Genomic DNA, 115,343 nt, shown 5'->3' with positions numbered 1-115,343 from the left:
TTCGGTTTTTATGTAACCTGCCTGTGTGCCTGCTTCTACCCAGGCACCATACAGTGGGTTTTGCATATTGTTGCCGTTGTTGGTGCTAAGCGGACCTTCTGAGCCTCGGTACTCATCACCACCAAATTTGAAGCTCTCCGCTTTACGGAAATACGGCAAACAGTTGCGGTAACCCCAGTTTTTTGCCCCTAGCGACTCCCATTCATCGAAGTCATAGGCATGACCACGAATATAAACCAGGCCGTTTATTGACGACGACCCACCCAGCACTTTGCCACGAGGACAGTGCAGGCGGCGGCCATCCAGATACGGCTCGGGTTCGGTTTCATAGTGCCAGTTAAATTTTTTGGTGTTCATCGGTAGCGAGAACGCGCTCGGCATCTGAATGATGATGCTCTTATCACTCCCACCGAATTCAATCACCAATACCTTGACGCCTGGGTCTTCTGTCAGACGATTTGCCAGTACACAGCCTGCGGACCCGGCACCGACGATGATGTAATCATATCGTTTGGTAGACATAATATTTTGCTCCATTTTGGTTCTGGACAACCGCCTCAGGCACTTTTTTTCGTCCCGGTGGTGTACTCAGGCATAGTGGTTTCGATATGTGCAATTACCGTCTCTTCATGATGCAAATTGAGTGAGCGGCAGGCTATGTAGTAGGTGATGCTTGAGACAATAAGCCCGACAAGCCACGCCAAATCTACGCTGCCCATGGCCCTGGCCATCGGGCCGATGAACACTTCCCGGCTACCATCAAAGATGCAAAAGAAGGGGATCATCGCCGCAAAACCGACCAGGTAAGACAGCAAACCGCGCACCCCCCAACGGCCATAAATGTTGTCGTGCGGCAAGAAGAAATGTGGAATGGCATAGCGGCCACGGCGCACGAAGAAATAGTCGGTGAGGTTGACCGCCGTCCACGGCACCAGAAAGTAAAGCATCACCACCAGATAGATGTTGAGTACCGACAAACCGGAGCCCGAGTTGTAGATGCTCATGGCCACGCCCAGTTGCAAAAACACCACGAAGATAATCGCCACCACGCGTGCTTTAGCCGTCGGTTCTATCTTCTTAAAGGAGTCAACGCTGGTGATGGTGGTGAGTTTGGCGCTGTAGATGTTCATCGCGATAACGGGCAGGAAGGCCAGGATGGTGATGGCGACCACAACCGTACCCAGATGCGGCGCAAAGCCCGCACCCACCGCGTTAAGGGCGACCAGCACATTGGTGGCCTGCAGATGGGCCGCCAACCAGCCGCCGACCGAAATCATCCATGCACCCGACAGCGATGCCCCTAAAAACACCGCTGCGATAAGCTTGCCGCTAGAGGTGTTTTTCGGTAGGTAGCGTGAATAATCAGAAACATACGGCGCATAGGCGATGTTATAACTGGCTGCTGCCGCAAACTGGGCAATAAAACCGGTCCAGTTAAAGCCTAACCGCGAGCCCTGAACGGCACCTTCTATCGCTGGCGCGTCATGCACCCAGCCCATCAGCACCGCAAGGGTAACCAGACCGTACAACGGCAGCGACAAATACAGTGACCATTTAAAGGTTTTGTGCATCCAGTCGTGACCGAGAATAGCCAGAATGGTGGCAGGCACAGTGACCGCGAGAGCGACCTGTATCGGGTCCCAACTGAAGAGGGTTTTTAGCCCCTGCATCATCAGCACCAGGTTGACGATATTAAAGCCTGCAAACACGAACAGCGTGGCAATTAATACCAGCACTACCCCCCGGTAACCAAACTGGGCGCGTGACTGAATCATCTGCGGCAGCCCGAGGTGTGGTCCTTGTGAACCATGGAAGGCCATGAACAAAGTGCCGAACATGATGCCCAGCGTTCCGCCGATGGTGGTCCAAATCGAATCAAGCCCGACACTCGGCCCGACAAAGCCGATGGTCATGGTAAAGAAGGTAAAGTTGCCGACAAACCAGAAAGGCCCCTGGCTTGAGAGCTTATCGGTGCGTTCATGTTCTGGCACAAAATCTATTGAGCGTCCTTCGATAGTGCTTTGCTCGCTGTAGCTCCCTTTCACGGCTGTTGATTGCGTTTGCATGATGTACCCCATGAGCAATAAGGGTGAAGCAATAAAATTCATCAAGCCAGCCACTGGCCTGTCCGCGTTTATTTCGCCACTGCCCCCCAGGCGAGCAGCATCATGCTGAAAGCCCGGGCGGGTGTATGGCATTACGACGGTAGCGTTATCCATACGGTTTTGGTTTCCATCAGATAGTCGAGTTGTTCAGGCCCGAGGTCCTTACCAAAACCAGACTCTTTGTAACCACCAAACGGAAGGGCCGGGTCGATGGTACTGTGCGCGTTCACATACACTGAACCGGCTTTGAGCTTTGGAATCAGGGTGTGTACGCCGGCAAGATCGTTGGAATAAATGGCGGCGGCCAGCCCATAGGGCGAATCGTTGGCAAGGGTAATGGCTTCCTCGATGGTATCGAACGGGGCGGTTACCAGTACCGGGCCGAAGATCTCTTCCTGGACAATGCGCATTTCATTGCGGCAGTGGGCAAAGATGGTTGGCTCAACAAAGAAGCCGTTTCCTGGCTGCGGGCGGCCACCGTAGTACAGCGTCGCGCCTTCGTTAATGCCCGCTTCAATGTAAGACAGCACGGTGTCTTTTTGTCTGGCGGATACCAGCGGGCTGATGAAGCACTCTTCGTCCAAACCCGGCGCCATTTTTAGCGTCGCGGTATAGTCGGCAAGCACTGCCAGAAACTTGTCATAAATACTGCGGTGAATATAGGCACGCGTACCGGCATCGCACACCTGACCGGAGTTAAAAAACACGCCGTTGGCAACAGCCTGGGCAGCCGCCGGGATATCGGCATCTTCTAATACCAGAACCGGAGATTTACCGCCCAGCTCAAGGGTGACACGCTTGATATTTTCAACCGCAGTCTGCCCGACGGCCCGGCCAACAGGAGTTGAACCGGTGAAGGTGACTTTATCAATACCTGGGTGGCTGGTCATCGCCGCACCAATCACGCTGCCGTACCCGGTGATGATATTTACTACGCCGTCCGGGATACCCGCTTCCTGGACCAATTCTGCAAAGCGCAATGTTGAGAGCGAAGTAAGCTCCGCAGGTTTAATTACCGCGGTACAACCGACCGCCAATGCTGCCGCCAGTTTCCATGCCATGGTCTGGAGCGGGAAATTCCACGGCACAATGGCAGCCACTACGCCAAGCGGCTCTTTGCGGGTATAGGCCAGATAATTGCCTGGCAGCGATGGCTCGACGGTGCGGCCATGCAGTTTAGAGGCCCAGCCGGCAAAATAGCGGAAGGTATCAATAGTGCCCTGGATATCAACAGCACGCGCCTGGGCTACTGATTTACCCATATCGATGGACTCAATTTCAGCCAGTTCATCGGCGTTGGCTTCAATCAGATCAGCCAGACGGTGCATCAGGCGCTCACGTTCAAGAGGCTTCAGGCCACGCCACTCACCGTGGTCAAACTGATGGCGGGCGGCGGCTACCGCACGGTCAAGATCGGCGGTGGTTGCAAGTGGAATCGTGGTGAGCACGCCTTGGGTGGACGGCTCGATGACCGCACTCACTTCACCGCTGCTTCCCGTTACCCACTGGCCGCCAATGAACATTTTCTGCGGTTTAGTCAAAAAGCGCCGGGTTGTCTCGGAGATACCGTATTGGTCGAGATACTGTTGTACTGTTGCGTCCATTTGCAGGTCCTCTTTTTTTATACCCGAATTTTGCCCCCCGGGTTTGGGGGAGGGGAAAGGTGGTGGCAACACCACACCGAATGTAGTTAGCGATACCGGGCTTGTTTGCGCTCATGGAAAATGAAACCAATGCTGTTCATCAGTAACTGGGCAGCAAGAATCGAGGTCACGCCCGTTGGGTCATAAGCCGGGGCGACTTCCACCAAATCCATACCGATAACGTTGCCGCCACTGCGTTTAGCGAGTGCCTGAATGATTTCCAGCACCTCGTAATACTGGAAGCCGCCATGACTTGGTGTGCCTGTGCCCGGTGCGATAGACGGGTCGAAACCGTCAATATCAATGGTCAGGTAGTAGTTACAGCCCACTGGGATTTGTGCGAGTACCCCCTCAGTGCCTAAACGGCGCACATCACGAACTGACAGGATGTTGGATCCCGCTGCACGTGCGGAGTCATAGTCGCTGCGGTTAGATGAAGAGACATTACGAATGCCCAACTGGGTCATGCCGACGATATGGTCCATTTCTGAGGCGCGGCGTAACGGGCTGCCATGGCCATAGCGCACACCGTGGCGTTCATCGACAAAATCAAGGTGGGCATCGAAATGGACGATGTGAACCGGACCCAGACCTTCGTAGGCTTTGATGACCGGGGCGTGTATTGAATGGTCGCCACCCAAAACAATCGGCATGGCACCGGAGGCAAGAATTTTACGCACTGCCAGTTCAATATTGGCGTTACTGCTCACCATATCGGTATGGACGATATCCGCATCACCCACATCAACCATGCGCACCTGGTCTTCAGTCAGGTAGAGCACATCATCTTCATGGTCATAAGCACCGGCATGGCCGAATGAAAATAACGTGGACGCCTCACGAATACTGCGTGGTCCAAAACGGGCACCAGAACGCCATTGGGTGCCCATATCATTGGGTGCGCCGAGAATAGCGACATCAGCATCTATTTCTTCCCAATTAAGGCAAACCGGCGATTTGGCAAAAGTACAATGCCCGACAAATGGCAAATTTAATCGCCCTGTCTCATAGTTATTGTTTCCCATTTTTTCCCCCATTCTCTGTGGATATTCTGACGCGACCTGGCACAGGTTTATTTGCCATGGCATTGACTATGGACAACAATTCGAGGGATAAAAATAGAAAATATCAGATGTTCATATCGGTAATTCCGAAGCAATTTGTTAAGGGAGCAAAGCGTGAATCAACTGCAAAATATTGATCTTAAGTTGCTGAGAATTTTCATGACAATTGTGAACTGCAACGGTTTTTCAGCCGCGCAGGCCGCATTAAATGTCAGTCAATCCACCATCAGCGAACAGATGACCAGTCTTGAAACGCGGCTTGGCGTCAAATTGTGTGAAAGAGGGCGTAGCGGCTTTCGTCTTACCGAACATGGCGCGGCCACTTACGAGGCAGCACAACGCTTGTTGCAGGCAGTGGACACGTTCTGTATGGATACCTCTGCGCTTAAGCAGCATATTTCAGGCAGGCTTTATCTGGGCATTATTGATAATACGGTTACCGACAGTGGCAGCGTGCTGTCACGGGCGTTGCGTGGGTTCGTCTCGCATGGCCACGACGTGCAGCTGGATATTTACATCGGCACCCCCGCGGAGCTTGAAGCCCGTGTGCTGGATGGGCGCCTACATGTCGCGATAGGCCATTTCCCGTTTGAGGTTGCCGGGTTGTCATATAATTATATATATGATGAGCCAGATGGCCTGTATTGCAGTTGTTATCATCCCCTGTTCAATAACTTACCCAGTGGTGAAGCGCTTATTGAAACGATCCGTGATAGTCAAATAGTGGCGCGGAGTTTCTTGCAACAGCGCGATTTGCAATTACTTAAATCAGGCAGTGCGGCGGCAACGGTGGATAATGTTGAGGCTCAGGCTATTTTAATTCTGACCGGTGCTTATATCGGTTTCTTGCCAATGCATTATGCTCGCCAATGGGTGGATTCTGGCCAAATGCACCAGATTGTGCCGGAGCAATTTGGTTCGAAATGGCCTTTTTCTTCAATAACCAAGCGCACGACCACACAACCCGCCGTGCTGCGCGTGTTTATGGAAGCGTTGATGAATCATGCACATCATATTTCGGTTTGATATTTGAATTGCCGCCGATCATTTAGATATTTTCTTTTATTAGCAGCGGTATCAAGTCCGGGATTATATCGGTTTACAATGTTAAGGGCTGTATCATGGTATATTCGGCAAGCCAGCAAACACCCGTTGGGTTCAGCGGTCGTCCGACAGCCTGTACAGCATCTTTACCGCGTTATTAAGGCCATCAGTGTGCGTCAGCCTGCAGCGGGCGCAATGTGCCCGACCAGCCGCGAGGCGGTCTTAAAACGCGAAGCGAGCACCGCGCCTTAAACGTCTTTAATCCGCCACAGGCAGGCTAGTGAAGCCACGCCCATGCCAAGGGCTATCCAGAACACCGCGTGATAGCTCCAGATTTCCGCCACTACACCGGCCAGTGAGCCGGCGATAATCCAGCCAACGCGAGTGGTATTGGTATACAGCGTAGTGGCCGCACCGGCCTGGCCCGGCATCAGGTCCTGGAAATAGAGCATGCCAATACCGGCAAGAATACCGATGAAGATCGCGTTCAGCACCTGCATTGCCAGCAGTAAAGCAGGGGTATGCACCAGCAGCATGCCAACGTAAAACAGTACTCCCGCCACCGCCGCAAGGCGCATCAGAAAACGTTTACCAAAGCGCCTCGCGTAATAGCCGGCGATCAGCATGGTCGGGATCTCCAGCCCGGCAGCGGTCCCCATCATCAACCCGGCCAGCTTCTCAGAGAGATGCAGCTCATTAATGATGTAAAGCGGCATATTAATAATGTACAGGCTGTTAATGCCCCACATTAATGTGCAGACGCTGAACAGCAGCAGCGCATCGCGACGATGAGTGCGCGGCGCTTCCAGATGACCGACAACCGCCTGTTTCTCTTTGCGCATGCTGGGCAGAAACCACCAGACCATCGCCCCGCAGACCACAAAAGCGATGGCGGCGCAGAGATACATCACGGTGAAGCCAAAACCCATCGCCAATGCGTAGGCCAGCGGCGGGCCGATAACCCATGCGAGGGAGACCTGGGCGCGCAGAATCGAGCTGAACATGACCGCTTCACGACCGGTTTTATCGGCATGCTCACGGGCAAGGGCGAACATTTGTGGGTTGGCGGTGGAGCCGAAGCTGCTGAGGAACACGCCGACGAACAGCAGAACAAAGTAGTTACGGTTCCAGGCGAACAGCAGGCAGGCGAGGATCCCGAGCAGGCAGCAGACGACGATGAGCTGCTTACGATCGCCCTGGCGATCCGAGCGTCCGGCGAGAAACTGGCTGACCATGATCCCGATGACCGCGCTGCCGGTAAAAAAGAAGCCAACCATCGCCGGGCGGACATGTACCTCATTGGTCAGAAACAGGCTCAGGGTCGGCGTTTGTAAGGCGCCGGCAATGCCTGTCAGGAACGCAACAATCAGGAAGGCAGAAGAGGTTAAATCGAACCCACGACGAGGGAGGGCGGTGCTACTGTTTTGCATGTGCGGCTATCTGTGTGGGTGAGTGCAGCGGAGTTTACGCCGCGCGTCAGAAAATGAACAGTAGTATGGTATCAAAAAATAAAAAGCAGTTTCAAATTAGAAACTTCAGCAAAATGCTGACGCCAGGCTGAATTCCACACCATGGCTTCAGCAAAAATGTGCAGTAGCTCTAAATTCTGTTATCAGGATGCTAACAGAACTTGCGCGGTGGGTAAGAAAGGTACAGACTCATTGAAACGTTTCAGCGTCATCGGGAATATCTCTGTCAGGAAGATGGCGCTTTTTTTCTCAAAGCAGCTGAAACGATTCAACTCAGCAGGAGAGGAGAACCATGTTCCAGTTATCTGTGCAGGATATTCATCCCGGCCAGCAGGCCGGTAATAAAGAAGAGGCAATTCGTCAGGTTGCAGCCGCGCTGGTTAGCGCAGGTAACGTGGCGGAAGGCTACCTCAACGGGATGCTGGCTCGCGAGCAGCAGACCTCCACTTTCCTGGGCAACGGCATTGCTATCCCTCACGGGACGACCGACACCCGCGACCAGGTGCTGAAAACCGGTGTACAGGTTTATCAATTCCCGCAGGGCGTGGCCTGGGGCGAAGGGCAGACCGCCTACGTGGCGATCGGCATTGCCGCCAGCTCTGACGAACACCTTGGCCTGCTGCGTCAGCTGACGCACGTGCTCAGCGATGATTCTGTGGCCGAGCAGCTTAAGTCAGCGACCACCGCTGAAGAACTGCGCGCCCTGCTGATGGGTGAAAAGCAGAGCGAAGTGCTGAAACTGGATAATGACACACTGAGCCTTGATATCGTTGCCAGCGACCTGATGACCTTACAGGCGCTGAACGCCGCGCGTCTGAAAGAAGCCGGTGCCGTTGACGCGACCTTTGTCAGCCGCACGATTAATGATAAGCCGCTGAACCTTGGACAGGGCATCTGGCTGAACGACAGCGCAGAAGGCAACCTGCGCAGCGCGGTTGCCGTGAGCCGTGCCGCCAATACCTTCACCAGCGATGAGCAGCCGGTCTCCCTGCTGATCACCGTGGCGATGGCCGATGAACAGCCCACCGCGGTGCTGAACCGCCTGAGCAATCTGCTGATCGACAAAAAAGCTGACCGTCTGCTGACATCCGATGGCGCAACCCTGCTGGCGTTGCTGACCAGCGATGATGCCATTGCCGACGACGTGCTGAGCGCTGAATTTGTGGTGCGCAACGAGCACGGGCTGCATGCCCGTCCTGGCACCATGTTAGTGAACACCATCAAACAATTTTCCAGCGACATTACCGTCACTAACCTCGACGGTTCCGGCAAGCCAGCCAACGGCCGCAGCCTGATGAAAGTCGTGGCGCTGGGTGTGAAGAAAGGTCACCGTCTGCGCTTTACCGCGCAGGGTGAAGATGCGCAACAAGCGCTGGATGCGATTGGCGAAGCTATCGCCGCAGGCCTTGGGGAGGGCGCATAAATGAGCAGACGTGTAGCAACAATTACTTTAAACCCGGCATATGACCTGGTGGGTTTTACGCCAGAAATTGAACGCGGCGAAGTGAACCTGGTTCGTACCACCGGTTTGCATGCGGCCGGTAAAGGCATCAACGTGGCGAAAGTGCTGAAAGATCTCGGCATTGACGTCACCGTCGGGGGCTTCCTCGGTAAAGACAACCAGGATGGTTTTCAGCAACTGTTCAGTGAGCTGGGCATTGCCAACCGTTTCCAGGTGGTGCAGGGCCGTACCCGTATCAACGTCAAGCTGACGGAAAAAGATGGCGAAGTGACAGATTTTAACTTCTCCGGTTTTGAAGTTACCCCGGCCGACTGGGAACGCTTCGTCAATGATTCGCTGAGCTGGCTGGGTCAGTTCGATATGGTGTGCGTCAGCGGCAGCCTGCCGTCCGGCGTCAGCCCGGAAGCCTTCACCGACTGGATGGTGCGCCTGCGCAGCCAGTGCCCATGTATTATCTTTGATAGCAGCCGTGAAGCGTTGGTCGCCGGTCTGAAAGCCGCACCGTGGTTGGTGAAACCGAACCGTCGTGAGCTGGAAATCTGGGCTGGTCGCAAGCTGCCGGACATGAAAGACGTGATTGACGCGGCCCATGCGCTGCGCGAGCAGGGGATTGCCCATGTGGTTATTTCTCTTGGCGAAGAGGGCGCGCTGTGGGTTAACGCCTCCGGGGAATGGATCGCGAAACCGCCTTCAGTGGAAGTGGTCAGCACCGTGGGTGCCGGCGATTCCATGGTTGGTGGCCTGATCTACGGCCTGCTGATGCGTGAATCCAGCGAACATACTTTACGCCTGGCGACCGCCGTGGCGGCACTGGCGGTTAGCCAGAGTAATGTTGGTATTACCGATCGTACCCAGTTGGCCGCAATGATGGCGCGCGTCGACTTAAAACCCTTTAATTAACAGCAGGAGAGGCATAATGAAAACGCTGCTGATTATTGATGCCGGACTTGGCCAGGCCCGCGCCTATATGGCGAAAACCCTGCTGAGCACCGCCGCGCCAAAAGCGCATCTTGAACTGACAGACAATCCGAACGATGCCGAACTGGTAATCGTCCTTGGCACCGCGTTGCCAGCCGACAGCTCGCTGAACGGTAAGCAGGTGTATCTTGGCGATATCAATCGCGCCGTGGCACATCCTGAACTGTTCCTCAGCGAAGCGAAAGGCCACGCAACCGCGTACACCGCACCTGCCGCAGCGGCATTGCCGGCGGCAACCGGTGGCGCAAAACGCATTGTGGCGATTACCGCTTGCCCGACCGGCGTTGCGCATACCTTTATGGCGGCTGAAGCCATTGAAACTGAAGCCAAAAAACGCGGCTGGTGGGTAAAAGTCGAAACCCGCGGTTCCGTGGGTGCCGGCAATGCGATAACCCCAGAAGAAGTCGCTCAGGCGGATCTGGTGGTTGTTGCGGCCGACATTGAAGTGGATCTGGCAAAATTTGCCGGTAAGCCGATGTATCGCACCACCACCGGCCTGGCGCTGAAGAAAACCGCGCAGGAGCTGGATAAAGCCGTTGTGGAAGCGAAACCATATCAGCCTTCGGGCCAGAGCAGCCAGGCTGACTCCGCGAAGAAAGAGGGGGGCGGCGCCTATCGTCACCTGCTGACCGGCGTATCCTATATGCTGCCGATGGTGGTTGCCGGTGGTCTGTGTATCGCGCTCTCCTTCGCCTTTGGTATCAAAGCGTTCGAAGTCAAAGATACCCTGGCAGCCGCGCTGATGCAGATCGGCGGTGGTTCAGCCTTTGCGCTGATGGTACCGGTACTGGCGGGCTTTATTGCCTTCTCGATTGCTGACCGTCCTGGCCTGACGCCGGGTCTGATCGGCGGTATGCTAGCGGTCAGCGGCGGTTCCGGTTTTATCGGCGGGATCATCGCCGGTTTCCTTGCCGGTTACGTCGCGAAACTGATCAGCACCAAATTAAAACTGCCGCCGAGCATGGAAGCGCTGAAACCGATCCTGATCATTCCGCTGGTTTCCAGCCTGATCGTCGGCCTGGCGATGATCTACCTGATTGGTAAACCGGTTGCCGGTATTCTGGCAGGCCTGACCCACTGGCTGCAAACGATGGGTACGGCGAACGCCGTCCTGCTGGGCGCTATCCTTGGGGCAATGATGTGTACCGATATGGGTGGCCCGGTGAACAAAGCGGCCTACGCTTTCGGTGTCGGCCTGTTGAGTACCCAAACCTACGCCCCGATGGCGGCCATCATGGCGGCCGGTATGGTACCACCGCTGGCGATGGGTATCGCGACCCTGGTTGCCCGTAACAAGTTTGATAAGGGCCAACGTGAAGGGGGCAAAGCGGCGCTGGTACTGGGCCTGTGCTTTATCTCTGAAGGGGCGATTCCGTTCGCTGCTCGTGACCCGATGCGCGTCTTGCCATGCTGTATCGTTGGCGGCGCGGTAACAGGTGCTATCTCCATGGCGATTGGTGCCAAACTGATGGCGCCGCACGGCGGTCTGTTTGTGCTGCTGATCCCTGGCGCGATTACCCCTGTGTTGGGTTACCTGCTGGCGATTATTGCCGGTACTCTGGTGGCCGGCCTCTCTTACGCGGTGGTGAAACGTCCGGAAGTTCAGACCGTTGAAAAAGCGGCCTGAGTGAAGTACTGATTGACTAAAAAGGGCCGATGATTCGGCCCTTTTTTGATCCCGCCGTTTATGACGGTGACGGGGTGTCGGCCATTATCAGGCCGAAGCTTCTTCCGTCTGCTGCGCCCGCAGCCAGGCAATCTCTTCCGCCCAGATATCCGGGTTAATGGTTTCCAGAATCAGCGGGATGCCGTCAAACCGGTTGTCCTGCATGATCCAGCGGAACGCATCGTGGCCAATATTGCCTTCACCGAGGCTGTGATGGCGGTCAACGCGGCTGCCGAAGGCGCTTTTGGCATCGTTAAGGTGCATGCCGCGCAGATAGCGGAAGCCGACAATGCGCTCGAAATCTGCAAAGGTCTTCTCACACTCCTCGGCGCTGCGTAGGTCATAACCGGCGGCAAAGGCGTGGCAGGTATCAATGCACACCCCGACGCGGGATTTATCTTCGACGCCGTCGATGATGGCCGCGAGATGTTCAAACTTAAATCCGAGATTGCTGCCCTGACCGGCGGTATTTTCAATCACCGCGGTGACCCCTTCGGTTTTCGCCAGCGCAATATTAATCGACTCGGCGATGCGTGCCAGACACTCGTCTTCCGGGATCTGCTGCAGGTGGCTGCCGGGATGGAAATTGAGAAGCGTCAGTCCGAGTTGCTGGCAGCGGCTCAGTTCATCAATAAAGGCATCGCGGGATTTTTCCAGCGCGTCGGCCACCGGGTGACCCAGGTTAATCAGGTAGCTGTCGTGGGGGAGGATTTGGCCGGGACCAAAGTGGTATTTTTCACAGGCGGCTTTGAATTCAGCAATGGTCTCGTCGCTCAGCGGCGCGGCTCGCCATTGACGTTGGTTCTTGGTGAACAGCGCGAAAGCCGTTGCTTCAATCTCGGCGGCGCGAATGGCGGCGTTGGCCAGCCCGCCTGAGGCACTGACGTGCGCTCCAATATATTTCATAAAAAAACTCCAGTTAAGCCGCTGGGGGGAGGGTAATGATAGCGGCTTAACTGAAGAGTTACATCAATGAATGATGATGGAGCGGTGATGCGGTTATGCCATCAGGCTGTGAACCACCAGGTTGATAGCGCCACCCCCGACAATCAGCCAGACGAACAGCATCAGGGCCATCAGCAGCGGTTTGGCACCGGCTTTTTTCAGGGCGCTGACGTGAGTGGTCAGTCCCAGGGCCGCCATCGCCATTGCCAGCAGCACGGTGTCGAGGGTGACCAGCATGTCGACGACCGCTTTTGGCAGCAAATGGAAGGAGTTAAACACCGCCACCAGGATGAACAGGATGGCAAACCAGGGAATGGTGATTTTGCTTTTTTCGCCATGACCTTCCGGTGCCAGTTGTTTCACTCGTGCCGCCAGGAACAGCAGGAACGGAGCCAGCATCATCACGCGCAGCATTTTGGCAATCACCGCCGCGTTTTCCGCGTCCGGGCTGATGGCGTGACCGGCAGCAACCACCTGCGCCACTTCATGCATTGTCGATCCCATATAGATGCCATAGGCTTCCGGTGTGAACCAGTGCGCCAGCATCGGGTACATCGCTGGGTAAAGGAAGATGGCCAGGGTACCGAAAATGACCACCGTTGCTACCGCTACGGTCACTTTACTGGCCTCTGCTTTCACCACCGGTTCCGTCGCCAGAATCGCCGCGGCACCGCAGATGCTGCTGCCGGCGCCAATCAGCCAGCTGGTATGTTTGTCCAGACCAAAAATCTTCTGCCCAAGGAAGCAGGCGATAAAGAAGGTGCTGGTCAATGTCAGCACATCAATGGTGATCCCGCTGACGCCCACGTCGGCAATCTGGGCGAAGGTCAGGCGAAAACCGTATAAAATAATACCGAGACGTAACAGGTACTGCTTGGCGAAGATGACGCCGCCGTCGCAGGACTGCCAGAGCTTAGGATAAATCGTATTACCGATAACCATACCGAAGAGGATGGCCAGCGTCAGTGCGCTGAAACCGGCGCCCGCGATAGCGGAAAAACTGCCTGCCCACAGCGCAGCGCCGGTCAGTAGGGCGGTGAGCGCCAGCCCAGGGGTAAAGTGCCACAAGGTGCGATGTTTAGTCGGTAAAGTGAATGCTGTCATAACCTTCTCCTTTGTCTGGCTAAAAGGTTACGCCGCACTGGTTTAAAAATAAAATTGATTATATATTTATAATTAATCGGAATAAGTGGTAAATACGGACTTTCGCGGTCCAGAATGTTATTTTCCCCAGGTTACGTCGGGTTATCGGATACTCGCGTTGGAAGACGGGCAGGATGAGTTATGCATATCACATTACGACAGCTGGAAGTATTTGCTGAGGTGCTTAAGAGCGGTTCAACCACCCAGGCCTCTCAGATGCTGGCGCTGTCGCAGTCGGCGGTCAGCGCCGCCCTGACCGATCTGGAAGGGCAGTTAGGGGTACAGTTGTTCGACCGCGTAGGGAAGCGACTGGTGGTGAACGAACACGGGCGGTTGCTCTACCCGCGGGCGCTGGCGCTTCTGGAGCGCGCCATCGAGATAGAAGAACTGTTTCGTGGCGACAACGGCGCGATCCGCGTTTATGCCAGTAGCACCATTGGTAACTATATCCTGCCGGAGATCATCGCCCACTACCGTCGCGATTTTCCCGACCTGCCGCTGGAGCTGAGCGTGGGGAATAGCCAGGACGTGATCAATGCGGTCGCCGATCTGCGGGTAGACATCGGGCTTATCGAAGGTCCCTGCCACGCGGCGGATATTATTGCCGAGCCGTGGCTGGAAGATGAGCTGGTGGTGTTTGCCGCCCCGGACTCGCCGCTGCTGCAGGGCGAGGTCACGCTGCAACGTCTGGCGGAAGCGCCGTGGATTTTGCGTGAGCACGGCTCCGGTACGCGCGAGATTGTTGACTACCTGCTGCTGTCGCATCTGCCAGCATTTCACCTGGGGATGGAGCTGGGGAACTCGGAGGCCATCAAACACGCCGTGCGTCACGGGCTTGGCATTAGCTGTCTTTCCCGACGGGTTATCGCCGAGCAACTGGAGGTCGGGTCCTTGGTGGAGCTGACGGTGCCGCTACCGAACCTGACCCGCACGCTGTGGCGGATCCACCATCGACAAAAACATATTTCCAAGGCATTACAACGTTTTCTGCATTACTGCCAGGTGTAAGAGCCTATCCCATTAGGCTATTTTATTTGCCATTTTGGTCCTGGGCAGTGCTCACCATCCTCACGTACTGCGTGTACGCTCCGGTTGTTCCGCGCTGTCCGTGCCCAAACTGGCTGCAACAATCTACGCCTACTGGGATAGGCTCTAAGTCACCGGCCAGGTATGGCTTCATTATCGTGAGAGATAGAGGGAGAATCGCTGACAATTCCGGGGATTAGTGCTTTACTAATAATTCATGATCGATCATGAAGCTCTCTTATAACTTCGCATTTGTACCGGATAGAACCCGGATCGTCTGCTACAATCGCGCCTCGTTTTTTGGATGGATAGCATTTTCACATGGTTTCGGATACTAAAACCACAGAAGCGCCCGGCTTACGTCGTGAATTAAAGGCGCGCCACTTGACCATGATCGCAATCGGCGGTTCCATCGGTACAGGTCTTTTCGTTGCATCTGGCGCAACGATTTCTCAGGCAGGCCCAGGCGGCGCACTGCTCTCTTATATTTTGATCGGTCTGATGGTCTACTTCCTGATGACCAGCCTTGGCGAACTGGCGGCATATATGCCGGTCTCCGGCTCCTTTGCGACCTATGGTCAAAACTACGTTGAAGAAGGCTTTGGCTTCGCGCTGGGCTGGAACTACTGGTACAACTGGGCAGTCACCATTGCCGTTGACCTTGTGGCGGCGCAGCTGGTGATGAGCTACTGGTTCCCGGATACCCCCGGCTGGATCTGGAGCGCGCTGTTCCTCGGGATTATGTTCCTGTTGAACTGGATCTCGGTGAAAGGGTTCGGCGAAGCGGAATACTGGTTCTCGCTGATCAAAGTCACTACCGTCATCATCTTTATCGTCGTTGGCGTGATGATGATTGTCGGTATCTTCAAGGGCGCACAGCCGGTGGGCTGGAGTAACTGGACAACCGGTGATGCGCCATTTGCCGGGGGCTTTGCGGCGATGATCGGCGTGGCGATGATTGTCGGCTTCTCGTTCCAGGGGACCGAACTTATCGGGATCGCGGCTGGGGAATCTGAAGATCCGGAAAAGAACATTCCGCGCGCGGTGCGCCAGGTATTCTGGCGTATCCTGCTGTTCTATGTGTTCGCGATTCTGATCATTAGCCTGATCATTCCGTATACCGATCCAAGCCTGCTGCGTAACGACGTGAAAGATATTTCCGTCAGCCCGTTCACTCTGGTGTTCCAGCACGCGGGGCTGCTGTCAGCAGCGGCAATCATGAACGCGGTTATCCTGACGGCGGTGCTGTCGGCGGGTAACTCGGGCATGTATGCTTCGACGCGTATGCTCTATACCCTGGCCTGTGATGGCAAAGCGCCACGCATTTTCTCAAAGCTCTCCCGTGGCGGTGTGCCGCGCAATGCGCTGTATGCGACGACGGTGATTGCGGGGCTGTGCTTCCTGAGCTCGATGTTTGGTAACCAGACCGTCTATTTGTGGCTGCTCAACACCTCGGGCATGACGGGCTTTATCGCCTGGCTGGGGATTGCCATCAGCCACTATCGTTTCCGCCGCGGCTACGTGCTGCAGGGTAACGATCTTAACGACCTGCCATATCGTTCAGGGTTCTTCCCGCTGGGGCCGATCTTCGCCTTCGTTCTGTGCCTGATCATTACCCTGGGTCAGAACTATGAAGCGTTCCTGAAAGATACCATTGACTGGGGCGGTGTTGCGGCAACCTATATCGGTATTCCGCTGTTCCTGGTGATTTGGTTCGGTTATAAGCTGGCGAAAGGCACCCGCTTCGTCCGCTACAGCGAAATGAAGTTCCCGCAGCGTTTTAAAGGCTGACGCACAAGACCGATAGTCATTTCTCGCATAAAACCCTCTTTTTAAGAGGGTTTTTTTGTTTCTGCGTTTCTTACAAATTGATACAGTTCTCCATAATTTTATTGATAATGGAAATCATTATCTTTATCATCCTCGCATATTCAGGATGAAGCCAATCTCCTTAGCTTGCAGGTCATAACCGCCGGCAAGAGGTGACCAGCCACGTCAACGGTAAAACTATTCCGCGCGCGCCGCCTATGAGCAGTGCGCCGACAGTACGTGTTAATTGCACCTTTTGTTTGATTCGTTATGAACCTCATGGAGATATGGAATGTTCAGGTTAAACCCTTTTGCCCGGGCGGGATTGTGCGCATCCGTCGTATCGCTGGCGTTTCCGGCCCTTGCCGAAGTTAATGAAGAAACGCTGGTGGTCACCGCCGCAGCGACGGAACAGAGCGTGAAGGATGCGCCGGCCAGTATCAGCGTGATTACCCAGCAAGATTTACAGCGCCGCCCGGTTCAGAACCTGAAGGATGTCCTGCGTGATGTGCCCGGTGTACAGCTCACCAACGAGGGTGACAACCGCAAGGGCGTCAGTATTCGCGGCCTCGACAGCAGCTATACGTTGATTCTGGTTGACGGCAAACGCGTGAACTCCCGTAACGCCGTCTTCCGCCACAACGATTTCGATTTAAACTGGGTTCCGGTCGACGCTATCGAGCGGATTGAAGTGGTGCGCGGGCCGATGTCCTCGCTGTACGGCTCCGACGCCCTCGGCGGCGTAGTCAACATCATCACCAAAAAAGTCGGCCAGAAATGGACCGGCACGCTGAGCGCCGATACCACCATTCAGGAACACCGCGATCGCGGGGATACTTACAACGGCCAGTTCTTCACCGGTGGTCCGCTTATTGATGGCGTGCTGGGAATGAAAGCCTACGGTAACCTGGCGAAACGTGCCAAGGACGATCAGCAGGCCTCCAGCAACGCCGCGGGCGAAACGCCACGCATCGAAGGCTTTACCAGCCGTGACGGTAACGTCGAGTTTGCCTGGACCCCAACCGATAACCAGGACATCACCGCCGGCTACGGCTTCGATCGCCAGGATCGTGACTCTGATTCTCTCGACCGCAACCGCCTTGAGCGCCAGAACTACTCCCTCAGCCATAATGGCCGCTGGGATCTCGGTAACAGCGAACTGAAGTTCTACGGCGAAAAAGTCGATAACAAAAACCCGGGGCAGGACGGCACTATTACCTCCGAAAGTAATGCCATCGACGGTAAATATGTGCTGCCGCTGGGAGTGATTAACCAGATGCTGACCTTCGGTGGGGAATGGCGCCACGATAAGCTGAAAGATCCCGTCAACCTGAGCAGCGGCGGTAAATCCACCTCTGCCAGTCAGTACGCGCTGTTTATCGAGGATGAGTGGCGGATTTTCGAACCGCTGGCGTTAACCACCGGTATTCGTATGGATGACCATGAAACCTACGGCGACCACTGGAGCCCGCGTGCCTACCTGGTTTATAACGCGACCGACACCGTTACCGTGAAGGGCGGCTGGGCAACGGCCTTTAAAGCGCCGTCGCTGCTGCAGCTGAACCCGGACTGGACCACCAATTCCTGCCGCGGCTCCTGCAGCATTATCGGTAACCCGGATCTGAAACCAGAAACCAGCGAAAGCTTCGAGATTGGCCTGTACTACCGCGGCGAAGAAGGGCTGCTGGAAGGTGTAGAAGGCAGCGTGACCACCTTCCAGAATAACGTCGACGATATGATCGATATCCTGCGTACTTCCAGCGCCAGTGAAGCGCCGGGCTATCCGAACTTTGTCGGCTGGAAAACGGTCAATGGCAAACGCGTGCCGGTCTTCCGCTACTTCAACGTTAACAAAGCGCGCATCAAAGGCGTGGAAACCGAAGTGAAAGTGCCGTTTGGCGATGAGTGGAAGCTGACGGTGAACTACACCTACAACGATGGCCGCGATCTCAGTAACGGTGGGGACAAACCACTGCAATCGCTGCCGTTCCATACCGCTAACGGCACGCTGGACTGGACGCCGCTGGATGACTGGTCCTTCTACGTCACCGCAAATTATACCGGTGAGCAACGTGCGGTCAGCGCCACCTCAAAAACCCCGGGGGGTTACACCATGTTTGACGTTGGTGCTGCCTGGCAGGTGACGAAAAGTGTGAAACTGCGCTCGGGCGTGCTGAACATCGGGGATAAAGACCTGAGCCGCGACGACTATAGCTATACGGAAGAAGGTCGCCGCTACTTTATGGCCGTGGATTACCGCTTTTAATTAACCCACCAACCGGGCAGTCGCGTTCGCCGGCTGCCCGCTATGATTGTGCCTCTGTTTTCCCGTCGCACAGAACCATGCGCGGCGCAAAATGGCGTATACACTATTAGAGAGAGACGTCAGCCATCCTGCCCCAGAATGGCTGACGTCCCGCTGGTATTTCATGCAGACGTTATTTCTCAACTCGAATCACTATTAATAGAGAGCAATAATAATGCGCAACGTCATACTTCCGGCTCTGGTTGCAGTGCTTTTTTTTAGCGTCGGTGTGTTTATTTTAAATATGCAGCTGTGGTATTTAGCCAGAATAAATAGCGCCAACGCGGCCTATCAGACAGCGGTAAGGATCAATACCTTTCTGGATGAAGCGCGCGACGCGACCATGACCGCGCGCGATGTTGCTCTTAAAGGTTGTACGCCTGAAGGACAGTTTCAGCTTGGTACCGAGGCGGCACTCAAGCCGCATCTTAGAACGTTGTTAATTATGAAAAGCGATAAAGTATGGTGTTCCTCGCTCCCGGGTAACCGGGTGCTGCTTTCTCGTCTTCCCTATTTACCACCTGCACCGTTAATGCTTATTGCGGCGATGAACACCGTGAATAACCGTCCGGTGCTGATCTATCAACAGATATTCGCTAACGTCAAAATTATTATCAGCATCAGCGACGTTCATATTCGTGATGCCCTGAACCGTGATGTGCAAAATACCACTTTTTCTTTAGTGGTGGGTGACAAGGCGATTGGTTACTCCGGAGATGTCAGACAAGCCAATTTCAGCGCGGCAACCACCGGGTTGTTTCAGTCGGCCGAATTTCCGTTTGGTATCGAATATAACCTGCCGCCATTTTTTAGCGCGAAGCGCATGATTCATCAAGGAGCGGGTTTGTTGGTTTTTATTTTGTTTGTCTCTTGCATACTAGCCTGGCTGCTGCTGAAGTATGCCAATAAGTACACCACCCCAGAGGATACGTTGCGTAAAGCGATTGCCAATGGTGAAATCGTCCCGTTCTATCAGCCGGTGGTGAATGGGCGAACCGGCGCGATCTATGGTGTTGAGGTGCTGGCCCGCTGGAAGCACCCGCAAATTGGTTTTATTTCACCGGTAGCGTTTATTCCGCTGGCGGAGAGAACCGGGCTGATTATTCCCCTGACCCAAAGCCTGATGGCCCAGGTCGTCTCTCAGATGAACAAACTGAGCGAGAAACTGCCCGATGGCTTTCATATTGGGATCAACTTCAGCGCGTCGCATATCAGCTCGCCGCTGTTTATGGCGGATTGCCTGCAATACCGGGAGGGTTTTCGCAATCAAAATCTGAAACTAGTGCTTGAAGTGACCGAGCGTGAACCGTTGCATGTGGATGAGCAACTGATTGCCAATCTCAATACCTTACACGCCCGCGGTTTTTCCATTGCGCTGGATGATTTTGGCACCGGGTATTCCGGGCTGTCGTATCTGCATGATTTGAAAATTGACTACATCAAAATTGATAAGAGTTTTGTCGGGCGGGTTAACGGCCTTGAAGAGTCGACGAAGCTGCTGGATTGCGTGCTTGAAATGGCGTGTAAACTCTCTTTACGGATTGTCGCGGAAGGTGTCGAGACCCAGGAGCAGCTCAATTATCTTAACGGGAAAAATATCACCTTATTGCAGGGGTACTATTTCTTTAAACCGGTTTCTTACGTCGACTTTATTAAAATATTGCTTTCTAAGAACAAAGAGAAGGTGATTCTTGAATAAGAGCCTATCCCATTCGGCGCTTAGTCGCAGCTTGTGCGCCGCGAGGCGCACAAGCGGTACGTCAGCCCAGTAGATAGCGGGCGTGGAAGCGTAAATGGTCTTCGATAAACGACGCGATGAAATAGTAGCTGTGATCGTAACCCGGCTGGATCCGCAGGGTTAACGGCCAGGCTTTTTGCCGCGCGACCTCTGCCAGCATCGCCGGCTGAAGCTGCACCGCCAGGAAGCTATCGCCATCCCCCTGATCAATCAAGGTCGGGATGGCGTCGGCGGCCTGGCTTGCCTGTAGGAGTGCGCAACTGTCCCACGCCTGCCATGCCGTAGTATCGGCACCCAGGTACGCGGTGAAGGCTTTTTGTCCCCACGGAACCTGCGTCGGGTTCACGATAGGGGCGAAAGCGGACACGCTGACAAAACGGCCCGGGTTTTTCAGCGCCATGATCAGCGCGCCGTGGCCGCCCATGGAATGGCCGCTGATGGCGCAGCGCTCGCCAACGTTAAACTGCGAGCGAATCAGCGCAGGCAGTTCGTCGCGCACGTAGTCATACATGCGGTAATGTTCAGACCATGGAGCCTCGGTCGCGTTAAGGTAAAAACCGGCGCCTTTGCCGAGATCCCAGTCGCTATCGTCAGCGACGTTATCGCCGCGCGGGCTGGTATCCGGCATGACCAGGACAATACCCAACTCGGCGGCGATTCGCTGCGCGCCGGCCTTGGTCGTGAAGTTTTCATCATTACAGGTCAACCCTGACAGCCAGTACAGCACCGGTGGCGCGGTTTCTGTCTGCACTGGAGGTAAAAAGATGCTGAAGGTCATTGAACCGTTCAGGGTGCTGGAGTCGTGCCGCCAGCGTTGCTGCCGGCCTTCGTAACAGCGGTGCTCTTCAAGCAATTCCATGCCGGGCTCCTCAGGAAGATAAGTACGCGTGACAGGCCATAATACAGATATTTCATGTGCCCGTGAGTAACTTTCACTTTCTCCTTTCAGGAAGATATTGCATCATTAATGCAACTTTTAGCCAACATGTCGGTGCTGGTCGGCGGCCTCAAAATGGTGCAATACCATGCTGGTGCACGAGATAGTGTGACGGGGCGGCAGAGGATATGGATAAGCGAGGTATGAGACTCGCGGCGAGCGATTAATAGCTAACGCAAATTTCAACAATTATCGTTTCGGCTACTGGATTATGTGCGTCACCTCACGCACAATGAATGCAAACTTTGCCCTGATAGAGCAAAGAGCGCGACACCTGCAGGAGAACCTAAATGTCAGCACTGAGTAAAGAAGCCATACTCGTTCATGAAGCGCTGGTCGCTCGTGGGCTGGAGACGCCGTTGCGTCCGCCAGTACAAGAAATTGATAATGAAACGCGCAAGCGCCTGATAGCCGGACACATGACCGAGATTATGCAACTGCTGAATCTTGATCTGACCGATGACAGCCTGGTGGAAACCCCACGACGCATTGCCAAAATGTACGTCGACGAGATTTTTTCCGGGTTGGATTATGCCAGGTTCCCAAAAATCACCGTTATCGAAAATAAAATGCAGGTGGATGAAATGGTCACCGTGCGTGATATTACGCTGACCAGCACCTGTGAACACCACTTTGTCACTATCGACGGTAAAGCAACGGTGGCCTATATTCCGAAAGACTCGGTGATTGGTCTGTCGAAAATTAACCGCATCGTGCAGTTCTTCTCGCAGCGTCCGCAGGTTCAGGAACGCCTGACCCAGCAGATTTTAACCGCGCTGCAGACCCTGTTGGGCACCAGCAACGTGGCGGTATCGATTGATGCGGTGCATTACTGTGTCAAAGCTCGTGGCATCCGTGATGCAACCAGCGCCACCACCACGACGTCGTTGGGCGGTCTGTTTAAATCAAGCCAGAACACTCGCCAGGAGTTCCTGCGCGCCGTTCGCCATCACAACTAATCAAAGGGCAGGTTACATGGAGAGAAATGTCACGCTGGATTTTGTGCGCGGCGTGGCCATCCTCGGTATCCTGCTCCTGAATATCAACGCCTTCGGCCTGCCGAAGGCGGCTTATCTCAATCCGGCGTGGTCCGGAAATATCACCTCAAGCGATGCCTGGACCTGGGCGATTCTCGATCTGTTTGCGCAGGTCAAATTCCTGACGCTGTTTGCCTTGCTGTTTGGTGCCGGACTACAGATGTTGCTACCGCGCGGCAAACGTTGGATCCAGTCACGTCTGACGCTGCTGGCGCTGCTGGGCTTTATCCACGGCCTGTTTTTCTGGGATGGCGATATCCTGCTGGCCTATGCCTTAGTCGGGCTGGTGACCTGGCGGATGGTGCGCGATGCTCATCACCTTAAATCACTGTTTAATACCGGTGTCGTACTGTACCTGATTGGCGTTGCGGTGCTGGTGCTGTTGGGGCTGATTTCCGGCGGCTCGCCAAACCGCTCATGGGTTCCTGATGCGGCGAATTTACAGTATGAGCAATACTGGAAGCTCAACGGCGGGCTGGAAGCGGTGAGCAATCGTGCCGATATGCTTTCCGATAACCTGCTGGCGCTGGGGGCGCAATATGGCTGGCAGTTGGCGGGGATGATGCTGATGGGCGCGGCATTGATGCGCAGCGGCTGGCTAAAAGGGCAGTTTAGCCTCAGCCATTACCGACGCACGGGCGCATTGTTGATTGTTGCCGGCATGGCAGTAAACCTCCCTGCTATTGTTGCCCAGTGGCACCTCGGCTGGGATCCGCGCTGGTGTGCGTTCCTGTTACAGGCACCGCGTGAGCTGGGCGCCCCGTTACAAACCATTGGCTATGCTGCGCTGGCGTGGGGCTTCTGGCCGTGGTTGTGCCAGTTCAGGCTGGTGGGGGCGATAGCCTGCGTCGGACGCATGGCGTTAACCAACTATCTGCTGCAGACGCTGATCTGCACCACCATCTTCTACCGCTTTGGCTTGTTTATGCAGTTTGATCGCTTACATTTGTTAGCCTTCGTGCTGCCGGTGTGGGCTATCAATTTAACCTTCTCGCTAATGTGGCTGCGCTATTTCCGCCAGGGGCCGGTGGAATGGTTGTGGCGACAGCTAACGCTTCGTGCGTCAGGCACCTCATCAAAAAACACATCCAGATAACGATCTCGATCACAATCATTAACAAAACGGATGTAACCGTTTCCAGGCTTGTGACATCACTCACGTAGCGGGCCGCAGCTCGCTGCCAGAATAGCCACCTTGCTGAACACAGGAGGTGGGTGTGGCGTCTTACAATTTTCTTAAGGTCGGTGAGCATGATCACCATTCGTGATGTCGCCCGTCAGGCGGGTGTTTCCGTGGCGACCGTCTCACGTGTGCTGAACAACAGCGCGCTGGTGAGCCCGGATACACGGGAAAATGTAATGAAAGCGGTAACGCAGTTGGGCTACCGGCCAAATGCCAACGCCCAGGCGCTGGCGACGCAGGTCAGCGATACCATCGGCGTGGTGGTGATGGATGTCTCAGATGCCTTCTTCGGCGCGCTGGTCAAAGCGGTGGATACCGTCGCGCAGCAGCATCAAAAATATGTGCTGATCGGCAATAGCTATCATGAGGCGGAAAAAGAGCGTCATGCCATTGAGGTCCTGATTCGCCAGCGTTGTTCCGCACTGATTGTTCACTCTAAAGCCCTGAGCGACGCAGAACTGGGCGACTTTATGGAGCATATTCCGGGAATGGTGCTGATCAACCGCATCGTGCCCGGCTACGCCCATCGCTGCGTCGGACTGGATAACGTCAGCGGGGCGCTGATGGCCACGCGGATGCTGCTGAATCATGGCCATCAACGCATCGGCTACCTCTCTTCAAACCACGGCATTGAAGATGACGATATGCGTCGTGAAGGGTGGTTTAAGGCGTTGCAGGAGCAGAACATCATTGCGCCAGACAGTTGGGTCGGCTCAGGAACACCGGATATGCAGGGCGGGGAAGCGGCAATGGTCGAACTGCTGGGGCGTAATTTAGGCCTGACGGCCGTCTTTGCTTATAACGACAGCATGGCCGCCGGGGCGCTGACGACGCTGAAAGATAACGGCATTGCGGTACCGCAGCATCTGTCACTCATTGGCTTCGATGATATCCCTATTTCGCGTTACACCGACCCGCAGCTGACCACGGTGCGTTATCCGGTGATGTCGATGGCAAAACTGGCGACGGAACTGGCGTTGCTGGGGGCGGCCGGCAAGCTGGATCATGAGGCGCGTCACTGCTTTATGCCAACGTTGGTGCGTCGTCATTCCGTGCTGCAACGGCAAAGTGCGGGGCCGATCACTAACTGATGACGCGGCGTTATGTAACCGCTTTCAATCTGTGAGTAAATTCACAGTATATTAACATTCAACTGATTATGATGGCCGCGTTTACTAGTTTGAACCACTCTATCACGGTGAATAATCACTTTTACCGTAGGAATAAGGCGTTAAACGCGTAATAAAGTCGTATTTCTGGAGCGTTACCCTACATGGAAGACAGAATTACAGTCGTGAACATGGTTGTGCGGTAACTTTTATGTAACAGATGCCCGCCCGCTATTTTCACACCAACGACCCTGCATAAAAAAAACCGGAGATTCCATGAATAAGAAGGTGTTAACCCTGTCTGCTGTTATGGCGAGCATGTTATTTGGCGCCGCGGCGCACGCAGCTGATACCCGCATCGGCGTAACCATTTATAAATATGACGACAACTTTATGTCGGTGGTGCGTAAGGCTATCGAAAAAGACGGCAAATCAGCGCCGGATGTGCAGCTGCTGATGAATGACTCGCAGAACGACCAGTCAAAACAGAACGATCAGATTGACGTCCTGCTGGCGAAAGGGGTGAAAGCGCTGGCCATCAACCTGGTGGACCCGGCGGCTGCGGGGACCGTTATCGATAAAGCACGTGGTCAGAACGTGCCGGTGGTGTTCTTTAACAAAGAGCCGTCCCGCAAAGCGCTGGATAGCTACGATAAAGCCTATTACGTCGGGACCGATTCAAAAGAGTCCGGCGTGATCCAGGGTGACCTGATTGCCAAACACTGGAAAGCAAACCCGAACTGGGATCTCAACAAAGATGGTCAGATTCAGTTTGTGCTGCTGAAAGGCGAGCCAGGACATCCGGATGCTGAAGCACGTACCACTTACGTGATTAAAGAGCTGAACGACAAAGGTTTCAAAACCCAGCAGCTGGCGTTAGACACGGCAATGTGGGATACCGCCCAGGCGAAAGACAAGATGGATGCGTGGCTGTCTGGCCCGAACGCCAACAAAATTGAAGTGGTTATTGCCAACAACGACGCAATGGCGATGGGTGCCGTTGAAGCGCTGAAAGCACACAATAAGAGCAGCATTCCGGTATTTGGTGTCGATGCCCTGCCTGAAGCACTGGCGCTGGTTAAATCCGGTGCAATGGCTGGTACCGTACTGAATGATGCCAACAACCAGGCTAAAGCGACCTTCGATCTGGCGAAAAACCTGGCAGACGGTAAAGAACCAGCAGCAGGTACCAACTGGAAGATTGAGAATAAAATCGTCCGCGTTCCTTACGTTGGCGTAGATAAAGACAATCTGAGCCAGTTTACCGGTAAATAATTATTGAGTTACGGGCGCGGATTATTATCCGGAGTATTTAGGTTGCAGGACAATTAATGTTGCTGCAAACAACAGACTCCGGGTATTCCCCGCCCGATTATTCCTGATACAGAACCAGATCCTGACTTCGGCGTTCATTCGTCGGTTGGGGTGTGCATGAACGCAGCCAGGTATAACTATGGTCAGCAATAATAGCGAACGGTCAGGCGAATTTTTGTTGGAAATGAGCAACATCAACAAATCGTTTCCTGGCGTCAAGGCACTCGATAATGTCAATCTGAAAGTCCGTCCTCATTCTATTCATGCATTAATGGGAGAGAACGGCGCGGGCAAATCAACATTATTAAAATGCCTTTTTGGGATCTATCAAAAAGATTCCGGCAGTATTCTTTTTCAGGGTAAAGAGATCGATTTCCACTCGGCGAAAGAAGCCCTGGAAAACGGTATTTCAATGGTGCATCAGGAATTAAACCTGGTATTGCAACGTACGGTGATGGACAACATGTGGCTGGGGCGTTATCCCACCAAAGGCGTGTTTGTCGATCAGGATAAAATGTATCGCGATACCAAAGGGATCTTTGATGAACTGGATATCGATATCGACCCGCGCGCGCGCGTCGGTACGCTGTCGGTATCGCAGATGCAGATGATTGAAATCGCTAAGGCGTTTTCCTATGACGCGAAAATCGTCATTATGGATGAGCCGACGTCGTCGCTGACGGAGAAAGAGGTTAATCACCTGTTTAAGATCATCCGTAAGCTGAAAGAACGCGGCTGCGGCATTGTCTATATCTCTCATAAGATGGAAGAAATTTTCCAGCTGTGCGATGAGATTACCGTTCTACGCGACGGTCAGTGGATTGCCACCCAGCCTCTGGAAGGCCTGGATATGGACAAGATCATCGCCATGATGGTGGGACGTTCCCTCAACCAGCGCTTCCCGGACCGTGAAAACAAACCGGGTGAGGTGATCCTTGAAGTCCGCAATCTGACCTCTCTGCGCCAGCCATCGATTCGCGATATCTCTTTCGACCTGCACAAAGGCGAAATTCTGGGGATTGCCGGGCTGGTCGGGGCCAAGCGTACCGATATTGTGGAGACCATATTTGGTATCCGCGAGAAATCAGGTGGCACCATTACGCTGCACGGTAAGAAAATTAACAACCATAGTGCTAATGAAGCGATTAACCATGGCTTTGCGTTGGTTACCGAAGAGCGGCGCTCCACCGGGATTTATGCATACCTGGATATCGGTTTTAACTCACTGATCTCCAATATTAAAAAATATAAGAACAGGGTTGGCTTGCTGGATAATTCGCGCATGAAAAGTGATACCCAGTGGGTTATTGATTCAATGCGGGTGAAAACCCCCGGCCAGCATACGCAAATAGGTTCATTGTCCGGCGGTAACCAGCAGAAGGTCATTATTGGACGCTGGCTATTAACTCAGCCGGAAATTTTAATGCTTGATGAACCCACGCGCGGGATCGATGTTGGCGCGAAATTCGAGATTTACCAGCTGATTGCTGAGCTGGCGAAGAAAGAGAAAGGGATCATCATTATTTCCTCCGAGATGCCGGAGCTGCTGGGTATTACCGACCGTATTCTGGTGATGAGCAATGGTCTTGTCGCCGGCATTGTTGAGACAAAAACTACTACGCAAAACGAGATTTTACGTCTTGCGTCGTTGCATCTTTAAGAGCAGGGGCTTCTCATGAGCGCGTTAAATAAAAAAAGCTTTCTCACTTACCTGAAAGACGGTGGGATTTACGTTGTTCTTTTGGTTTTGCTGGCCATTATTATTATCCAGGACCCTACGTTTTTAAGTCTGTTGAACCTGAGTAACATCCTGACCCAGTCCTCGGTGCGTATTATTATCGCCCTCGGCGTGGCAGGGCTGATTGTCACCCAGGGGACCGACCTGTCAGCCGGACGCCAGGTGGGCCTGGCGGCGGTTATCGCAGCCACCATGCTGCAGGCCGTCGATAACGCCAACAAGGTGTTCCCGGATATGGCCACCATGCCGATTCCGCTGGTGATCCTGCTGGTCTGCGCGATTGGCGCTGTTATCGGCCTGATTAACGGTATTATCATTGCTTACCTGAACGTGACGCCGTTTATTACCACCCTCGGCACGATGATCATCGTTTATGGTATTAACTCCCTGTACTACGATTTTGTGGGTGCCTCGCCGATTTCCGGCTTTGACAGCCACTTCTCGCAGTTTGCCCAAGGGTTTGTGGCACTGGGGACCTTCCGCCTGTCGTACATCACTTTCTATGCGTTGATTGCGGTGTTCTTCGTCTGGATCCTGTGGAATAAAACGCGCTTTGGTAAAAACATCTTTGCTATCGGCGGCAACCCGGAAGCCGCTAAAGTCTCTGGCGTGAACGTTGCGCTGAACCTGCTGGTGATTTATGCGCTGTCTGGCGTGTTCTATGCCTTCGGTGGTCTGCTGGAAGCGGGGCGTATCGGCTCGGCAACTAACAACCTGGGCTTTATGTACGAACTGGATGCCATCGCGGCCTGTGTGGTCGGCGGCGTATCGTTCAGCGGCGGTGTGGGTACCGTGTTTGGGGTGGTGACCGGGGTTATCATCTTTACGGTAATCAACTACGGCCTGACCTATATCGGCGTTAACCCTTACTGGCAGTATATTATTAAAGGGGCGATTATTATCTTCGCCGTCGCGCTGGATTCCCTGAAATACGCGCGTAAGAAATAATCTTCTGTACCGAATCAGCCCGCGCCAACCGCGCGGGCTTTTTTGTTTCAGCCGTAAGCGGCGCTGAAGTAAAGTCCAAAATAATGAGGCGCTCAGCGCTTCTTTTGGCGTGAGCTATTACCGTGGCCATCCTGATTATCAAAAAATGGTCGATGAAGCAGACAAAGCGCTGTATGAGGCCAGGCATCTCGGCCCTAACCGGGCGGTTGAATTTAGTGATTAAACCTCAGGGCGTTACTTGGTTTTTTGCAGTTCCAGCAATTGCTCTGGGGTGACGGCCGGATAAGACTGAGTGCCCTCAGGCACTTCCTGCAGAGTGGGGATTGGGATCAGCGGCCCTAAAAAACGCGGTTCGCGTTTGAAAATATAGAGATCCGCCAGCGCGCCAAACCGGGCGCCAAACTCACGCAAGCGCACGCTCCACATATCTTTCGGCGAAGGTACGGCATAGCACTGGGCCTGAATCCCCATATGCAGGGCGATAAACAGCGCCCGCTCGCAGTGGAAGCGCTGGGTGATGATAATAAAGTCGTTGGTATCGAATACTTTTCGGGTACGCACAATCGAGTCGAGGGTACGGAATCCGGCGTAATCAAGCACGATGTCCGCCGGGTCCACGCCGCCTTTAATCAAATCACGGCGCATGGTCATCGGCTCGTTGTAGCTTTGTAGCGCATTGTCGCCGCTCAGCAGCAGATAGTTGACCTTGCCGCTGTTATAGGCGTTGAGCGCGCCCTGAATGCGGTAGCGATAATATTGGTTGATAACCCCGGTGCGGTAATATTTCGCGGTGCCGAGCACCACTCCAACCTGGCGGTAGGGCAGATCCTGCAGTTCGTCATAAATATAGGGGGCGGTTTTCCAGCTCATCCAACGGTCAAGACCCAGCACGGTCAACAGCAGCAGGCCGAACAGGACTAACAGGCTGTATAACACACGCTTTAACATTCACCGGGCTCATGTGGATAAGGGAATCATCAGGCTACTGTACCCATCGGGCAAGCGCAAGAAACCATCGTTTAATTGCGGGGTTTTTCAGCAAAGCGGGCTAAAAAGCCCGCATAACGAACGATTTAACCGAGCAGCACCCGATCAATGTTGTGACAGCCTAACGCTTTCAGCGTCGCTACGGTGGCATCCCACTGAATCAATGCCGCGTCGGCTTTTTCGGCCAGTACCGCGCGCTGAATGTCCGGATAGTCGTATCCGTTAAGACTCAGCAGATTCAGGGCGCCCTGTAGTGGCGGCAGCGTTGGATTAAAGGCGGCGTTTTCAGCATAGCGACCGGAAAAAATGGTCCCGTCTTTCAGCTCCAGCGCCACTCCAGATGGGGAGTTGCTGTAAGGCATATGGCAGGCGTTAGCCGCCTGAATCGCCGCCTGCGCCAGCTCGTCACCCGCCAATGGGTAACCGTGATCCTGTTCATCCATCAGCAGCGTTTTGATCTCCAGATCCTTCGGACCGAAGGCATCCGGCAGATAGTGCTGTAGCGAATGTGCTTCGCGGCCAGGCAGATGAATTCGCAGTTGCTGGCTGCTGTTCAGCTCATTCATAAACTGACGGCAGTGTCCGCAAGGGGTGTAGTTAACGGTAATGGCCTGCAGGGATTTTTCACCGCGCAGCCAGGCGTGGCTGATGGCGCTCTGTTCTGCATGGACGGTTTGCTGCATGGTGGCGCCGAGAAATTCCATATTACCGCCAAAGTACCAGGTGCCGCTGATACCGCGGGCGATAGCGCCAACGTTAAAACGGGAGAGGTCGGCACGGGCGCAGGCCGCGGCAAGCGGCAACAGCGCGAAAGCCAGCGCGTCTTCATCCAGACCTGTCGCATTTCGCAGCGTAGCGACCTGGCCGGCATCCAGCAAAGCTGGAAAATGCGGGTCGCTCAGCATCGGGGCGATGGCCGCTTGCAGGTCTGCCGCCAGAAGGGGAAGCGCAGCTTGAAAACGTGGGTGCATGGCGTAGCCTCTTAACAATGTAATGGGAATCTAGTGTACGGGCGTCAATCGCGCGTATATGTGACTAATATCTCATTATTTGTGCAACTTTCTGTTGTTGCATTGATAAATGTGACATTAATCACATTATCCAACTACTGCCAGAATGACCGGGAACAAGAAGGGGGCGACCAGGGAAGTAATAATCCCACACAGCACCAGCGCCAGCGAGCTGAATGCCCCTTCCTGGTAGTCCATCTCTGCGCAACGGGCGGTGCCGAGGGCATGCGAGGCGGTGCCCATCGACAGACCGCGCGAGGCTTTGGTACGGATACGCATCAGGTTCAGCAGCGTATGTCCAAAGACCGCCCCGAGAATACCGACGAAAATCACACACACTGCGCTGATGGCTGGAATACCGCCGATACTGCCGCTGACCGCCATAGCAATCGGCGTGGTGACCGATTTAGGCATAATGGAGGCGGCGATTTGTGGCGTGGCCCCCATCAGCAGGGCGACGGTTGTCCCCGTCACCATGGCGACGACGCTGCCGATAAAGCAGATGGTTATAATGGATTTCCAGCGGGCGCGGATCTGGTGCAGTTGCTCATATAAAGGAAAGGCCAGAGCGACGACCGCAGGTTGCAACAGGTCGTTAAGAATTTTGCTGCCCTGAAAATAGCGATCGTAGGAGATACCGCTGATCAGCAGAAAGGGGATAATCACCACCATCGCCACCAGCAGGGGGTTCAGCAGCGGGAATTTAAAGCGTGCGGCCAGTTTGCGGGCGAGGAAAAAAACGATCAGCGTCAGCGGCAATGACCACCAGATTTCATGCATCATCTTTGACTTCCTCTTTCTGACCGACCACTTTACGCTCGCCGTGGACCAGGTGAGAACTCCAGCTCACCACCAGGAAAACCACTAAGGTACTGATGGTACAAGAAACGGCGACCGGGCCAAGCTGTGCGCGCAGTAAATCCCAGTACTGCATGACACCGACGCCGATGGGCACAAACAGCAGTGCCATATAGCGAATCAACACGTTACAGCCAGGGTTGACCCATTTGGGCGGCATAATTTGCAGCGCCAGCAGCACAAACAAAATCAGCATCCCGATAATGCTGCCTGGAATGGTAATCGGTAGCAGGGAAGCAATAAAAATCCCGGCGTATAAACAGGCGTAAATCAGGACAAAAGCCCGTAGGTACTGCCAGATAATATTCAGCGATTTACTCATGGTAATAACCCTTGATGAACCGAATTCATCATACAATTAAACCTTGAAATGTGCTACCGATCACATCATGAATTATACGCATACCTTGGATAGCGCAATGGAACCCTCCATGAGATGGAAACATGGCGATGGCATCGCCGTGAAACGGCACAGTGCCAGAGGTAGCATAACACCGTTATTGAGGGTGTGTAGTCCCGCAACCACCTCGCGTCCCGGTAAGCGTAGCGCTTCACACATTGATTGCTTTCAACCGACGAACAGAGACGCTACCATAGCGCCTCTTTTTTCCCCCGGGTAACAATAATGCGTGTTTTACTGGCGCCGATGGAAGGCGTGCTTGATTCGCTGGTGCGCGAGCTGCTGACCGAAGTGAATGATTACGATCTGTGCATCACCGAGTTTTTGCGGGTGGTGGATCAGCTGCTGCCGGTAAAATCGTTTTACAGGTTGTGCCCGGAGCTACACCACCGCAGCCGCACGCCGTCAGGGACTCGCGTACGCGTTCAGCTGCTTGGGCAGTATCCGCAGTGGCTGGCAGAAAATGCCGCACGGGCGGTAGAGCTGGGTTCCTGGGGGGTCGATCTTAACTGCGGCTGCCCGTCAAAGCTGGTGAACGGCAGCGGCGGCGGGGCGACGCTGCTCAAAGACCCGGAACTGATTTATCGCGGCGCAAAGGCGATGCGCGAAGCGGTGCCGGACTCCCTGCCGGTGACGGTGAAAATTCGTCTCGGCTGGGACAGCGGCGCACGGCAGTTTGAAATTGCCGATGCGGTACAGCAGGCCGGTGCGACGGAGCTTGTCGTGCACGGGCGTACCAAAGAAGATGCCTATAAAGCCGAACGGATAAACTGGGCGGCCATTGGCGAGATCCGCCAGCGCCTGACCATCCCGGTTGTCGCGAACGGCGAAATCTGGGACTGGCAAAGCGCTCAGGATTGCCTGGCGGCGACCGGTTGTGATTCGGTGATGATTGGCCGCGGGGCCCTTAACGTGCCGAATTTAAGCCGGGTCATCAAATATAACGAGCCGCGGATGCCGTGGCCGCAGGTGGTGACGCTGCTACAAAAATATACCCAGTTGGAAAAGCAGGGTGATACCGGGCTGTATCATGTGGCGCGCATCAAACAGTGGCTCAGTTATTTACGCAAAGAATATAGCGAAGCGCTGGTGCTCTTTAATGAAATTCGCACTCTCAAGAGCTCTGGAGAAATCGCTACGGCAATTGCCCGTTATTAGGTTGGATTGTTAATCTGCTCACATTTTATTACTTAAGGACTTTCTGTTGATGGGCATTTCCGCAACAGAGTGATATTGTGTAGTTCTAATATTCAGGGTTGCTACTGATAACAGGCAAAACCTAAGCACTAACGCCATGCGTGGCGGGAGTGCTTAGGTTTTTTTTTGCTTTTTATTCTTGAGAGAATTTAATGGCTATATAAAACAATAGGTTAGTTTTACTCTGGGTTCTTCAATCAGGCAGTTTTATGGCTGACGGACACCTTTTGCAAAAAATAAAAAAAGAACATGAATAACGGGCGAATTTATTGCCTGCGGACCGCTATTACCTTTACTCAGTCACAATGGATATCGTTATGCACAACAATAAAATAAATCCTCTGCTGTTGGTGATGACATTTTCACTGTGGGCGCCCGGGGCGCTGGCAGCAGAAACAGAAAAATGGAACGGCACAGTATTAGGTTTTGAAAAACCACAAACCGGTTTACTCGGCGATATGTTGGGAATTCGGCCAATACTGGAAGATAACGGATTTAATTATAACCTCGGCTACCTGAATGAAATGGGCTATAACGCCGGCGGCGGATATAACCATGATAAGCATCTGGCCTATATCGATCAGGTGGCATTGACCTTTACCCAGGATCTGGAGCGCTGGACCGGGATCCCCGATGCGCGTATCGAAGGCAATATAGTTAACCGCAATCATAATGACGATCTGACGACCAAACGGCTACAGGATCCGCGCGTCAGTTTTAACGACCTGACCCAGGAGAGCTGGGGTGGACAGTCGATTACTCGCCTTGGCTGGCTGACCTTTGCCCGTAGTTTTGATGACCGCCGTCTGACCTGGCGTGTTGGTATGATGAACAAAGTCCAGACCTTCGATCAGATAATCCCCTGTGATTTCCAGACTCTGATGCAGTGTGGCGGCAAGTCGGCAAACTCCATGACGTGGAACAACTGGAACGTCCATACCTGGGGGACGACGCTGGAATATAAACTGACGCCGGAACTGACGCTGAAAGGCGGCATTATGGAGCAAAACCCGGAAGCCTCTTCGCGCAGCCACGCGTGGAGCTGGTCAACCAAAGGCAGTAAAGGCATTCTGCTGCCGGTCGAGATTGAAGCGCGTCCGGTGATCAACGGGCTTTCCGGCGCCTATAACCTCGGGGTGTTGTTCACCAACGCGCCGCAAAGCGATCTCTATACCGGGAAGTCCGGCGGCCCAGGGGCCAGCGATCCTGAAGGGTACGCCCAGCATAACCGCACCTGGTTCCTCTATACCGGGATGAATCAGCAGGTAACCCGCCATGCCGATGATCCCAACCGCGGGATGAGCGTCTCGCTCAGCGCCGGGTTCGGTGACCAGCGCAGTAACTACATTCATACCACCGCCGCCGCTTCCATGCGATATCGCGGGCTGTTTGACGCCCGTCCGCAGGACTGGCTAGGCTTTGGCGTCACCTACATTGATATGAGCAGCCACTACGCCCGCAACCAGCAATACATGAACGAGGTCAGCGGTGCTACGGATTACTACGATGCCAGCTACCAGCCGGTGGCCGGTCATTCGGTGAATGCCGAACTGTACTATCGTCTGCGCCCGCTTTCATGGCTCGAACTTCAGCCAGGCCTGCAGTACTGGCATCGCCCGGGTGGCGTAGCCCAGACTCAGGATGCCTGGGTCATCGAGTGGAAAACGGTGGTGACTTTCTGACAGCCGGCCGGGCGACGGGCATTTAGTCGCGATCTGTATCACGTTTTTTTGTTTCGTTAGTTGAGACAAACAAAGAAGTTGTTACAGTGCGGAAGTTGGATTGCTACTGCTGCGGCAGGCAAAACCTGATTTCTGGCATTTGTCGGGGGTCAGGTTTTTTTGTTTTTGGGGTTCATATGCAAATCGCCAAAGTTCTTAATAATAATGTGGTGGTTATTCTGGACGAGCAGCGACGCGAGCAGGTCGTGATGGGGCGCGGGTTGGCCTTTCAAAAGCGCGTCGGTGACACTCTGGATGAAAGTAAAATTGAAAAAGTCTTCGCGCTGCACAGTGATGAACTGGTAGGACGCTTAGGCGAATTACTCAGTCAGATACCGTTAGAAGTCATGACCACCTGCGACCGGATTATTGAACTGGCGCGCGGGCGGCTGGGCAAACTGCAGGAAAGCTTGTACATCACGCTGACCGACCACTGCCATTTTGCTATCGAGCGGCAAAAAAAAGGGGTGGCCCTGCGCAACGTGCTGCTGTGGGAGATTAAGCGGCTCTACCCGAAAGAGTTTGAGCTTGGGCAGGAAGCTCGCGCCATTATCGCCCGGCGGCTCGGGGTGGAGCTGGCGGAAGATGAAGCGGGCTTTATTGCGCTGCACCTGGTCACCGCGCAGCTCAACAGCGAAATGCCGGAGGTGATGCATGTGACGCGGGTGATGCAGGAGATCCTGCAGCTGGTGAAATATCAGCTCCAGCTGAATTATGACCAGGAGTCGCTGAGCTACCAGCGCTTTGTCACCCACTTGAAGTTTTTCGCCCAGCGTATGCTGACGCGCACGGTGGTGGAAGATGATGACGTCACGCTGCACAGCGCGGTAAAAGAAAATTATGCCAAAGCGTGGAAATGTGCGGAAACCGTGGCCCGTCATCTGCAGAAAAGCTACCAGCGGTCGCTGACGACGGAAGAAATTATGTTTCTCGCCATCCATATTGAGCGAGTAAGAAAAGAAGGGCGTTGATCCCCTTCTACCGATACCCCAAGTAATTCGAGTGGCTTGTAGGTGGCAAAGCCGTAAATTCCCAGGGACTTACCCAGGTAAGTGACCGGGATGCACGAGTGCTGCCAACACCCTGGCAACTTGAAGGATGAAGGGGATAAAACTGGATTGTTACTGCATAACGCAGGCAAAACCTGAGCGCGACGCCTTTCCCGGCGTGGTTCTCGGGTTTTTTTTATTTTTATACTCAGTCACTGTTGCCGGCAGGCAGCGGAAGAAAGGAAAACAGCATGGAATATAAAGCACTCGCGCAGGATATTCTGAGCCGGGTTGGCGGCAAAGAGAATATTGTGAGTCTGGTTCACTGCGCCACACGACTGCGCTTTAAACTCAAAGAGAACAAAAAGGCCGACGCGGAAGGGCTAAAAACTAACCCTGGCGTGATAATGGTGGTGGAAAGCGGCGGCCAGTTCCAGGTGGTGATTGGCAACCATGTCCACGATGTCTGGCAGGCGGTACGCAACGAAGCGGGCCTCACCGACGACAGCGAGCCGGTGGCAGATACTGGAGAGAAAACCTCGGTACTGGGCCAGGTGATTGACGTGGTTTCCGCCATCTTCACACCGTTTATCGGCGTGCTGGCGGCATCGGGGATCCTCAAAGGGCTGCTGGCGCTGGCGGTGGTCTGCGGCTGGCTGGTGCCGCAACAGGCAACTTACAAAATCTGGTTTGCCGCCAGCGACGCGCTGTTCTTTTTCTTCCCGCTGTTTCTCGGCTACACCGCCGGTAAAAAATTCGGCGGCAATCCGTTTATTACCATGGTGATCGGCGGCGCGCTGACCCATCCGCTGATGATCCAGGCCTTTGAAGGCGCTCAGCTGCCCGGTGCGGAAGCGAGCTATTTTCTCGGCATCCCGGTGACCTTTATCAACTACAGTTCCTCGGTGATCCCGATTATCCTCGCCTCGTGGGTGAGCTGCTGGCTGGAACGTAAAGGCAACGCGCTGCTGCCGTCAGCGATGAAAAACTTCTTTACGCCGCTGATTTGCCTGGTGGTGGTGGTGCCGCTGACCTTCCTGGTTATCGGCCCGGTGGCCACCTGGTTAAGCCAGCTGCTGGCCCACGGCTACCAGATTATCTACACCGTGGCACCGTGGCTGGCGGGCGCCGCAATGGGCGCGTTGTGGCAGGTCTGCGTGATTTTCGGCCTGCACTGGGGGCTGATACCGCTGATGATTAACAACCTGACGGTACTGGGCCAGGACTCAATGCTGCCGATGCTGCTGCCGGCGGTGATGGGGCAGGTTGGCGCGGCGCTGGGGATCTTCCTGCGCACCCGTGACGCCCGGCAAAAAGTGCTGGCGGGATCCGCGGTATCCGCCGGGATCTTTGGGATTACCGAACCAGCGATTTATGGCCTTAACCTGCCACTGCGGCGTCCGTTTATCTTTGGCTGCGTGGCCGGTGCCATCGGCGGGGCGATTGTCGGCCTGAGCGACAGCCACGTCTACTCCTTCGGTTTCGCCAATATTTTCACCCTCGCGCAGATGATCCCGCCGCAGGGCATCGACGCAACCGTCTGGGGCGGCGTGGCCGGTATTGTCGCCGCGCTGGTTATCTCCTGCGTGCTGACCTTTGTCGCGGGCCTGCCGGGGAGCCGCACCGAGCCTGCGGGCGTGCCGATTGGTCCTGTGGCGGAAAACGCGATCCTCGCGCCGATGTCCGGCACCGCTTTGGCGCTGGATCAGGTTCCCGATAGCACCTTCGCCAGCGGCCTGCTGGGGAAAGGCGTGGCGATTATTCCCGCCGTCGGCAAAGTGGTAGCTCCGTTCTCCGGGGAGGTGGCATCGCTTTTCCAGACCAAACATGCGATTGGCCTGCTCAGCGATAGCGGCATTGAGTTGTTGATCCACGTCGGTATCGATACCGTGAAGCTCGATGGCGTGCCGTTTACCGCCCACGTCAAAGAAGGCGATCGGGTGAAGGCTGGCGATCTGCTGCTCGAATTCGACCGCCAGGCTATTCTGGACGCCGGTTATGACCTGGCGACCCCCATTATTATCAGCAACAGCGACGATTATCGTAACGTTGAGATCGTCTCCACCAGCGTGGTCGATGCCGGTCAGCCGCTGTTGTCCGTCATCCCTTAATCACAGGAGAGAAAGATGAAGACATTTCCACAGACCTTCTTATGGGGCGGCGCGACAGCCGCCAATCAGGTCGAAGGCGCCTATCTGGAAGACGGCAAAGGATTATCCACCTCGGACGTCCAGCCACACGGTGTCTTTGGCGACGTTGTTGAGCGCGTGCCGGGCGACAGCGGGATCAAGGATATTGCGATCGATTTCTACCACCGCTATCCGGAAGATATCAGCCTGTTCGCCGAAATGGGGTTCAACTGCCTGCGGGTATCCATTGCCTGGACGCGCATTTTCCCCGACGGCGACAATGCCGAGCCTAATGAAGCCGGGCTGGCGTTTTACGACCGGCTGTTTGCCGAAATGGCGCAGCACAATATCACTCCGCTGGTGACCTTATCGCACTATGAAATGCCGTGGGCGCTGGTGAAAAACTACGGCGGCTGGGGTAGCCGCGAGGTGATTGGCTTCTTTGAACGTTACGCCCGCACGGTATTTGCTCGTTATAAAGATCAGGTCAAACTGTGGCTGACCTTTAACGAAATCAATATGTCGCTCCATGCGCCGATGACCGGCGTCGGCCTGCCGGAGGGCAGCAGCAAGGAAGCTGTCTATCAGGCTATTCACCATCAGCTGGTGGCGAGCGCCCTGGCGGTCAAAGCCTGCCATGAGATAGTCCCCGAGGGCAAAATCGGCAATATGCTGCTGGGCGGCTTAATGTACCCGTTAAGCTGTAAGCCGGAAGATGTGTTTGAAACCATGCAACAGAACCGCAGCTGGCAGTTCTTCGGTGATGTGCAGTGCCGCGGAAGCTATCCGGGCTATATGCTGCGCTATTTCCGCGACCAGGGAATGACGATTATCATCACCGATGCCGACCGTGAGGCCCTGAAATCCACCGTGGATTTCATCTCCTTTAGCTACTACATGACCGGCTGCGTCACCGCCGACGAAGAACTGAACCAGAAAGCGCGCGGCAATATTCTCAGCATGGTACCGAACCCGCATCTGGCCAGCTCAGAATGGGGCTGGCAGATTGACCCGCTGGGCCTGCGGACGCTGCTGAACGTACTGTGGGATCGCTATCAAAAGCCGCTATTTATTGTTGAGAATGGTCTTGGCGCGAAAGACAAGGTTGAGGCGGACGGTTCAATTCATGATGACTACCGTATCAGCTACCTGAATGACCATTTGGTGCAGGCGCGGGAAGCGATTGACGACGGCGTGGAGCTGCTGGGCTTTACCAGTTGGGGACCTATCGACCTGGTCAGCGCTTCGAAAGCAGAGATGTCCAAGCGTTACGGCTTTATCTACGTCGATCGCGATGACCAGGGGAACGGCACCCTGGCGCGCAGCAAAAAGGACAGCTTCTACTGGTATAAAGAGGTGATTGGCAGTAACGGCGCCAGCTTAAAAGACTAATCTTCGCGATCCGTTGCGGCCCGGGACTGCCGGGCCGCCGGACGTTTATGTTGGTTTACTGGCACGCAGCAGGAAGATCATCGGTCGCTCCTGCTCCTCATCCAGTTCCGGCTGGGCGGCGATTTGCTCCGCGGTCGGTCCCCATTCATCAAGATGTTCAATGACAAAACCGGCGGCGACCAGCAGGTTTATCCAGCTGGCCAGCTTACGATGTTGTTTCTTCACGCCGTCGGCAAACCAGTTGCTGATGCGCTCTCCCTCCTGCTGATAGTGGCTGACCGGCCAGTTTTTTTGACCGAGGTCGTCCACCTGCCAGCCCTGACGTAGCGGGGCGGTGTAGATCGGGTGTTCGGCGGAAAACAGCAGCGTACCGCCTGGCGTCAGGGCCTGATAAATCGTGGCGAACAGTGGTGCGACGTCAGGAAGATAGTGTAGCGCCAGCGAACTGTAGACCAGTTCGCAGCTACCGGTGGGCAGGGTGAGGGTTTGCAGATCTTCACAACGATAATCAATGTCGCCCCCTGCGCTCATGTCGCGAGCGCGGTCGAGCATCCGGCTGGAGATATCAATTCCGGTAACCTGTGTGGCGCTTTGTTCACGCGCCCAGCGGCAAAACCAGCCGTAGCCACAGCCAAGATCCACCACCCGCAGGCCCGCTAAAGGGGGCAACATTTGCTGAATGGCAGGCCATTCCGGCGCGCCGTCGAGCCCTTTTATTGAGCGGTCGAGAGTGGCATATCCTGCAAAAAAATCAGGATCATCATAAATATTCTGACTCATAATCACTCCATGAATTATTTGTGTATTTTTAATTACTCAGGTTTTTAGTCACACGCTTTACTAAACGAGCCAATTTCAATTAACTTATTATAACCAACCTTTTTTCGTAATCTGACCTGTCTAATGAATCTAACGTTGAGAAAAAGCGTGTTGGCCGGGATTCCCCTGGTCATCGCTCTGGCTGGCTGCGCGCCGTCCCATGATATTGGCAATCCGCCGCAGCAGCAGACACCTGCCTCTCATGTGTCCATGGATCTCCCCGCTGCCGTTAAAAATGGCTGGCCGCAAAGTAACTGGTGGCAGGATTACCACGACCCGCAGTTGAATAGTCTTATCCAGCGTGCGCTGGTGAACGCCCCGGATATGCAGATTGCCGAGCAGCGCATCAAGCTGGCGGAAGCCCAGGCGCGCATGTCGCAAGCCAATCTTGGGCCAGAAATGGATTTTTCCGCCAACGTTGAGCGGCAGAAAATGTCGGCCGAAGGATTGATGGGCCCGTTTGCCTCCGATTCAGATGGTTATACCGGTCCCTGGTACACCAACGGCACCTTTGGCCTGACCGCAGGCTGGGATCTCGATCTGTGGGGTAAAAACCGTGCGTTGGTGAAAGCGCGCATTGGTGAGGTCAAAGCGCAAATCGCCGAAGAGGCGCAAACCCGTGAGCTGCTGGCCAGCAGCGTGGCGCGACTTTACTGGCAGTGGCAGACCGAAGCAGCGGTGAAGAGCGTGCTGCAACAGGTCAAAAGCGAACAAAACAATATCGTTAGCGTTGACCAGGCGCTGTTCCAGCGCGGGATCACCAACTCCGCCGAAGGGGCTGAAAACGATATTAATGTCAGCAAAACCGATCAGCAGCTGACCGATGTTGCGGGCAGTATGAAAGAGATCGAAGCGCGACTAATGGCGTTGACCAACAGCCAAAGCCAGTCGCTGAATCTGAAAGCGGTTAACCTCCCGGAAGTCAGCGCGCAAATGCCGACGGAGCTGGGCTATGAACTGCTGGCGCGGCGCCCGGATCTGCAGGAAGCGCACTGGTATATCGAAGCCTCTCTGAGCGAAGTAGATGCCGCCAAAGCGGCGTTCTATCCGGACATCAACCTGATGGCTTTCCTGCAACAGGATGCACTGCATTTAAGCGATCTGTTCCGTCACTCTGCGCAGCAGATGGGGCTTTCTGCCGGGCTGACGCTGCCTATCTTTGATAGCGGCAGGCTCAACGCCAACCTCGATATTGCCAGCGCGCAGAATAATTTGTCGGTGGCGAAGTACAACAAAGCGGTGGTGGATGCGGTCAATCAGGTGGCGAAGACCGCCAGCCAGGTTGAAACCCTGATGGAGAAGAACCAGCAGCAGCAGCAGGTTGAAAAAGACGCTCAGCGTACGGTGAACCTGGCGCAGGCGCGCATGGAAGCCGGGATCCTGTCGGGGTCGCGAGTCAGTTTAGCCCGACTCCCCGCGCTGCAGGAACGAATTACGGCGCTGCGCCTGCACGGCCAGTGGCTGGATGCCAGCATTCAGCTGACCTCCGCGCTGGGCGGCGGATATCACCAGACGCCACAAAAATCCAGCTAACACCACAGCTAACGCGGCCGGGGGAAACCCCGGTCGCTGCTTACGGTTACCCGCTACGGCTTCTTTTTTGCTTCCCGGCGGCGGAACCACCAGTGAGCGCCCGCCACCAGGACCACCACCAAAATCAGCCAGATCCCGTGCTTCAGATGGCCATCAAGATGATGCAGCCAGGGTCCTATCGCTTCGCCCCCCAGATAACCCAGGGTGGTGAACAGCAGGGCCCAGACCAGTGCGCCGAGAATATTGAGTGGCAAAAACACTTTGGGCGGCAGGCGACTGGCGCCGATCAATAACGGGCCAATCACCCGGAAACCGTACATAAAACGGGTGCCAATCACGAACAGGTAAGGACGGCGCTGGATCATGCGCTGCGCTTTGTGGATCCGCGCCTGGTGGCGTGAAAAACGCCGCAGCAGGCGACCGCCAAATCGTCTGCCCAGCAGGTACAGCAACTGATCGCCAATCATCCCGCCCAGCGCGACCGAAATAACCACCAGTGGAAATTTTAACAACCCCTGATGCGCCACTACGCCGCCCAGCAGGGTGATGGTTTCACCTTCTGCCAGACTGCCGACAATCAGCGCAGCGTAGCCATACTGGGAGATCTGGTTATTGATATCCATACGCAGAAAAACTCCATGGTTGCTTTGGCTTCAGGCTGGATGGCGCCCAACTGATTCCGGTCGCTCAGGCAGCGTAAAGCCGGGAAGATCATGTTCATCAATCTGTTAATCATACACCCTGTGATTGGAATAGGCGCCGTGTGCATTTTTATAGCTGTACACAAACTAATCTCTCAGAGTGAATTATACTTGGATTAGTGCTGTACGAAGCCGTGACAAGGGGGATGCTATGAACCATGTCTGGGGATTGTTCGCTCATCCGAATCAGGAAATGAGCGTCATCAAAAGCGAAAATGAGACCATTTCGCACCACTATACGCACCATGTGCTGGTGATGGCTGCGGTTCCGGTGATTTGCGCGTTTATTGGCACTACGCAACTTGGCTGGAACTTTGGCGACGGCAACGTGGTAAAACTGTCGATGTGGACGGGACTGGCGCTGGCGGTGGTGTTCTACGCCGTGATGTTGGCTGGGGTGGCGGTGATGGGGCGTATTATCTGGTGGATGGCAAGAAGCTATCCGCAACGCCCGTCGCTTAAACGCTGTATGGTGTTCGCCGGTTACGTGGCGACGCCGCTGTTCATGAGCGGGCTGGTAGCGCTCTATCCGTTGGTCTGGCTGTGTGCGCTGGTGGGCACGGTTGCGCTGTTCTACACCGGTTACCTGCTGTATCTCGGTATTCCGACCTTCCTGAACATCAACAAAGAAGAGGGGCTGAGCTTTGCCAGTTCGACCCTGGCGATCGGGGTGCTGGTGCTCGAGGTGCTGCTGGCGATCACCGTGATCCTTTGGGGGTACGGTTACCGACTCTTCTAATCCTTGGTAACCACCGAATCGGTTTGCCGCCTACAAGCAACTCGAATTATTTTGGGTATGCATTGCCGACATAAATGGATTTTTATGTCGGCAATGCAGCATTTGCTCACGATTCTTATTAGTCAGATCCCGCCAGAGCACGGTATGATAGGTCCTGCCAGCGTCGCCCACATCCCGGCGCCGCAGCGTACGTCCATAACGTGCAAAAATACTTTCACGAATGATCATGATGCCGAAATTTCGAGTTTCTTTGCTCAGCCTGACGTTGCTCCTGGCTGTGCCTTTTGCGCCCCAGGCGATTGCAAAAACCCCCGTTGCCGCAACGGCCTTGCAGCCGGACATCGCCTCCGGTAGCGCGATGATCGTTGATCTTGCCAGCAAAAAAATTGTTTACCAGAGCCAGCCTGATTTGGTGCGGCCGATTGCGTCCATTACCAAGGTGATGACGGCGATGGTGGTGCTGGATGCGCATCTGCCGTTAGACGAAATGCTGACCGTGGATATCAGCCAAACGCCAGAGATGAAAGGGATCTATTCACGCGTGCGCCTGAATAGCCAAATCAGCCGCCGCAATATGCTGCTGCTGGCGCTGATGTCTTCAGAAAACCGCGCAGCTGCGAGCCTTGCCCACCACTATCCGGGGGGCTACGACGCCTTTATCCGCGCCATGAACGCTAAGGCTCAGGCGCTGGGCATGACCCATACCCGTTACGTTGAACCCACGGGGTTGTCGATTCATAACGTCTCGACCGCCCGTGACCTGACGAAACTGCTGATGGCAACCGAACAGTATCCGTTGATTGGTCAACTGAGTACGACCAAAGAAGATACCGCGACCTTTGCCCATCCGGCCTATACGCTGCCGTTTCGCAACACCAACCATCTGGTCTATCGCGACAACTGGAATATCCAGCTGACCAAAACCGGCTTTACCAACGCCGCGGGCCACTGCCTGGTGATGCGCACGGTCATTAATCAACGCCCGGTGGCGCTGGTGGTGATGGATGCCTTCGGCAAATATACCCATTTCGCTGATGCCAGCCGCCTGCGGACGTGGGTTGAAACCGGGAAGGTGATGCCGGTGCCGGCCTCCGCGCTGAGCTACAAAAAGCAGCGTGAAGCCCAGATGGCGGACGCGATGCTGAAAGGTGGCGCGCAGACGGCGCAAAACGATTAATGCCTCTACCCCCGGCCCGCATCAGCGGCCGGGTTTTTTTTATTCCGGTATGGTTAAATCGCCTTCACCCAGCTGGCGCTGCATGATTAAGGTATCGCGCCAGTCTCCCATCTTATAGCCCACGCTGCGCAGCTGGCCGGCAACCGTGAAGCCAAATTTTTTGTGAATCGCCAGCGAACCAGCATTGTTGTGTCCGTCGCCGATGATTGCCAGCATCTGCCGCCACGGACCCTGTTCGCATTTCTCAATCAGCTGTGCCAGCAGGGCGCTGCCGATACCGCGTCCACCCATTCCTGATTCGACATAAATCGACTCTTCAAGAGTGTAGCGGTAGGCGGGACGAGGGCGGTAAAAGGTCGCATAGCAGTAGCCGACAATGGTGCCGCGCCACAGGGCAACCAGCCACGGCAGCCCGTTATCACGCACCGTCTTAATGCGCTTACGCATTTCATCGACGGTGGGGGGGATATCTTCAAAGGATGCACGTCCATTCAGTACGTGCCAGACGTACAGCGCTGCAATAGCGTGAGCGTCATCGGGCAGGGCTTCGCGGATCTCTAACTCAGCGCCGTGTAACATATCCGCTTCGGACATGAGGGGACTCCTTAACCAGGTTTGCCGGAGAAGCGTTTCTCCGGCGTGCAGCGTAATACAGAATCCCGTTACGCGTCATCTGCGATGATGGCTATTCGGCGACGTTATTTTCGCTCTGCGGGCGTTCTCCCCAGTACTTCTGCTTACTGGTTTTACCCAGACCCGGGTTCATGCTGTTGGTCGGGTCATTCTGGCGGTAGAACTGTTTTAAGCTATCGGCGGCTTCATACAGGTGTCCGACGTTATGCTCGGCCGGATACTGCGCCCCGCGCTGCTTCAACAGCTCAAGCATCTGTTCTTTCAGCGCATGGGCATCGACGCCTTTTTTCACGATGTAATCCTGATGGAACACGTGGCACATAAAGTGGCCGTAATAGAGCTTGTAGACCAGTTGGCTGTCGATTTCCGGCGGCAGATGCTCAAACCATTCAGTGTCGTTGCGGCGCAGGGCGATATCCAGCGCCAGAATATCTTCGACTTCATCGGCATGTACCGCCTGATAACGAATCGCGGCCCCCGCAGCGGCGAAACGATGAAGAAACGCCTTGCTGCCCTCTTCCGGAGTACAGACGAAGAAATCCCCTTCGGCCTGCTGGAAGTACTCTTTAAGCCAGCTCTGCGCCTCTTCGATGCCATCCCCGGCCATTTTCAACAGCAGGTGGTGTTCGTATTTATCACGCCAGGTTTTCATGCGTTCCGGCAGGTGCGCCGGGAACACGTGCCCCAGCTTCTGCATAAAGCGATCGCTAAAGTGCGGCTTAAACAGCGACACTTTATCCAGCATGGCATCGGCACGACCTTTCATGGTGAAGAAGAACGGCATCTTGTCGGTGCCGAGCTTGTCGATCATCAGGAAGGTGTCTTTACCATAGCGCTCGGCAATATCGTAGATATCGCGGTGCATGTACTCGCCTGCTACCGGCAAATGTTCAAATTCCGCCAGGATATGGCGGCGGATCTCGGTCAGTACCGCAGGGTCGTTGCTGCCGATGTAAAAGACCTGCTGGCGTTTTTCCGCCGGGAAGGTGTCGAGACGCGCGGCGAACACCGCCAGCTTGCCGGCGCAGCCGGACGATTCAAACAGGCGCTCCGGGTCGGCATTGTAGCGTGCCGGCGTGTCGGCATTGATATCGCGCACCCGGGTAACGTAATCGTGGTCATGGGCGTGGCGGCCATCGTGCAGTACGTCGCCGTCGCTCACGCGGTCGTCGTCGAGGCGGCTGAGGATCTGTTCCGGCGTGGTGCCCAGATCGATTCCCAGGTGGTTAACCAGCCGCAGCTTGCCGTTTTCGTCAATCTGGGCAAACAGAGACATCTCGGTGTAAGCCGGGCCGCGCTGCACCAGCGAGCCGCCGGAGTTGTTGCAGATCCCGCCGATCACCGACGCGCCGATGCAGGAGGAGCCGATCACCGAGTGCGGCTCGCGGCCCAGCGGTTTCAGCGCTTTTTCCAGCGAATAGAGCGTGGTGCCCGGGAAGGCCAGCACCTGTTCGCCTTTGTCCAGTAGATGCAGTTTATCGAGGCGCAGGGTGCTGATAATGACTATCTGGCGATCGTAATCGTTGCCGCTGGGGGTTGAGCCTTCGGTCAGCCCGGTGTTTGCCGCCTGCATGAGAATAATTTTATCGGCGTCAACGCAGGCGCTCAGCACTCGCCACAGCTCCAGCAAGGTGCCCGGAAAGACCACCGCCAGCGCATCGCCCTGGCCTGAGCGGAAACCTTTACGGTAGCGCTGGGTTTTGGCCGGATCGGTTAACAGGTGGGAAGTGCCGACCAGTCTTGCCAGTTCCGCCAGAAAATCATGATTATTCGAAGGTGTTGCAGATGACATGATCCACTCCTTGTGGTGGTACCGAAAATATCGGGATTAAGCATAGCGCTTTGTATGACAATTTTGTGCAGGAATGTGTCGAATTTCCGAGAAGAACCTTAGCATTCTGCAGGCGTCTTGTTTATATATATGGCAAACTGCGGTTTTTATTATGTTTTGCCGTGATCCCGGCCTGAGAAAAAGCGAGATAACAATGAAATGGCTCTGTACGATTGGCGTCGCCGTTAGTCTGGCGCTGCAACCCGCTCTGGCGGATGAACTGTTCGGCAATCACCCCTTAACCCCGCAGGCGCGGGATGCCTTCGTGAGCGAACTGCTCAAGAAAATGACCGTCGATGAAAAAATCGGCCAGCTCAGGCTGATCAGCGTTGGGCCGGATAACCCGAAAGAGGCGATCCGCGAGATGATCAAAGACGGCCAGGTCGGGGCCATTTTCAACACCGTCACCCGCTCGGATATCCGCATCATGCAGGATCAGGTCATGCAGCTCAGCCGTCTGAAGATCCCGCTGTTTTTCGCCTATGACGTGATTCACGGCCAGCGCACCGTCTTCCCGATAAGCCTCGGCCTGGCCTCTTCGTTTAACCTTGATGCGGTCAATACCGTAGGCCGTATTTCAGCCTATGAAGCCGCCGACGATGGCCTGAACATGACCTGGGCGCCGATGGTAGACGTCTCGCGCGATCCGCGCTGGGGCCGTGCCTCGGAAGGTTTCGGGGAAGATACCTATCTGACCACCGTGATGGGCCAGGCGATGGTCGAATCGATGCAGGGCAAAAGCCCGGCGGACCGCTACTCGGTGATGACCAGCGTGAAGCACTTCGCCGCCTATGGCGCGGTAGAGGGCGGGAAAGAGTACAACACCGTCGATATGAGCCCGCAGCGCCTGTTCAACGACTATATGCCGCCTTACAAAGCCGGGCTGGATGCCGGGAGCGGTGCGGTCATGGTGGCGCTTAACTCTCTGAATGGAACCCCGGCCACTTCCGATGCCTGGCTGTTGAAAGAGGTCCTGCGCGATGACTGGGGCTTCAAAGGCATTACCGTCTCCGACCATGGTGCCATCAAGGAGTTGATTAAACACGGTGTTGCTTCCGATCCGGAAGATGCCGTGCGGGTAGCCCTGAAGTCGGGCATCAACATGAGCATGAGCGACGAGTACTACAGCAAATACCTGCCAGGGCTGGTGAAATCCGGCAAGGTGACGATGGCGGAGCTGGATGATGCGACACGCCACGTGCTGAACGTCAAATATGATATGGGGTTGTTTAATGACCCGTACAGCCACCTCGGGCCGAAAGATTCTGACCCGCAGGATACCAACGCCGAAAGCCGCCTGCATCGTAAAGAGGCCCGTGAAGTCGCCCGCCAAAGCCTGGTGCTGCTGAAGAACCGCCTCGAGACGCTGCCGCTGAAAAAATCGGGCACCATTGCCGTGGTGGGACCGCTGGCAGACAGCAAGCGTGACATGATGGGCAGCTGGTCTGCCGCGGGCGTGGCGGATCAGTCGGTCACCGTGCTGACCGGCATCAAAGATGCGCTGGGTGACAAAGGCAAGGTGGTTTATGCCCGCGGCGCCAACACCACCAACGATAGCGGCATTGTCGATTTCCTTAATCTGTACGAGAAAGCGGTGCAGGTTGATCCGCGCTCGCCGCAGGCGATGATTGACGAAGCGGTGGCCGCGGCGAAACAGGCCGACGTGGTGGTGGCGGTGGTCGGCGAGGCGCAGGGCATGGCTCACGAAGCCTCCAGCCGTACCGATATTAATCTGCCGCAGAGCCAGCGTGATTTAATCAGCGCACTGAAGGCCACCGGCAAGCCGCTGGTGCTGGTGCTGATGAACGGTCGTCCGCTGGCGTTGGTCAAAGAAGACCAGCAGGCTGACGCGATGCTGGAAACCTGGTTTGCCGGGACCGAAGGCGGCAACGCCATTGCTGATGTGCTGTTCGGCGATGCCAACCCGTCGGGCAAACTGCCGATGTCGTTCCCACGCTCGGTAGGACAGATTCCGGTGTACTATAGCCACCTCAATACCGGCCGTCCGTACAATGCCGACAAGCCGAACAAATACACCTCGCGCTACTTTGACGAGGCCAACGGCCCGCTGTATCCGTTCGGTTACGGCCTGAGCTACACCACCTTTAGCGTATCCGACGTGAAAATGTCGGCGCCGACCATGACACGTGACGGCAGCGTTACCGCTAGCGTGCAGGTAACGAACACTGGTAAGCGCGAAGGGGCGACGGTCATTCAGCTCTATCTGCAGGATGTCACCGCCTCAATGAGCCGACCAGTGAAAATGCTGCGTGGCTTCCAGCGTGTGAACCTCAAACCGGGTGAGACGCAAACCGTCAGCTTCCCGATTGAGATTAACGCGTTGAAGTTCTGGAACCAGAAAATGAAATACGACGCCGAACCGGGCAAATTCAACGTCTTTATCGGTGTTGACTCCGCCCGCGTGAAGCAGAGCGAGTTCGAATTACGCTAATCTGACCCTCCCGGTCATGCTGCCGGCAGTCCCCTAAAAGGCCGATTAATCGGCCTTTTCTTTTTCGCTCAGCGGTCAAATAGACTACGCTTTTCTCTTAAGCTTCTGAAAATGGAGCGCAAAATAATGAGGATGGCGGGATGGATATGGCAACGAAATGGCGCGCTGCGCTGGCGCTGGCCGCGCTGATAAGTCTACCGCTACAGGCGGCGGAGCCGGTCAAAGTGGGCTCAAAAATCGATACGGAAGGGGCACTGCTGGGCAATATTATTTTGCAGGTGCTGGAGAGGCACGGCGTGAAGACCGTCAATAAAATACAGCTCGGGACCACACCGGTGGTGCGCGGGGCGATTACGGCGGGTGAACTCGACATTTATCCAGAATATACCGGCAACGGCGCCTTTTTCTTTAAGCAGGAGAACGATCCGGCGTGGAAAAACGCGCAGCAGGGCTATGAGAAGGTGAAGAAGCTCGACGCGGATCAGAATAAGCTTATCTGGCTCACCCCGGCACCGGCGAACAATACCTGGACCATCGCCGTGCGTCAGGATCTGGCAGAGAAAAATCACCTCACGTCACTGGCCGATCTCAGTCGCTATTTGCACAGCGGCGGTCCCTTCAAGCTGGCGGCCTCCGCGGAGTTTATCGAACGTCCCGATGCGCTCCCGGCCTTTGAGAAAGCCTACGGTTTCTCGCTGAATCAGGACCAGCTGCTGTCGCTGGCGGGCGGCGATACCGCAGTGACCATCAAAGCGGCGGCGCAGCAAACCTCCGGCGTCAATGCGGCCATGGCCTATGGGACCGACGGTCCGGTTGCTGCACTGGGGTTACAAACCCTCAGCGATCCGCAGGGCGTACAGCCGATTTACGCCCCGACTCCGGTGGTCCGCGAGGCGGTGCTGAAAGCCTATCCGCAGATTGGCGAATGGCTGCAGCCGGTGTTTGCCAGCCTCGATGAAAAAACGTTGCAACAGCTGAATGCCAGCATTGCCGTAGAAGGGCGGGACGCCAAAAAAGTGGCCGCTGATTATCTGCAGCAAAAAGGGCTGTTGAAGTAGACTCCGGGTGGCTATTCGTTGTTATAACCGTGTTGTACTGCTGCTGGCCTGCGCCCTGCTGCTGGCGGTGGCCTTGCCGTTTGTCAACTATGCGCCTAATCGCCTGTTATCAGGAGAGGGGCGTTGGCTATGGCAGGATTGCCGCTGGCTGATGGCGCTGCAGGTCGGCGGGGCGTTGTTGCTGATGTGCCTCTGTTGGCGAGCGGGCCGCGGGCCGCTGCTGCTGACGTTGCTGATGGTCGACGCGCTGCTGCCGCTCCAGCTGTGGGGCGCGGGGCAGGTGGCGACACAGCTGGCGCAGGATGGCTCGGCGTTGGCGCGAACCTCGACGGGCAGCGGCTTGTGGCTGGCGCTGGCGCTGTGCCTGTTAATTGCCAGCGACGCCATTCGCCGGCTGACTTCCCGGGCGCCTTGGCGCTGGCTGCTCAATGCCCAGATCTGGCTGATCCCCTGTGTGCTGCTGACCACCGGTGCGCTGGATCAGCTATCGCTGCTGAAAGAGTACGCTAACCGCCAGGATGTTTTCGATGCGGCGCTGTACCAGCACGTGACGCTGCTGTTTGGCACGCTGCTGCCGGGATTGCTGATCGGTTTGCCGATGGGCATCGCCATCTGGCGCCGGCCCCTCTGGCAGGCGCCGGTGTTTACCTTCCTCAATATTATTCAGACCGTGCCTTCCGTGGCGTTGTTTGGCCTGCTGATCGCACCACTGGCCGGTCTTGCCCATCACTTCCCCGAGCTGGCTGAACGGGGCATTTCCGGTACCGGAATGGCGCCGGCGCTGATTGCGCTGGTGCTGTATGCCTTGTTGCCGCTGGTTCGTGGAGTGGTCACCGGCCTGCAACAGGTGCCGCGCGACGCGCTGGAGAGCGCGGTAGCGATGGGGATGAGCCGCGGTCAGTGCTTCAGGTCGGTACAGCTACCGCTGGCGCTGCCGGTACTATTGCGCAGTCTGCGCGTGGTCAGCGTGCAAACCGTCGGCATGGCGGTGGTGGCGGCGCTGATTGGCGCTGGCGGGTTTGGTACCCTGGTTTTCCAGGGATTGTTGAGCAGCGCCCTGGATCTGGTGCTGCTGGGGGTGATCCCGACCATTGCCCTTGCCGTGGTGGTTGATGCGCTGTTTGCGTTGTGGGTCGCGTTACTCAAAGGAGAGGCGGATGATTGAATTTGACGGGGTCAGCAAATCCTTCGCCGGGCAGCCGGCGGTAAAAAATCTCAACCTGCATCTGCGTGAGGGGGCCTTCTCGGTGCTGGTTGGCACCTCCGGTTCCGGTAAATCCACTACGCTGAAAATGATCAACCGGCTGGTCGAGCATGACAGCGGTAGCCTGCGCTTTGCCGGGCAGGATATTCGCCAGCAGCCGGTGCTGGCGCTGCGCCGGCGCATGGGCTACGCCATTCAGTCGATTGGCCTGTTTCCCCACTGGACGGTGGCGCAGAACATTGCCACTGTCCCGCAGCTGCAAAAGTGGTCGCGACAGCAGATCGCGGCGCGGGTTGATGAACTGATGGCGCTGTTGGGGCTGGACTCGGCGTTGGGTGCTCGCTACCCACACCAGCTCTCCGGCGGCCAGCAGCAGCGGGTTGGGGTGGCGCGGGCGCTGGCTGCCAACCCCGACGTCCTGCTGATGGACGAACCTTTTGGCGCCCTCGACCCGGTCACCCGCGACGCGCTCCAGCAGGAGATGATCCGCATTCACCGGCTGCTGGGGCGGACCATCGTCCTCGTGACCCACGATGTGGATGAAGCGCTGCGGCTGGCGGACCATCTGGTGCTGATGGACGGCGGTGAAGTGGTGCAGCAGGGAGAACCGCTGCAGATGCTGCTGAATCCCAAAAACGCCTTTGTAGAGACGTTTTTTGGTCGCAGCGAGCTGGGCGTCCGTCTGCTGGCGTTGCGCGGCGTCGGGGAGTATCTGCGCCGTGATGAGCGGCTGGCCGGGGATACGCTGCAGGTGACGATGACGCTACGTGAAGCGCTTTCCCAGTTCATAACCCATCGCTGTGAGGTGCTGCCGGTGGTGGATGAGCAGGGACAAGCCTGTGGGACGCTGCATTTTGCCGATCTGCTCATCAAGGAGGTGCGCCATCCGCCTGCTTCGTGATCCGCTGCTGTGGCTGCTGGCGCTGTTTATTGCCATTTTGCTGCTGTTGCCCTATAGCGCGCCGCTCTTTAGCGCCCTGTTTCCCGAACTGCCGCGCCCGGTCTATCAGCAGCAGAGTTTTTTGTCGCTGACGTGGGCCCATTGCTGGCTGGTGGCGCTCTCGAGCCTGGCGGCGACGGTGGTAGGTGTCGGGGCAGGCGTCGCGGTGACGCGTCCCGCGGGGCGTGAATTTCGCCCGCTGGTGGAGACGATTGCGGCAATGGGGCAAACTTTTCCGCCGGTGGCGGTGCTGGCGATTGCGGTGCCGGTCATGGGGTTTGGCTGGCAGCCGGCGCTGATAGCGCTGGCGCTGTACGGCGTACTGCCGGTTTTGCAGGGGACGCTGGCAGGGTTAAGCGCCGTGCCGCCGGGCGTGGTGGCGGTCGCTCAGGGTATGGGGATGACGGGCTGGCAGCGGTTTATCAAGGTCGAGCTGCCGCTGGCCGCACCGGTGATGCTGGCCGGTATCCGGACCTCGACCATCGTCAATATCGGCACGGCGACTATCGCCTCAACGGTCGGGGCGAATACGCTCGGAACGCCGATTATCATCGGCCTTAGCGGGTTCAACACCGCTTATGTCCTGCAAGGTGCGCTGCTGGTGGCGCTGGCAGCGATCGTCGTCGACCGCGGATTTGAACGGCTGAACCGCTGGCTCAGCCGACACCGCCACGAACAATAAACGAGTAACCGGCGAGCATCACGCCGCTGATCCCGCCGATGGCCATGAATAAGAATAGGGTAATGACCGCGATTTTCGCTGGCTTCATAATAGACTCCTGATGTTAACGGAGGGATTATACGGTGAAGCTCAGGTGTTAATAAAACATTAATTGCTATTTAGCCAGATAACGTGACCCTGCTGCTGCCAGGCCTGCAGTTGATCCTGCTGCGCCTGGGTCGGGCTCTCGCCACACAATACCAGCAGGGTGCTGTCGGGAAACAGTTCGGGTCGAATCTGCGCCAGCGAGTGCGGCACAACATCGACACGCCAGCCCTGTTCACAGGCAATCCAGCCCTCCAGCCACATCCGGGTGGTATCGTCGATATTCCAGCCGAGCACCAGCGCATGGCTGCCGGCGTGTTTGTAGGCGCTGGCAAGACTGTGGGCAATATGGTTGATCAGCAGGCCGTCAAGAATGCTTCGCAGGGCGGTGAGGGTGGGCTGGGGGCTAAGCAGACGATGGCGCAAGGGGATAAACAACTGGTTAACCAGCGTCAGGGCGGAGTAGCTGTGGCTGCGCTCTTTAATCCACAACCGTAAACGGTGATAGCTGCCGTCGTGCAGATAGCCCAGCAGAATCTCCTGCTGTTCCCGCCAGCCATCCTCTTCCTGATGATCGTTATCGTTGAGCAGGGTTTTGACTTTACTCACTTGAACGCCCGCGTCAATCCAGCGTTGAATTTCGCGGATGCGGTCAATTTCCTGTTCATTAAACAGCCGGTGGCCGCCATCGGTGCGCTGAGGTTTCAGCAGTCCATAGCGCCGCTGCCAGGCGCGTAACGTCACGGGGTTGATGTCGCAGAGCTGAGCCACTTCACCAATCGTATAAAGCGCCATAAATCCCTCCCGCAGTTGCTTCCCTTATAACTGTAGAAGCTGTTTGCCGAAGACGACATATTTGTTCATTTTTTGTTCATATGGCGAGTGAGAGGTGGCTAAGAAGTGTGATCCTGACCATGATTTTTCATTTTCCTCGGTGGCTTCAAAGAAAGTTATGACCCGGCGGTGTATGTTACGCGCTTTCAAGTGAAGTGTGGTCTGCGGGTATGTACGAGTTCGATCTGGTGTTGCTGCTGCTTCAGCAGATGTGCGTGTTTTTGGTCATCGCGTGGTTGATGAGCAAGACGCGGCTGTTCATTCCGCTAATGCAGGTCACCGTCCGCCTGCCGCATAAGCTGCTGTGCTATGTCACTTTCTCTATTTTCTGCATTATGGGGACCTATTTCGGTCTGCATATCGAAGATTCCATTGCCAATACGCGCGCCATCGGTGCGGTCATGGGCGGCCTGCTCGGCGGCCCGGTCGTCGGCGGCCTCGTGGGCCTCACCGGCGGGCTGCATCGCTACTCCCTTGGCGGGATGACGGCGTTGAGCTGTATGGTCTCCACCATTGTGGAGGGGCTGCTGGGTGGTCTGGTCCACAGCGTGCTGGTCAAACGTGGACGTTCGGATAAAGTGTTTAGCCCGCTCACCGCCGGCGCGATCACCTTCTTCGCCGAGATGGTGCAGATGCTGATTATTCTGCTGATCGCCCGTCCCTTCGATAATGCGCTGCATCTGGTGCAAAGCATCGCCGCGCCGATGATGGTAACCAACACGGTCGGCGCCGCGCTGTTTATGCGTATCCTGCTGGATAAGCGGGCGATGTTTGAGAAATACACCTCGGCTTTTTCTGCCACCGCGCTGAAGGTTGCGGCCTCGACGGAAGGGATCCTGCGCCAGGGGTTTAACGAAGAGAACAGCATGAAGGTCGCGCAGGTGCTGATCCAGGAGCTGGATATTGGCGCGGTGGCCATCACCGACCGCGACAAGCTGCTCGCATTTACCGGCATTGGCGACGATCATCATCTGCCCGGCAAGCCCATCTCGTCATCCTATACGCAAAAGGCTATTGATAGCGGCGAGGTGGTCTACGCCGACGGCAACGAGGTTCCTTATCGCTGCTCGATTCACCCCAACTGCAAGCTGGGCTCGACGTTGGTGATCCCGCTGTGCGGCGAAAATCAGCGGGTCATCGGCACCATTAAATTATATGAAGCGAAAAACCGCCTGTTCAGCTCCATTAACCGCACTCTGGGAGAGGGGATTGCCCAGCTGTTGTCGGCGCAAATTCTCGCCGGGCAGTACGAGCGGCAGAAGGCGCTGCTGACACAGTCGGAGATAAAACTGCTGCACGCGCAGGTGAACCCGCATTTTCTGTTTAATGCCTTAAACACCCTGAAGGCGGTGATACGCCGCGACAGCGATCAGGCCGGGCAGTTGGTGCAGTATCTGTCGACCTTTTTCCGTAAAAACCTCAAGCGGCCTTCGGAGGTCGTGACCCTGGCCGACGAAATTGAACATGTGAACGCCTATCTGCAAATTGAGAAGGCACGTTTCCAGGCCAACCTGCAGATTCAGATGCTGGTGCCCGAGGCGCTGGCCCACCATCAGTTACCAGCGTTTACGCTGCAGCCGATCGTAGAAAACGCCATTAAGCACGGCACGTCGCAGCATCTCGGGGTCGGGGAGATTACCATTCGCGCCAGCCAGAACGACCGCTGGCTGCAACTTGATATCGAAGATAATGCCGGACTGTACCAGGACAATCCCAACGCCAGCGGGCTGGGTATGAGTCTGGTGGACAGACGCTTACGTGCGCGCTTCGGCGCCGACTGCGGCATTACCGTCACCTGTGAAGCGGAGCGTTTCACCCGCGTCACGCTGCGACTGCCTCTGGAGGAAGACGCGTGTTAAAAGTGTTGATAGTTGATGATGAGCCGCTGGCGCGTGAAAACCTGCGCGTATTGCTGGAATCCGCCGGCGATATTGAGATTGTCGGCGAGTGCGGCAATGCCGTAGAAGCCATTGGCGCGGTGCACAAGCTGCGCCCGGACGTGCTGTTTCTCGACATCCAGATGCCGCGGATCAGCGGTCTGGAAATGGTCGGGATGCTGGACCCGGAGCACCGGCCTTACATCGTGTTTCTCACCGCCTTTGACGAGTATGCGGTGAAAGCTTTTGAAGAGCATGCGTTTGATTATCTGCTCAAACCTATAGAGGCGCCGCGGCTGGAGAAGACCCTGGCCCGTCTGCGCCAGGAGCGCAGCCTGCAGGATATCTCGCTGCTCGATGATACCCAACAGGCGTTGAAGTACATCCCCTGCACCGGCCACAGCCGCATCTGGCTGCTGCAAATGGAAGATGTGGCGTTCGTCAGCAGCCGGATGAGCGGAATCTACGTCACCGACCGCGAAGGGAAAGAGGGCTTCACCGAGCTGACCTTGCGAACGCTGGAGAACCGCACGCCGCTGCTGCGCTGCCATCGCCAGTATCTGGTGAACATGGCCCACCTGAAGGAGATCCGTCTGGAGGAGAATGGTCAGGCGGAACTGCTGATGCGGGCCGGGCAAACGGTGCCGGTGAGCCGGCGCTACTTAAAAAATCTGAAAGAGGCGATTGGGCTGTAATACGCCTGAATCGTGATAGACTTAGCGCCAGCATTTTTCATCATGAAGGCATTATGATCAGTAACGATATCTTACGTAGCCTGCGCTACACCCTGAAAACCAATAATAACGACCTGGTGCGTATTTTTGCGCTGGGCGATTCCGTCGTCAGCGCAGAGCAGCTGGTCCCGTGGCTGAAAAAGGAAGACGAAGAGGGCTTCCAGCGCTGCCCGGACATTATGTTGTCGATTTTCCTCAACGGCCTGATTTATGACAAACGCGGCAAAGACGAGTCGGCACCGCCGCTGGCGGTTGAGCGCCGGGTGAATAACAATGTGGTGCTGAAAAAGCTGCGCATCGCCTTTTCGCTGAAGACCGATGACATCCTCGCCATTCTGACCCAGCAGAAGTTCCGCGTTTCGATGCCAGAAATTACCGCCATGATGCGCGCCCCGGAGCATAAAAATTTCCGCGAGTGCGGTGACCAGTTCCTGCGCTATTTCCTGCGCGGCCTGACCGAACGCGTCCACGCCAAACCTTGAGTTTCCTTCTGCTGAATGGTCCCGGCTTACGCTGCGCTTAGCCGTGCTATCCGCGCGCTTTTCGTGTAGCCCGGGTAAGGCTTTTATGCTACTACCCGGGCGTACCTCACGACTATTTTACTTCCTTGAAACCTTGCTCTTTGAGCTGCTTCTCCGACTCCGTCATCGAGACCTCCTGAAGCGTGCAGTTGGTGAACGTTGATCCCGGCAGCTTGCACAGCTCGCTAATTTTCGCCTGGGTAAAATCAATGCTGATACGTTCCTGCGCATAGCTGTCTGTATAATCGATCCGCTGCTCCACGCCTTTGACACCGCGATAAAGGTTGCTCATCGGTTCAATCAGCGCCTGGGCCTGTTCTTTACTGGTGGCGCCGATGCTCTTGTAGGGAAGGGTATTATTCGCATCCTGGCGCAGCACTTTGTCACCCGCGTAATGGTAGGTAAAACTCAGATTGACGCCGTTAATGGTATGGGTAAAGGTTTTGCTTTTTTCTTGAGGGACGCTGTCGCAGCCCGTGAGGCCGGCGAGCAGCAGGGAGACCGCGGCGGCGGCAACCAGCTTGCGGGATATATTCATCACAGTTCCTTTGTTGGTGATGCAGGGCTAAAGCGATTGATTATTGCCACGATTGATGTGGTGCGCAACGCGCAGAAAAGGCAGGAAGTGAGAATCAGAATAGATAAAGAAAAAGCGCTGCCGGGGCAGCGCTTAATGCGGAGATTATTTTACCTGCTGACCAGGTTTGGCGCCGCTGTCCGGGCTTAACAGGAAGATATCCTTGTCGCCAGGACCTGCCGCCATCACCATCCCTTCAGAGATACCGAAACGCATTTTACGCGGCGCCAGGTTGGCGACCATTACCGTCAGGCGGCCAATCAGCACCTGCGGATCCGGGTAGGCGCTACGAATGCCGGAGAAGACATTGCGTTTCTCGCCGCCGAGGTCGAGGCTCAGACGCAACAGCTTATCGGAACCGTCGACAAATTCGGCGTTTTCAATCAGCGCGATACGCATATCCACTTTGGCGAAATCGTCAAAGGTGATGGTTTCCTGAATCGGGTCGTCAGCCAGCGGGCCGGTAACCGGTGCGCTGTTTAGCGCTTTCACTTCTTCTTTCGAGGCTTCCACCAGGGCTTCAACCTGCTTCATGTCAATGCGGTTGTACAACGCTTTGAAGGTGTTGACCTTGTGCGACAGCAGCGGCTGCTGGATAGCATCCCAGCTCAGTTCGCAGTTGAGGAACGCTTCAACGCGCTCGGACAGGGTCGGCAGAACCGGTTTCAGCCAGGTCATCAGCACGCGGAACAGGTTGATGCCCATTGAGCAGATGGCCTGCAGGTCGGCATCGCGGCCTTCCTGTTTCGCCACGACCCACGGAGCCTGCTCGTCAACATAGCGGTTCGCCACATCAGCCAGCGCCATGATCTCGCGGATCGCTTTGCCGAATTCACGGCTTTCCCACGCTTCGCCAATGGTCTGCGCGGCGTCGGTGAAGGTTTTGTACAGCGCCGGGTCGGCCAGTTCAGCCGACAGTACGCCGTCAAAACGCTTGTTGATAAAGCCGGCGTTGCGCGATGCCAGGTTCACCACCTTGTTGACGATATCAGCATTGACGCGCTGGACGAAGTCTTCCAGGTTCAGGTCGATATCATCGATGCGTGAAGAGAGCTTCGCGGTGTAGTAGTAACGCAGGCTATCGGCATCGAAGTGGTTCAGCCAGGTGCTGGCTTTGATAAAGGTGCCGCGCGATTTGGACATCTTGGCGCCGTTCACCGTCACGTAGCCGTGCACAAACAGGTTGGTTGGTTTACGGAAATTGCTGCCTTCCAGCATTGCAGGCCAGAACAGGCTGTGGAAGTAGACGATGTCTTTGCCGATGAAGTGATACAGCTCGGCACTGGAGTCTTTCTTCCAGTATTCGTCGAAGCTTGTGGTGTCGCCGCGCTTGTCGCACAGGTTCTTGAACGAACCCATGTAGCCAATCGGCGCATCCAGCCAGACGTAGAAATATTTGCCTGGCGCACCAGGAATTTCGAAGCCAAAGTACGGCGCATCGCGGGAGATATCCCACTGTTGCAGACCTGACTCGAACCACTCCTGCATTTTGTTCGCCACCTGCTCCTGCAGCGCACCGCTGCGGGTCCACGCCTGCAGCATTTCGCTGAAGGACGGCAGGTCGAAGAAGAAGTGCTCGGAGTCACGCATTTCCGGGGTCGCGCCGGAGACCACGGATTTCGGGTCGATAAGCTCGGTCGGGCTGTAGGTCGCGCCGCAGACTTCGCAGTTATCGCCATATTGATCCGGCGATTTGCACTTCGGACAGGTGCCTTTGACGAAACGGTCCGGCAGGAACATGCCTTTTTCCGGATCGTACAGCTGAGAGATGGTGCGGTTTTTGATAAAACCGTTCTCTTTCAGGCGACCGTAGATAAGCTCTGACAGCTCACGGTTCTCGTCGCTGTGCGTCGAGTGGTAGTTGTCGTAGCTAATGTTGAAGCCAGCAAAATCGGCCTGATGCTCCTGACTCATTTCGCCAATCATCTGCTCCGGAGAAATGCCAAGCTGCTGGGCTTTCAGCATAATCGGCGTGCCGTGGGCGTCATCGGCGCAGATAAAATTGACCTCGTTGCCGCGCATTCGCTGGTAACGGACCCAGACATCAGCCTGGATGTGCTCCAGCATGTGGCCGAGGTGGATAGAGCCGTTGGCGTACGGCAGTGCGCACGTTACCAGAATTTTCTTCGCGACTTGAGTCATAGTGGGCATTACATCTTCTGTTGTAAAAAGGGCTTCTGATATTACCAAAAGGGTAATGGGTGCGCCATAAATGGCTGACCATATATGGATAATCCTCAGCTGTGGTAAACTCAGTGATACTGAAAGCAGCTCATAACAACAAAGGAGTCGGGATGAATTCACAATCCCAGGCCAAATCCCCCGAACGTCTGCGTGCGATGGTCGCCGGAACGTTGGCTAATTTCCAGCACCCCACTTTGAAGCATAACCTTACCGCGCTGAAGGCACTGCACCACGTTGCCTGGCTCGACGATACCGTGCATATCGAGATTCAAATGCCGTTCGTCTGGCACAGCGCCTTTGAGGATTTAAAAGAGCAATGCAGCGCCGATCTGCTGCGTATCACTGGCGCCCAGGCGATCGACTGGAAGCTGACGCACAGCATCGCCACGCTGAAGCGGGTGAAAAACCAGCCGGGTATCAACGGCGTTAAAAATATTATCGCCGTCAGCTCCGGTAAAGGTGGGGTTGGTAAATCCTCTACGGCGGTCAACCTCGCGCTGGCGCTGGCTGCGGAAGGGGCGAAGGTCGGGATCCTCGATGCCGATATCTATGGCCCGTCGATTCCTAACATGCTCGGGGCGGAAGATCAGCGTCCTACTTCGCCTGACGGCACCCACATGGCGCCGATCATGCGCTTTGGCCTTGCCACCAACTCCATCGGCTACCTGGTGACCGACGATAACGCGATGGTGTGGCGCGGTCCAATGGCCAGCAAAGCGCTGCTGCAAATGCTGCAGGAGACAATGTGGCCGGATCTCGACTATCTGGTGCTGGATATGCCCCCAGGCACCGGCGACATTCAGCTGACCCTGGCGCAGAATATTCCGGTGACCGGGGCGGTAGTGGTAACCACGCCGCAGGATATTGCGCTGATCGATGCGAAAAAAGGCATCGTGATGTTCGAGAAGGTGGAAGTGCCGGTATTAGGCATCGTGGAAAACATGAGCATGCATATTTGCAGCAACTGTGGGCACCATGAGGCTATCTTCGGCACCGGCGGTGCCGAGAAACTGGCAGAGAAATACCATACTCAACTGCTGGCCCAGCTGCCGCTGCATATTAATCTGCGCGAAGATCTCGATAATGGCACGCCTACCGTGGTGGCCCGTCCGGAAAGCGAGTTCACCGACATCTACCGTCAGCTGGCGGGAAGAGTGGCGGCACAGCTCTACTGGCAAGGGGAAGTCATTCCCAGTGAGATTGCCTTCCGCGCGGTGTAACGTCGGCGGATAAGACAACGCCCTGTCCTTCTCTATGCCAGCGCTGGCAGGAAAAGGGCAGGGCGTTTTCGTTGGCGCCATCGCTGATGATGCGCTCAGTCATTAATGCTGGTAGAAAATCTCGCCGTCATAAATTTTGACGATTTTCCCTTCGGTATCGGTGATCAGCACGTAGCTGCCGCCCATATAGGTGTAGTGGGTACCGGCTTGCGGAGCAGGCAGGTTACGCTGCTGCCACTGCTTGATGTTGTATTCCGGAGTGAGATACAGCGGTGGTACGGTGTCTCCGACGCGAAACTGGGTGAAGTCTGCGGTGAAACCATCAAGTTCAAATTTTTGCGGGCCGCTGGAGGCCGCCCATACGGTGCTGGTGCTGGCCAACAGGACGCCCAGAAGCATCATTTTTGTCTTGCGCATATTTTCCTCATTATTATCCTGGATTACCCTGGACACAAAATCGCAGCCTCGTATCATTCCTGAAGCATGGCGGGGATGGCAAGCGTTGGTTGCGTTAAATATGTAAGAAAACGATGGGCAGGGTGTCTGATTGGGCGGATCGCGCCCGTTTTGAGAACAATCCGGAGATCTGGATTCGGGAGTGTTTATGTTCAGACTGGAAGATCTGACGTTATTTGTTCGGGCGGCGGCATTGGGCAGTTTCAGCGACGCCGCGCGTGAGGTTGGCCAGCAACCGGCGCAGGTCAGCGCGGCGATTAAGCGCCTGGAAACCATGCTCAATATTCGTCTGTTTGCGCGCTCGACCCGCAGTTTGCGCCTTACCCCGGAAGGGGAAACCTGGCTGCCCTATGCCACCCAGATGCTCGATACGCTACACGCCGGGTTACAAAAAATTCAGGTGCCGGATGATGAAGTGCGCGGCACCTTGCAAATCGCAGTGCCCTCCGACCTTGGGCGTAATTTGTTGCTGACCGTCTTTCGGTCGTTTCGCCAGCGTCACCCGGCGCTGAAGCTGCGGATCCTCTTTTCCGATCATCGCACCGATGTGTTTAAAGACCCGGTGGATGTCGCCTTTCGCTATGGCGACAACGACGATGCCTCGTTTATTTCACTGCCCGTCGTGCCGGAAAACCGTCGGGTGCTGGTGGCCTCCCCGGCGTGGATTGCCGAACATGGCGAGCCGCAAACGCCCCAGGCGCTGGCCCAGCACAACGCGCTGCTGTACGTGTTGCGCGGGCGGCAGTTCGATCGCTGGCCGGTCAGCCTTGACGGCGTGGTGGAACATATCCAGGTTTCTGGCACCATTGTCAGCGACGACGCCGAGGTGATCCGCCGGCTGGCGATTGCCGGCGAGGGATTTGCCTATAAGTCGGCGCTGGATGTCAGAGACGATATTCGCGCCGGGCGTCTGCAGGTGCTGTTACCGCACTACCAGGGCGACCTGGTGCCGCTGAATATGATTTGCCCGCACCGCAAGCAGCTCTCCGCCGCGGTGCGTTTACTGTATGAAGAGGTGAAAGCGCACTGCGAAGCGGGGCAGGGCTAATCTGCATACGATGAAAGATTAGCCCCATCTTCGCTTAGTGGCGCACCAGGGTGGCGAAGTAGTAGACCAGCGGAATGGCGAGGATCCACAATCCCAGCGGGATCTCGCGCCATTTGCCGGCAACGGTTTTAATCATGATGTAAAACAGCAGCCCGCCGGCGATGCCGGTCCCGAAGCTGTTGGCGATCAGGGTGATCATCACCATCATCAATACCGGCAACCCGTCGGTGAAATTAGCCAGATCGACTTTGCGCAGGCCGCTGAACATGTTCAGACCGATCAGGATCAGCGCCGGGGCGGTGGCCTCTTTGGGGATCATCAGGGCCACCGGGGTGAACAGCAGCATCAGCAAAAACATCACCGCTGCCGCCAGCGCCGTTAACCCGGTTTTGCCGCCGGCTTCTGCCGCTGCTGAGGATTCGATCAGCGCGGTTGCTGCCGGAATGCCCAGCCATGGGCCGATGGCGGCGGCGATTGAATCGACCATAAACGGCCGGTTGATCTGCGGCATATTGCCTTCGTCATCCAGCAGCCCCGCTTCGCCGCCGACCGCCAGGGTGGTCCCCATGGTGGAGAAAAACTCGGAGGCGAAAAAGACGAACAGGAACGGCAGGAAGGCGATATTCAGCGCTCCCAGCATATCGATATGGCCCAGCACCGGCGCGAGCGAGTGCGGCATATCGATAAAGCTGGCGGGTAAGCGGGTCACGCCAGCGGGAATACCGATCAGCGTGGCAAACAGGATTGCCCACAGAATGGCCCCCGGAATGCGTCGCGCCTGCAGGGCGATAGCGAGAAACAGGCCGCACAGCGCCACCAGCGCGCCGGGGGAGAGGAAATCTCCCAGCATCAGGGCGTTGGTTTTGGCGTTTGCCAGCACCAGGCCTGCGTTACGAAAGCCCAGTACAGCGACAAACAGGCCGATCGAGGCCGTTAGCCCCAGCTTGATTGACTGCGGCACCGAGCGGGTCACCACTTCGCGCAGGCCGAATGTGGTGAGCAGGAAGAACAGGATCCCAGACCAACAGGCGATACCGAGCCCGATTTGCCAGCCGATACCCTCACTGCCGGCCAGCGTCACCCCCACCAGCACCGAGCCGCCAATGCCGGGGCCAACGATAAACGGTAGGTTGGCGTAAAAGGCCATCAGCAATGTTCCGGCAACGAACACCAGAATTGTCCCGGTGGTGGCGGCGCCTTTGTCCATACCGCCCACCGCCAGCAGGCCGGGGATCACCACCAGCAGATAGGCGGCGGCAAGAAAGCCGGTCACCCCGGCGAGGCATTCGGTACGCAGCGTGCTGCCGCGGGAGCGCAGGGAAAAACGCCGCTCCAGCCAGCTTCCCTGCGCGGAGGTATGCAGTGTGTTGTCGGCCATGTTCAGGCTCCCCGATGATTATTGTTGTGATCGGTTGGGGCCGGGGTTTCCCGGCATGCTATCAACGGTTCGACGATCTGGCGGGTGGTGCCATCGGTCAAACCTAAATCAGTCAAATGTGGCCCGGCATTACAGGCGAGGCAGGTTCCCTCAATGGCCTTAAATACCCGGTAGGGCGGCTCCCAGTCGGCGATTTGTGCGCTGAGGTCGCGTAATTCACGGAACTGCTGCGCCAGCTCGACGGCCGGCAGGTCGGACAGCATACCGGCAATCGGCATCGCCACGTGGGCCAGAATAGTGCCTTGCTGGGCAAGCGCCATTCCGCCGCCGGACGCAATCAGCTGGTTGGCGGCCTGCGCCATGTCGGCGGGATGGCGTCCCAGCACCACAAGGTTGTGGGAGTCGTGGGAGTAGCTGGTGGCGATGGCGCCGCGCAGCTCGCCCCAGCCTTCTAGCAGGGCGATTTGCGGCGTGGCCTGGTGACGTCCGTGGCGGTGCTTCACCCAGATCAGGCTGAAGCCTTCCGGCAGCTGGACTTCGCCGTCGCGAACCTGCACCTCGACCTCTCCCCATTGGGTAAAGCGCGCGCCGCGGATATGCCGCAGACGGGCCACGCCGTGCACGATGCCCGGCACCCGCAGCACAAAATCCGCAGCTTGCAGCGGCGCCAGATGTAGCGTATCGCGCGGCGGCAAGACGCCAGCAGCCGCCGGGATCGGCTGGAGGACCGCGCCGTCACGGGCGATCGACTTCCCGGCCACAAAGACCTCACGGGCCTGCAGGGTTTCGAGGTTGTCAAAGACCACCAGATCGGCGCGGCGACCGGCGGCAATCAGCCCCAAATCGTTACGTTGCAGGCGAATCGCGGCGTTGAGGGTCGCGAAGCGTAGGACGTCGGTGGCGGCCAGACCGTGGCTAATCAGCAGGTTGAGCAGGGCGATAATCCCGCCTTTTTCCAGCAGCATATCCGGCGGCACATCGTCGGTGCAGACGGTGATCTGCGAGGAGAGATGCGGGAGGGTTTTCAGGGCCTTCACAATATCCGGCAGCAGGTACGGATGCGAGCCACGCAGTTCCAGAGTCAATCCGGCGCGCAGCTTTTCCAGCGCGTCTTCTGCCGAGGTTAGCTCATGATCGGAGGTCACCCCAGCGGCAAGGTAGGCCTGCAGATCGGCGCCGCTCAGGCCACGGGCGTGGCCTTCGATCAGCTTGCCGCTGTCGAGACCGGCCTGGACAATCTCCAGCATCCGCGCGCTGCCGTTGAGCACCCCGTGCATGTCCATCACTTCCGCCACGCCGCAGACTTCAGGCCATGCCAGCATGGTGGTCATCTCGGCACCCGCGAAATCCGCCCCCGACATTTCCAGCCCCGGCGTCGATGGCACGCTGGAAGGGGCGGCAACCATCACCTGCAGCGGCAGATGGCGGCTGGCGTCTACGGCATAGCGCACGCCTTCCACGCCGAGGACGTTGGCCAGCTCATGGGGATCCCAGAAGACCGCCGTGGTCCCCTGCGCGAGGACGATTTCGGCGTAGCGCTCGGGCGGCAGATGGGAGCTTTCAAGGTGGACGTGGGTATCGATCAGCCCCGGTGAAAGGTAGGCGCCTTCCAGCGACTGGCGCTGGTGCGCGTCTGTCCGGCTGCCGCGTGGATGCACGCTGGCGATCATCTCGCCAACGATGCCGACATCGGCGGCGCGGACTTCGCCGGTGACCATATCGACGATCTGCCCGTCGGTCAGTAACAGGTCAAACGGTGTTTCGCCTCTGGCGGCCTGGACGGCACGGCGGCGATTTTCTGCATTGCTGGACATAACAACTCCGGCACAAGGATAATGGCGATACTCTAGGCGCACAGCAAACGTTTGCCCAGATGAATAAATTTATCACCCGATAAGCTCGGGTTATTCTGCCTGACTACCCTTAGCGAAGAACATCATGACCGAACCGTGGCAGCGCCTGCCCGCGCTTTCCCTCAAGCAGCTACAGTACTTTGTCACCCTGGCGGAGCTGCGCCATTTCACCGATACCGCGAACCGCCTGGCCATCAGCCAGCCGGCGCTGAGCAGCGCACTGCGCCAGGTGGAAACGGTGCTCGGCGGCAAGCTGGTGAACCGGACCGCCTCTGCGGTGACCCTGACCGAACTGGGGGCGGCAATTTTGCCCCACGCCCGGCGGGTGCTGAGCGTGGCCCAGCTGGCGTTTCAGGATATGCAGCAGATTGTGGCGGCCGGCGGCGATGGCACCGTGCGTATTGGACTGGTGCCTTCGGTCAGTTCGCTGTTGTTTCCGCTGCTGCCGCAGCTGCTGGCGCAAACCTTTCCCTGGCTGCGGGTTGAGTTCCACGATCAGACCAACGATGCGCTGGTGCGGGAGCTGCAAAGCGGCAAGATTGACTTTGGTATCGGCGCTATCGACAGTTCGCTGCCCGCAGAGTTGCAGGTCTACCCGCTGCGGGAAGACCCATTTGTGGCAGTGCTGCACCGTGACGACCCGCTGGCGGCGCAGCCGCATTTACCGTGGAAACTGTTGGCCGGGCGCGATATTGCCGTGTTCTCGAAAGGCAATATTCAACGTCTGGTCGGCGCGCTGGCGGAGAGCCATCGGCTGACCCTGAACACCCGGTATCAGGTGGACTATATTGAAACCCTGTATGGCCTGGTGCGCTCGAGTCTGGCAATAGCCATCCTGCCGGCGCTCTATACCACCCATTTACAGGATCCGGCATTGCAGATTGCGCAGCTCCAGCAGCCGGCGCTGGCGCGTACCGTGGCGTTAATGCGCGGGCCGCAGCCGCTGCCGCCGTTAATTGAAGAGTGTTTTTTATTGTTGCTGAGTTCGCTGCGCGAATCGGCGGCGCGCCTCAGGGCAGAGGGGTAAACCGGGCGTTCAGTATCTTACAGGTAAAAAAATACCCCACAGCCACAGGCTGCGGGGTAGGGTAAGTCACTGAATAAACTTACGGAGTAACGATGTTGAACCAGAACTCAAATTTGTCCATATAGCTCAGCATTTCGTCCAGCTTCGCGGCATTCCCGGTAATGGTCACGTCACCATTATCAACAGCCTGCTTCAGCGTTTCCTGCTTCAGGATAATCTTGTTCAGCGCATCGCGGCTCAGCGTGATGTTGGCATCCGCATCTTTCGCTTCGACGTTAGCGGTGTGGTTCAGCACGCCGTTTTCCAGCTCCAGCTTGTACTTGCCGCCGTCTTTACCAAGGTCAACGTTGAAGATTGCTTTGGCATTGCCTGCTTTCTCACCGTTGATATGCACGCCCAGATAATCGAAGAACATTTCCGGGGTCATCGCACGCACGGTATCCGGGCTGGCGGTGTTCGGCGTCGGCAGTTGCTGTACGCCGTTACGCAGTTCCTGAGCACCGGTCAGGTAGAAGTTACGCCACGTGCCCGCTTCGGCCTGGTAACCCAGTTGCTCCAGCGCATCCGCTTCCAGATTACGCGCTTCCTGGTTTTTCGGGTCAGCAAATACAACTTTGCTGGTGACCTGAGCTACCCAACGGTAGTTACCCTGGCTGTAATCCTCTTTGGCTTTCTTCAGCACGTTGCTCGCGCCGCCCATGTAATCAACAAACTTCTTCGCCGCTTCTTCTGGCGCCAGTTCGTCGAGGGTTGCCGGGTTGCCATCGAACCAGCCGAGATAGAACACGTAGGTGGCTTTCACGTCGTGGCTGACGGAACCGTAGTAACCGCGGCTTGCCCACTGTTTTTCCAGTGACGGCGGCAGCTTGAAGTTCGCGGCGATCTCATCACGGGTCAGGCCTTTGTTGGCCAGGCGCAGCGTCTGGTCATTGATAAAGCGATACATGTCGCGCTGACCTTTCATCAGCTTAACAATGTTTTCGTTACCCCAGGTCGGCCAGTGGTGCTGGGCGATAATCACTTCGGCATCGCTGCCCCAACGCTCGATGGCGGCGTTGATATACTTCGACCATGCCAGTGGGTCACGGATTTTTGCGCCACGCAGAGAGTAGGTGTTGTGCAGCGTATGGGTGACGTCTTCTGCTGCTTCAATCAGTTTCTTCTCTTTGATGTACCACAGCATTTCTGACGGCGCTTCAGAGCCCGGTGCCATCATAAAATCGTAAGTCAGACCATCGATAACTTCTTCTTGCCCGGTATGGGTGATGTAGTCCGTTGGCTGCAGCAGGGTTACCGTACCGGCAGAGGTGGTGGTCCCCAGACCGGCGCCGACCTGGCCTTTCGCGTCAGGCTTCAGCAGGTTACCGTACATGTAGCTGGCGCGACGGCTCATGGCGTTACCGGCCATAATGTTTTCAGACACGGCTTCTTTCATGAATCCGTCCGGGGCGTAGATTTTCACTTTGCCCGCTTTCACGTCTGCTTCATCAACCACACCACGGATACCGCCGTAGTGGTCTACGTGGCTGTGGGTGAACAGCACCGCAACGACCGGTTTTTTACCACGGTTTTTGTAGTACAGGTCCAGGGCTTCTTTCGCCGGCTCTGCAGACAATAACGGGTCAATAATGGTGATGCCTTTATCGCCTTCAACAATGGTCATGTTGGAGAGATCGAGGTTACGAATCTGATAAACGCCGTCGGTGACTTTATACAGGCCGCTGATATTGATCAGCTGAGACTGACGCCACAGGCTTGGGTTAACGGTCGCAGGAGCTTTTTCGCCTTCTTTAATGAAGTCGTACTTCGCCGGATCCCAGATAACGTTACCTTGTGCGCCTTTAATCACTTCTTGTGGCAGCGCGGCAACGAAACCTTTGTGCGCATTTTCAAAGTCAGTTTTGTCGGCAAATGGCAACTTATTATAAAGCGCGTTATTTGCCTGTTGAGTGGCTTCTGTTGCATCTTTCGGTATTACTTGCGCGAAAGCGGAAACAGAAAGAGAAGTTAAAACACCGGCCAGTGCCAGATGTTTTGCGATCTGATTTAATTTCATTGAAGGGCCTCTTGGATAATTTTTGTCATCCTCAACAAATAATGATGAAGGGACAAAAGCAAATCTGGAGTAATTGTTGACCATTGTAAGGGAATTGAATTAGTGCGATAGTCCCAAATGGGACTGGCTGGTGGTCAGGATATGTTCACGGTGAATAGATAGTGCGTTCACTGCTATACTTCAGTTGTTGGCACAGGGGACAGAAAGGGGAATGGTGTGAATTTTCAGGACGTGCACAGCTATTATCAAGGTCTTAAAATAGATACCTATCTGGCGGAAATAACCGAAGAGGGCGAAGCGCTGTCTGTTGCGTTAAATAAAAAATTAGTATTAAAGCCCGGCTGTATCTATTTTTGCGTTAAAGGTTCTTTAGCCATGGTGATGCCAGATAATGGACTCATGATTGGTAATACTATTGAGCATATGCCGGTGGGATTGTTGGAAAGATATTGCCCACTGGCGAAATTTGAATATATTTCGGTGGCACCTGCGGAGGTTATCAAAATATCCTACGAGGCGTTTGATCGTATTTTTATGAAAAACGACCCGCAACGCATCCAGGAGCTGACGACCATTCTGGTGTATATGACCATCTTTACCATCGACCTGCACAACGAACGTCGTCAGCTGACCAGCTACCAGACTATCCGGCCGATGCTGTTTCGTTACCTGTATCGCCAGAATGCACATAAGGGCGAAAACGAGGGGCTGGCGCTGTTTATCATCCGCCGGACCAACCTGTCACGAACCCACGTTTTCCGGGTGCTTGCCGAACTGAAAGCCGGGGGGTATATCACCATGGAGAGAGGCAAGCTGATTTCTATTGATCGACCGCTGCCGGAAGACTACTAGGCAGAAAGGCACTCACGGATGGCCTGCAACCATAAGCAGCAGTTAAAGACCAGGCAAAATGACGCGGTGCATCATTTGCTGTCTGCGCTTGCCATCATCCCTACCCTGGCCGATTGCCGACAATCGGCAAATATGATCTGCCTTCCTTTGCCGTAAACCTGCCCCAACACCGAGAAACGAAGCCATCCGAGAAGTACGGCTTGCGCAGGCCCGCGCGCGTTAAAACAGCTGGCGCTTCGATTACAACACAAAAAATGGTAGGAAATATGGAGATATATGCGATTGCAAATAATATTCATTTTCATTATCGTTTGCATTCCGTAAACTACTGTAAAGAAATATTACATGTCTACAGCATCTGTAAAGAAAGCCGCGTTCTGCGCCCTGGCCGTTGCCGTTTCTCTTCACCCTTTCTGCGCATCTGCAAAGGCGTTCAGTGAGAAGGAATTTCGCTCACAGCCCCTGGGGCGTGGGGTTTATGAGTTAGCCTATGACAACCAGCAGCAGGCGATTTATGCCGCCTCGGCACCCTCATTTGAGAAAGATAAAACCGCTGGCGTGGTGTTCAGACTGGCAGCCGATTCTTTGCAGATTAAGGATAAAATCGCCACCGAGCGTCGCACCTTTGCGCTCTCACTGGATGAAGAAAACCATGTTCTCTATCTGGGCAATGCACTGGACGGCTCGGTGATGCTGCTGGACACGCTCACTGGCAAGGTGATTAACACCATCCAGTTGAGCGATGATTCTGATCCTGAGAAAAAAGCCCACGTTCGTGAAGTGGTGCTCGATAAGCACAATCAGCGTCTGTATGTCTCCGGGATCGGGAGTAAAGACAAAGGGCTGCTCTGGGTCGTCGATACCCGCAAACAGCAGTTGCTGGACACCATCGGGAAAATCGAGCCGGTGGGGTTTGCGGTGGATGCCACGGGTGAGAGGGTTTATGTGGTCACCGGCCACGGCGAGTTGGTTACCCTTGATGGCAAGACCTCGACGCTGCTCTCCCGCGTGAAGGTCGACCCGGCCGAGAGCAATCACTACTTCCTCAATATCGCGCTGAATAGCGCCGCAGGCGTAGGCTATATCGCCGACACCAATACTCGCGACCTGCTGGTGGTGGACCTGCGCTCCGGCAAGCTGCTGCATCGCATTGCCACGCCGAACTCCATTGCCGTGCTGTATAACGCCGCGCGCGATGAAATCTATGTGACCCACCGCAACGATCGCTCGATAAGCGTGATTGATGCCAAAACCAACCGCGTCAAGCACACCATCAAAACGGCGGCCATGCCGAACAGCCTGGTGCTTTCTGCTGATGCCAGAACGCTGTATGCCAGCGTCAAACAAGACGAAAAATCCGACCAGGCTGACTACGTTCTCAAGATTGATCTAACTACATTTTAAGGGCTTTTTTTGTGACGATTAAGACACGCATGGCCGTGGCGATTGCGCTCGCCATTGCCACCCTGCCGGCAGTGGTTTATGCGGCAGACAGCGCCCCGGCCAACGAAGATCAAATGGTGGTGACCGCTACCGGCTTTACTCAAGAGCGACGCGAGGCGCCAGCGACTATCTCGGTGCTTGATGAGAAAGCGCTCAATACCCGTTCAAACCAGAATGTGACGGAAGCCATCCGCGAGATGCCAGGTGTGCTGGTCGGCAACGGCCACGGCAGCCTGGCAACCGGTGATGTACAGATGCGCGGCATGGACTCTTCATATACCTCGTTTATGGTAAACGGTATTAAGCAGTCGACCCGTGAATCCCGACCTTACGGGCACCATATCGGTACTGAAGCGGCTTTTATGCCGCCGCTGGCCGCCATTGAACGGGTTGAGGTGATTCGCGGACCGATGTCCTCGCTGTATGGATCTGACTCTATTGGCGGCGTGGTTAACGTCATCACCAAAAAAGCGTACAACCTCGATACGTGGACGGGGGTGCTGGAGGATAATTACTTCCTGCAGGAGAAAAGCGAATACGGCAACACCAACCAGAGCAACGTTTTCTTGATGGGACCGGTGGTGCCGGGCAAGCTCGGGGTAAGCGTGGCGGCGGATTATCTTGACCGTCGCGATGATGATAGCCCGGCTAAGCAGCGTTTTGTGAAGCACGAAGCGGGGAATCTGGATGCGACGATTTCCATGTCGCCCACCGATACCCAACTGTGGGATCTGAACGCCACCAAAGGCAATCAGGAGAAAACCCATAACGATAAGCAGTGGTACTGGGGTTTTGACCGCGATGCGGCCTCGCTTTCGCAGCACGCCTGGTACGGCGATGACCTGCTGGAGGTCAAGAACTTCATCAGCTATGAGAAAGCGCGCACGGAATATCGGGTGCCGGGCATGGACTCGCAATTTATTAAGCAGAATAACTTCGAAGCCAACAGCGCGAACACCTTTAGCCTGGGCGATCACAAGCTGACGTTAGGCATCAACTTCACCCGTAACGAGCTGAATGACACCTTTGGAATAGAAGACAAGCAGGCGCCCGGCGTGACGCCGGTCAGCAAGATCACTCGCCACGGCTGGGCGGTCTTTGCGGAAGATGCCTGGATGATGGTGCCGGATTTCACCCTGACCACCTCAGCGCGTCTCGATCATGACAGCTATTTTGGCTACCACGTCACCCCTAAGCTGTACGGTAACTGGACCTTGAATGAGTCATGGGCACTGAAAGGCGGCGTGTCCGCCGGGTATAAGAAGCCGGATCTACGCGAGAATAACGCCGGTTTTACCAGCGTCTACGGCGCATATCCCTACTCTGAAATCGGTATTGGTAATGATGATCTGAAGCCGGAGCAGAGCATCAACACCGAGCTGGGGGTGTACTGGCAGCAGGATGCACTGGCGCTGGATGCCACAATCTTCCACACCAAATTCAAAGACAAAATCAGCGATCACACCATCTGTACGGCGTCCGCGACCCAGAAATGTCAATACAATGGCTACACCGCAGACACCGTGTCGCAATACATTAACGTTGGTGATGTGCAGATCTACGGTCTGGAGCTGAACGGCGACTGGCAGGCCACCGCCGCACTGAAAGCCAACGCGAACTATACCTATACCCACAGCGAACAGAAGAGCGGTGAATATAAAGGGTACGCGCTGAGCGATTTCCCGAGCAGCATGGCCAACGTATCGCTGACCTGGAATACAACCAACGATCTCGAACTATGGACCCGGGCAAGCTGGCGCAGCAACTCGCCGGATATCGGCAAGTCCACCTCCACCGAGGCCTACGCGCTGGTGGATCTCGGCGCTCGTTATCACCTGAACAAGCACGTTACCCTGATGAGCGGCATCTACAATCTGTTTGATGTGAACCCGATTTACAGCACCTCTTACCGACAGACCGCGATGCTGGAAGGGCGCCGCTATAATTTCGGCGGCCGCATCGAGTTCTGAGCATAAGGCAGGGGTTGTGTCTTTGGCTTGTGGCTGGCCTGAACCAAACAGGGATTAACGAGACGTTAATCCCAACTTATCGCATATTGACTGGCATTATCGAAAATTAGGTCTTGAACCATACCAAAATTGATAGTTTGATTTTTATTTACTTTTTCTTACAGAATTTGGATTATTAGCCCAGCTAAGAATTTTCTTATTTTGAGGCTGTGTATGTTAAAAAAAGGTTTGCTTTGTCTTGTAGTCTGTTTCTTGTCGGGATGTGCAAAAACTGCGGCACCGAACTATTTCAATGGACACTATTACATGGCTGGAGATGATTCCTGTAGACATATCAGGCAGATTGACTATGCAAGGGTCATGTGCATGGATGAAGACTATGTTGAAACTGGCTATCGAGATGCGATGACACAAGGTGACATGCAGATGTATCAGATGCAGCAAATGAATCAGCAGATGCAGATGGCACAATTAAATCAGCAATTACAACAAACCGGGCAATCATTCCAGAGTTCAGGGCAGCAGATATTACAGCAGAGTCAATCATACTCCGCCCCGCAGGTTCAGTCTTATGGTTCATCTGGAACCACGATTTATAACCGAGTAGGGAATAATGTGATCGGATCAGATGGTACTTCCTGCACATATGTAGGCCAGAGTCTTATTTGTAGATGAATAAATCAGACTGGGTTCTTTTACCCACGAAAATGTCCCGTTTATTAAGAAGCTGTAATTTCGATTTTGTTGTATTTAATCTTGGATATATATGAGAAAAATTATAGCTCTGTCTTTACTGCTTTGCTCTTTCACTGCTACAGCTGAAAAACAACAATTGTCCAACTCTGGAAATCTGCAACCATACCGTAATACCACCGAGGACTATATCAAAAACCTGTTTAGCACTACCTGTGAGCTGGCGTTAAAAGGTGGTATCAACACAAATGTACCAATTGACCAATCAGCAAAAGGGCTTATTGCACAAGCAACGCAGGGAATGGAGAAGGGTACCTCTGCCTATAATACAATCTATAATGTTGTCATTCTTAGCGCTTCAATCGGCTTGAGTATAAAGGATAAAGGGGGAAGCATTACTCAAGATAAGACAAAAATAACTACCTGCGGTAATGCTTTGAGCTATATAGAGAAAATTGGTTTTATGTCTAAAATAGTCGCAGACTTAAACGCACCGGAACCGTCAGCGAAGGCAAAAGCCGATCGTGATGCCTCGGATGATAGTGTGTACAGAACAACTGCCATAGCCTTGATGAAAATGTACGATGAAAACGAAGTTGCAGCAGATGAAAAGATTGGCGGTCGAAAAGTTGAGGTCAAGGGTATTGTCCAGAGTATTGATAAAGACTTTTCAGGCAGTGTAGTTGTTTTACTCCAAAGTGGGAATGAGTTCATGCCTGCTCGGTTTGGTATGGAAGAAACTGAAAAAAACAAAGCTGCCAGTTTGAGAAAAGGTCAGACCGTCAGTATTTTGTGCGAAAAAATGATGTTTTTTATGGGTTCACCTTCTGGAGGTCGCTGCCAGTTTAATTGATCAGCGAGGGAGGGAAGATCGTATTAACTGCCATCTGTCGGGGAGAACGGTTATATGCTGGTGACGTTCTCCAACATGTCCATCGTAATAGTTATGAATTGTCACGAACTCCTCTTCTGCCATGTGCTCTTTAAGCAAAGCTTGCGTGATGAGGTTTACTCATTCTATTTTTTGTTTCATTATCTCGTGAAGTTTGCCCCTGAAGATGATGTCCCCTGACATGCTTAAAGCTGTTATCCTTGGCCCTAAAGGGCCGCTTTTGCCGTTTACAAGACTTCCCGCTGGCATTACTATCCTGATCAGGGATTAATGAGGAGCATTAATCGCAAGTTTTTGATTTTGATTTAAATGACTCGGGGTGCCCTTCTTTGTGAAGGCTGAGAAAAACCCGTAGTACCTGATCTGGATAATGCCAGCGTAGGGGGCCAAAACTTGGCCTACTTATCATGGAATTGACTCTCTTTTTGTCGGTGCGTCATGCACTTGAGGTACAAAAAGGGTGAATTTATGGGGTACAGAACTCTTCCATACACGTTTCAGAGAAACGGTAACTACTACCTACAAATCCGGCTTTCCAATGGCAGGATGTATAAGAAATCCCTCCTCACTGACAGCTATCGTGAAGCATCTGCTTTGATGATTGGTGTTACTCCGCATATTCCTTTTGTTAAATCATTAGCTACGCCGCTCTCGATGTTCGATACCTTTATTTCAAATCTGATTGTGTCAGAACGTAGGGCTGTGAAAGTTTTGCAGCTACCACATCAGCCGATTAAGGAACCAACTGCTAACATTGATCCAAGAGCACCAGACGAACCGGAAAAGGTGTTAACCCTTTCTGATGCTTGGGCTATGTACAAAGACGAAAAAGGGCGTAACTGGACGAAATCGATCTCAAGGGCGAATGAGCGTTATATGGAAGTATTGCTAACTGTCTTGGGAGGGGAAACCGCTGTAACTGCGATCGCCAAGCAGGATATTAAGCAGGTGATGGAAGTGGTTGAAAATCTCCCAAAACGCGTTGTTCAACCTTATCGCTCAATGACTCTTCAGCAACTGATCGAATGCGATGAGGTTCCGCCAGATGAGCTGGTTGGTGTTGAGGCCATCCACAAACATCTCAAGCTCTATAAATCACTATTCAAAACTTTTCTCACTGAAGGCAAAGACGTGTTGCACAAGTCGCCAACTGATGGAGTAGTTGCAGCACCATCGAAAGCGAGATTTGGAGCATACAGCACAGCGGAGATGCAAAAGTTTGTAGGGTGGGCGCTTAAGCAGCCCGATAACTGGCAAAAATGGATCACTTTGTTGTTAGCTTATACCGGAGCCAGAAGAGGAGAGATCGCCAAACTGGAGAAGTCACAGATCAAATTCGACGAAGATAGCCAGCGCTACTATTTCCTGATTGCCGAAGGAGGACAGGGGAAAACTGAGAACGCCACAAGGCAAGTAGTCATCCACCCTAAGTTAATCGAATGGGGTTTCATGGAGTACGTTGATAGCCAATGGAAAGAACGCATATTCTCAGAAGTGGCAGGCACGAACATGACAAAGATCGGTAAAGTGTTTGCTGATCTGCGTGATCAGCTTGGTGTTCCGTATTTGGATGATTATGGACAGAGACGGTTACTGCATTCGATCCGCCACAGCGTCTGCTCATCAGCAATGGGTGGTTGGGTGACCAACATACTGCATCTACAACAAACTGTAGGGCATGAAAAGAGTGGCGGGATCACAAAACGTTACCTGCATACGTTCCCGCTTTCCTCAATTTCTTATGTGATTGATGGCATCAGTTGGGTGTAGTTTTCAAAGAAATTAAGCTGACCGAAAAGTCAGCTTTTTATCCTATTTGAAGTGCACGATACTTCGATCTGCTTGCGCAGAATCAAATGCCAAGAGCTGTCGACGCAGGCATCCTAGGGGTCATATGCATTCAGCTAAGTGATAGTCACCTCTGCGTTTATTCACTTAATTAATCAAGGAAACTTTGCTGGCTACCCCTGCGTTTCTGTGGAAAAATTGAACTTTGAACTTTCAAACAACAAAGGAATGCTTATGTCGGTTTTTCAGGACTGGCTGCTCAGGATAGCTGGTGACAATTACTTTCTCTATATCAAACGATTGTCTGCCAATGATACTGGTGCAACAGGTGGACATCAGGTAGGACTATATATTTCTTCCGACATCGCTGAAAAACTACTTCCGTCCATCAACAATACTCAAGAACTGAACCCGTCCGTTTTTTTAACTGCGCATGTTTCATCACATGATTATCCGGACAGCGAGGCTCGGGCTATCTATTACAATAATCGTTTTTTTGGTGGAACCCGGAATGAGAGAAGAATTACTCGCTGGGGAAGAGGAAGCCCACTCCAGGATCCTGAAAATACAGGAGCCCTTACGCTTTTGGCATTTAAGCAGGATGAGCAAGGCGGTGATAGCTCAGAGGTGAACATATGGGTCTGCGTCAATCCTGATGAAGAGAATATTATTGAGTCCGTTATAGGGGAAGTCATCCCTGGAACGCTTATGTTTGGGCCAACCGGTGAAATTCTGGGGGGATTGTCTCTACAACATGCCCCGGTGAATCATAAATACAATATTCCTGACGCTTGGAAGCAGCAGTTCCCATCAGGAAGTGAAATTATCCAGTATGCTGGCGGGCACTACGCCAAAAACTCCAATGACCCAGACGAACAGTTGATTGATCGACGCCGTATAGAGTACGACATTTTTCTGCTGGTAGAAGAGTTCCACGTACTGGACATCATTCGTAAGGGATTTGGCTCTGTCGATGAGTTTATTGCACTGGCCAATTCCGTCAGTAATCGCCGAAAATCAAGAGCTGGAAAGTCGCTTGAGCTACATCTTGAACATCTTTTCGTTGAGCATGGTTTACGACACTTCGCCACGCAGGCAGTAACTGAGGGCAATAAAAAACCTGACTTTCTGTTCCCATCTGCTGAGGCTTACCACAATATCGGATATCCCGAAGAAAATCTCCGTATGTTAGCCGTGAAGACAACATGCAAAGACCGTTGGCGTCAGATACTAAACGAGGCGGATAAAATCAAGCAGATACACCTTTTCACTCTACAGGAAGGGGTTTCTCAGGCTCAGCATAGTGAAATGCGGGATGCTGGGGTAAAGCTGGTTGTACCATCGTCACTACACAGAAAATATCCAGAAGCGGTGAGAGGGGAACTAATGACGTTGGGGGCTTTTATTGCTGAACTTACAGGGCTTTACGCAGAATTGCCATAAGAAGCTCCCGGCATGTGAAAGCCGGGAGTATCCCTTATACTTTATCAGTCTTCGCAGAAACAGCCTTGAGAATGTAAGGCTCCAGTAGTCTGGCTACTGCTTCAAAGACAGGGACCACAACGGAGTTACCGAACTGACGGTATGACTGAGTGTCAGAAACCGGAATCCGGAAAGGTTTGCCGTCTGGCGTTTCAAAGCCCATGAGGCGTGCGCACTCGCGGGGAGTCAGTCTACGTGGGCGGCGAGCTTGGTTTTCAGCGTTAGAAAAATCGACTTCACCTGCTGCCATATCCCAGCCACGGTCTATCAGAATCTCGGATCCGTCTTTATGATAACGGGCAGAAAGTGTGCGGGCCACGCTTTCTTTATCTTCAGGATTAACGAGACCAAAACCAAAACCGTTGCCCTTAGCTGCATGCTTTTTAGCATAGTTGTAAAGGTACTCCCAGAGTTTAGGCGTCAGGATATATTTGCTATCAACTACTGGTTCCAGTAGCTCACCAAATGCTGGACGTCGTTCGGGATAAAATCGACTTACGTCGCGGAGGGTAAAGCCATTGTGAATATTCAGATCGCGACGGAAGCCCACCAGAACGATACGTTCACGATGCTGAGGCAGAAAACGCTTTCCATCTATGATTTTAGGATCACTTTTCCCCATGTCATTTGCATCGGCAACTTCATAGCCCAACTCGTCAAGCGTTTCCATGATGACCTTAAAGGTTTTACCTTTGTCATGGCTTTTCAGGTTTTTGACGTTCTCAAGCACAAAAATGGCTGGTTTTTTTGCCCGGATAATACGCGCCACATCAAAGAAAAGTGTTCCTTGAGCCTCACACTCAAAACCATGTGCGCGACCCAGCGAATTTTTCTTACTCACTCCCGCAAGGCTGAAGGGCTGACAAGGGAAGCCAGCTAAAAGCACATCATGGTCTGGAACATGTTCGTTGATGTAGGCATAAGCATCTGTCTCTGATACCTCAGGCTTGTCACTAAGGGTGACTTCTCGGATGTCGAGATTAAATGTGTGCGCTTGCTCGTCATTAAACCAGTTAGCTTTATAGGTGCGTACAGCTTGTTTATTCCATTCGCTTGTAAAGACACACTGGCCCCCGATCGCTTCGAATCCCTTACGAATCCCTCCAATACCGGCAAACAGATCAACGAAACGAAATGCGTACTTTGGATGATTTGCTGGTGGTTCAGGAAGCATTTTTCGAAGAAGTGCCTCCTCAGCTGAGATCAGTGATCTTGGGGAGCATTTATCATTGATCCAACGGTTAAGCGTTTCCCGGCTCCAATCATTTTTACCAACTTTTCTTAAGAGCTCTGCCACAAACTTCTGGTCATAGATCTCCAGTACCTGCTCAATAAGTTTTCTATCATTTTCCTGTCGCTGCTTCTCTTCTACTTCAACTTTTTCAAGCAGATCCTGAGCCAGTAATTCAAATTCTGACATAACGCCTCCATAGGGTCTTATGAGTGACACTTTATCACTCATTTAACCCAGATGGAAATTTTATTACTGGTTATTTAACCAGTTGTTCATGTGTTTTCTGTCAATACTTGAGAGCAGTCTCCAATAATACTGCACGCAAAACTCAGAAAGCCTCTTCAGATCAGTACTTACGAACACTGATGTTAGTAAAGAGGTTTACCGCGCCAATGCTTAAAGAGTTATAGCTCTTAGTTTGTTGTTAAGGTGCCTGTTTACCGAGATAGAAATTCTTGAGTTACTAGCTACGGCGTTTCTTAAGTGCCTTAAAGTATGTATCTAGGTTAGCTACATCTTGTTCAACCTCATTGTAACGAGGGCAATCGACGGCTACCCCTGTTGCATTATCATGGCCATACATGAATGTGCTGCACTTAGACATTGCTGCACTGATGATATCATTGTCCTCAGAAGTGATGTCGTTCACGATTTCTTTAAGGCTCTGAGTCTTAACTCCTCGAGCGAAACGCTCTACCACCTTCCTTAGTAACCATTCTTCAACAAGACGCTCCCACGTCTCACGCATCAGGTTATAAGTATGTTTGACCTGAAACTCATATTTGAGATCACCAGATATCTCCATTTTTTTGAGATCCGGCAATGAGTTTTTCAGGAAACCAATTCTCGATTGCGTGTTTTTAGCATCCCAAGGGGGCTCTGGGAACGGGAATCCGGCAGTATCACCATACTTTGCAATAGAGATGAGATTAAGTTTTGACTTAGCCTCCTCACTGGCTTCTTCCAACATTTTCAGGAATGGCATGTCATGAGTAAACACAATGACCTGCCGAGTTAATGATTCCTCTACAATGCGATCTGCAAACTTACGGCGCCATTTATGGTCAAGTGAGTTGATAGGATCATCAAAAATAATCGCTGATTTCCTATCATCTACGGTTAGTTCTGCAAGGAAACTGGCCAGCGCAACACATTTTTGCTCACCTTCGCTAGCTACTTCCATGATGCCATTTGACTTACCTGTTAGGTGGAGCTTTAGCATTTGTTTTCCGCGTGAACCGCGAGTTTCAGTGCTAACATCTAGGTTTTGAAAGCCGAACTTTTTCAATTCGTTCCTGAATGCTTCTTGCAAATTGCCTATTGCACCACTCTTGGCTATTGTACTTGTTAACGCAGTAATTGATGTGGACTGGCAAGAGCTAGATAGGCTGCTGTAAAGGGCAAGCATTTTACGACGTTTTATTTCAGAAATAATATTCTGTTTTGCTGACGTAAATAGTCTTTTATCCTCTAAGTCTTGAATTAGAAGTGTTAGATCCGCAATTTGTTTTACCAACCCTTCGTTAGTGGCTACTTCGGCCTCTTTTTTCTTCCAAGAAGCAATTTGACCACTTATCCAACTAACTGCATTAAATTCAAGACTGATCGGGGTAAAGTCTGGCTCAGCTTTTAATAAGTTCCCCTGTAAGATTTTAAGGTTTGAGTTTAGGTCAGTAATCCTATTCGCATACTCTGGATTATGTTCCCTGATTAAATCTAAGGCATATTCATATAGCGTTAGATCAAACCTTAGTAACTTAAGGTTACTAATAGCCAGATCGAAAATTCCCTTCGCTTTATTAGCTTCAATCTGAGTTTGGTTTTGAAGATAGTCATTAAACGATTTTAGTTTTTGAGCTGCTTCACCTGAAATTGATTGAAGACAGGTAGGACATGGATCACCTTCAGTTGGTGGAAAAGCTAAGTCAGCATTATGAGTCTGGATAAAGGACTTAACGTGATTCCACATTGTTATCCATTCTGGTGAGCAAATGCCCAAAAGTTTATGCCCATCTAATGCTTGAGTTCGAGCAAGCTCTGCCGCAGCTTGTTTAGTCTTGTAATCGTCAAAAGCGTTCTTAATTGCATTGACTCTTTCTTGCTCAAGATTGGCCTTGAGCTTGGTCAGGTGGTCTAGTAGTGGTTGTAAACCTTTGCAACGGTCACTGTAGGATTTGCGGATTTGCTCAGGAGTACTGGTTTTGAGTTTGGCAAGCTCCGTATGATGAACCGAAATAGAGCCTTCTTGTTCCTTGTTGATACACAGTGCATCAACATCTTCAACTTTAGTTTTGTCCGAAAGCGTTGAGATAAAAGTAAAAACTCTACCACCTAGCCTAAACGTCGGTAAGGCGTTGCTCGTAGTAAATGGTGTCTTCTCTTTGTCAGTACTGATTCGCACAAATTCACAAGCAGACATTAACTGTGATAATAGTTTCATGCCTGCTGGTTTATATTCAATAGTGTCTTCATCAGAGATGTAGTGAGTCGCAGAGGTATTATCAAAAATGCGGATAGATTTTAAATCCTCTTGGGCTACGGCTGATAATCTCCATGCAACATCATGTTGCTCCTGACCAATAGTGATAGCGATATCTGCGGCTGGTTCGCCCTTTCCTTCTTGGAAAATGTTGGGTAGGATTTTGGGCGTATTTCCGCGAGTAAGGCACGCGTTTTTAAGGATTTTTGCGTAACTTGACTTACCAGAGCCATTGTCGCCATAAACCGCTGTCAGCCCGTCGGTAGCGAATTCGAGCAATGCGTCGGATACGAGAGCCGAGACATTATTCACTTTGCTAATGCTTTTTAGGTTTACCGCATTTTGCTCTTCCCCAAAACCAATAAGGTTTAAAGGTGCAATACAGCCTGCATAAGATGCGGACATAGCTTCGAGGCCATGCTCAATCTTGGCTACCGTAAAAAGAAGTTCGAAGTCGTCTCTTTCTAGTTTTCCTTTCTCTGCTGCTAATCTTATGGCATGGCGCCACCAAAGATTTCTTTTTAACTTGTTAGCCCAGCTAACCACGCTTTCAGTCGACATTTAACCCGTTCTCCATTTACTGATGAATAGCATTATCAGTAGGGGCATTGATTAGGTACTTATTATCAATGTTGTTTGCAAAGTTAGTATGCCTGCTTTTGTACTTAGTTGCCTGGTATGTAGCTTGGGGGTGCTTCAGATTGTGTTAGAGATCAACATATTTCGTGGAGCGACTGGAGAAGGGGTTAAGCATTTGATTTTGGCGTACCCCATTTTTTGTTGGCAAGCATCCCAAATATCAGTGGACTGGATCAGATGGTTTTTAGTCTATAGAAAGTTGCTTTGCTGATCGCTAACTTATCTTGCACTGCTGCTGGAGAGTAACCCTGAGTCAGCAACTCTTGCACCTGCTCAACTGTCACTTTGATTGGCCTGCCGCAATGTTTTCCTTCAGACTGAGCACGTTTGATACCTGCTGTTCTGCGTTCTGCGATCAGATCTTTTTCCAGGCTGGCAAGTCCTGCCATCATAGTGAGCATCGCTTTACCAACTGGTGTTGACAGGTCGAACCCTTCACGCAAGCTGACAACTTTCACGCCTTTCGTCTGCAACTTTTCCACGGTGGAAAGAACATCAATTGTGTTACGCCCCAGGCGGTCTATAGCAATCACGATCAGCGTATCGCCTTCCCGTACATAACTGAGTAGTTCACCAAACCCTGGACGCTCTCCTGCCTTGATTGCACCACTCACTGCTTCATCACTAAACCAGCGAGTAACGCTATAACCAGCATCGGTTATCTGCTTCTTCTGGTTTTCAACGTTTTGGTCGCTGGTGGAAACTCGCACATATCCGATCACAGTTGTCACGATGTTCTCTAAGTCTCAAAAGGTAGTATCAAAATAATAGCTGTCCCAAAATTAAAGATCAACCTTTTGAGACAAGGCGAAGCCGCATTCTGTCATTGCGTCGGTGTGGTCTTATAAGGAGATGGTTATGAGACTGGATAATCGAGATTTAAGATTCTGATTTAGAAGGGGGCTTCTTGTGGAGGGCGTAAAATTTAAATGGGCCGTTGGCCCGTGAAGTCGTTGAGGTTAGATGGTCGCATCTAAAATAAAGGGAGTAGGGCGTGATTGCTCACGCCTTCGTTTACATCTCAGAACACAGGCTCAGCGTGTAAAGTGCCGTTTGACCATCGTTGTTAGTTGGGCGCATAACGAAAACAGGTTCACCACCATTGTCGATGTAAGTGACAGCTATTCCACCATCTGGGGTGGCGTACATCTTCGCAATACTTTTCTCTCCAATGAAACCCAGCCGCCAGGTTTTACCACCCATGCTCACCTTCATGCTTTTGTCCCGCACATCGAGGCGAGTTTCGACAGAAGATTTTTGGCTACCAGAATCGATCTGCCCTTCCTGAATGGCCTTACAGGTGAATGTGGTTGCACTTGAGGCGAAGGGGAGGACGAGCAGCGCCGCGAGAATCAATTTTTTCATGGTCTTCCTTTTGGATACGAGTTAAGAGTTCGTCGGGAGCATTATAAAATCATTAATTGATAAAAACGATCAATTTCGATTGTATCGATCGATAAAATTGATCGACATTGAAACTATAAATCCTATGCTCAGTCGTTATGGGTGAGGTGTTTTATAAGAAAAATCAACGGGATGATGTTATGAGAAGAGCAATGATGGTGATGTATGGGCTACTGTTTTCGCAGTTGGTAGCAGCAGGACAGATCACAATGATCGATCCCCAGCAGGATACTACGGAGAATGGCAAGACGCTTTGCACCTACGAGAACAGCCAGTATGTTTTTACCTACGTCACTAAAGGGCAGTGCCCGTATGCAAAGACTTTCGACACTCAGGATTCAGAGTAGAGGCTGCAAAAAATAGGAAGTGTTGTTTAAATTCATGAAAAGACAGGTGTGCTTAGCACAAGCCTCCAACGGATCGATTGTTAATTCTGCTGATAACTGCACGGCGCAAGGCTTTATGCAAGGTTATCGATAGTTTCAATTGTTACTATCTTGGTAGGTTTGGTAACTTTACTCCTTATCAACTGTGCTTCTTTATAAGCCAATTACCGCCGGGTTAGATGTCAGTTTAATGGGAATAATCTCAAGGTTATTGCATGGATGATTTGGAGTGAGCAGGGCGACGATCTAACGTTGGGTGAAGGTCTGATCGGTAATCGACGCGAAGCGCCGGAACCATACTGTTATGCGCTGGCCTCGGTGCCAGGCTCACGCCGCGCATGAAAGATAGGCATTACAGGAGAGAGAATTTTTGACAAGTTGCCTTCATCAAAGGTGCTTCTCCTGTACAGATGCTTGTTATGCTCGCTTCGCTCCCAAACACAAACCCATTAAACCCAACTAACTTAAGGTTAGTTAATTGGTTGTCTCTCTTGGGCTACTACCGCCCAAACTTTGCTTAATGCCATCCAGCGACTACGCCGCCATTAACAACACTCCACAATGATCCAATGGCATTCCTGCTTAATGTCATCCACCGATCTGGATTAACCACCAACCAAACAACCACCCTAAATCCTTTAGGCTGTCTGTTTATCTGGTGCAAGGTAGCTATGACATTACCATTACGTGCAACCATCCCGACCCAATCATCACTGATTGACTCGTGTTGATGCACTTCAGTGCAGAGAGAGAATCTCTCTATTATTATAGCGGATTTGGTATATGTTTGAATTTAAAGGGAAAAACAGGGTGAAAATCGCCATTTTTTACTTTTTTTCTCAAGAAATGGCGAGATGGTGTTCATGAATGGCAGGTGGGCTGCTTCTTCTGGTGGCAATTCTTACCACATAATTACTTTGACATCAATCATCTGTTTCTGGTGCGAAAAAGCACTAATGGCAAAGCAAAAATGCAACGCATTGAAGTGATATAAAAATATTTCACAGAATCACCATTTGGGTATTGACAAACGTTAGTCTTTTCTGTTAAGATAGCATTAGGTAGGGAGAAAACTACCAACACTTTTCAGCCCTGGGCGGGGTAACTGCCTGGGGCTTTTTGCATCCAAAATTTGAAGGAGGCCATTATTGAAGTATTACAGCAGTGATCAGGTTTTTAATGACCTGGTAAGCGGCGAAGTAAAACGCCACGTTATTTACGCATCTATGCAAGCAGCAAAATCGAGAGGGTATGCAGGCCGAATGATAATGTTTCAATCTGCGATTATCCGTTATGACCAACACCGTAAGGAGAACACCAACTAAGGAGGTACATTGATTCAAGCATATGAAGACGGTTATTTTTTCAGAGATACCCCGCACCACGATCACAGCCCACTGTCAGATTTTTCCACGCCTACCCAAATACTCGTTTCTTTAGATAATGTTCTCTACGTTGTCATAGAGGAAGACGGTGAAATTATTAACTATGACTCTACAGAGTATTTGCTTGGTGGTGGCATTGTTCAGGATCTGCATTTGAGCTACTCGACAGCAGACACCGCCAAATCAAAACAGGCCCACCGTGAATACGCTAATAAGTTGGGCGACCTTCCAGGGAATGCAGCCTACAACGGGATAAGAGAGTTTGCAGACGTATTGAGCAAGCCGGATTTCACGAAAGTGTTTGCATTATGTCAGGAAGTTGACAGGCGAAATGTAGCGTTTATCAAACGTGCAAATTTATGCGCAATTCTCAACACCACGCCGGATCATCTCAATCGAGTTTTATCTGGTCTTGAGTGTAAGCACTATATCAAAGTAGATAAAGCCGAACATGAAAAAGGCGTGTTGAAAATTTGGGTTAACCCTTCTTTCATCTGGAAAGGTAATTTAGCCAATCGTTGGATCTCCGGACACATGCAAGGCTTTCCGATCTTGGAGCGTAAACGCCCCGTAAAACGTTCTGACGTGCTCGACACGCTCACGGCTGCTGCAATGGTTGCTTATGATACCTGGCACATTAAACACGGCTATAAGGCCAATCAGCCTCATTCTAATGAATGGTACGCAGAGATCACGCTGTACGACAAAGCCCACGGCGAAGGGGTGAGACTTGCAGCAGAAAATCAGGCATTGAGCAGGTTATTGAACCCGGCAACATCTGAGGGGGATTTTATGCTTGAGCTCTTCACTCCGGCGCAGTATCGAACACACTTGAACTCATTAGCAAGGCTATCAAGGAGATGAACATTTGGTAAAACTTGGCATTGACCGTATTCCAATTGATGACGTTGGAAGGGGGAAAGAAACGTTCTTGGCAGCACTTGAACATCCAGCGCAAGGGCTACTCAGACAAAGGCTGCGGAAGCAATGTCGGTGTCTCTGAGAACAGTTCGAAGCTATTGGAACCAAGAGGTTTGCGTATGATCACCGCACTTTATTGGTATCTCCTGTTCCTGTTTATCTGGGATGTAATCCGCACCTTTGAACGACGTAGAAAAACAGAACGCAAAACTGAATCTCGGAATCCATGAGGTCTTGGGTTATATCACAAAGGAGCTTAACGGCTCCTTTTTTCGTTTCTGTGGTGGGGTACAAACTGAGGTACAAGCTGGGGTACAGCGTGAAGAAGCGATAACCGGAAGGGCGGGCTTGCAAGAGCAAGCAACTTCCCCTAAGCTGGCAAAAAGTATAGAGATTCAATCTACATGACTCGGGGTGCCCCATCTCTGATGGGCTGAGAAATACCCGTACCACCTGATCTGGATAATGCCAGCGTAGGGAAGTCAGAGACCACAAGGTCGTTGCTTCTACGTCGCCTGGCTGGAGCACACGATGCAAACTGAGCCACTCAATCCCGCGCATATTGCGCACCTGCAACATCTGTTTCGCCGCCATTCTCCCCTTGTGCACTGCATGACCAACGATGTGGTACAGACCTTTACCGCCAACGTTCTGCTGGCGATCGGCGCCTCGCCGGCGATGGTTATTGACCCGCAAGAAGCGGCGCAGTTTGCTGCTATCGCCGATGGACTGCTGATTAACGTCGGCACCTTAACCGTTGACCGTGCGGAAGCCATGCGCGGTGCGGCGCTCAGTGCGCAAAATGCCGGTAAACCCTGGACGCTGGATCCGGTGGCGGTCGGGGCATTAACCCTGCGCAGCACCTTCTGCCATGAACTGCTGAGCCTGCAGCCGGCAGCCATTCGCGGCAACGCCTCGGAAATTATGGCGCTGGCCGGCATGAGCGCCGGCGGGCGCGGCGTGGACACCACCGATACCGCCGCCGCGGCGCTACCGGCCGCCCAGGCGCTGGCCCGACAGATCAATACCATTGTGGCGGTGACCGGCGAAGTGGATTACATCACCGACGGGCAGCGCACGCGCACGGTCAGCGGCGGCGATGTGCTGATGACCCGGGTTGTGGGCACCGGCTGTGCGCTCTCCGCTGTAGTGGTCGCCAGTACCGCCATGCCCGGCGACCGCCTTGAGAACGTTGCCGCCGCCTGCGGCCTGATGAAACAGGCCGGTGGCCTGGCGGCTCAAGGCAGAGGACCGGGCAGCTTTACCCCGGCATTCCTTGACGCACTATATGGGGAGTTACAGGGATGAAACGGATTAATGCACTGACCATCGCCGGTACCGATCCCAGCGGCGGCGCCGGGATCCAGGCCGATCTGAAAACGTTCTCTGCGCTGGGGGCCTATGGCTGCTCGGTGATCACCGCGCTGGTGGCGCAAAACACCCGCGGCGTGCAGTCGGTCTATCGTATCGAACCCGACTTTGTTGCCGCCCAGCTGGATTCCGTGTTCAGTGACGTGCGCATCGATACCACCAAAATTGGCATGCTGGCGGAAACGGACATCGTGGAGGCGGTGGCCGAGCGACTGGCCCGCTATCAGATCGACAACGTGGTGCTGGATACGGTGATGCTGGCGAAAAGCGGCGACCCGCTGCTCAGCGCCTCCGCGGTGGACACACTACGCAAGCGCCTGCTGCCGCGGGTGTCGCTGATTACCCCGAATCTGCCGGAAGCGGCGGCGCTGCTGGATGCCCCTCATGCGCGTAACGAGAAAGAGATGCTGGAACAGGGGAGGGCGCTGCTGGCGATGGGCTGCGGTGCTGTGCTGATGAAAGGCGGCCATCTCGATGACGCCGAAAGTCCGGACTGGCTGTTTACCCGCGACGGCGAACAACGCTTCACCGCACCGCGGGTACAGACCAAAAATACCCATGGGACCGGCTGTACGCTCTCAGCGGCGCTGGCCGCACTGCGCCCACGCTATGCCGACTGGGGGCAAACGGTGGCGGAAGCCAAAGGCTGGCTCTCTGCGGCGCTGGCGCAGGCCGATTCGCTGGAAGTGGGCCACGGCATCGGGCCGGTGCACCATTTCCACGCGTGGTGGTAAACAGGTAACGCTCTCTGCTGGCTGAGGGATGTCGAGAGCATTATCTGAGCCAGCGAGTCCCGATTCCAGCCGGTTAAAAGCGCTGAAAAATGCGATCCCGGCTGGAAAATATGCTAAGTCGGTACCAGGCTTAACCTGCCCAAATACTTGGGTCAGGAAAAGACATGCCGGCTGCGGCCGGCGCTAACGGGAGCATAGCTATGACTGATATTACGCAGTTGCTTGGCAAAGATGCCGACAGCCTTTTACAGCACCGTTGTATGACCATTCCAGCTGACCAGCTTTATCTTCCGGGGTCAGATTATGTCGACCGGGTGATGGTGGATAACAACCGTCCGCCGGCGGTGCTGCGTAATATGCAAACCCTCTACAATACCGGGCGCCTGGCAGGGACCGGATACCTCTCCATCCTACCGGTTGACCAGGGCGTGGAACACTCGGCAGGCGCCTCGTTTGCCGCCAACCCGCTCTACTTTGATCCGAAAAATATCGTCGAACTGGCTATTGAAGCCGGTTGCAACTGCGTGGCGTCCACCTATGGCGTTCTGGCCTCGGTATCACGCCGCTACGCGCACCGCATTCCCTTCCTGGTGAAGCTTAACCACAACGAAACCCTCAGCTACCCGAACACCTTTGACCAGACGCTGTACGCCAGCGTGGAGCAGGCCTTCAATATGGGTGCGGTGGCGGTTGGGGCGACGATCTATTTCGGTTCCGAGGAGTCGCGTCGCCAGATTGAAGAGATTTCTGCGGCCTTTGAACGCGCGCATGAGCTGGGCCTGGTGACCGTGCTGTGGGCTTATCTGCGTAACCCGGCGTTCAAAAAAGACGGCGTCGACTATCATGTGTCGGCCGATCTCACCGGCCAGGCGAACCATCTGGCGGCCACCATTGGCGCCGATATCGTGAAGCAGAAAATGGCGGAAAATAACGGCGGCTATAAAGCGGTTAACTTTGGCTATACCGACGATCGCGTGTACAGCAAACTGACCTCGGAAAACCCGATTGACCTGGTGCGCTATCAGCTGGCGAACTGCTATATGGGCCGTGCCGGGTTAATCAACTCCGGCGGTGCGGCGGGTGGCGAAACCGACCTGTCGGATGCCGTGCGTACCGCGGTCATCAACAAGCGTGCCGGCGGGATGGGGCTGATCCTCGGTCGTAAAGCGTTTAAAAAGTCGATGAGCGACGGCGTGAAGCTGATTAATGCGGTGCAGGATGTCTATCTGGACGGCAAAGTGACCATTGCCTGAGTACCGGCCCCTCTCAGCGAGAGGGGCCTCATTTTACCGACCTAGTGGCGAAGCAAGCGGGCAGCCTGCTGCAGCGCCAGATAGGCTTCATAACGGCGTTGATGCAGTGCCTGATACGACGTCGCACAACGGTAGGTTTTATCCACCCGGGTAAACTGCTTCATGGCCTCAGGCAGCGACGCCGACACCTGACCGGCGACGGCACCAAGAATGGCTGAGCCTAACAGCACCGGTTCGCTGCATGCGGTACTCACGATATTGATGCCGCAGGCGTCGGCCAGCAGCTGACGGACCAGCGGATGCTGCCCGGCACCACCGCTGATGATGATGTTTTCACTGTGAATGCCGCACGCCTGCTGGGCGTCAAGGATCTGCCGCAGCCCGTAGCCAATCCCGCATAACCCCGCAACATATAGCGCCAGCAGATTATCCAGATCCTGCTCCATGCCTAATCCCGCCACCACCGCTCTGGCCTCCGGGTCCGCCAGCGGCGCACGGTTACCGAGGAACTCCGGCACCACCAGCAGCCCGGCGGCGAGGTCGGCCGCCGCAGAGGCACAGGTCACCTGAGCCAGAACGCGATCGGCGAGATACACCGGCAGCGCAACCCCCGCCAGCTGAGCCAGTTCGCTGGCCTGCGCGGCGGCCGGGTGAAAACGCAGCAGCTGGTCGATCGCGGCACCTGCCGCACTCTGGCCACCTTCGCTCAACCACAAACCGGGCACCATCGCAGAATAATACGGCCCCCAGACGCCGGGAACGAATACGGCATTAGGGGTGCTGGCCATGGTGCAGGAAGAGGTGCCGAACACGTAGGCCATGTTGTTGACCGCGCCATCGAGCACCCCGACGGTGCCGATGCCGCCGGCGTGGGCGTCAATCATCCCAGCAGCCACCGGCGTACCGACCGGTAGCCCCATCTCCCGGGCGGCCTCCGCGCTCAGACCCTGGCCGCAGGGTGTGCCCGGATCGACAATACGTTGGCCAATACGCGCGAAATCGTCGTCCGCCAGATCGCCGAGGCCAATCTGGCGGAAGTAGTCGGCATCCCAGCGCTGTTCATGCGCCAGATAGGTCCATTTGCAGGTGACGGTACACATTGAACGGGCCAGGTCACCGGTGGCACGCCAGGTCAGGTAATCCGCAAGGTCGAAGAAGTGTTGCGCCTGCTGATAGGTCTGCGGACGGTTCTCCTTCAGCCACAGAATTTTCGGCGTTTCCATCTCCGGTGAGATAGTGCCGCCGACGTACTGCAGCACCGCATGTTTGGTGGCATTAATCTTCTCGGCCTGGGCGGTGGCGCGATGATCCATCCAGACGATGATATCACGCTGAGGATCGTCCCCAGGCCCGACCGCCAACGGCGCGCCATGTTCGCCGACCACCACCAACGAGCAGGTGGCGTCGAAACCAATCCCGGCGACGGACTCCGGGGCGACACCAGAGCGTGCCAGCGCGCTGTGAATGCAGCTGCAGACCGCCTGCCAGATTTCGCTGCTGGATTGTTCCACCATGTTACCCGCGCTGCGAAACAGGGTGATCCCCTGGGTCGCATGGGCGAGAAGGGTGCCATTAAGGTCAAAGATCCCGGCGCGCACGCTGGCAGAGCCGACATCGACGCCAATAATGGTGTGTTTATCGTCGTTCATAGAGCCATCCTTAAGCCTGGCGGGTTAATGTTCAGAGATCCACGCTGTTAGGCAGGATAACCAGATCGCGAACGGTGACGTTTTTCGAACGGGTCACCATAAACAGCACCGATTCGGCGACTTCGATGGGCTGCATCAGGCTGCCATTGGCCAGCGCCTCTTCCATTTTTTCTTTCGGCCAGTCATCGAGCAGGGCGGTGACCACCGGGCCTGGCAAGACGGCCCCAACCCGCACGCCATGCTGCGATACCTGGCGACGAGTGGTATGAACGAAGGCCTGCACGGCAAATTTTGAGGCAGTGTAAATCGGCTCCCAGATAACCGGCACCACCCCGGCGATAGAGCTGGTGAAGATAATATCGCCGGATTTCTGTGCGATCATATGCGGCAGCACGCTGCGCACGCAGCGGAAGGCGGCATTGGTATTGAGATGCAGGACGCGGTCCCAAACGTCAGGGTCGCCTTCCGCCACCGGCCCGCCGATATAGGCGCCGGCGTTGGCGTGGAAAATATCCAGCCCGCCGGCGAGATCCAGAATGCCGGCCAGCAGGTTGTCGACCTGCGCGCCCTGCATCAGATCAACCTGTAGTGCAAAGGCATTTTCGCCGAGTTCAGCCACAATCTTATTCAGCTTTTCGCCTTCGCGGTCGATCAGCACGACTTTGGCGCCCGCGGCGAGCAAGGTGGTGGCGCAGGCGAGACCGATGCCGGAAGCGGCGCCGGTGACCGCAGCGACTTTACCATTGAGAGAAGTATTCATAGAGGATACAGAGTGGTTCATTTTATAATCCTTCTTTGAGTCTGTTTAGGTCAATCTGTCGGGTCATCGCCAGGCGTGGGGCCAGCGTTGATATCGGGTATGAAATATTGTTAACGCAATGAATCTGAACGCTATTTATTGGTATATGCTGAAGTGTTAGCAATAAGTGACGCAATACGGTATGGAGTATAATGGTAGCTCAATCGATGAAGCCAATGTAGCGCCAGCTTCATCGATTGAGCAAGTGGGGAAATTAACAGCGAAATGAATTTGTGACGTAAGTTGGGAAAATGAAAAAAATCACTATCTACGATCTGGCGGAATTATCCGGCGTGTCGGCCAGCGCGGTGAGCGCGATCCTCAATGGCAACTGGAAAAAGCGCCGCATCAGCGCAAAGCTGGCGGAAAAGGTCACGCGGATCGCCCAGGAGCAGGGCTATGCGATAAACCGTCAGGCGAGCATGCTGCGTAGCAAAAAATCGAATGTGATTGGCATGATCGTTCCCAAATACGATAACCGTTACTTCGGCTCGGTGGTGGAAAGCTTCGAGGAGATGGCGCGTGAGCGCGGTCTGCTGCCGATTATCACCTGTACCCGCCGCCGTCCGGAGCTGGAAATTGAAGCGGTCAAAGCGATGCTCTCCTGGCAGGTTGACTGGGTGGTGGCGACCGGGGCGACCAATCCGGATACCATCACCGAACTGTGCCAGCAGGCGGGGGTTCCCACCGTCAATCTCGATCTGCCGGGCACGCTGGCCCCGTCGGTGATTTCCGATAACTATGCCGGGGCCAGGGCGCTGACGGATAAAATCCTCGATAACAGCCTGAGGCGTCACGGGACTCTGGCACCGCTGACTTTCGTCGGCGGGCGTAGCAGCGACCACAACACCCTTGAACGTCTGCGCGGTTTCCGCGATGCGCATCTGCTGCGAGGGCTTGAGGTGCCGGAAGAGAATGTGCTCGCACCCGGTTACTCGAAGGGTAAAGTGGAAGCCTGCATGCAGGCTCGCTTTGGCACCGGGGAGGCGCACCTGCAGGGCTTTTTCGTTAACTCGACGATTTCGCTCGAAGGGGTGGTCAGATGGCTGGCGCAGCGGGGGTTAACCGGTACCGAACAGCCGCCGATGGGCTGTTTTGACTGGGACCCGTTTGTCTTCCTGCTGGGCCACGATATCGATATGGTGCAGCAAAATGTCCAGGCGATGCTGGAGGCAGTGTTTAGCCTTATCGACGCCGACGACGCCAGCAAACGGCTGATTGAAATCCCGCCGTTGCTGATCGCCAGTCGCGAACATCTCTGAGCTCCTGTCAGCACGGCCACCGCTAGCGGGTCAGCAGCCAGCGTGCGGTGTGCTCGTCAGTGACCAGGCCGTTGATCCAGCCGCCTTTCAGCGCCGCCAGGATCGCCTGGCGTTTGTACTCGCCGCAGGCCACCGCGATGCGCGGGCACTGATTCTGGCGAATATCGTAGCTGGTGATCATCCGGTTGATATCGCTATCAACCACGCCGCCTTCGGCATCGATAAAGCGGCCAAGGATTTCGCCAATGCCCCCCTGTGCCGTTAGCTCGTCCAGCTGTGCCTGATTGATAAAACCGTCCTTAAAGATCGGACTGTTGGTGCCAAGCGGGCCGATCCCGACGAAAATCACGTCCGCCTGCTGCGCCACCCCTGAAACGTTGCGGAACAGACGGCTGGTGCACCACATCTCATGTTCATCCACCGTTTGGGCATAGCGCGGCGCGGGCCATTGGTAGTATTTAGCCTGAATTTTCCGCGCCAGCAGCAGGGGAACATCATCGTAGTAGTTACACTGCCCGTCGGCATCCATGGCGCTGATCAGCGCCACGCAACGGGTATTCAGGCTATCAAAGTCGATGCGCTGCATGGTTTTTTTCAGCGTCAGCCCGGAGCCGATACCAATAATTTTCGCTTTATCGTCCTGCAGATAGCGGGCCATCAGCTGATAGCAGCCGAAGGAGACGCTCTCCAGGGTGCTCTCTTCGCTCCAGGCGGGAACGATGTTGCAGGCGATCAGCTGATATTTTTCCTGTAGCAACTGCGCATAGTCGAGGCAGTTTGCCACCGGGTGGTGGAGGCCAATGGAGACGATCCCCTCTTCTTTGGCGGCGGCGATCATGCGCTGGACCACCGGCCTTGAGGTGCCAAGCTGGTTGGCTATCTCGCTTTGATTGAGTCCGGCAATATAGTACATCCATGCAGCACGGACCTTCTGATCCAGCCTGATGTCATCTTCTTTCCCCATGATCCCCTGCCTTAAGACTGTCCAGCCGGCGTGATTGCCCGTAATCCTGTATCACCGCATTTTCGCTGCGGTTTTATAAACAGGCAAGCTTTTGCTCTGAATTGGTCATTTGTAATTTTAATGGTCAATTGATCTTTTGTGATCTATCGCTCTTAATTGGGTCTAATGATCATCTACAGTGAGCCGCATACACTCAAGGAGATCAGCATATGAATCAGCAATACACGTGGCTTCACATTGGTCTGGGTTCTTTTCATCGTGCGCATCAGGCGTGGTATCTCCATCGTCTGATTGCCGGGGGCGATCGGCGCTGGCATATCGCGGCCGGGAATATTCGTTCGGATGCCGAGCAGGTGGTGCAGGCGCTGGCGGCGCAAAACGGGCGTTATGTGCTGGAAACCGTCAGCCCGGACGGGGAGCGCGAGTACGAAGAGATCACCTCGATTCAAAAACTGCTGCCGTGGCAGGCTGACCTGCAGCCGCTGATTGCCGAAGGGGCGCAGCCGCAGACCAAAGTGATCGCCTTCACCGTGACCGAAGGCGGGTACTACCTGAATACCAGCCATAAGCTGGAAACCAGCAACCCGGATCTCCAGTCCGACCTGCAGGGCGGCTGCGCCACCATTTACGGCACCATCGCGCGCATTCTGGAAAAACGAATGGCTGACAATGCCGGGCCGCTGACGCTGCTCAACTGCGATAACGTGCGCCACAACGGCGAACGTTTTCATGACGGGCTGGTGGAGTTCCTGCAGTTAACCGGCAAGCAGGCGCTGATTGCGTGGCTGGCGGAGAATGCGACCTGCCCGAACACGATGGTTGACCGCATCACGCCGCGCCCGGCAGCGGATCTACCGGCACGCATCAAAGCGCAAACGGGCATCGACGATCGTGCGCCGGTGATGGGCGAAACCTTTATTCAGTGGGTGGTTGAAGATAATTTCCGCGACGTGCGTCCGGACCTTGAAGCCGTCGGCGTGGAGATGGTCGCGTCGGTCATCCCTTACGAAGAGGCGAAAATCCGCATTCTGAACGCCTCGCACAGCTGCATCGCGTGGGCCGGGACCTTGATCGGCCAGCGCTATATCCATGAGAGCACCCTGACCGATTTTATCTACGCTATCGCCGACCGCTACGTCACCGAAGATGTGATCCCCTGCCTGGGTGATAACGGGATTGACCTGGCGACCTACCGCGATGTGGTGCTTAAACGCTTTACCAACCCGTACATCCAGGACACCAACCAACGGGTGGCGGCGGATGGCTTCTCGAAAATTCCGGCGATGATTGCCCCCACTTTGCAGGAGTGCTACCAGCGCGGCGCTCGCCCGGAGGCCACCGCCATGCTGCCGGCACTGTTCTTCGTCTTTATGGAGCAGTGGCACAAAGGCACTCTGCCTTACGAGTACCAGGACGGCATTCTTGACGACCAGGCGGTGCATGAGATGTTCGAATCCAGCGACCCCATCGCCTGCTACGCCAAAGACCGGGCACTGTTTGGCTCCCTGAGCGAGCGGGATGATTTCCTGACCCTGCTGCGCGAGAAAGTGGCGGCAGTCTATTCACTGATGCAATAGGAGCGCGCGATGTATTTAGGAATCGATCTTGGAACGTCGGAAGTCAAAGCGCTGGTCATTGATGAGAACAATGATGTCGTTGCCAGCCATAGCGCGCCGCTGAGCATTCAGCGGCCCCAACAGCATTGGTCAGAACAGGCGCCGCAGGCCTGGTGGGAGGCGACGGAATACCTGATAGCCACGCTGCGGGAAAAATGCGCCGGCCACTGGTCCGCGATTAAGGCCATCGGCCTCTCCGGGCAGATGCACGGGGCGGTGCTGCTGGATAGCCACGGGGAGGTGATCCGCCCGGCGATTTTGTGGAACGACACCCGCTGCGCGCAGGAGTGCCGCGAGCTTGAGGAGATGGCTCCCGAGCTGCATCAGGTGGCCGGGAACCTGGCGATGCCGGGGTTTACCGCACCGAAACTGCTGTGGGTACGTCGTCACGAGCCGGAAAACTTCCAGCGTACGGCCACGGTGATGCTGCCGAAAGACTATCTGCGCTACAAAATGAGCGGGAAAAAAATTTCTGATATGTCCGATGCCGCCGGGACGCTGTGGCTGGACGTAGCAAAACGCGACTGGTCCGATGCGCTGCTGGATAAGTGCGGTCTGTCGCGAAGCCATATGCCAGCGCTGGTCGAAGGCTGCGAGGTCTCCGCCACGCTCGACCCGCAGGTGGCGGTACGCTGGGGATTAAATGCCTCGGTGGTGGTGGCCGGCGGCGGTGGCGATAACGCGGTCAGCGCCATTGGCGTTGGTGCGGTTTCGCCGGGAGATGCGTTTATCTCGCTCGGCACCTCCGGGGTGCTGTTTGTGGTGACCGACGCCTACCGTCCAGCGCCTCAGTCGGCGGTGCACGCTTTCTGCCATGTGCTGCCCAACTTGTGGCACCAGATGAGCGTGATGCTCAGCGCCGCCAGCTGCCTGCAGTGGTTCTGCCGCTTAACCAGCACCACCGAAGTGGCGCTACTGGAAGAGATCACCCAGCTCAGCGAAGCGGAAAAGGCCAACGCGCCGCTGTTCCTGCCGTATCTCTCCGGAGAGCGCACGCCGCATAACGATCCCGACGCGCGCGGGATGTTTTGGGGCATGACGCATGCCAGCCTGCGCGCCCAGTTGGGCTACGCGGTGCTGGAAGGGGTCAGTTTCGGCATTAACGATGGCTTGCAGGTGCTGAAAGAGAGCGGCACGCAAATTACGCAGTGTTCGCTAGTGGGCGGCGGCGCCCGCAGTCCATTCTGGGCGCAACTGCTGGCCGATATCCTCAACATGCCGGTGGTTACCCACAAGGGCGGTGAAACCGGCGGCGCGCTGGGGGCGGCGAGGCTGGCCTGTCTGGCGGTGGGCAAACCGCTGGCCGAGGTGTGCGAAAAGCCAGAGGTCTACCAGACCTGGCGTGCCGCCCCCGAGCGTCATCGCGCGCTGATGCAGCGTTATGCACAGTTTACATCGTTGTATCTGAACGACCTGAATTATAGACATCATTGATTTTAATAATAAAAACCCTCCGGTGGTTTCACCGGAGTTGCTTCTCTGCACCCTAAAAACGAGGTCATTATGTCCGTGAATAACAACCAGTGGTTCGGTTTGCCGCTGAATCTGATATGGGGATACATCGCTATCGCCGTGTTCATGACCGGCGACGGGTTTGAACTGGCTTTCCTGTCACACTACATCAAGGAGCTGGGCTTTACGCCGGCGCAGGCCTCTTTTGCCTTTACGCTATATGGTCTTGCCGCTGCGTTATCGGCGTGGATCTCGGGTGTGGTCGCGGAAATTATCACGCCGCAAAAAACGATGCTGATTGGCTTCGTGTTGTGGTGCGTGTTCCATGTGCTGTTCCTGGTCTTCGGCCTCGGGCATGCCAACTATCCGCTGATCCTGTTGTTCTACGGCATTCGTGGCTTTGCCTATCCGCTGTTCCTCTACTCCTTTATCGTCGCCATCATCCATAACGTGAAGAGCGAAGGCGCCAGTTCGGCGTTGGGCTGGTTCTGGGCGGTCTATTCCATCGGGATTGGCGTATTTGGCAGCTATATTCCGAGCTTTACGATCCCGCATATTGGTGAACTGGGTACGTTATGGCTGGCGCTGGTGTTCTGCGTGACCGGCGGCATCGTTGCCCTGGTATCGCTGCGCCACATTGAGACGCCGCGGCATATGCAAAATCTCACCACCCGCGAGAAGTTTGCCGAGCTGGGCCGCGCGGCGACGCTGCTCTATACCAACCGCAATATTTTGCTCTCCAGCATGGTGCGGATTATCAACACCCTGTCGCTGTTCGGTTTTGCGGTGATTATGCCGCTGATGTTTGTTGATGAGCTGGGCTTTACCACTTCAGAATGGCTCCAGGTGTGGGCGGCGTTCTTCTTCACCACTATTTTCTCCAACGTGCTGTGGGGGATCCTCGGTGAAAAACTGGGCTGGATCCGGGTGGTGCGCTGGTTTGGCTGTATCGGGATGGCGTTGTCGAGCCTGGCGTTTTACTACATTCCGCAGCACTTCGGCCATAACTTTGCGATGGCGCTAATACCGGCGATTGCGCTAGGAATTTTTGTGGCGGCGTTTGTGCCGATGGCGGCGGTATTCCCGGCGCTGGAGCCGAAGCACAAAGGGGCGGCCATCTCGGTCTATAACCTGTCGGCGGGGCTGTCCAACTTCCTTGCACCGGCCATTGCGGTGGTGCTGCTGCCATACTTCAGCACTATCGGCGTGGTGGTGGCCTACACCGCACTGTACGTGCTGGCCTTTTTCCTCTGTGCGTTTATCCGCGTTGAGCAGCCGGGGTTTACCATGGCGCCGGACGCTGCCAGTAAGCGCGTTGAGTTTTCCTGATTGTGGTTACCGGGCTGATATGACGGTGATATCAGCCCGGTCAGAAGAGAGAAGATAAGCATGAAAGCGGTTATTTTTGACATGGATGGCGTCATTATTGATTCAGAAGCGCTGTGGCGCCGGGCGCAAAGGGAGGCGCTGGCCAGCCTGGGCGCCACGGTCAGCGAGAGCGAATGCGAGACGTTGACCAAGGGCAAACGGCTGGATGATATTGCTCGGGTGTGGTGTCAGCACTGCCAACTGGCCCTAACCCCTGAACAGCTGGAGCCGCTCATTTTACACCGCATCACCGGGCTGATTGCCGTGGAAGGCCAGGCGATGCACGGCGTTGACGAGGTCTTCGCCTACGTGCGCCAGCAGGGTTACCGCATTGCGCTGGCGACCTCCTCATCCCATCAGGTGATTTCCGCGGTGCTGGATAAGCTGTCGCTGCGCTCGTACTTTGACGTGATTTCCAGCGCCGATGACGATGAGTGGGGAAAACCGCATCCGGCGGTCTACCTGTCAACTCTGCGCAGGCTCGGCCTGAACGCCGGACAGTGCCTGGTGTTTGAAGACAGCTATCATGGTTTTTGTGCCGCGCAGGCGGCGGGTATTCCAACGGTGGTCGTGGCACCGGATTGTCAGCATCCGCGCTTTAACGGCGCCGTCGCCCGTCATCATTCGCTAGCCGAGTGGCTGCAGCGGCAATCTGAACCTGCGCTGGCCGCAGGATAATGACCCTTCTGGTGAGCGCAGCATCCCTGGCGATGTAAACGGTCTGTTCGTCCCCACGTGCTGCGCTCACCGCTCTAACACGCCCTGTCGACCGCCATCACATTTCGCCCCTCTTTTGTGAAAACAATCACGTCTTGTCGTGCCAATGCCCAAATTTCTGCCGTTGCTTAGCGGAATTTGTCCGAGGCAGTGTTACAAATTTGTGCTTAGATTAGTAATTGAAACGCCTTTTCAATTAAACGAGCCCGCATTTCCGGATTTACTCCGCTGCGCCCATTTCAGGTGAATGCGTGCAGGTGCTCTGTACTAAGGACTAATAATGAAAATTGAATCTGTAAACGTGACCGTTTTTGAGTATCCCACCCGTCGGGTCTCCGACAGCGCCGGGCACTCTCATCCCGGGGCAGAGAGCATGGCGAAAATGGCGATGCTGACCATTACTGCCGATGATGGCAGCCAGGGCTTCTCCTTCTCGCCGCCGGAGATCGTGCGGCCGTTTGTGGTGAATACCTTCTTTCGCAAAGTGCTGGTGGGGCAGGACCCCTTTAACCGTGAGCGTATCTGGCAGGATCTCAACCACTGGCAGCGCGGCAGCGCGCATCAGCTGACGGAACGCGCGTTGTCGTTTATCGAGCAGGCACTGTGGGATCTGATTGGCCGCAAACTCAATATGCCGGTCTATAAGCTGCTTGGCGGCTATCGCGATAAGGTGCCGGCCTACGGCAGCACTATGTGCGGCGACGATCTGCCCGGCGGGCTTTCCACGCCGCAGGAGTATGCAGCCTTCGCGGAAAAACTGGTCGCCCGCGGTTATAAAGCCATCAAGCTGCATACCTGGATGCCGCCGGTCTCCTTTGCACCCAACCCGAAAATGGATATCAAAGCCTGCGCGGCAGTGCGGGAAGCGGTAGGGCCAGACATTGATTTAATGATCGACGGCTACCACTGGTACAGCCGCGCTGAAGCGCTATGGATCGGTAAGGAGCTGGAAAAACTGGACTTCGCGTGGTTTGAAGAACCGATGGAAGAGGACTCGATGTCGTCCTACGCCTGGCTGGCTGAAAATCTGACCATCCCGATCGTCGGCCCGGAAAGCTTCGGCGGTAAACACCATATGCGTGCGGAGTGGGTCAAGGCCGGCGCCTGCGACATTCTGCGTGCCGGGGCCAATGGCGTGGGCGGGATTACGCCAACCATGAAGGTGGCGGCGCTGGCTGAATCCTTCGGCATGGATTGCGAAGTTCACGGCAATGGTGCCGCGAGCCTTGCGGTGGTCGGGGCGATCCGCAACTGTCGCTGGTACGAGCGCGGTTTACTGCACCCGTTCCTCGATTACGACCAGCCGGCGGCGTACCTGAATAGCATTGTCGATCCGATGGACGACCAGGGCTTTGTGCATTTGTCCCAACGTCCGGGGCTGGGCGAAGATATCAACTTTAACTGGATTGAAGCGTATACCGTCAGCCACGACTGAGTCATAACCAGCAGCACCCTATAACAATAAAACCAGCCCTCCTTGTTCGTGCAGCATAACCGCATGCACGAGCGACGGCGGGCGTACCCTACAGGCGATACCGACATGAAAAGAACTTCCCTGATGGGAGCGTGTTTACTCGCGCTCGCCATAAGTATGGGGGGTGGGGGGGCGTACGCCAAAACGCCGCCCGACCAGCTCATTATCGGCATGAACATGAATAACCTGCTCACCCTCGACCCGGCGGCGATGACCGGTAACGAAGTGGTGGGCATCGTGGTAAACCTCTACGACTCGCTGGTGGAGCTCGACCCGCAGCAGCTGACGCATGTGCGCCCGGCGCTGGCGGAGTCCTGGGACATTGCCCCGGACGGCAGCACCCTGACTTTCCATCTGCGCAAAGACGTGAAATTTCACTCGGGTAACCCGCTCACCGCTGCGGACGCGGTGTGGTCGATGCGGCGTATCCTGCACCTCAATCTTGCCCAGGCCTCGGTGTGGAAATCGTACGGCTTTAGCAAAGATAACATCGATAAGCAGGTCACGGCGCTGGATGACTACACCCTGCATATCGCGCTGCCGAAAGCCAACGACCCACAGCTGGTGCTTTACTCGCTGGGTGCGCTGGGCAACCTCGGCGTGCTCGACAGCAAAACGGTGCAAAGCCACGAAAAGGATAACGACTGGGGTAACCGCTGGCTGACCACCCACGAAGCCGGTTCTGGGCCGTTTATGCTGGAAACCTGGCAGGCCAAAGACGTTCTGCGTATGCAGCGTAACCCTGACTACTGGCGCGGCGAGGCGAAGTTGAGCCGGGTGGTGCTGCGCCATTTTCAGGAGTCACAAACGCTGCGCCTGATGGTTGAGAAGGGCGATCTGGATATTGCCAGCAATATGGCGGTGTCGGATATCAATGCGCTGCGCCATGACCCGGATTTGAGCATCGATGCGGTCCAGCGCGGGACGATGTACTACGTGGCCATGAGCATGAAGGAGCCGCATTTCGCTAACCCGAAAGTGCGGGAGGCGCTGCGCTATCTGATTGACTATCAGGGCATTAATAAAGCGCTGATGCCGGGCTATGGCATGCTGCATCAGCGCCCAATCAAAGCGGGAATGCCCTCGACGCTGCCGGACCCTGGCTACCGGCTGGATATTCCACGGGCGAAAAAGCTGCTGGCCGAAGCCGGCTATCCCGACGGGTTTGACACCACTTTGCGGGTGCTGTCCGACCAGCCGTTCCTCAATATTGCTATCGCCGTGCAGTCGACGCTGATGCAGGCGGGCATTAACGCCAAAATCATCACCGGTACCGGCAACCAGATCTACGGCGCGATGCGCGAGCGTCAGTTCGACCTGCTGGTGGGCCGCGGCGGCAGCGGCATGGAGCCGCATCCGCACTCCAGCCTGCGCGCGCTGGTCTACAACCCGGATAACAGCGATGCCGCCCGGCTGACCAACTTCCAGGGCTGGCGTACCGGTTTCTACGATAAGCCGCTCAACGAGATGATCGACCGCGCGCTGCTCGAACGCGATCCGCAAAAACAGGTGGCTGACTATCAGGCGATTCAGACCCGCTACGACCAACTGGTGCCGGCCCTGATCCCGTTGTCACAAATGGTGGATTCGGTGGTGGTGCGCCATGAGGTCAAGGACTATCAGCCGCACCCCTCCGCAACCACTTTTTTACGCGACGTCTATAAAGTCAGCGAAGGAGAGAAAGGATGAGCACCATGCTGTTTTCCCCCGGCTCTCGCGCCCGGCGCTTTTCAACCCGCCTGCTGCAGGTCGCGATCACCCTGTTTGGCCTGCTGCTGCTGACCTTCACCATTGGCCGGGTGATGCCCATCGACCCGGTGCTGGCGATTGTTGGCCCGGATGCCGATCAGAGCACCTATCAACAGGTCTATCAGCAGATGGGCTTTGACCGCTCGCTGCCCACGCAGTTTGCGATCTACTTCTACAACCTGATGCACGGCGATTTAGGCAATGCGCTGCTGACCGGTAAACCGGTGATGGACGATATTATCCGCGTCTTTCCGGCCACCATGGAGCTGGCGACCATGGCGATTATCGTCGGCGCCGGTCTTGGCATTCCGTTGGGCGTGCTGGCGGCAGCGCGGCGCAACAGCCTGAGCGATTACGTGGTGCGTATTATCAGTCTCGCGGGCTATTCCACGCCGATTTTCTGGGTCGGGATGGTGGGACTGCTGGTGTTCTATGCTTGGCTGGGATGGGTCGGCGGCGCCGGGCGGGTGGATCTCGGCCTCGACGGCATCGTGCCGCGGCGTACCGGACTGATGACCGTCGATGCGCTGTTGGCGGGCAACAGTCAGGTGTTCTGGAACGCCATCAACCACCTGATTTTGCCGGCCTCTTTACTGGGCTTTCACTCGCTGGCCTACATCAGCCGTATGACCCGCAGCTTTATGCTGGCGCAGCTGTCGCAGGAGTTCATCATCACCGCCAGAGTGAAGGGCTTAACCGAGCGCCAGGTTATCTGGAATCATGCGTTCCGCAATATCCTGGTACAGCTGCTGACCGTGGTGGCGCTGGCCTACGGCGCCTTGCTGGAAGGGGCGGTGCTGATTGAAACCGTCTTCTCGTGGCCGGGGTTTGGCTCTTATCTGACCGGCAGCCTGTTGCTGGGCGACATGAATGCGGTGATGGGCTGCGTGCTGCTGGTCGGGGTGATCTTCGTCATGCTCAACCTGCTCTCTGACATGTTGTATCAATGCTTTGACCCGAGGACCAAATCATGACCGTTTCTCTGGAGACGCCGCTGCAACGCGGCGGTAGTGAAAGCCGCCGGCGGGTCATGCGCACCCTGGCGTGGGGCGCCGGATTCATCGGTAAAATGGCGCGCAATCCGCTGACGGCGGTGGGCGGCGGGATTATCAGTCTGTTGCTGATCGTGGCGATTTTTGCCCCGTGGATCGCCCCCTACAACCCGCTGGTTCAGGATCTGAACAATGCGCTCAGCGCGCCGGATGCCCAACACTGGTTCGGCACCGATGAGTTTGGCCGCGATATCTTCAGCCGCCTGGTCTACGGTTCGCGGATCACCCTGTATATCGTGCTGCTGGTGTCGGTCACCGTCGGGCCGCTGGGCCTGCTGCTGGGGGTGAGCGCTGGCTACTTCGGTGGCAAGGTAGATATGGTGCTGATGCGGGTGACTGATATCTTTATCTCCTTCCCGAGCCTGGTGCTGGCGCTGGCGTTTGTGGCGGCATTAGGGCCGGGGCTGGAGCATGTGGTGATTGCCATCACCCTGACCGCGTGGCCGCCGATTGCGCGTCTGGCGCGGGCTGAAACCCTGTCGCTGCGCCAGGCGGATTTTATCTCCGCCGTGCGTTTGCAAGGCGCTTCTCCGGCGCGGGTGCTGTGGCGACACATCGTTCCACTGTGCCTGCCGTCGGTAATTATCCGCATCACCATGAATATGGCCGGGATTATTTTGACCGCCGCCGGGCTGGGCTTCCTCGGCCTTGGCGCACAGCCGCCGGAGCCGGAGTGGGGGGCGATGATTTCCAGCGGGCGCACCTACATGATGGAGTGCTGGTGGGTAGTAACGATTCCGGGGCTGGCGATTCTGATTAACAGCCTGGCATTCAATTTCTTAGGAGATGGCTTACGTGACATCCTCGATCCTCGCAGCGAATAATGCACCAGCGAATAACGCACCACTACTCGACGTCGGCGATCTGTGCATCGACTTTGTCAACGGCGGCGCGGTGACCCATGCGGTGCGCGGCGTCTCCTTTCAGCTGGGTCGGGAAAAGCTGGCGATTGTCGGCGAGTCTGGCTCGGGAAAATCCACCGTCGGACGGGCGCTGCTGCATCTGCATCCGAAGAAGGCACGGATCACCGCCAGCCGCATGCAGTTTGGCGATATCGATTTGCGCCAGCAGAGCGAAGCGCAAATGCGCACCATTCGCGGCAAGCGTATCTCGATGATCATGCAGGACCCGAAATACTCGCTGAACCCGGTGGTGTGCGTCGGGGATCAGGTGGCTGAAGCCTGGCTGACCCACAACCCCGGGCGTAAAGCGCAGGCCAGAGCCAAGGCGCTGGAGATGCTGGACGTCGTGCGCATCCGCGATCCGCAACGGGTCTATCGCCTGTATCCGCACGAGATTTCCGGCGGCCAGGGGCAGCGGATCATGATTGCCATGATGTTAATCACCGACCCGGAGCTGATCATTGCCGATGAACCGACGTCGGCGCTGGACGTCTCCGTGCGCCTGCAGGTACTGGGGCTGCTCGACGACCTCGTCAAGTCGCGCGGGCTGGGGCTGATTTTTATCAGCCACGACATCAACCTGGTGCGCAGTTTTTGCGACCGGGTGCTGGTGATGTACGCCGGACGGGTGGTGGAGTCCATTGCGGCCAGTGAACTCGATAACGCCCGGCATCCCTACACGCAGGGGCTGATTAACGCGTTACCGGATATACAACATCGTCGCCCGGTGCTGCCGGTGCTACAGCGCCAGGCCAGCTGGCTTACGGAATAAGGAGCGGATGATGATTGAGGTTAACAATCTGAACCTGGTGTTTGGCGAAGGCGAGAAGCGTAACCAGGTGCTGTACGACGTCAGTTTTCAGGTGCAGCAGGGGGAGATTTACGGGCTGGTGGGAGAGTCCGGTTCCGGGAAGACCACCGTGCTGAAGTGCCTGGCGGGGCTGTTCACCCACTGGCAGGGCGCGCTGTCGATTGACGGCCACGCGCTGGACCATCAGATTCGCCGCGAGCGCTGTCGGCAGGTGCAGATGGTGTTTCAGGACCCCTATGGATCGCTACATCCGCGGCATACCATCGGCGATATCCTCGAAGAGCCGTTGCAGATCCACGGCATCAGCGATCGCGACCGACGGGTGAATACCCTGCTGGATCGGGTGGGGCTGAATCGCGCCTTCCGTGACCGTTATCCGCACCAGCTTTCCGGCGGTCAGCGCCAGCGAGTGGCTATCGCCCGGGCGCTGATTCTGGAGCCGCAGGTGCTGCTGCTGGATGAGCCAACTTCGGCGCTGGATGTGTCGGTACAGGCCGAAATCCTCAACCTGCTGGCGGAGCTGCAGCAGGAATCCCGCTTAACCTATCTGATGGTGACCCATGATTTAGGCGTGATAGCGCATCTGTGCCAGAAGGTGGCGGTGATGCAGCACGGCAAAATCCTTGAGACGCTGACGGTGGATGCGCTGGTCAACGGTGATGCGCAGACGGCCTATACGCAAATGCTGGTGACCGCCAGCCAGCGCTATACCCGGGAGATGGCGCGCGAAGTGGCTGCCTACTGACGAAAGGGCCGGTACGTCAGGGATGAGGCACCGGCACAATCCTGGTTATTTCAGCAACGCACAGTCCGGCGGCAGGCGGCAGCGCAGGGCGCCGGGCAGTATTTCCATGCGGAAATGCGTGCCGCTGAGTGGTTCGCCATCGAGGTTAAAGGTCATTTCATGGGGCGCGGAAATCTCAAACCATGACGATACGCCATCCACCAGGTTCGGCGAGTTGTCGGGGTTGGCCAGAGTGGTGAACAGCGCCGGAAGAAGCTCTTCGCCGGTAAAGACCCGCACGTGCAGCAGGCCGTCGTTAATCAGCGCCTGCGGGCAGAGCTGCTGGCCGCCGCCGGCCTGACGACCGTTGCCGATACCGATCACCAGCGCGTTCCCTTGCCAGCTGAAGTTCTCGCCGCGAATTTCGCAGCGGTCGGGCTTAAGGGTATCCATGCGCATCAGGCCATGAATCAGATAGGAGATGCCGCCCAGCGCGGCTTTGAGTTTTTCCGGCGTTTCGGTGGTGATCCGGGTACCAAAACCGCCGGTGGCCATATTAATAAAGCCGGTCTTATCGTTAACCCGCGCGACGTCTATCGCCACTTCTCGGCCCACGATCGCCAGCTTCAAGGCGCTGGCTAAATCCTGCGGGATACCAACGCTGGTGGCGAAGTCGTTGGCGGTGCCCAGTGGCACAATACCGAGCGCGGCCTGACATTCACGCTGGACCAACGCAGTGGCGACTTCATTGATGGTGCCATCACCTCCGCCAGCAATCACCGTGCCGACCTCAAGCTGTATGGCCTCATCGACATAACGGACGGCATCGCCCTTTTCCCAGGTCACGCGGACATGGATGTCGACGCCTTCTTCGCGTAACAGGGTGATTGCTTCACGTAGCTGGGGGTCGTTCGCCCCTTTGCCGTTGAGAATCAGTAAGCTGGCTGGAAACGTGGACATGGGTATGGCTTCCTTTTTGCACAAGATGCAGAAAGTGTACCGCATGACGCCGGGCATAGCGATTTTGCGATGTGGCAGAGAAAAACTGGTGATGTCAGATTTTTAATAGCCATATTAATAACCCTGATAACTCCAAATTTATTGTAATTTGGGGTTATAGGAGTTATTGTGTCTTTTATCGGAACACCACGGGGCACAAGGATGGACAGCAGGACGCTAATTGCAGAGATCAAGGCTGATGGATGGATTCTGGTAAGGGTAAACGGTAGCCATCACCATTTTATCCACCCCACCAGGCCGGGGCTTGTCACCATACCCCATCCAAAGAAGGACTTGCCGACAGGTACGGTAAAAAGTATCAGAAAACAAGCGGGACTCTAACCCCACTTTAGCGAAGAGGCTTCACTATGTTTTATCCTATTGCGATTGAGGCAGGAGACGATACATACGCATATGGTGTGACCGTCCCTGATTTACCAGGTTGTTTTTCTGCAGGAGACACCCTGGATGAAGCTATCGCGAACGCCAAAGAGGCGATCACCGGCCATATAGAACTACTGGTTGAGTCAGGCCAGGATATTCCCGCTGTTTCTACAGTGGGTGAGCTCGTAAAAAATCCAGAATTCACGGGCTATACCTGGGCACTGGTTGACGTCGACGTCACCCGGTTGTTAGGGGGCTCGGAGAAAATTAACGTGACACTACCAAAATCACTTATTGATCGAATTGATCGCTGTGTTGCAACGCATCCTGAATTTAAGAGTCGTTCAGGATTCCTGGCACAGGCTGCCCTAGAGCGAATCACCACCAAACGATAATAAAAGACCCCGCTTAAGCGGGGTCTTTTATTATGTCGATTCAAAAAAATAAGCCCGCGTAAGGGAGATTACGCAGGCTAAGGAGGTGGTTCCTGGTACAGCTAGCATTTATGGGTTATGTTTTTCAGCAGAATGGATGATACCCGCTTGAAGCGAAGCGGTGTGTGATCCGTTTCTAATATCTTTATTCCGTGAAAAAATAACCTTACTAAACCATCTTATTTCAAGCTGCATGTCAGTTGGTTTTGCTGCCTGCCGCTCGAATTATTCAGGGTATCTTAGTTCCCGTGTGGGTTACGGGTGCTCTGTCCGGCAAAGTTACGCATCAGCAGGGCGTATTGCAGCTCCATCTCTTCCGGAACCGGCAGCCAGACGGTATAGCCATCGCCTGGGGCGACCGGCATCGCTTCGCCTTTGGCGTTCACCATATGTTCGAGGGTGAAATTAACATTGCCCTGCGGGGTCATCAGCTCCAGGCTGTCACCGACGGAGAACTTATTTTTCACCGCCACGGCCGCCAGTTGACCATTGCGCTCACCGGTAAATTCACCGACAAACTGTTGGCGTTCGGAGAGGGAGTAGCCGTACTCGTAGTTCTGGTAATCGTCATGGGTATGACGGCGCAGGAAGCCTTCGGTATAGCCGCGGTGGGCCAGCCCTTCCAGGGTTTCCAGCAGGCTTTCATCAAACGGTTTACCGGCGGCGGCATCGTCGATAGCTTTGCGGTAAACCTGAGCGGTACGCGCGCAGTAGTAGAAGGATTTGGTTCGGCCTTCGATTTTCAGTGAATGCACGCCCATTTGGGTCAGGCGTTCAACGTGCGCAATGGCGCGCAGGTCTTTGGAGTTCATGATGTAAGTGCCGTGTTCGTCTTCAAAGGCGGTCATGTATTCGCCCGGACGTTTTGCTTCCTCAATCATAAACACCTTGTCGGTCGGCGCGCCGACGCCCAGGGTTGGCTCGACGGTCTGGACCGGAATCGGCTCCTGCTGGTGGACGATGTTGCCGACGATATCCTCTTTGCCTTCCGAAACGTTATATTCCCAGCGACAGGCGTTGGTGCAGGTGCCCTGGTTCGGGTCGCGCTTGTTGATATAGCCAGAGAGCAGGCAGCGGCCGGAGTAGGCCATGCACAGGGCGCCGTGGACGAAAATCTCAATTTCCATCTCGGGAACCTGGCTGCGGATCTCGGCAATTTCATCCAGCGACAGCTCGCGGGAAAGGATCACCCGGCTCAGGCCCATCTGCTGCCAGAATTTAACCGTCGCCCAGTTCACGGCGTTGGCCTGGACCGACAGGTGGATTTGCATTTCCGGGAAGTGCTCGCGCACCAGCATGATTAAACCCGGATCGGACATGATCAGCGCGTCCGGACCCATATCCACCACCGGCTTCAGATCGCGAATGAAGGTTTTCAGCTTGGCGTTATGCGGTGCGATATTGACCACCACGTAGAATTTTTTCCCCTGCTGATGCGCTTCATTGATGCCCAGCTGCAGGTTTTCGTGGTTGAATTCATTGTTGCGCACGCGCAGAGAGTAACGCGGCTGGCCAGCATAAACGGCATCGGCGCCATAAGCGAAAGCGTAACGCATATTTTTCAGCGTTCCCGCCGGGGAAAGGAGTTCCGGTTTAAACATGATTTTCTCGTTCTGATGACAGGTCAGATTCGCCACACCTGATGCGGCGAGTTGGGGAGACGCTCTCGCAGGGAGAGTGCCCACACATTAAGGGCGGGCATTGTAGCGCTGTGGTCAGGGAGAGTAAACCTTTCGCCGGCGTGAAATCTTCCCCCAGTGAAGGGGGAAGGGAGGATTAGGCCAGCCGGCAGGCGTCCGCTTCCCAGCGATAGCCGACGCCATATACTGCGCGAATAAACGACTGTTCGGCGTCGAGCGACTCCAGCTTGCGCCGCAGATTTTTGATATGGCTGTCGATGGTGCGATCTGTCACCACGCGATAATCATCATACAGGTGGTTAAGCAGTTGCTCGCGCGAGAAGACCTTGCCCGGCTCCTGGGAGAGGGTTTTCAGCAGGCGAAACTCGGCCGGGGTCAGATCCAGCAGCTTATCGCGCCATGACGCCTGAAAACGACCTTCATCGACGATCAGCGGGCTTTCCGCATCCAGCGCCAGCAGATCCCGGCGCGGCTTACAGCGGCGGAGAATGGTTTTCACCCGCGCCACCACTTCACGCGGACTGTAGGGCTTACAGATATAATCATCGGCGCCAATCTCCAGCCCGAGCAGCCGATCGATCTCCTCAATTTTGGCGGTGACCATTACCACCGGCACATCGGAGAAGCGACGGATCTCCCGGCACAGGGTCAGACCATCGGTGCCTGGCAGCATCAGATCCAACAGGATGAGATGCGGTGGGGTTTGACGAACGTAAGGCAGGACCTGATCGCCGTGATTAATCAGCGTCGGTGCATAACCTGCTGCGAGCAAATAGTCGAGCAGCAACTGACCCAGTTTGGGTTCATCTTCCACGACAAGAATGCGTGGGGTATTTTCATCAACAGGTAATTCACTCATACGTCTCTCGATATATCACGTTCCAGTGGTAACTCAACTTTAATGCTAACCCCGCCAAAAGGCGAATGGTCAGCGCGTAAACTGCCGCCATGGGCAGCCACAATATTGACACAGATCGCCAGCCCCAGCCCAGAGCCGCCACTGGCACGATTGCGAGAACCTTCGGCGCGATAAAAACGCTCGCACAGCCGCTCCAGCTGCTGGTCGCTGACGCCCGGCGCGCTGTCGGCAAAATCAAGAATCAGGCGTTGACCGTTCTGGCTGGCGCTGATTAGCAGCTGTCCGCCGCTATCGGTATAGCGGAGGCTGTTTTCCAGCAGGTTATTAAACAACTGCATCAGGCGATCGCCATCGCCAAAAATTATCGCGCTTTCCGGCAGCGAGACCTTGATGCTCAACCCCCGGCTGGCGAAACGTTCGCGGAAAGCGCCCGCCGCCACTTCCAGCAGGGTAATGATGTCGACGGAGGTTTTCTGGTAGGCCAGCGCGCCTTCATCGGACATCGACAGCTGGCGCAGATCGTCAACCAGCTTGGTCAGGGTAGCCACTTCGGCCTGCAGCGAGGTAATGGAGTCCGGGGTGAATTTACGCACGCCGTCCTGGATCGCTTCCAGCTCGCCGCGCAGCACCGCCAGCGGAGTGCGCAGCTCATGAGAGATATCCGCCATCAGATCGCGGCGCATCTGCTGGTTGCGTTCAAGGGTACTGGCAAGCTGGTTAAAATCCTGCGCCAGTCGGCCAAGCTCATCACTGCTGCTAACGGTGACGCGGGTAGTGAAGTCTCCCGCCGCCAGACGATGGGTCCCTTCAACCAGCCGTTTCACCGGCGCCAGCAGGCCACGCGCCAGCGGGAAGGTCGCCAGCGCCGCCAGCAGCGTAGCAAGGGCGACAATCAACCAACTGGTGCGCTTTTGCTGGCGGTCAAAGTTGATATCGGTATTACGCGTCAGGCGCTCAACCGGCGATGCCACCACCATGCCGACCCGCACGCCGTTGACCATAATGTCGCGACGGGTGCCATCTTCCGGCAGCTTTTCCGGCGGGCCGACCAGCACCCGGCCTTTTTGATCAACAACCCAGAACATGGTACGCCAGCCATGCGGCGGCATATCCGGGCCGGGACCACGGGGGCCGTCTGGCGGGCCATCGGGTGGGCCTTCTGGCGGCGGGCCATCGTAGGGCGATCCGCCACCGTTCATTCTGCGCCCGCCGGAGGCGCGATCGTCATTGTCGCGGTCAAACGATTTTAAGATCTGGAAAATAAAACGATCGTTGTTACGCAGGAATTTCCAGCTACCGTGCAAGGAGTACTGCTCGCTCAACGCATCGCCCAGCAGGGTCAGGCGCTGTTCGTTGCCGCGTTTGATATAGTCGATGAACCCGCGTTCAAAGCTGATGCGCACCGCCCAGTGCATGCTGATAAGCAGCACGATACAGGTGGCTAAAATGGCCAGAAACAGTTTGCCGGTAATACCCGGACGCCAGTACTTCACGGCTCACTCCTTTTATGACGGCTGCGACGGGCGATGGTGGTGTTGCTGCCGGTCTCATCCGGCACACGGGAAAAAATAAACGCCGGGAGTGCAATGATCGTCGCCATGCACAGATAGGTATAGAAGAAGACCTGATGGACGGTTGCCGGGTCGGCGCTTAGATGCTGCTGGCCGAACATCCCGAGCAGTATCCCGGCGATGGTGACGCCGATACTCATCGACAGCTGCATGATCATCGACAACAGGCTGTTGCCGCTGCTGGCCAGCTCATCCGGCAGATCTTTCAGGGTCAGGGTATTCATCGAGGAGAAACGGCTGGAGTTGATCATGCCTTGCAACACCAGCACCACCGGCAGCAGCCAGTACCAGCCCGCCAGCGCGACGGCCATAAACAGCAGGCTGACCAGCGCCAGGCCGATAGTCGCCACCACCAGCACGCGGCGGTAACCAAAGCGGTTCACCACCTGCACCACAATGCGTTTCATCCCCATACTGCCAAGGACCATCGGAATCATCATCAGCCCGGCGTGGAACGGCGTGAAACCGAGGCCGATTTGCAGGAATACCGGCGTCATAAAGGGCAGCATGCCGCTACCGATGCGCCCGGCAAAGCTACCGCCGAGCCCGAGGGAGAAGGTGCGGTTGCGGAACAGCTTCAGGCTGAACAGCGCGTTATCGTTGTCCCGGGCGTACCACAGGTAGAGCAGGATGGAGGCAATGCCGATGACCACCAGCGCGCTGAGCAGCAGCGGATAAATCCCCAGCCCCTTTTTACCGTCGAGCGCGAGGGTTAAGGTGGCCATTCCCGCCGCCAGCAGAATAAAACCAAAAATATCAAATCGCCGGGTTTGTAAGGTGTAGTTTGGCATCAGCCACAGGGTGGCGATGGCGCCAATAATCCCCACTGGAATGTTGATTAAAAAGATCCAGTGCCAGGAGGCGTACTCCACCAGAATACCGCCGAGGGCCGGACCGAGCAGCGGCCCAACCTGACCGGGGAGGGTCACGAAGGTCATGGCCGCCATATATTGCGAACGTGGGACTATTTTCATCACCGTCAGGCGGCCGACGGGCACCATCATTGCACCGCCAACCCCCTGCAGCACCCGGGCCATGACCAGCTGATCGAGCGTGTTGGCCTGAGCACAAAACAGGGAACCGAGGGTAAACAGCACAATTGCCGTGAAGAAAATATTGCGTACACCGACCCGATCCGCCAGCCAGCCGCTGGCGGGCAGCATGATCGCCACCGTCAGCACGTAGGAAACCACCACCATATGCATGTGCAGTGGGCTCTCCCCCAGGCTACGGGCCATGGAGGGGAGGGCGGTATTGACGATAGTGGTGTCCAACGACTGCATAAAGAAGCCGAAAGCCACTATCCAGAGTTGCCAGCGTACGCTGGCGGGCAGTTCATTCATGTTAATCGCTTACCGGCTGGTTGGATTTGCGCGAAAAACGTAATCGCAGACGGTCGAAGAACAGATAGACAACCGGCGTGGTATAGAGCGTTAACAGCTGGCTCATCACCAGCCCGCCGACAATGGTGATCCCCAGCGGCTGACGCAGTTCCGAACCATCGCCGCCGGATAGCACCAGCGGCAGCGCGCCGAACAGCGCCGCCAGGGTGGTCATCATTATCGGGCGGAATCGCAGCAGACAGGCCTGGAAAATGGCCTCTTCCGGTGCAAGGTTACCGTTGCGCTGGGCATCAAGGGCAAAGTCGACCATCATGATGGCGTTTTTCTTTACTATCCCAATTAATAGCATAATGCCGATAAGCGCGATGAGGCTGAACGGTGCGCCAAATAGCTCCAGCGCCAGCAGCGCCCCCACGCCCGCCGAGGGCAGGGTGGAGAGGATCGTGAGCGGGTGCACGTAGCTCTCGTACAAGATCCCGAGCACGATATACACCGTCGCAATGGCGGCAAGAATCAAAATGACCTGCGAATTCATGGTCTCCTGGAACACCTGAGCGGTGCCGGCAAAGGAGCCGCGCACGCTGGAGGGCACCCCAAGCTGGGTCATGGTGCGGTCGATGGCCTCGCTGGCTTCCGACAGGGATTTACCGGTTGGCAGGTTAAAGGCGATCGTCGAGGCTGCCGACAGTCCCTGGTGATTCACCGACAGCGGGGCGTTGGCCGGCTGCCATTTGGCAAAGTAGGACAGCGGGATGGGCTTGTCTTCGCTGTTGATGACAAACATCTTATCCAGCGCGCTGACGTCCTGGGTATACACCGGGTCCACCTCCATCACCACTTTGTACTGGTTCAGGGGTTGGTAAATCGTCGAGATCTGCCGCTGACCGAAGGCGTTATTCAGCAGGCTGTTGGCGTCCTGGACGCTGATCCCCAGCCGCGACATGGTATCGCGATCGTAGATAAGGTCCATTTCCGCGCCGTTATCCTGCTGGTCAGAGTTAACGTCCGCCAGCTCCGGCAGGGCAGCGAGAGCTTTACGGATCTTCGGCTCCCATTCACGCAGCGCCGCAAGGTCATCTGACAGCAGCGTGTACTGGTAGCTGGCGTTGGCCTGACGGCCGCCGACGCGAATATCCTGGACTGCCATTAAGAACAGATTAGCACCCGGTTCTTTCGCCAGTTTTTGCCGTAGACGGTCGATAATTTGCTGCGCCGTCTCGTGCCGTTGGTCACGGGACTTAAGGGTGATAAACATCATCCCGCTGTTGACCCTTGAGCCACCGGTAAAACCAGTCACGTTATCCACCGCCGGGTCTTCGCGGATAATTTTCATAAAGTCCTGAAGTTTGCCGCGCATCGCCTGGAAGGAGATGCTTTGGTCGGCCTGAATGCCGCCCATCAGCACGCCGGTATCCTGCTCCGGGAAGAAGGTTTTCGGAATTGAGATATAGAGCCAGACGCTCAGCGCGATGGTACCCAGCAGGACCAGCCCGGTGATGCGGCTGTGTTTGAGGACCCACTTCAAAGAGGTTCCGTAGCCGCCCTGTATTGTGACCAGCACCCGACCGAAACCGCGGTTGCGCGTCGGCTGAGAAGGTTTGCTGCTCTTAAGCAGCCAGCCACACATCATCGGCGTCAGCGTGAGGGAAACCGCCAGCGAAATGCCGATCGCCACCGACAGAGT

General features: G+C 55.1%; 95 protein-coding genes, 1 pseudogene and 2 riboswitches (2 of these 98 only partly in view). Of the genes and pseudogenes, 59 read left to right on the top strand and 37 right to left on the bottom strand.

Annotated features, from left to right (window positions below):
* From betA to speB, 4 genes are all read right to left on the bottom strand, one after another.
* Positions 1-522, bottom strand: partial view of a choline dehydrogenase gene (betA, locus tag ACMYSO_RS06660; protein ID WP_434669869.1) — the 5' end (the start) only. 1,167 nt of this gene lie to the left of the window's left edge; 522 of the gene's 1,689 nt are visible here — the first part of the coding sequence; the start codon lies at positions 520-522; its stop codon lies off the left edge, out of view.
* A 35-nt stretch (positions 523-557) separates the two neighbouring features.
* A complete protein-coding gene (locus ACMYSO_RS06655; RefSeq protein ID WP_434669868.1) occupies positions 558-2,066 on the bottom strand; it encodes a purine-cytosine permease family protein in 1,509 nt (502 codons plus the stop codon).
* Positions 2,067-2,197: 131 nt separating this feature from the next.
* Positions 2,198-3,709 (bottom strand): aldehyde dehydrogenase family protein, encoded by a 1,512-nt coding sequence (locus ACMYSO_RS06650; RefSeq protein WP_434669866.1) that lies wholly within the window; start codon positions 3,707-3,709, stop codon positions 2,198-2,200.
* Positions 3,710-3,795: 86 nt separating this feature from the next.
* Positions 3,796-4,773, bottom strand: a complete 978-nt coding sequence (gene speB / locus ACMYSO_RS06645) for an agmatinase (protein ID WP_434669865.1) — start codon at positions 4,771-4,773, stop codon at positions 3,796-3,798.
* Between the two features lie 153 nt (positions 4,774-4,926).
* Here speB and ACMYSO_RS06640 point away from each other — a divergent pair, with 153 nt between their 5' ends.
* Complete coding sequence (locus ACMYSO_RS06640; protein ID WP_434669864.1) at positions 4,927-5,838, top strand: LysR family transcriptional regulator; 912 nt, start codon at positions 4,927-4,929, stop codon at positions 5,836-5,838.
* Positions 5,839-6,104: 266 nt separating this feature from the next.
* Here the strand turns inward: ACMYSO_RS06640 and setB are convergent, their stop codons facing one another.
* Positions 6,105-7,286, bottom strand: coding sequence for a sugar efflux transporter SetB (gene setB / locus ACMYSO_RS06635; protein WP_434669863.1), 1,182 nt, complete (start codon positions 7,284-7,286; stop codon positions 6,105-6,107).
* A gap of 331 nt (positions 7,287-7,617) precedes the next feature.
* Between setB and fruB the strand changes: the two genes are divergently transcribed.
* From fruB to fruA, 3 genes are read left to right on the top strand one after another with little or no spacing between them, the layout of a single operon-like run.
* Positions 7,618-8,748, top strand: coding sequence for a fused PTS fructose transporter subunit IIA/HPr protein (gene fruB, locus ACMYSO_RS06630; RefSeq protein ID WP_434669862.1), 1,131 nt, complete (start codon positions 7,618-7,620; stop codon positions 8,746-8,748).
* Positions 8,749-9,687, top strand: a complete 939-nt coding sequence (gene fruK / locus ACMYSO_RS06625; protein WP_123755161.1) for a 1-phosphofructokinase — start codon at positions 8,749-8,751, stop codon at positions 9,685-9,687.
* Positions 9,688-9,703: 16 nt separating this feature from the next.
* On the top strand, positions 9,704-11,392 hold the full coding sequence (gene fruA / locus ACMYSO_RS06620; RefSeq protein ID WP_434669861.1) for a PTS fructose transporter subunit IIBC: 1,689 nt from the start codon (positions 9,704-9,706) through the stop codon (positions 11,390-11,392).
* 87 nt (positions 11,393-11,479) lie between these two features.
* Here fruA and nfo read toward each other — a convergent pair whose 3' ends face one another.
* Positions 11,480-12,337, bottom strand: a complete 858-nt coding sequence (gene nfo, locus ACMYSO_RS06615; RefSeq protein WP_434669860.1) for a deoxyribonuclease IV — start codon at positions 12,335-12,337, stop codon at positions 11,480-11,482.
* Between the two features lie 93 nt (positions 12,338-12,430).
* Positions 12,431-13,480, bottom strand: coding sequence for a YeiH family protein (locus ACMYSO_RS06610; RefSeq protein ID WP_434583846.1), 1,050 nt, complete (start codon positions 13,478-13,480; stop codon positions 12,431-12,433).
* A gap of 180 nt (positions 13,481-13,660) precedes the next feature.
* Here ACMYSO_RS06610 and yieE point away from each other — a divergent pair, with 180 nt between their 5' ends.
* The 4 genes from yieE to ACMYSO_RS06590 all read left to right on the top strand — a co-directional run bounded on the left by yieE (position 13,661) and on the right by ACMYSO_RS06590 (position 20,358).
* On the top strand, positions 13,661-14,527 hold the full coding sequence (gene yieE / locus ACMYSO_RS06605) for a DNA-binding transcriptional regulator YeiE (protein ID WP_434669859.1): 867 nt from the start codon (positions 13,661-13,663) through the stop codon (positions 14,525-14,527).
* 339 nt (positions 14,528-14,866) lie between these two features.
* Positions 14,867-16,336: a lysine-specific permease gene (lysP, locus tag ACMYSO_RS06600; RefSeq protein ID WP_434669858.1), complete on the top strand. Its 1,470-nt coding sequence runs from the start codon at positions 14,867-14,869 to the stop codon at positions 16,334-16,336.
* A 310-nt stretch (positions 16,337-16,646) separates the two neighbouring features.
* Positions 16,647-18,620: a catecholate siderophore receptor CirA gene (gene cirA / locus ACMYSO_RS06595; protein ID WP_434669857.1), complete on the top strand. Its 1,974-nt coding sequence runs from the start codon at positions 16,647-16,649 to the stop codon at positions 18,618-18,620.
* Between the two features lie 214 nt (positions 18,621-18,834).
* Positions 18,835-20,358: an EAL domain-containing protein gene (locus ACMYSO_RS06590; protein ID WP_434669856.1), complete on the top strand. Its 1,524-nt coding sequence runs from the start codon at positions 18,835-18,837 to the stop codon at positions 20,356-20,358.
* A 61-nt stretch (positions 20,359-20,419) separates the two neighbouring features.
* On the opposite strand, the gene fghA is transcribed toward ACMYSO_RS06590, so the two are convergent.
* Complete coding sequence (gene fghA, locus ACMYSO_RS06585; protein WP_434669855.1) at positions 20,420-21,256, bottom strand: S-formylglutathione hydrolase; 837 nt, start codon at positions 21,254-21,256, stop codon at positions 20,420-20,422.
* Between the two features lie 368 nt (positions 21,257-21,624).
* On the opposite strand from fghA, the gene folE reads away from it, so the two are divergent.
* The 7 genes from folE to ACMYSO_RS06550 all read left to right on the top strand — a co-directional run bounded on the left by folE (position 21,625) and on the right by ACMYSO_RS06550 (position 28,886).
* Entirely contained in the window at positions 21,625-22,293 is a 669-nt protein-coding gene (folE, locus tag ACMYSO_RS06580; protein WP_434583854.1) for a GTP cyclohydrolase I FolE, read from the top strand.
* Between the two features lie 16 nt (positions 22,294-22,309).
* The gene (yeiB, locus tag ACMYSO_RS06575; RefSeq protein ID WP_434669854.1) at positions 22,310-23,467 is read left to right on the top strand and encodes a DUF418 domain-containing protein YeiB; all 1,158 of its coding nucleotides are present in this window, start codon (positions 22,310-22,312) and stop codon (positions 23,465-23,467) included.
* Between the two features lie 155 nt (positions 23,468-23,622).
* On the top strand, positions 23,623-24,645 hold the full coding sequence (gene galS, locus ACMYSO_RS06570) for an HTH-type transcriptional regulator GalS (RefSeq protein WP_123755150.1): 1,023 nt from the start codon (positions 23,623-23,625) through the stop codon (positions 24,643-24,645).
* 294 nt (positions 24,646-24,939) lie between these two features.
* A complete protein-coding gene (mglB, locus tag ACMYSO_RS06565) occupies positions 24,940-25,938 on the top strand; it encodes a galactose/glucose ABC transporter substrate-binding protein MglB (RefSeq protein WP_123755149.1) in 999 nt (332 codons plus the stop codon).
* Positions 25,939-26,116: 178 nt separating this feature from the next.
* Positions 26,117-27,637 carry a galactose/methyl galactoside ABC transporter ATP-binding protein MglA gene (gene mglA, locus ACMYSO_RS06560; protein ID WP_123755148.1) on the top strand — a complete coding sequence of 507 codons (1,521 nt, stop codon included), beginning with the start codon at positions 26,117-26,119 and terminating at the stop codon, positions 27,635-27,637.
* 15 nt (positions 27,638-27,652) lie between these two features.
* Complete coding sequence (gene mglC, locus ACMYSO_RS06555) at positions 27,653-28,663, top strand: galactose/methyl galactoside ABC transporter permease MglC (RefSeq protein ID WP_434669852.1); 1,011 nt, start codon at positions 27,653-27,655, stop codon at positions 28,661-28,663.
* Between the two features lie 109 nt (positions 28,664-28,772).
* Complete coding sequence (locus tag ACMYSO_RS06550) at positions 28,773-28,886, top strand: hypothetical protein (RefSeq protein WP_434669851.1); 114 nt, start codon at positions 28,773-28,775, stop codon at positions 28,884-28,886.
* 11 nt (positions 28,887-28,897) lie between these two features.
* Here the strand turns inward: ACMYSO_RS06550 and sanA are convergent, their stop codons facing one another.
* The 4 genes from sanA to ACMYSO_RS06530 all read right to left on the bottom strand — a co-directional run bounded on the left by sanA (position 28,898) and on the right by ACMYSO_RS06530 (position 31,840).
* Positions 28,898-29,611: an outer membrane permeability protein SanA gene (gene sanA, locus ACMYSO_RS06545; RefSeq protein ID WP_434669849.1), complete on the bottom strand. Its 714-nt coding sequence runs from the start codon at positions 29,609-29,611 to the stop codon at positions 28,898-28,900.
* Between the two features lie 125 nt (positions 29,612-29,736).
* On the bottom strand, positions 29,737-30,621 hold the full coding sequence (gene cdd / locus ACMYSO_RS06540) for a cytidine deaminase (RefSeq protein ID WP_434669848.1): 885 nt from the start codon (positions 30,619-30,621) through the stop codon (positions 29,737-29,739).
* 126 nt (positions 30,622-30,747) lie between these two features.
* Positions 30,748-31,443: a CidB/LrgB family autolysis modulator gene (locus ACMYSO_RS06535; RefSeq protein ID WP_434669847.1), complete on the bottom strand. Its 696-nt coding sequence runs from the start codon at positions 31,441-31,443 to the stop codon at positions 30,748-30,750.
* Entirely contained in the window at positions 31,433-31,840 is a 408-nt protein-coding gene (locus ACMYSO_RS06530; protein ID WP_123755142.1) for a CidA/LrgA family protein, read from the bottom strand. Before ACMYSO_RS06530 ends, ACMYSO_RS06535 begins: the two co-directional genes overlap by 11 nt.
* 303 nt (positions 31,841-32,143) lie before the next feature.
* Here ACMYSO_RS06530 and dusC point away from each other — a divergent pair, with 303 nt between their 5' ends.
* The 5 genes and pseudogenes from dusC (at position 32,144) to ACMYSO_RS06505 (ending at position 39,346) form a co-directional block, all read left to right on the top strand.
* Positions 32,144-33,076 (top strand): tRNA dihydrouridine(16) synthase DusC, encoded by a 933-nt coding sequence (gene dusC / locus ACMYSO_RS06525; RefSeq protein WP_434669846.1) that lies wholly within the window; start codon positions 32,144-32,146, stop codon positions 33,074-33,076.
* Between the two features lie 356 nt (positions 33,077-33,432).
* The gene (locus tag ACMYSO_RS06520; protein ID WP_434669844.1) at positions 33,433-34,797 is read left to right on the top strand and encodes a carbohydrate porin; all 1,365 of its coding nucleotides are present in this window, start codon (positions 33,433-33,435) and stop codon (positions 34,795-34,797) included.
* Between the two features lie 176 nt (positions 34,798-34,973).
* Positions 34,974-35,807, top strand: a complete 834-nt coding sequence (bglG, locus tag ACMYSO_RS06515) for a transcriptional antiterminator BglG (RefSeq protein WP_123755139.1) — start codon at positions 34,974-34,976, stop codon at positions 35,805-35,807.
* Between the two features lie 157 nt (positions 35,808-35,964).
* Positions 35,965-37,936 (top strand): annotated as a pseudogene (bglF, locus tag ACMYSO_RS06510) (PTS beta-glucoside transporter subunit IIABC).
* A gap of 15 nt (positions 37,937-37,951) precedes the next feature.
* Positions 37,952-39,346: a glycoside hydrolase family 1 protein gene (locus ACMYSO_RS06505; protein ID WP_434669843.1), complete on the top strand. Its 1,395-nt coding sequence runs from the start codon at positions 37,952-37,954 to the stop codon at positions 39,344-39,346.
* Positions 39,347-39,391: 45 nt separating this feature from the next.
* Here ACMYSO_RS06505 and ACMYSO_RS06500 read toward each other — a convergent pair whose 3' ends face one another.
* A complete protein-coding gene (locus tag ACMYSO_RS06500) occupies positions 39,392-40,126 on the bottom strand; it encodes a class I SAM-dependent methyltransferase (RefSeq protein ID WP_434669841.1) in 735 nt (244 codons plus the stop codon).
* Between the two features lie 123 nt (positions 40,127-40,249).
* Here ACMYSO_RS06500 and mdtQ point away from each other — a divergent pair, with 123 nt between their 5' ends.
* Positions 40,250-41,698, top strand: coding sequence for a multidrug resistance outer membrane protein MdtQ (mdtQ, locus tag ACMYSO_RS06495; protein ID WP_434669840.1), 1,449 nt, complete (start codon positions 40,250-40,252; stop codon positions 41,696-41,698).
* 53 nt (positions 41,699-41,751) lie between these two features.
* Here mdtQ and ACMYSO_RS06490 read toward each other — a convergent pair whose 3' ends face one another.
* Positions 41,752-42,321, bottom strand: a complete 570-nt coding sequence (locus ACMYSO_RS06490) for a DedA family protein (protein WP_434669839.1) — start codon at positions 42,319-42,321, stop codon at positions 41,752-41,754.
* Between the two features lie 229 nt (positions 42,322-42,550).
* Between ACMYSO_RS06490 and ACMYSO_RS06485 the strand changes: the two genes are divergently transcribed.
* Both ACMYSO_RS06485 and pbpG read left to right on the top strand, forming a co-directional pair.
* On the top strand, positions 42,551-43,138 hold the full coding sequence (locus ACMYSO_RS06485; protein WP_434583870.1) for a Yip1 family protein: 588 nt from the start codon (positions 42,551-42,553) through the stop codon (positions 43,136-43,138).
* Positions 43,139-43,364: 226 nt separating this feature from the next.
* Positions 43,365-44,315: a D-alanyl-D-alanine endopeptidase gene (pbpG, locus tag ACMYSO_RS06480; RefSeq protein WP_434583871.1), complete on the top strand. Its 951-nt coding sequence runs from the start codon at positions 43,365-43,367 to the stop codon at positions 44,313-44,315.
* Positions 44,316-44,354: 39 nt separating this feature from the next.
* Here pbpG and ACMYSO_RS06475 read toward each other — a convergent pair whose 3' ends face one another.
* A complete protein-coding gene (locus tag ACMYSO_RS06475; RefSeq protein WP_123755132.1) occupies positions 44,355-44,909 on the bottom strand; it encodes a GNAT family N-acetyltransferase in 555 nt (184 codons plus the stop codon).
* A 91-nt stretch (positions 44,910-45,000) separates the two neighbouring features.
* Positions 45,001-46,740: a D-lactate dehydrogenase gene (dld, locus tag ACMYSO_RS06470; RefSeq protein ID WP_434669837.1), complete on the bottom strand. Its 1,740-nt coding sequence runs from the start codon at positions 46,738-46,740 to the stop codon at positions 45,001-45,003.
* A 193-nt stretch (positions 46,741-46,933) separates the two neighbouring features.
* Between dld and bglX the strand changes: the two genes are divergently transcribed.
* From bglX to ACMYSO_RS06445, 5 genes are all read left to right on the top strand, one after another.
* Positions 46,934-49,231, top strand: a complete 2,298-nt coding sequence (bglX, locus tag ACMYSO_RS06465; RefSeq protein WP_434669836.1) for a beta-glucosidase BglX — start codon at positions 46,934-46,936, stop codon at positions 49,229-49,231.
* Positions 49,232-49,371: 140 nt separating this feature from the next.
* Entirely contained in the window at positions 49,372-50,289 is a 918-nt protein-coding gene (gene osmF, locus ACMYSO_RS06460) for a glycine betaine ABC transporter substrate-binding protein OsmF (protein ID WP_434669835.1), read from the top strand.
* Positions 50,290-50,296: 7 nt separating this feature from the next.
* On the top strand, positions 50,297-51,454 hold the full coding sequence (locus ACMYSO_RS06455) for an ABC transporter permease (protein WP_434669834.1): 1,158 nt from the start codon (positions 50,297-50,299) through the stop codon (positions 51,452-51,454).
* Positions 51,447-52,394, top strand: coding sequence for an ABC transporter ATP-binding protein (locus tag ACMYSO_RS06450; protein WP_434669833.1), 948 nt, complete (start codon positions 51,447-51,449; stop codon positions 52,392-52,394). The genes ACMYSO_RS06455 and ACMYSO_RS06450 overlap by 8 nt, the downstream gene beginning before the upstream one ends.
* Positions 52,378-53,115 carry an ABC transporter permease gene (locus tag ACMYSO_RS06445; RefSeq protein ID WP_434670761.1) on the top strand — a complete coding sequence of 246 codons (738 nt, stop codon included), beginning with the start codon at positions 52,378-52,380 and terminating at the stop codon, positions 53,113-53,115. Before ACMYSO_RS06450 ends, ACMYSO_RS06445 begins: the two co-directional genes overlap by 17 nt.
* On the opposite strand, the gene ACMYSO_RS06440 is transcribed toward ACMYSO_RS06445, so the two are convergent.
* Positions 53,090-53,203, bottom strand: coding sequence for a protein YohO (locus ACMYSO_RS06440; RefSeq protein ID WP_071844955.1), 114 nt, complete (start codon positions 53,201-53,203; stop codon positions 53,090-53,092). The two genes, ACMYSO_RS06445 and ACMYSO_RS06440, sit on opposite strands and share 26 nt — an antisense overlap.
* 59 nt (positions 53,204-53,262) lie before the next feature.
* Positions 53,263-53,994, bottom strand: a complete 732-nt coding sequence (locus ACMYSO_RS06435; RefSeq protein WP_434669832.1) for a MerR family transcriptional regulator — start codon at positions 53,992-53,994, stop codon at positions 53,263-53,265.
* A gap of 209 nt (positions 53,995-54,203) precedes the next feature.
* Between ACMYSO_RS06435 and ACMYSO_RS06430 the strand changes: the two genes are divergently transcribed.
* Genes ACMYSO_RS06430 through ACMYSO_RS06420 form a run of 3 tightly spaced genes read left to right on the top strand, consistent with a single transcriptional unit; the run spans position 54,204 to position 57,126 of the window.
* Complete coding sequence (locus ACMYSO_RS06430; protein ID WP_434669831.1) at positions 54,204-55,892, top strand: LytS/YhcK type 5TM receptor domain-containing protein; 1,689 nt, start codon at positions 54,204-54,206, stop codon at positions 55,890-55,892.
* Positions 55,886-56,605 carry a two-component system response regulator BtsR gene (gene btsR, locus ACMYSO_RS06425; RefSeq protein WP_434583882.1) on the top strand — a complete coding sequence of 240 codons (720 nt, stop codon included), beginning with the start codon at positions 55,886-55,888 and terminating at the stop codon, positions 56,603-56,605. The genes ACMYSO_RS06430 and btsR overlap by 7 nt, the downstream gene beginning before the upstream one ends.
* A 53-nt stretch (positions 56,606-56,658) precedes the next feature.
* On the top strand, positions 56,659-57,126 hold the full coding sequence (locus ACMYSO_RS06420; protein WP_434583884.1) for a DUF1456 family protein: 468 nt from the start codon (positions 56,659-56,661) through the stop codon (positions 57,124-57,126).
* 112 nt (positions 57,127-57,238) lie between these two features.
* Here the strand turns inward: ACMYSO_RS06420 and ACMYSO_RS06415 are convergent, their stop codons facing one another.
* Entirely contained in the window at positions 57,239-57,703 is a 465-nt protein-coding gene (locus ACMYSO_RS06415; protein WP_434669830.1) for a YehR family lipoprotein, read from the bottom strand.
* Between the two features lie 144 nt (positions 57,704-57,847).
* On the bottom strand, positions 57,848-59,884 hold the full coding sequence (metG, locus tag ACMYSO_RS06410; RefSeq protein ID WP_434670760.1) for a methionine--tRNA ligase: 2,037 nt from the start codon (positions 59,882-59,884) through the stop codon (positions 57,848-57,850).
* Between the two features lie 152 nt (positions 59,885-60,036).
* On the opposite strand from metG, the gene apbC reads away from it, so the two are divergent.
* Positions 60,037-61,146: an iron-sulfur cluster carrier protein ApbC gene (gene apbC, locus ACMYSO_RS06405; protein ID WP_123755122.1), complete on the top strand. Its 1,110-nt coding sequence runs from the start codon at positions 60,037-60,039 to the stop codon at positions 61,144-61,146.
* A 102-nt stretch (positions 61,147-61,248) separates the two neighbouring features.
* Here the strand turns inward: apbC and ACMYSO_RS06400 are convergent, their stop codons facing one another.
* Complete coding sequence (locus ACMYSO_RS06400) at positions 61,249-61,563, bottom strand: RcnB family protein (protein ID WP_434669828.1); 315 nt, start codon at positions 61,561-61,563, stop codon at positions 61,249-61,251.
* 187 nt (positions 61,564-61,750) lie between these two features.
* Between ACMYSO_RS06400 and ACMYSO_RS06395 the strand changes: the two genes are divergently transcribed.
* A complete protein-coding gene (locus tag ACMYSO_RS06395) occupies positions 61,751-62,650 on the top strand; it encodes a LysR family transcriptional regulator (RefSeq protein WP_434669827.1) in 900 nt (299 codons plus the stop codon).
* A gap of 34 nt (positions 62,651-62,684) precedes the next feature.
* On the opposite strand, the gene ACMYSO_RS06390 is transcribed toward ACMYSO_RS06395, so the two are convergent.
* Together ACMYSO_RS06390 and ACMYSO_RS06385 are read right to left on the bottom strand one after the other, a co-directional pair.
* Complete coding sequence (locus tag ACMYSO_RS06390; RefSeq protein WP_331851503.1) at positions 62,685-64,028, bottom strand: NCS2 family permease; 1,344 nt, start codon at positions 64,026-64,028, stop codon at positions 62,685-62,687.
* Positions 64,029-64,030: 2 nt separating this feature from the next.
* Positions 64,031-65,842 carry an adenine deaminase gene (locus ACMYSO_RS06385; RefSeq protein WP_434669826.1) on the bottom strand — a complete coding sequence of 604 codons (1,812 nt, stop codon included), beginning with the start codon at positions 65,840-65,842 and terminating at the stop codon, positions 64,031-64,033.
* A gap of 121 nt (positions 65,843-65,963) precedes the next feature.
* On the opposite strand from ACMYSO_RS06385, the gene ACMYSO_RS06380 reads away from it, so the two are divergent.
* Complete coding sequence (locus ACMYSO_RS06380) at positions 65,964-66,908, top strand: LysR family transcriptional regulator (protein WP_434670759.1); 945 nt, start codon at positions 65,964-65,966, stop codon at positions 66,906-66,908.
* Positions 66,909-66,987: 79 nt separating this feature from the next.
* On the opposite strand, the gene ACMYSO_RS06375 is transcribed toward ACMYSO_RS06380, so the two are convergent.
* Entirely contained in the window at positions 66,988-68,964 is a 1,977-nt protein-coding gene (locus tag ACMYSO_RS06375) for an alkyl/aryl-sulfatase (protein ID WP_434669825.1), read from the bottom strand.
* A gap of 216 nt (positions 68,965-69,180) precedes the next feature.
* Here ACMYSO_RS06375 and ACMYSO_RS06370 point away from each other — a divergent pair, with 216 nt between their 5' ends.
* The 7 genes from ACMYSO_RS06370 (at position 69,181) to ACMYSO_RS06340 (ending at position 78,045) form a co-directional block, all read left to right on the top strand.
* Positions 69,181-69,816, top strand: a complete 636-nt coding sequence (locus ACMYSO_RS06370; RefSeq protein WP_434669824.1) for a helix-turn-helix domain-containing protein — start codon at positions 69,181-69,183, stop codon at positions 69,814-69,816.
* A gap of 345 nt (positions 69,817-70,161) precedes the next feature.
* Complete coding sequence (locus ACMYSO_RS06365) at positions 70,162-71,220, top strand: YncE family protein (protein ID WP_434669823.1); 1,059 nt, start codon at positions 70,162-70,164, stop codon at positions 71,218-71,220.
* 29 nt (positions 71,221-71,249) lie between these two features.
* The gene (locus ACMYSO_RS06360; RefSeq protein ID WP_434670758.1) at positions 71,250-73,229 is read left to right on the top strand and encodes a TonB-dependent receptor domain-containing protein; all 1,980 of its coding nucleotides are present in this window, start codon (positions 71,250-71,252) and stop codon (positions 73,227-73,229) included.
* A 366-nt stretch (positions 73,230-73,595) separates the two neighbouring features.
* Positions 73,596-73,904 carry a hypothetical protein gene (locus ACMYSO_RS06355; RefSeq protein WP_434669821.1) on the top strand — a complete coding sequence of 103 codons (309 nt, stop codon included), beginning with the start codon at positions 73,596-73,598 and terminating at the stop codon, positions 73,902-73,904.
* Between the two features lie 91 nt (positions 73,905-73,995).
* Positions 73,996-74,775: an OB-fold protein gene (locus tag ACMYSO_RS06350; protein ID WP_434669820.1), complete on the top strand. Its 780-nt coding sequence runs from the start codon at positions 73,996-73,998 to the stop codon at positions 74,773-74,775.
* 344 nt (positions 74,776-75,119) lie between these two features.
* Positions 75,120-75,215: riboswitch (TPP riboswitch) on the top strand.
* Between the two features lie 67 nt (positions 75,216-75,282).
* Positions 75,283-76,584, top strand: coding sequence for a tyrosine-type recombinase/integrase (locus ACMYSO_RS06345; protein ID WP_434669818.1), 1,302 nt, complete (start codon positions 75,283-75,285; stop codon positions 76,582-76,584).
* Positions 76,585-76,836: 252 nt separating this feature from the next.
* Entirely contained in the window at positions 76,837-78,045 is a 1,209-nt protein-coding gene (locus ACMYSO_RS06340) for a type II restriction endonuclease (protein WP_434670757.1), read from the top strand.
* A 34-nt stretch (positions 78,046-78,079) separates the two neighbouring features.
* Here the strand turns inward: ACMYSO_RS06340 and ACMYSO_RS06335 are convergent, their stop codons facing one another.
* From ACMYSO_RS06335 to ACMYSO_RS06320, 4 genes are all read right to left on the bottom strand, one after another.
* Positions 78,080-79,504 (bottom strand): DNA cytosine methyltransferase, encoded by a 1,425-nt coding sequence (locus ACMYSO_RS06335; RefSeq protein WP_434669817.1) that lies wholly within the window; start codon positions 79,502-79,504, stop codon positions 78,080-78,082.
* Between the two features lie 277 nt (positions 79,505-79,781).
* Positions 79,782-82,358, bottom strand: a complete 2,577-nt coding sequence (locus ACMYSO_RS06330; protein ID WP_434669816.1) for an AAA family ATPase — start codon at positions 82,356-82,358, stop codon at positions 79,782-79,784.
* 251 nt (positions 82,359-82,609) lie between these two features.
* Positions 82,610-83,167, bottom strand: coding sequence for a recombinase family protein (locus tag ACMYSO_RS06325; RefSeq protein ID WP_434669815.1), 558 nt, complete (start codon positions 83,165-83,167; stop codon positions 82,610-82,612).
* 283 nt (positions 83,168-83,450) lie between these two features.
* Positions 83,451-83,801: a hypothetical protein gene (locus tag ACMYSO_RS06320; protein WP_434669813.1), complete on the bottom strand. Its 351-nt coding sequence runs from the start codon at positions 83,799-83,801 to the stop codon at positions 83,451-83,453.
* A gap of 179 nt (positions 83,802-83,980) precedes the next feature.
* Here ACMYSO_RS06320 and ACMYSO_RS06315 point away from each other — a divergent pair, with 179 nt between their 5' ends.
* From ACMYSO_RS06315 to fbaB, 5 genes are all read left to right on the top strand, one after another.
* Positions 83,981-84,187, top strand: coding sequence for a hypothetical protein (locus tag ACMYSO_RS06315; protein ID WP_434669812.1), 207 nt, complete (start codon positions 83,981-83,983; stop codon positions 84,185-84,187).
* A gap of 1,373 nt (positions 84,188-85,560) precedes the next feature.
* Positions 85,561-86,475, top strand: a complete 915-nt coding sequence (locus ACMYSO_RS06310; RefSeq protein ID WP_434669811.1) for a hypothetical protein — start codon at positions 85,561-85,563, stop codon at positions 86,473-86,475.
* Positions 86,476-86,932: 457 nt separating this feature from the next.
* A riboswitch (TPP riboswitch) is annotated at positions 86,933-87,029 on the top strand.
* Between the two features lie 34 nt (positions 87,030-87,063).
* Positions 87,064-87,840, top strand: coding sequence for a hydroxyethylthiazole kinase (gene thiM / locus ACMYSO_RS06305; protein WP_434669810.1), 777 nt, complete (start codon positions 87,064-87,066; stop codon positions 87,838-87,840).
* A complete protein-coding gene (gene thiD / locus ACMYSO_RS06300; RefSeq protein ID WP_434583903.1) occupies positions 87,837-88,637 on the top strand; it encodes a bifunctional hydroxymethylpyrimidine kinase/phosphomethylpyrimidine kinase in 801 nt (266 codons plus the stop codon). The genes thiM and thiD overlap by 4 nt, the downstream gene beginning before the upstream one ends.
* 200 nt (positions 88,638-88,837) lie before the next feature.
* Positions 88,838-89,890 carry a class I fructose-bisphosphate aldolase gene (gene fbaB / locus ACMYSO_RS06295; RefSeq protein ID WP_123755520.1) on the top strand — a complete coding sequence of 351 codons (1,053 nt, stop codon included), beginning with the start codon at positions 88,838-88,840 and terminating at the stop codon, positions 89,888-89,890.
* 41 nt (positions 89,891-89,931) lie between these two features.
* Here fbaB and ACMYSO_RS06290 read toward each other — a convergent pair whose 3' ends face one another.
* Both ACMYSO_RS06290 and ACMYSO_RS06285 read right to left on the bottom strand, forming a co-directional pair.
* Positions 89,932-91,539 carry an FGGY-family carbohydrate kinase gene (locus ACMYSO_RS06290; RefSeq protein ID WP_434669809.1) on the bottom strand — a complete coding sequence of 536 codons (1,608 nt, stop codon included), beginning with the start codon at positions 91,537-91,539 and terminating at the stop codon, positions 89,932-89,934.
* A 31-nt stretch (positions 91,540-91,570) separates the two neighbouring features.
* A complete protein-coding gene (locus ACMYSO_RS06285) occupies positions 91,571-92,320 on the bottom strand; it encodes an SDR family oxidoreductase (protein WP_174507887.1) in 750 nt (249 codons plus the stop codon).
* A gap of 269 nt (positions 92,321-92,589) precedes the next feature.
* Here ACMYSO_RS06285 and ACMYSO_RS06280 point away from each other — a divergent pair, with 269 nt between their 5' ends.
* Positions 92,590-93,600 carry a LacI family DNA-binding transcriptional regulator gene (locus ACMYSO_RS06280; RefSeq protein WP_434669807.1) on the top strand — a complete coding sequence of 337 codons (1,011 nt, stop codon included), beginning with the start codon at positions 92,590-92,592 and terminating at the stop codon, positions 93,598-93,600.
* Between the two features lie 22 nt (positions 93,601-93,622).
* Here the strand turns inward: ACMYSO_RS06280 and ACMYSO_RS06275 are convergent, their stop codons facing one another.
* Positions 93,623-94,564 carry a sugar-binding transcriptional regulator gene (locus ACMYSO_RS06275; RefSeq protein WP_434669806.1) on the bottom strand — a complete coding sequence of 314 codons (942 nt, stop codon included), beginning with the start codon at positions 94,562-94,564 and terminating at the stop codon, positions 93,623-93,625.
* A 209-nt stretch (positions 94,565-94,773) separates the two neighbouring features.
* Between ACMYSO_RS06275 and dalD the strand changes: the two genes are divergently transcribed.
* The 10 genes from dalD to ACMYSO_RS06225 all read left to right on the top strand — a co-directional run bounded on the left by dalD (position 94,774) and on the right by ACMYSO_RS06225 (position 106,450).
* Positions 94,774-96,141 (top strand): D-arabinitol 4-dehydrogenase, encoded by a 1,368-nt coding sequence (dalD, locus tag ACMYSO_RS06270; protein ID WP_434669805.1) that lies wholly within the window; start codon positions 94,774-94,776, stop codon positions 96,139-96,141.
* A gap of 9 nt (positions 96,142-96,150) precedes the next feature.
* Entirely contained in the window at positions 96,151-97,614 is a 1,464-nt protein-coding gene (gene xylB, locus ACMYSO_RS06265; protein ID WP_434669803.1) for a xylulokinase, read from the top strand.
* 69 nt (positions 97,615-97,683) lie between these two features.
* Complete coding sequence (locus ACMYSO_RS06260) at positions 97,684-98,961, top strand: RbtT/DalT/CsbX family MFS transporter (RefSeq protein WP_434583910.1); 1,278 nt, start codon at positions 97,684-97,686, stop codon at positions 98,959-98,961.
* Between the two features lie 54 nt (positions 98,962-99,015).
* Positions 99,016-99,678 (top strand): HAD family hydrolase, encoded by a 663-nt coding sequence (locus ACMYSO_RS06255; protein ID WP_434670756.1) that lies wholly within the window; start codon positions 99,016-99,018, stop codon positions 99,676-99,678.
* 319 nt (positions 99,679-99,997) lie between these two features.
* Positions 99,998-101,152, top strand: coding sequence for a mandelate racemase family protein (locus ACMYSO_RS06250; protein WP_434669802.1), 1,155 nt, complete (start codon positions 99,998-100,000; stop codon positions 101,150-101,152).
* Between the two features lie 105 nt (positions 101,153-101,257).
* Entirely contained in the window at positions 101,258-102,880 is a 1,623-nt protein-coding gene (locus tag ACMYSO_RS06245; protein WP_434669801.1) for an ABC transporter substrate-binding protein, read from the top strand.
* Positions 102,877-103,914, top strand: a complete 1,038-nt coding sequence (locus ACMYSO_RS06240) for an ABC transporter permease (RefSeq protein WP_123755094.1) — start codon at positions 102,877-102,879, stop codon at positions 103,912-103,914. Before ACMYSO_RS06245 ends, ACMYSO_RS06240 begins: the two co-directional genes overlap by 4 nt.
* A complete protein-coding gene (locus tag ACMYSO_RS06235; RefSeq protein ID WP_434669800.1) occupies positions 103,911-104,816 on the top strand; it encodes an ABC transporter permease in 906 nt (301 codons plus the stop codon). Before ACMYSO_RS06240 ends, ACMYSO_RS06235 begins: the two co-directional genes overlap by 4 nt.
* Positions 104,779-105,666 (top strand): ABC transporter ATP-binding protein, encoded by an 888-nt coding sequence (locus tag ACMYSO_RS06230; protein WP_434669799.1) that lies wholly within the window; start codon positions 104,779-104,781, stop codon positions 105,664-105,666. The genes ACMYSO_RS06235 and ACMYSO_RS06230 overlap by 38 nt, the downstream gene beginning before the upstream one ends.
* Positions 105,667-105,676: 10 nt before the next feature.
* Entirely contained in the window at positions 105,677-106,450 is a 774-nt protein-coding gene (locus ACMYSO_RS06225; RefSeq protein WP_434670755.1) for an ABC transporter ATP-binding protein, read from the top strand.
* A gap of 45 nt (positions 106,451-106,495) precedes the next feature.
* On the opposite strand, the gene yegS is transcribed toward ACMYSO_RS06225, so the two are convergent.
* Positions 106,496-107,389 carry a lipid kinase YegS gene (yegS, locus tag ACMYSO_RS06220; RefSeq protein ID WP_434669798.1) on the bottom strand — a complete coding sequence of 298 codons (894 nt, stop codon included), beginning with the start codon at positions 107,387-107,389 and terminating at the stop codon, positions 106,496-106,498.
* Positions 107,390-107,590: 201 nt separating this feature from the next.
* Between yegS and ACMYSO_RS06215 the strand changes: the two genes are divergently transcribed.
* Together ACMYSO_RS06215 and ACMYSO_RS06210 are read left to right on the top strand one after the other, a co-directional pair.
* Positions 107,591-107,770 carry a type II toxin-antitoxin system HicA family toxin gene (locus ACMYSO_RS06215; RefSeq protein WP_434669797.1) on the top strand — a complete coding sequence of 60 codons (180 nt, stop codon included), beginning with the start codon at positions 107,591-107,593 and terminating at the stop codon, positions 107,768-107,770.
* Between the two features lie 26 nt (positions 107,771-107,796).
* Positions 107,797-108,207, top strand: coding sequence for a type II toxin-antitoxin system HicB family antitoxin (locus ACMYSO_RS06210; protein WP_434669795.1), 411 nt, complete (start codon positions 107,797-107,799; stop codon positions 108,205-108,207).
* A gap of 278 nt (positions 108,208-108,485) precedes the next feature.
* Here ACMYSO_RS06210 and yegQ read toward each other — a convergent pair whose 3' ends face one another.
* The 5 genes from yegQ to mdtC form a co-directional block, all read right to left on the bottom strand.
* Positions 108,486-109,847 (bottom strand): tRNA 5-hydroxyuridine modification protein YegQ, encoded by a 1,362-nt coding sequence (gene yegQ / locus ACMYSO_RS06205; protein WP_123755518.1) that lies wholly within the window; start codon positions 109,845-109,847, stop codon positions 108,486-108,488.
* A gap of 175 nt (positions 109,848-110,022) precedes the next feature.
* On the bottom strand, positions 110,023-110,745 hold the full coding sequence (gene baeR, locus ACMYSO_RS06200) for a two-component system response regulator BaeR (protein WP_434583918.1): 723 nt from the start codon (positions 110,743-110,745) through the stop codon (positions 110,023-110,025).
* Positions 110,742-112,238, bottom strand: a complete 1,497-nt coding sequence (gene baeS, locus ACMYSO_RS06195; RefSeq protein WP_434669792.1) for a two-component system sensor histidine kinase BaeS — start codon at positions 112,236-112,238, stop codon at positions 110,742-110,744. Before baeS ends, baeR begins: the two co-directional genes overlap by 4 nt.
* On the bottom strand, positions 112,235-113,659 hold the full coding sequence (locus ACMYSO_RS06190) for an MFS transporter (RefSeq protein ID WP_434669791.1): 1,425 nt from the start codon (positions 113,657-113,659) through the stop codon (positions 112,235-112,237). The genes baeS and ACMYSO_RS06190 overlap by 4 nt, the downstream gene beginning before the upstream one ends.
* Position 113,660: 1 nt before the next feature.
* A protein-coding gene (gene mdtC / locus ACMYSO_RS06185; RefSeq protein WP_434669789.1) for a multidrug efflux RND transporter permease subunit MdtC crosses the window boundary here: on the bottom strand, positions 113,661-115,343 show its 3' portion. It continues 1,395 nt past the right edge of the window; 1,683 of the gene's 3,078 nt are visible here — the last part of the coding sequence; the start codon falls outside the window, past its right edge; it ends in the stop codon at positions 113,661-113,663.

Origin of the sequence: Klebsiella sp. B345, from assembly GCF_051131735.1 — a bacterium.
GTDB lineage: Bacteria > Pseudomonadota > Gammaproteobacteria > Enterobacterales > Enterobacteriaceae > Klebsiella.
This window is presented reverse-complemented; position numbering and strand designations above follow the sequence as displayed.

Bases quoted from the DNA above. Each gene is read 5' to 3' on its own strand.
- ACMYSO_RS06365 (WP_434669823.1), top strand. From the start codon at position 70,162: ATGTCTACAGCATCTGTAAAGAAAGCCGCGTTCTGCGCCCTGGCCGTT.
- sanA (WP_434669849.1), bottom strand. From the start codon at position 29,611: ATGTTAAAGCGTGTGTTATACAGCCTGTTAGTCCTGTTCGGCCTGCTG.
- ACMYSO_RS06505 (WP_434669843.1), top strand. From the start codon at position 37,952: ATGAAGACATTTCCACAGACCTTCTTATGGGGCGGCGCGACAGCCGCC.
- ACMYSO_RS06490 (WP_434669839.1), bottom strand. From the start codon at position 42,321: ATGGATATCAATAACCAGATCTCCCAGTATGGCTACGCTGCGCTGATT.
- ACMYSO_RS06355 (WP_434669821.1), top strand. From the start codon at position 73,596: ATGGATGAAGACTATGTTGAAACTGGCTATCGAGATGCGATGACACAA.
- ACMYSO_RS06485 (WP_434583870.1), top strand. From the start codon at position 42,551: ATGAACCATGTCTGGGGATTGTTCGCTCATCCGAATCAGGAAATGAGC.
- ACMYSO_RS06245 (WP_434669801.1), top strand. From the start codon at position 101,258: ATGAAAAGAACTTCCCTGATGGGAGCGTGTTTACTCGCGCTCGCCATA.
- dld (WP_434669837.1), bottom strand. From the start codon at position 46,740: ATGTCATCTGCAACACCTTCGAATAATCATGATTTTCTGGCGGAACTG.
- ACMYSO_RS06250 (WP_434669802.1), top strand. From the start codon at position 99,998: ATGAAAATTGAATCTGTAAACGTGACCGTTTTTGAGTATCCCACCCGT.
- dusC (WP_434669846.1), top strand. From the start codon at position 32,144: ATGCGTGTTTTACTGGCGCCGATGGAAGGCGTGCTTGATTCGCTGGTG.
- fghA (WP_434669855.1), bottom strand. From the start codon at position 21,256: ATGGAATTGCTTGAAGAGCACCGCTGTTACGAAGGCCGGCAGCAACGC.
- yieE (WP_434669859.1), top strand. From the start codon at position 13,661: ATGCATATCACATTACGACAGCTGGAAGTATTTGCTGAGGTGCTTAAG.
- ACMYSO_RS06225 (WP_434670755.1), top strand. From the start codon at position 105,677: ATGATTGAGGTTAACAATCTGAACCTGGTGTTTGGCGAAGGCGAGAAG.
- bglX (WP_434669836.1), top strand. From the start codon at position 46,934: ATGAAATGGCTCTGTACGATTGGCGTCGCCGTTAGTCTGGCGCTGCAA.
- ACMYSO_RS06345 (WP_434669818.1), top strand. From the start codon at position 75,283: ATGGGGTACAGAACTCTTCCATACACGTTTCAGAGAAACGGTAACTAC.
- ACMYSO_RS06430 (WP_434669831.1), top strand. From the start codon at position 54,204: ATGTACGAGTTCGATCTGGTGTTGCTGCTGCTTCAGCAGATGTGCGTG.
- cirA (WP_434669857.1), top strand. From the start codon at position 16,647: ATGTTCAGGTTAAACCCTTTTGCCCGGGCGGGATTGTGCGCATCCGTC.
- ACMYSO_RS06335 (WP_434669817.1), bottom strand. From the start codon at position 79,504: ATGTCAGAATTTGAATTACTGGCTCAGGATCTGCTTGAAAAAGTTGAA.
- lysP (WP_434669858.1), top strand. From the start codon at position 14,867: ATGGTTTCGGATACTAAAACCACAGAAGCGCCCGGCTTACGTCGTGAA.
- fruA (WP_434669861.1), top strand. From the start codon at position 9,704: ATGAAAACGCTGCTGATTATTGATGCCGGACTTGGCCAGGCCCGCGCC.
- ACMYSO_RS06260 (WP_434583910.1), top strand. From the start codon at position 97,684: ATGTCCGTGAATAACAACCAGTGGTTCGGTTTGCCGCTGAATCTGATA.
- mdtQ (WP_434669840.1), top strand. From the start codon at position 40,250: ATGAATCTAACGTTGAGAAAAAGCGTGTTGGCCGGGATTCCCCTGGTC.
- ACMYSO_RS06535 (WP_434669847.1), bottom strand. From the start codon at position 31,443: ATGATGCATGAAATCTGGTGGTCATTGCCGCTGACGCTGATCGTTTTT.
- nfo (WP_434669860.1), bottom strand. From the start codon at position 12,337: ATGAAATATATTGGAGCGCACGTCAGTGCCTCAGGCGGGCTGGCCAAC.
- ACMYSO_RS06285 (WP_174507887.1), bottom strand. From the start codon at position 92,320: ATGAACCACTCTGTATCCTCTATGAATACTTCTCTCAATGGTAAAGTC.
- mglA (WP_123755148.1), top strand. From the start codon at position 26,117: ATGGTCAGCAATAATAGCGAACGGTCAGGCGAATTTTTGTTGGAAATG.
- speB (WP_434669865.1), bottom strand. From the start codon at position 4,773: ATGGGAAACAATAACTATGAGACAGGGCGATTAAATTTGCCATTTGTC.
- ACMYSO_RS06390 (WP_331851503.1), bottom strand. From the start codon at position 64,028: ATGGCCGACAACACACTGCATACCTCCGCGCAGGGAAGCTGGCTGGAG.
- ACMYSO_RS06440 (WP_071844955.1), bottom strand. From the start codon at position 53,203: ATGAAGCCAGCGAAAATCGCGGTCATTACCCTATTCTTATTCATGGCC.
- folE (WP_434583854.1), top strand. From the start codon at position 21,625: ATGTCAGCACTGAGTAAAGAAGCCATACTCGTTCATGAAGCGCTGGTC.
- ACMYSO_RS06520 (WP_434669844.1), top strand. From the start codon at position 33,433: ATGCACAACAATAAAATAAATCCTCTGCTGTTGGTGATGACATTTTCA.
- ACMYSO_RS06230 (WP_434669799.1), top strand. From the start codon at position 104,779: ATGGCTTACGTGACATCCTCGATCCTCGCAGCGAATAATGCACCAGCG.
- ACMYSO_RS06340 (WP_434670757.1), top strand. From the start codon at position 76,837: ATGTCGGTTTTTCAGGACTGGCTGCTCAGGATAGCTGGTGACAATTAC.
- ACMYSO_RS06350 (WP_434669820.1), top strand. From the start codon at position 73,996: ATGAGAAAAATTATAGCTCTGTCTTTACTGCTTTGCTCTTTCACTGCT.
- thiD (WP_434583903.1), top strand. From the start codon at position 87,837: ATGAAACGGATTAATGCACTGACCATCGCCGGTACCGATCCCAGCGGC.
- dalD (WP_434669805.1), top strand. From the start codon at position 94,774: ATGAATCAGCAATACACGTGGCTTCACATTGGTCTGGGTTCTTTTCAT.
- ACMYSO_RS06215 (WP_434669797.1), top strand. From the start codon at position 107,591: ATGGACAGCAGGACGCTAATTGCAGAGATCAAGGCTGATGGATGGATT.
- ACMYSO_RS06395 (WP_434669827.1), top strand. From the start codon at position 61,751: ATGTTCAGACTGGAAGATCTGACGTTATTTGTTCGGGCGGCGGCATTG.
- ACMYSO_RS06360 (WP_434670758.1), top strand. From the start codon at position 71,250: ATGGCCGTGGCGATTGCGCTCGCCATTGCCACCCTGCCGGCAGTGGTT.
- ACMYSO_RS06475 (WP_123755132.1), bottom strand. From the start codon at position 44,909: ATGTCCGAAGCGGATATGTTACACGGCGCTGAGTTAGAGATCCGCGAA.
- ACMYSO_RS06290 (WP_434669809.1), bottom strand. From the start codon at position 91,539: ATGAACGACGATAAACACACCATTATTGGCGTCGATGTCGGCTCTGCC.
- ACMYSO_RS06435 (WP_434669832.1), bottom strand. From the start codon at position 53,994: ATGGCGCTTTATACGATTGGTGAAGTGGCTCAGCTCTGCGACATCAAC.
- mglC (WP_434669852.1), top strand. From the start codon at position 27,653: ATGAGCGCGTTAAATAAAAAAAGCTTTCTCACTTACCTGAAAGACGGT.
- ACMYSO_RS06420 (WP_434583884.1), top strand. From the start codon at position 56,659: ATGATCAGTAACGATATCTTACGTAGCCTGCGCTACACCCTGAAAACC.
- yeiB (WP_434669854.1), top strand. From the start codon at position 22,310: ATGGAGAGAAATGTCACGCTGGATTTTGTGCGCGGCGTGGCCATCCTC.
- ACMYSO_RS06375 (WP_434669825.1), bottom strand. From the start codon at position 68,964: ATGAAATTAAATCAGATCGCAAAACATCTGGCACTGGCCGGTGTTTTA.
- ACMYSO_RS06415 (WP_434669830.1), bottom strand. From the start codon at position 57,703: ATGAATATATCCCGCAAGCTGGTTGCCGCCGCCGCGGTCTCCCTGCTG.
- ACMYSO_RS06610 (WP_434583846.1), bottom strand. From the start codon at position 13,480: ATGACAGCATTCACTTTACCGACTAAACATCGCACCTTGTGGCACTTT.
- ACMYSO_RS06280 (WP_434669807.1), top strand. From the start codon at position 92,590: ATGAAAAAAATCACTATCTACGATCTGGCGGAATTATCCGGCGTGTCG.
- fruK (WP_123755161.1), top strand. From the start codon at position 8,749: ATGAGCAGACGTGTAGCAACAATTACTTTAAACCCGGCATATGACCTG.
- mglB (WP_123755149.1), top strand. From the start codon at position 24,940: ATGAATAAGAAGGTGTTAACCCTGTCTGCTGTTATGGCGAGCATGTTA.
- fbaB (WP_123755520.1), top strand. From the start codon at position 88,838: ATGACTGATATTACGCAGTTGCTTGGCAAAGATGCCGACAGCCTTTTA.
- bglG (WP_123755139.1), top strand. From the start codon at position 34,974: ATGCAAATCGCCAAAGTTCTTAATAATAATGTGGTGGTTATTCTGGAC.
- galS (WP_123755150.1), top strand. From the start codon at position 23,623: ATGATCACCATTCGTGATGTCGCCCGTCAGGCGGGTGTTTCCGTGGCG.
- ACMYSO_RS06650 (WP_434669866.1), bottom strand. From the start codon at position 3,709: ATGGACGCAACAGTACAACAGTATCTCGACCAATACGGTATCTCCGAG.
- yegQ (WP_123755518.1), bottom strand. From the start codon at position 109,847: ATGTTTAAACCGGAACTCCTTTCCCCGGCGGGAACGCTGAAAAATATG.
- ACMYSO_RS06530 (WP_123755142.1), bottom strand. From the start codon at position 31,840: ATGAGTAAATCGCTGAATATTATCTGGCAGTACCTACGGGCTTTTGTC.
- ACMYSO_RS06385 (WP_434669826.1), bottom strand. From the start codon at position 65,842: ATGTCCAGCAATGCAGAAAATCGCCGCCGTGCCGTCCAGGCCGCCAGA.
- cdd (WP_434669848.1), bottom strand. From the start codon at position 30,621: ATGCACCCACGTTTTCAAGCTGCGCTTCCCCTTCTGGCGGCAGACCTG.
- ACMYSO_RS06315 (WP_434669812.1), top strand. From the start codon at position 83,981: ATGAGAAGAGCAATGATGGTGATGTATGGGCTACTGTTTTCGCAGTTG.
- metG (WP_434670760.1), bottom strand. From the start codon at position 59,884: ATGACTCAAGTCGCGAAGAAAATTCTGGTAACGTGCGCACTGCCGTAC.
- ACMYSO_RS06210 (WP_434669795.1), top strand. From the start codon at position 107,797: ATGTTTTATCCTATTGCGATTGAGGCAGGAGACGATACATACGCATAT.
- xylB (WP_434669803.1), top strand. From the start codon at position 96,151: ATGTATTTAGGAATCGATCTTGGAACGTCGGAAGTCAAAGCGCTGGTC.
- ACMYSO_RS06330 (WP_434669816.1), bottom strand. From the start codon at position 82,358: ATGTCGACTGAAAGCGTGGTTAGCTGGGCTAACAAGTTAAAAAGAAAT.
- apbC (WP_123755122.1), top strand. From the start codon at position 60,037: ATGAATTCACAATCCCAGGCCAAATCCCCCGAACGTCTGCGTGCGATG.
- ACMYSO_RS06400 (WP_434669828.1), bottom strand. From the start codon at position 61,563: ATGCGCAAGACAAAAATGATGCTTCTGGGCGTCCTGTTGGCCAGCACC.
- ACMYSO_RS06320 (WP_434669813.1), bottom strand. From the start codon at position 83,801: ATGAAAAAATTGATTCTCGCGGCGCTGCTCGTCCTCCCCTTCGCCTCA.
- ACMYSO_RS06500 (WP_434669841.1), bottom strand. From the start codon at position 40,126: ATGAGTCAGAATATTTATGATGATCCTGATTTTTTTGCAGGATATGCC.
- setB (WP_434669863.1), bottom strand. From the start codon at position 7,286: ATGCAAAACAGTAGCACCGCCCTCCCTCGTCGTGGGTTCGATTTAACC.
- ACMYSO_RS06275 (WP_434669806.1), bottom strand. From the start codon at position 94,564: ATGGGGAAAGAAGATGACATCAGGCTGGATCAGAAGGTCCGTGCTGCA.
- pbpG (WP_434583871.1), top strand. From the start codon at position 43,365: ATGATGCCGAAATTTCGAGTTTCTTTGCTCAGCCTGACGTTGCTCCTG.
- thiM (WP_434669810.1), top strand. From the start codon at position 87,064: ATGCAAACTGAGCCACTCAATCCCGCGCATATTGCGCACCTGCAACAT.
- ACMYSO_RS06190 (WP_434669791.1), bottom strand. From the start codon at position 113,659: ATGAATGAACTGCCCGCCAGCGTACGCTGGCAACTCTGGATAGTGGCT.
- baeR (WP_434583918.1), bottom strand. From the start codon at position 110,745: ATGAGTGAATTACCTGTTGATGAAAATACCCCACGCATTCTTGTCGTG.
- ACMYSO_RS06240 (WP_123755094.1), top strand. From the start codon at position 102,877: ATGAGCACCATGCTGTTTTCCCCCGGCTCTCGCGCCCGGCGCTTTTCA.
- ACMYSO_RS06590 (WP_434669856.1), top strand. From the start codon at position 18,835: ATGCGCAACGTCATACTTCCGGCTCTGGTTGCAGTGCTTTTTTTTAGC.
- yegS (WP_434669798.1), bottom strand. From the start codon at position 107,389: ATGTCCACGTTTCCAGCCAGCTTACTGATTCTCAACGGCAAAGGGGCG.
- fruB (WP_434669862.1), top strand. From the start codon at position 7,618: ATGTTCCAGTTATCTGTGCAGGATATTCATCCCGGCCAGCAGGCCGGT.
- ACMYSO_RS06450 (WP_434669833.1), top strand. From the start codon at position 51,447: ATGATTGAATTTGACGGGGTCAGCAAATCCTTCGCCGGGCAGCCGGCG.
- ACMYSO_RS06655 (WP_434669868.1), bottom strand. From the start codon at position 2,066: ATGCAAACGCAATCAACAGCCGTGAAAGGGAGCTACAGCGAGCAAAGC.
- osmF (WP_434669835.1), top strand. From the start codon at position 49,372: ATGGATATGGCAACGAAATGGCGCGCTGCGCTGGCGCTGGCCGCGCTG.
- ACMYSO_RS06235 (WP_434669800.1), top strand. From the start codon at position 103,911: ATGACCGTTTCTCTGGAGACGCCGCTGCAACGCGGCGGTAGTGAAAGC.